The organism is Caballeronia sp. GACF4, assembly GCF_023631025.1.
Taxonomy (GTDB): Bacteria; Pseudomonadota; Gammaproteobacteria; order Burkholderiales; family Burkholderiaceae; genus Caballeronia.
The window spans coordinates 1-114,461 of record NZ_JALQDW010000004.1; the positions used below are offsets into that span (position 1 = coordinate 1).

102 protein-coding genes, 1 tRNA gene and 1 pseudogene (1 of these 104 running past the window's edge) are annotated in these 114,461 nt (G+C 62.7%); 52 read left to right on the plus strand and 52 right to left on the minus strand.

What is annotated here, in order from left to right; all coding sequences use genetic code 11:
* Positions 1-401 precede the first annotated feature (401 nt).
* Entirely contained in the window at positions 402-1,472 is a 1,071-nt protein-coding gene (locus NCR40_RS03885) for a sigma-54 interaction domain-containing protein (protein WP_244827448.1), read from the minus strand.
* A gap of 600 nt (positions 1,473-2,072) precedes the next feature.
* Between NCR40_RS03885 and NCR40_RS03890 the strand changes: the two genes are divergently transcribed.
* From NCR40_RS03890 to NCR40_RS03910, 5 genes are all read left to right on the plus strand, one after another.
* Positions 2,073-2,426: a hypothetical protein gene (locus NCR40_RS03890; protein WP_250463982.1), complete on the plus strand. Its 354-nt coding sequence runs from the start codon at positions 2,073-2,075 to the stop codon at positions 2,424-2,426.
* 55 nt (positions 2,427-2,481) lie between these two features.
* A complete protein-coding gene (locus tag NCR40_RS03895) occupies positions 2,482-2,799 on the plus strand; it encodes an ElaB/YgaM/YqjD family protein (RefSeq protein WP_250508771.1) in 318 nt (105 codons plus the stop codon).
* Between the two features lie 84 nt (positions 2,800-2,883).
* Complete coding sequence (locus tag NCR40_RS03900; RefSeq protein WP_244827451.1) at positions 2,884-3,120, plus strand: hypothetical protein; 237 nt, start codon at positions 2,884-2,886, stop codon at positions 3,118-3,120.
* 381 nt (positions 3,121-3,501) lie between these two features.
* Positions 3,502-4,908: a sigma-54-dependent transcriptional regulator gene (locus NCR40_RS03905; protein WP_244827452.1), complete on the plus strand. Its 1,407-nt coding sequence runs from the start codon at positions 3,502-3,504 to the stop codon at positions 4,906-4,908.
* 240 nt (positions 4,909-5,148) lie between these two features.
* A complete protein-coding gene (locus tag NCR40_RS03910; RefSeq protein ID WP_244827453.1) occupies positions 5,149-5,355 on the plus strand; it encodes a hypothetical protein in 207 nt (68 codons plus the stop codon).
* Between the two features lie 24 nt (positions 5,356-5,379).
* Here the strand turns inward: NCR40_RS03910 and NCR40_RS03915 are convergent, their stop codons facing one another.
* Positions 5,380-5,562, minus strand: coding sequence for a hypothetical protein (locus tag NCR40_RS03915; protein ID WP_250508772.1), 183 nt, complete (start codon positions 5,560-5,562; stop codon positions 5,380-5,382).
* 2 nt (positions 5,563-5,564) lie between these two features.
* Between NCR40_RS03915 and NCR40_RS03920 the strand changes: the two genes are divergently transcribed.
* From NCR40_RS03920 to NCR40_RS03935, 4 genes are all read left to right on the plus strand, one after another.
* Positions 5,565-5,801 carry a hypothetical protein gene (locus tag NCR40_RS03920; RefSeq protein WP_244827455.1) on the plus strand — a complete coding sequence of 79 codons (237 nt, stop codon included), beginning with the start codon at positions 5,565-5,567 and terminating at the stop codon, positions 5,799-5,801.
* Positions 5,802-5,992: 191 nt separating this feature from the next.
* Positions 5,993-7,453 carry an alpha,alpha-trehalose-phosphate synthase (UDP-forming) gene (gene otsA, locus NCR40_RS03925; protein ID WP_250508773.1) on the plus strand — a complete coding sequence of 487 codons (1,461 nt, stop codon included), beginning with the start codon at positions 5,993-5,995 and terminating at the stop codon, positions 7,451-7,453.
* Between the two features lie 131 nt (positions 7,454-7,584).
* Complete coding sequence (locus NCR40_RS03930; RefSeq protein WP_244827457.1) at positions 7,585-7,935, plus strand: chemotaxis protein; 351 nt, start codon at positions 7,585-7,587, stop codon at positions 7,933-7,935.
* Between the two features lie 114 nt (positions 7,936-8,049).
* Positions 8,050-8,958 carry a YihY/virulence factor BrkB family protein gene (locus tag NCR40_RS03935; protein WP_250508774.1) on the plus strand — a complete coding sequence of 303 codons (909 nt, stop codon included), beginning with the start codon at positions 8,050-8,052 and terminating at the stop codon, positions 8,956-8,958.
* Positions 8,959-9,095: 137 nt separating this feature from the next.
* Here the strand turns inward: NCR40_RS03935 and NCR40_RS03940 are convergent, their stop codons facing one another.
* Positions 9,096-10,583, minus strand: coding sequence for an RNA polymerase factor sigma-54 (locus NCR40_RS03940; protein ID WP_244827459.1), 1,488 nt, complete (start codon positions 10,581-10,583; stop codon positions 9,096-9,098).
* Between the two features lie 474 nt (positions 10,584-11,057).
* On the opposite strand from NCR40_RS03940, the gene NCR40_RS03945 reads away from it, so the two are divergent.
* Positions 11,058-11,396: a BON domain-containing protein gene (locus NCR40_RS03945; RefSeq protein ID WP_244827460.1), complete on the plus strand. Its 339-nt coding sequence runs from the start codon at positions 11,058-11,060 to the stop codon at positions 11,394-11,396.
* Between the two features lie 313 nt (positions 11,397-11,709).
* Positions 11,710-11,925 carry a hypothetical protein gene (locus NCR40_RS03950; protein ID WP_250463988.1) on the plus strand — a complete coding sequence of 72 codons (216 nt, stop codon included), beginning with the start codon at positions 11,710-11,712 and terminating at the stop codon, positions 11,923-11,925.
* A gap of 167 nt (positions 11,926-12,092) precedes the next feature.
* Here the strand turns inward: NCR40_RS03950 and NCR40_RS03955 are convergent, their stop codons facing one another.
* The 7 genes from NCR40_RS03955 to NCR40_RS03985 form a co-directional block, all read right to left on the minus strand.
* Positions 12,093-12,545 carry a PA2169 family four-helix-bundle protein gene (locus NCR40_RS03955; protein WP_250508775.1) on the minus strand — a complete coding sequence of 151 codons (453 nt, stop codon included), beginning with the start codon at positions 12,543-12,545 and terminating at the stop codon, positions 12,093-12,095.
* Between the two features lie 114 nt (positions 12,546-12,659).
* Positions 12,660-13,229, minus strand: a complete 570-nt coding sequence (locus tag NCR40_RS03960; protein ID WP_244827463.1) for a glycine zipper 2TM domain-containing protein — start codon at positions 13,227-13,229, stop codon at positions 12,660-12,662.
* Between the two features lie 83 nt (positions 13,230-13,312).
* The gene (locus NCR40_RS03965; RefSeq protein WP_244827994.1) at positions 13,313-13,600 is read right to left on the minus strand and encodes a DUF1488 family protein; all 288 of its coding nucleotides are present in this window, start codon (positions 13,598-13,600) and stop codon (positions 13,313-13,315) included.
* A 113-nt stretch (positions 13,601-13,713) separates the two neighbouring features.
* Positions 13,714-14,247: a DUF4142 domain-containing protein gene (locus NCR40_RS03970; protein WP_250508776.1), complete on the minus strand. Its 534-nt coding sequence runs from the start codon at positions 14,245-14,247 to the stop codon at positions 13,714-13,716.
* Positions 14,248-14,308: 61 nt separating this feature from the next.
* Positions 14,309-14,860 carry a type 1 glutamine amidotransferase domain-containing protein gene (locus NCR40_RS03975; RefSeq protein ID WP_250508777.1) on the minus strand — a complete coding sequence of 184 codons (552 nt, stop codon included), beginning with the start codon at positions 14,858-14,860 and terminating at the stop codon, positions 14,309-14,311.
* A 136-nt stretch (positions 14,861-14,996) separates the two neighbouring features.
* A complete protein-coding gene (locus tag NCR40_RS03980) occupies positions 14,997-16,364 on the minus strand; it encodes an MFS transporter (protein ID WP_250463996.1) in 1,368 nt (455 codons plus the stop codon).
* A gap of 75 nt (positions 16,365-16,439) precedes the next feature.
* Positions 16,440-16,943, minus strand: a complete 504-nt coding sequence (locus tag NCR40_RS03985) for a YbhB/YbcL family Raf kinase inhibitor-like protein (RefSeq protein WP_250463998.1) — start codon at positions 16,941-16,943, stop codon at positions 16,440-16,442.
* A 317-nt stretch (positions 16,944-17,260) separates the two neighbouring features.
* Here NCR40_RS03985 and NCR40_RS03990 point away from each other — a divergent pair, with 317 nt between their 5' ends.
* On the plus strand, positions 17,261-18,742 hold the full coding sequence (locus NCR40_RS03990) for a sensor domain-containing diguanylate cyclase (RefSeq protein ID WP_250508778.1): 1,482 nt from the start codon (positions 17,261-17,263) through the stop codon (positions 18,740-18,742).
* Between the two features lie 18 nt (positions 18,743-18,760).
* On the opposite strand, the gene NCR40_RS03995 is transcribed toward NCR40_RS03990, so the two are convergent.
* Complete coding sequence (locus tag NCR40_RS03995) at positions 18,761-19,156, minus strand: hypothetical protein (RefSeq protein WP_244827469.1); 396 nt, start codon at positions 19,154-19,156, stop codon at positions 18,761-18,763.
* A 156-nt stretch (positions 19,157-19,312) separates the two neighbouring features.
* Here NCR40_RS03995 and NCR40_RS04000 point away from each other — a divergent pair, with 156 nt between their 5' ends.
* Entirely contained in the window at positions 19,313-19,990 is a 678-nt protein-coding gene (locus NCR40_RS04000; RefSeq protein WP_244827470.1) for a TetR/AcrR family transcriptional regulator, read from the plus strand.
* 75 nt (positions 19,991-20,065) lie between these two features.
* Here the strand turns inward: NCR40_RS04000 and NCR40_RS04005 are convergent, their stop codons facing one another.
* A complete protein-coding gene (locus NCR40_RS04005) occupies positions 20,066-20,932 on the minus strand; it encodes a shikimate dehydrogenase (RefSeq protein ID WP_250508779.1) in 867 nt (288 codons plus the stop codon).
* Between the two features lie 239 nt (positions 20,933-21,171).
* Between NCR40_RS04005 and NCR40_RS04010 the strand changes: the two genes are divergently transcribed.
* Together NCR40_RS04010 and NCR40_RS04015 are read left to right on the plus strand one after the other, a co-directional pair.
* Positions 21,172-23,076 (plus strand): bifunctional sugar phosphate isomerase/epimerase/4-hydroxyphenylpyruvate dioxygenase family protein, encoded by a 1,905-nt coding sequence (locus NCR40_RS04010; protein WP_250508991.1) that lies wholly within the window; start codon positions 21,172-21,174, stop codon positions 23,074-23,076.
* 66 nt (positions 23,077-23,142) lie between these two features.
* Positions 23,143-23,313, plus strand: coding sequence for a hypothetical protein (locus tag NCR40_RS04015; RefSeq protein ID WP_250464003.1), 171 nt, complete (start codon positions 23,143-23,145; stop codon positions 23,311-23,313).
* Here the strand turns inward: NCR40_RS04015 and NCR40_RS04020 are convergent.
* A complete protein-coding gene (locus tag NCR40_RS04020) occupies positions 23,297-23,617 on the minus strand; it encodes a hypothetical protein (RefSeq protein ID WP_250508780.1) in 321 nt (106 codons plus the stop codon). The genes NCR40_RS04015 and NCR40_RS04020 overlap by 17 nt on opposite strands.
* Before the next feature lie 180 nt (positions 23,618-23,797).
* On the opposite strand from NCR40_RS04020, the gene NCR40_RS04025 reads away from it, so the two are divergent.
* A tRNA-Arg gene (locus NCR40_RS04025) sits at positions 23,798-23,872 on the plus strand.
* Between the two features lie 577 nt (positions 23,873-24,449).
* Positions 24,450-27,614 carry a PAS domain S-box protein gene (locus NCR40_RS04030; protein ID WP_250508781.1) on the plus strand — a complete coding sequence of 1,055 codons (3,165 nt, stop codon included), beginning with the start codon at positions 24,450-24,452 and terminating at the stop codon, positions 27,612-27,614.
* A gap of 9 nt (positions 27,615-27,623) precedes the next feature.
* On the opposite strand, the gene NCR40_RS04035 is transcribed toward NCR40_RS04030, so the two are convergent.
* The 6 genes from NCR40_RS04035 to NCR40_RS04060 are packed head-to-tail and all read right to left on the minus strand — an operon-like array spanning position 27,624 to position 34,001.
* Positions 27,624-28,946: a hypothetical protein gene (locus NCR40_RS04035; protein ID WP_250508992.1), complete on the minus strand. Its 1,323-nt coding sequence runs from the start codon at positions 28,944-28,946 to the stop codon at positions 27,624-27,626.
* Positions 28,946-30,526, minus strand: a complete 1,581-nt coding sequence (locus tag NCR40_RS04040) for a vWA domain-containing protein (protein ID WP_250508782.1) — start codon at positions 30,524-30,526, stop codon at positions 28,946-28,948. Before NCR40_RS04040 ends, NCR40_RS04035 begins: the two co-directional genes overlap by 1 nt.
* A 1-nt stretch (position 30,527) precedes the next feature.
* The gene (locus NCR40_RS04045; protein ID WP_250508783.1) at positions 30,528-31,541 is read right to left on the minus strand and encodes a vWA domain-containing protein; all 1,014 of its coding nucleotides are present in this window, start codon (positions 31,539-31,541) and stop codon (positions 30,528-30,530) included.
* Positions 31,528-32,043 (minus strand): DUF4381 domain-containing protein, encoded by a 516-nt coding sequence (locus NCR40_RS04050; RefSeq protein WP_250508784.1) that lies wholly within the window; start codon positions 32,041-32,043, stop codon positions 31,528-31,530. Before NCR40_RS04050 ends, NCR40_RS04045 begins: the two co-directional genes overlap by 14 nt.
* Positions 32,040-33,023, minus strand: coding sequence for a DUF58 domain-containing protein (locus NCR40_RS04055; protein WP_250508785.1), 984 nt, complete (start codon positions 33,021-33,023; stop codon positions 32,040-32,042). The genes NCR40_RS04050 and NCR40_RS04055 overlap by 4 nt, the downstream gene beginning before the upstream one ends.
* Positions 33,024-33,041: 18 nt before the next feature.
* A complete protein-coding gene (locus NCR40_RS04060) occupies positions 33,042-34,001 on the minus strand; it encodes an AAA family ATPase (RefSeq protein WP_250508786.1) in 960 nt (319 codons plus the stop codon).
* Positions 34,002-34,241: 240 nt separating this feature from the next.
* Between NCR40_RS04060 and NCR40_RS04065 the strand changes: the two genes are divergently transcribed.
* The 12 genes from NCR40_RS04065 (at position 34,242) to NCR40_RS04120 (ending at position 51,825) form a co-directional block, all read left to right on the plus strand.
* A complete protein-coding gene (locus tag NCR40_RS04065) occupies positions 34,242-35,450 on the plus strand; it encodes a formylglycine-generating enzyme family protein (protein WP_370652093.1) in 1,209 nt (402 codons plus the stop codon).
* Between the two features lie 45 nt (positions 35,451-35,495).
* Positions 35,496-36,569, plus strand: coding sequence for an HAD family hydrolase (locus NCR40_RS04070; RefSeq protein ID WP_250508787.1), 1,074 nt, complete (start codon positions 35,496-35,498; stop codon positions 36,567-36,569).
* A gap of 43 nt (positions 36,570-36,612) precedes the next feature.
* Positions 36,613-38,277: an arylsulfatase gene (locus NCR40_RS04075; protein ID WP_244827481.1), complete on the plus strand. Its 1,665-nt coding sequence runs from the start codon at positions 36,613-36,615 to the stop codon at positions 38,275-38,277.
* 18 nt (positions 38,278-38,295) lie between these two features.
* Entirely contained in the window at positions 38,296-40,875 is a 2,580-nt protein-coding gene (locus NCR40_RS04080) for a fused MFS/spermidine synthase (RefSeq protein ID WP_250508788.1), read from the plus strand.
* Between the two features lie 79 nt (positions 40,876-40,954).
* The gene (locus tag NCR40_RS04085) at positions 40,955-41,923 is read left to right on the plus strand and encodes a SphA family protein (RefSeq protein ID WP_250508789.1); all 969 of its coding nucleotides are present in this window, start codon (positions 40,955-40,957) and stop codon (positions 41,921-41,923) included.
* 129 nt (positions 41,924-42,052) lie between these two features.
* Positions 42,053-42,853: a bestrophin-like domain gene (locus NCR40_RS04090; protein WP_250464137.1), complete on the plus strand. Its 801-nt coding sequence runs from the start codon at positions 42,053-42,055 to the stop codon at positions 42,851-42,853.
* A 116-nt stretch (positions 42,854-42,969) separates the two neighbouring features.
* Complete coding sequence (locus tag NCR40_RS04095; RefSeq protein ID WP_250508790.1) at positions 42,970-43,704, plus strand: class I SAM-dependent methyltransferase; 735 nt, start codon at positions 42,970-42,972, stop codon at positions 43,702-43,704.
* A gap of 187 nt (positions 43,705-43,891) precedes the next feature.
* Positions 43,892-44,251: a DUF4399 domain-containing protein gene (locus NCR40_RS04100; RefSeq protein ID WP_244827998.1), complete on the plus strand. Its 360-nt coding sequence runs from the start codon at positions 43,892-43,894 to the stop codon at positions 44,249-44,251.
* 314 nt (positions 44,252-44,565) lie between these two features.
* On the plus strand, positions 44,566-46,500 hold the full coding sequence (locus NCR40_RS04105; RefSeq protein ID WP_250508791.1) for an ATP-binding cassette domain-containing protein: 1,935 nt from the start codon (positions 44,566-44,568) through the stop codon (positions 46,498-46,500).
* A 335-nt stretch (positions 46,501-46,835) separates the two neighbouring features.
* Complete coding sequence (locus NCR40_RS04110; protein WP_244827487.1) at positions 46,836-48,815, plus strand: DNA topoisomerase IV subunit B; 1,980 nt, start codon at positions 46,836-46,838, stop codon at positions 48,813-48,815.
* 65 nt (positions 48,816-48,880) lie between these two features.
* Positions 48,881-51,199 carry a DNA topoisomerase IV subunit A gene (gene parC / locus NCR40_RS04115; RefSeq protein ID WP_250508792.1) on the plus strand — a complete coding sequence of 773 codons (2,319 nt, stop codon included), beginning with the start codon at positions 48,881-48,883 and terminating at the stop codon, positions 51,197-51,199.
* Positions 51,200-51,366: 167 nt separating this feature from the next.
* On the plus strand, positions 51,367-51,825 hold the full coding sequence (locus NCR40_RS04120) for a CopD family protein (RefSeq protein ID WP_244827489.1): 459 nt from the start codon (positions 51,367-51,369) through the stop codon (positions 51,823-51,825).
* A 3-nt stretch (positions 51,826-51,828) separates the two neighbouring features.
* On the opposite strand, the gene NCR40_RS04125 is transcribed toward NCR40_RS04120, so the two are convergent.
* The 5 genes and pseudogenes from NCR40_RS04125 to NCR40_RS04145 form a co-directional block, all read right to left on the minus strand.
* Positions 51,829-54,321, minus strand: a complete 2,493-nt coding sequence (locus NCR40_RS04125; RefSeq protein WP_250508793.1) for a bifunctional diguanylate cyclase/phosphodiesterase — start codon at positions 54,319-54,321, stop codon at positions 51,829-51,831.
* 659 nt (positions 54,322-54,980) lie between these two features.
* A complete protein-coding gene (locus NCR40_RS04130) occupies positions 54,981-55,442 on the minus strand; it encodes a RidA family protein (protein WP_244827491.1) in 462 nt (153 codons plus the stop codon).
* A 54-nt stretch (positions 55,443-55,496) separates the two neighbouring features.
* The gene (locus NCR40_RS04135) at positions 55,497-56,693 is read right to left on the minus strand and encodes an aminotransferase-like domain-containing protein (RefSeq protein ID WP_250508794.1); all 1,197 of its coding nucleotides are present in this window, start codon (positions 56,691-56,693) and stop codon (positions 55,497-55,499) included.
* A 146-nt stretch (positions 56,694-56,839) separates the two neighbouring features.
* Positions 56,840-57,766 (minus strand): DMT family transporter, encoded by a 927-nt coding sequence (locus tag NCR40_RS04140; RefSeq protein WP_250508795.1) that lies wholly within the window; start codon positions 57,764-57,766, stop codon positions 56,840-56,842.
* Positions 57,767-58,067: 301 nt separating this feature from the next.
* Positions 58,068-58,730, minus strand: a pseudogene (locus NCR40_RS04145) (VOC family protein); the annotation flags it as partial.
* 225 nt (positions 58,731-58,955) lie between these two features.
* Between NCR40_RS04145 and NCR40_RS04150 the strand changes: the two are divergent.
* The gene (locus NCR40_RS04150) at positions 58,956-60,395 is read left to right on the plus strand and encodes an aminotransferase-like domain-containing protein (protein ID WP_250464154.1); all 1,440 of its coding nucleotides are present in this window, start codon (positions 58,956-58,958) and stop codon (positions 60,393-60,395) included.
* 53 nt (positions 60,396-60,448) lie between these two features.
* Here NCR40_RS04150 and NCR40_RS04155 read toward each other — a convergent pair whose 3' ends face one another.
* Positions 60,449-61,021, minus strand: coding sequence for a Rhs element Vgr protein (locus NCR40_RS04155; protein ID WP_250508796.1), 573 nt, complete (start codon positions 61,019-61,021; stop codon positions 60,449-60,451).
* A 187-nt stretch (positions 61,022-61,208) separates the two neighbouring features.
* Here NCR40_RS04155 and htpG point away from each other — a divergent pair, with 187 nt between their 5' ends.
* Positions 61,209-63,113, plus strand: a complete 1,905-nt coding sequence (htpG, locus tag NCR40_RS04160; protein WP_250508797.1) for a molecular chaperone HtpG — start codon at positions 61,209-61,211, stop codon at positions 63,111-63,113.
* A 180-nt stretch (positions 63,114-63,293) separates the two neighbouring features.
* Here htpG and NCR40_RS04165 read toward each other — a convergent pair whose 3' ends face one another.
* The gene (locus NCR40_RS04165) at positions 63,294-63,545 is read right to left on the minus strand and encodes a hypothetical protein (protein WP_250492084.1); all 252 of its coding nucleotides are present in this window, start codon (positions 63,543-63,545) and stop codon (positions 63,294-63,296) included.
* Positions 63,546-63,669: 124 nt separating this feature from the next.
* Here NCR40_RS04165 and NCR40_RS04170 point away from each other — a divergent pair, with 124 nt between their 5' ends.
* The 6 genes from NCR40_RS04170 (at position 63,670) to NCR40_RS04195 (ending at position 68,931) form a co-directional block, all read left to right on the plus strand.
* Positions 63,670-64,317 (plus strand): chorismate--pyruvate lyase family protein, encoded by a 648-nt coding sequence (locus NCR40_RS04170; protein WP_250508798.1) that lies wholly within the window; start codon positions 63,670-63,672, stop codon positions 64,315-64,317.
* A complete protein-coding gene (locus NCR40_RS04175) occupies positions 64,314-64,796 on the plus strand; it encodes a DNA-deoxyinosine glycosylase (RefSeq protein ID WP_250508799.1) in 483 nt (160 codons plus the stop codon). Before NCR40_RS04170 ends, NCR40_RS04175 begins: the two co-directional genes overlap by 4 nt.
* Positions 64,793-65,695: a class I SAM-dependent methyltransferase gene (locus NCR40_RS04180; protein WP_250508800.1), complete on the plus strand. Its 903-nt coding sequence runs from the start codon at positions 64,793-64,795 to the stop codon at positions 65,693-65,695. Before NCR40_RS04175 ends, NCR40_RS04180 begins: the two co-directional genes overlap by 4 nt.
* A gap of 250 nt (positions 65,696-65,945) precedes the next feature.
* The gene (locus NCR40_RS04185; protein WP_244827500.1) at positions 65,946-66,203 is read left to right on the plus strand and encodes a DUF3311 domain-containing protein; all 258 of its coding nucleotides are present in this window, start codon (positions 65,946-65,948) and stop codon (positions 66,201-66,203) included.
* Positions 66,203-67,753 (plus strand): monocarboxylate uptake permease MctP, encoded by a 1,551-nt coding sequence (gene mctP, locus NCR40_RS04190; RefSeq protein WP_244827999.1) that lies wholly within the window; start codon positions 66,203-66,205, stop codon positions 67,751-67,753. The genes NCR40_RS04185 and mctP overlap by 1 nt, the downstream gene beginning before the upstream one ends.
* 89 nt (positions 67,754-67,842) lie before the next feature.
* Positions 67,843-68,931 (plus strand): FUSC family protein, encoded by a 1,089-nt coding sequence (locus NCR40_RS04195; RefSeq protein WP_250492088.1) that lies wholly within the window; start codon positions 67,843-67,845, stop codon positions 68,929-68,931.
* Between the two features lie 34 nt (positions 68,932-68,965).
* Here NCR40_RS04195 and NCR40_RS04200 read toward each other — a convergent pair whose 3' ends face one another.
* The 7 genes from NCR40_RS04200 to NCR40_RS04230 all read right to left on the minus strand — a co-directional run bounded on the left by NCR40_RS04200 (position 68,966) and on the right by NCR40_RS04230 (position 74,943).
* A complete protein-coding gene (locus NCR40_RS04200; RefSeq protein ID WP_250508801.1) occupies positions 68,966-69,400 on the minus strand; it encodes a VOC family protein in 435 nt (144 codons plus the stop codon).
* A gap of 199 nt (positions 69,401-69,599) precedes the next feature.
* The gene (gene tal / locus NCR40_RS04205; protein ID WP_250508802.1) at positions 69,600-70,553 is read right to left on the minus strand and encodes a transaldolase; all 954 of its coding nucleotides are present in this window, start codon (positions 70,551-70,553) and stop codon (positions 69,600-69,602) included.
* Between the two features lie 210 nt (positions 70,554-70,763).
* Entirely contained in the window at positions 70,764-71,009 is a 246-nt protein-coding gene (locus NCR40_RS04210) for an energy transducer TonB family protein (protein WP_250508803.1), read from the minus strand.
* Positions 71,010-71,070: 61 nt separating this feature from the next.
* Positions 71,071-72,273 (minus strand): benzoate/H(+) symporter BenE family transporter, encoded by a 1,203-nt coding sequence (locus NCR40_RS04215; protein ID WP_250508804.1) that lies wholly within the window; start codon positions 72,271-72,273, stop codon positions 71,071-71,073.
* A gap of 13 nt (positions 72,274-72,286) precedes the next feature.
* Positions 72,287-73,462 (minus strand): vWA domain-containing protein, encoded by a 1,176-nt coding sequence (locus NCR40_RS04220; RefSeq protein WP_244827506.1) that lies wholly within the window; start codon positions 73,460-73,462, stop codon positions 72,287-72,289.
* Positions 73,463-73,487: 25 nt separating this feature from the next.
* Entirely contained in the window at positions 73,488-74,078 is a 591-nt protein-coding gene (locus tag NCR40_RS04225) for a GNAT family N-acetyltransferase (RefSeq protein ID WP_250508805.1), read from the minus strand.
* 22 nt (positions 74,079-74,100) lie between these two features.
* Complete coding sequence (locus tag NCR40_RS04230) at positions 74,101-74,943, minus strand: AAA family ATPase (RefSeq protein WP_250508806.1); 843 nt, start codon at positions 74,941-74,943, stop codon at positions 74,101-74,103.
* A 397-nt stretch (positions 74,944-75,340) separates the two neighbouring features.
* On the opposite strand from NCR40_RS04230, the gene NCR40_RS04235 reads away from it, so the two are divergent.
* The gene (locus NCR40_RS04235) at positions 75,341-75,706 is read left to right on the plus strand and encodes a c-type cytochrome (RefSeq protein WP_061121774.1); all 366 of its coding nucleotides are present in this window, start codon (positions 75,341-75,343) and stop codon (positions 75,704-75,706) included.
* Between the two features lie 96 nt (positions 75,707-75,802).
* Positions 75,803-76,183 (plus strand): c-type cytochrome, encoded by a 381-nt coding sequence (locus NCR40_RS04240; RefSeq protein ID WP_244827509.1) that lies wholly within the window; start codon positions 75,803-75,805, stop codon positions 76,181-76,183.
* A gap of 96 nt (positions 76,184-76,279) precedes the next feature.
* Here the strand turns inward: NCR40_RS04240 and NCR40_RS04245 are convergent, their stop codons facing one another.
* The 3 genes from NCR40_RS04245 to rsxB form a co-directional block, all read right to left on the minus strand.
* Positions 76,280-76,711 carry a DUF1841 family protein gene (locus NCR40_RS04245; RefSeq protein ID WP_250508807.1) on the minus strand — a complete coding sequence of 144 codons (432 nt, stop codon included), beginning with the start codon at positions 76,709-76,711 and terminating at the stop codon, positions 76,280-76,282.
* A 101-nt stretch (positions 76,712-76,812) separates the two neighbouring features.
* The gene (nth, locus tag NCR40_RS04250; RefSeq protein ID WP_250508808.1) at positions 76,813-77,457 is read right to left on the minus strand and encodes an endonuclease III; all 645 of its coding nucleotides are present in this window, start codon (positions 77,455-77,457) and stop codon (positions 76,813-76,815) included.
* Positions 77,454-78,374 (minus strand): electron transport complex subunit RsxB, encoded by a 921-nt coding sequence (gene rsxB, locus NCR40_RS04255; RefSeq protein ID WP_502800966.1) that lies wholly within the window; start codon positions 78,372-78,374, stop codon positions 77,454-77,456. Before rsxB ends, nth begins: the two co-directional genes overlap by 4 nt.
* A gap of 261 nt (positions 78,375-78,635) precedes the next feature.
* Here rsxB and NCR40_RS04260 point away from each other — a divergent pair, with 261 nt between their 5' ends.
* The gene (locus NCR40_RS04260) at positions 78,636-79,268 is read left to right on the plus strand and encodes a TetR/AcrR family transcriptional regulator (protein ID WP_244828000.1); all 633 of its coding nucleotides are present in this window, start codon (positions 78,636-78,638) and stop codon (positions 79,266-79,268) included.
* A gap of 112 nt (positions 79,269-79,380) precedes the next feature.
* Here NCR40_RS04260 and NCR40_RS04265 read toward each other — a convergent pair whose 3' ends face one another.
* Together NCR40_RS04265 and NCR40_RS04270 are read right to left on the minus strand one after the other, a co-directional pair.
* Positions 79,381-80,652 carry a polyhydroxyalkanoate depolymerase gene (locus tag NCR40_RS04265; RefSeq protein WP_250464175.1) on the minus strand — a complete coding sequence of 424 codons (1,272 nt, stop codon included), beginning with the start codon at positions 80,650-80,652 and terminating at the stop codon, positions 79,381-79,383.
* A 347-nt stretch (positions 80,653-80,999) separates the two neighbouring features.
* The gene (locus NCR40_RS04270; protein ID WP_250508810.1) at positions 81,000-82,874 is read right to left on the minus strand and encodes a glycoside hydrolase family 15 protein; all 1,875 of its coding nucleotides are present in this window, start codon (positions 82,872-82,874) and stop codon (positions 81,000-81,002) included.
* A gap of 396 nt (positions 82,875-83,270) precedes the next feature.
* On the opposite strand from NCR40_RS04270, the gene NCR40_RS04275 reads away from it, so the two are divergent.
* Entirely contained in the window at positions 83,271-83,519 is a 249-nt protein-coding gene (locus tag NCR40_RS04275; RefSeq protein WP_250464178.1) for a hypothetical protein, read from the plus strand.
* 65 nt (positions 83,520-83,584) lie between these two features.
* Here the strand turns inward: NCR40_RS04275 and NCR40_RS04280 are convergent, their stop codons facing one another.
* The gene (locus NCR40_RS04280) at positions 83,585-83,737 is read right to left on the minus strand and encodes a DUF3096 domain-containing protein (protein WP_244827516.1); all 153 of its coding nucleotides are present in this window, start codon (positions 83,735-83,737) and stop codon (positions 83,585-83,587) included.
* Between the two features lie 170 nt (positions 83,738-83,907).
* On the opposite strand from NCR40_RS04280, the gene NCR40_RS04285 reads away from it, so the two are divergent.
* Entirely contained in the window at positions 83,908-85,251 is a 1,344-nt protein-coding gene (locus NCR40_RS04285) for a lactonase family protein (protein WP_250508811.1), read from the plus strand.
* 275 nt (positions 85,252-85,526) lie between these two features.
* Positions 85,527-86,594, plus strand: coding sequence for a transporter (locus NCR40_RS04290; RefSeq protein ID WP_250508812.1), 1,068 nt, complete (start codon positions 85,527-85,529; stop codon positions 86,592-86,594).
* 6 nt (positions 86,595-86,600) lie between these two features.
* On the opposite strand, the gene NCR40_RS04295 is transcribed toward NCR40_RS04290, so the two are convergent.
* Both NCR40_RS04295 and NCR40_RS04300 read right to left on the minus strand, forming a co-directional pair.
* Positions 86,601-90,203 carry a DNA translocase FtsK gene (locus tag NCR40_RS04295; protein WP_502800967.1) on the minus strand — a complete coding sequence of 1,201 codons (3,603 nt, stop codon included), beginning with the start codon at positions 90,201-90,203 and terminating at the stop codon, positions 86,601-86,603.
* A gap of 214 nt (positions 90,204-90,417) precedes the next feature.
* Positions 90,418-90,990: an META domain-containing protein gene (locus NCR40_RS04300; protein ID WP_250492099.1), complete on the minus strand. Its 573-nt coding sequence runs from the start codon at positions 90,988-90,990 to the stop codon at positions 90,418-90,420.
* A gap of 296 nt (positions 90,991-91,286) precedes the next feature.
* Between NCR40_RS04300 and purT the strand changes: the two genes are divergently transcribed.
* From purT to NCR40_RS04320, 4 genes are all read left to right on the plus strand, one after another.
* Positions 91,287-92,555, plus strand: a complete 1,269-nt coding sequence (purT, locus tag NCR40_RS04305) for a formate-dependent phosphoribosylglycinamide formyltransferase (RefSeq protein WP_244827520.1) — start codon at positions 91,287-91,289, stop codon at positions 92,553-92,555.
* Between the two features lie 45 nt (positions 92,556-92,600).
* On the plus strand, positions 92,601-92,756 hold the full coding sequence (locus NCR40_RS04310; RefSeq protein WP_309845184.1) for a DUF6726 family protein: 156 nt from the start codon (positions 92,601-92,603) through the stop codon (positions 92,754-92,756).
* A 94-nt stretch (positions 92,757-92,850) separates the two neighbouring features.
* Positions 92,851-93,183: an MliC family protein gene (locus NCR40_RS04315; protein WP_404989027.1), complete on the plus strand. Its 333-nt coding sequence runs from the start codon at positions 92,851-92,853 to the stop codon at positions 93,181-93,183.
* A 422-nt stretch (positions 93,184-93,605) separates the two neighbouring features.
* Positions 93,606-95,075 (plus strand): DEAD/DEAH box helicase, encoded by a 1,470-nt coding sequence (locus NCR40_RS04320; RefSeq protein ID WP_250464186.1) that lies wholly within the window; start codon positions 93,606-93,608, stop codon positions 95,073-95,075.
* Between the two features lie 241 nt (positions 95,076-95,316).
* Here NCR40_RS04320 and gluQRS read toward each other — a convergent pair whose 3' ends face one another.
* Together gluQRS and NCR40_RS04330 are read right to left on the minus strand one after the other, a co-directional pair.
* On the minus strand, positions 95,317-96,192 hold the full coding sequence (gene gluQRS, locus NCR40_RS04325; protein WP_250508814.1) for a tRNA glutamyl-Q(34) synthetase GluQRS: 876 nt from the start codon (positions 96,190-96,192) through the stop codon (positions 95,317-95,319).
* Positions 96,193-96,211: 19 nt separating this feature from the next.
* A complete protein-coding gene (locus NCR40_RS04330) occupies positions 96,212-97,066 on the minus strand; it encodes a sulfurtransferase (RefSeq protein WP_250464190.1) in 855 nt (284 codons plus the stop codon).
* A 213-nt stretch (positions 97,067-97,279) separates the two neighbouring features.
* On the opposite strand from NCR40_RS04330, the gene dnaE reads away from it, so the two are divergent.
* Positions 97,280-100,810: a DNA polymerase III subunit alpha gene (dnaE, locus tag NCR40_RS04335; protein WP_459908589.1), complete on the plus strand. Its 3,531-nt coding sequence runs from the start codon at positions 97,280-97,282 to the stop codon at positions 100,808-100,810.
* Positions 100,810-101,871 (plus strand): glycosyltransferase family 4 protein, encoded by a 1,062-nt coding sequence (locus tag NCR40_RS04340; RefSeq protein WP_250492102.1) that lies wholly within the window; start codon positions 100,810-100,812, stop codon positions 101,869-101,871. Before dnaE ends, NCR40_RS04340 begins: the two co-directional genes overlap by 1 nt.
* A 24-nt stretch (positions 101,872-101,895) precedes the next feature.
* On the opposite strand, the gene NCR40_RS04345 is transcribed toward NCR40_RS04340, so the two are convergent.
* Positions 101,896-102,657 (minus strand): glycosyltransferase family 2 protein, encoded by a 762-nt coding sequence (locus NCR40_RS04345; RefSeq protein ID WP_250508816.1) that lies wholly within the window; start codon positions 102,655-102,657, stop codon positions 101,896-101,898.
* A 54-nt stretch (positions 102,658-102,711) separates the two neighbouring features.
* Entirely contained in the window at positions 102,712-103,707 is a 996-nt protein-coding gene (locus tag NCR40_RS04350) for a glycosyltransferase family 2 protein (protein WP_250508817.1), read from the minus strand.
* 159 nt (positions 103,708-103,866) lie between these two features.
* On the opposite strand from NCR40_RS04350, the gene NCR40_RS04355 reads away from it, so the two are divergent.
* The 3 genes from NCR40_RS04355 (at position 103,867) to NCR40_RS04365 (ending at position 108,476) form a co-directional block, all read left to right on the plus strand.
* Entirely contained in the window at positions 103,867-105,144 is a 1,278-nt protein-coding gene (locus NCR40_RS04355) for an O-antigen ligase family protein (RefSeq protein WP_244827528.1), read from the plus strand.
* Positions 105,145-105,316: 172 nt separating this feature from the next.
* Entirely contained in the window at positions 105,317-107,035 is a 1,719-nt protein-coding gene (msbA, locus tag NCR40_RS04360) for a lipid A export permease/ATP-binding protein MsbA (RefSeq protein ID WP_370652127.1), read from the plus strand.
* A 181-nt stretch (positions 107,036-107,216) separates the two neighbouring features.
* A complete protein-coding gene (locus NCR40_RS04365) occupies positions 107,217-108,476 on the plus strand; it encodes a CotH kinase family protein (protein ID WP_250508818.1) in 1,260 nt (419 codons plus the stop codon).
* A 277-nt stretch (positions 108,477-108,753) separates the two neighbouring features.
* Here the strand turns inward: NCR40_RS04365 and rng are convergent, their stop codons facing one another.
* From rng to purD, 7 genes are all read right to left on the minus strand, one after another.
* Positions 108,754-110,223, minus strand: a complete 1,470-nt coding sequence (gene rng / locus NCR40_RS04370; RefSeq protein WP_250492108.1) for a ribonuclease G — start codon at positions 110,221-110,223, stop codon at positions 108,754-108,756.
* A 7-nt stretch (positions 110,224-110,230) separates the two neighbouring features.
* On the minus strand, positions 110,231-110,842 hold the full coding sequence (locus NCR40_RS04375) for a Maf family protein (protein ID WP_250508819.1): 612 nt from the start codon (positions 110,840-110,842) through the stop codon (positions 110,231-110,233).
* Between the two features lie 66 nt (positions 110,843-110,908).
* Positions 110,909-111,379 (minus strand): 23S rRNA (pseudouridine(1915)-N(3))-methyltransferase RlmH, encoded by a 471-nt coding sequence (gene rlmH, locus NCR40_RS04380; protein WP_250464255.1) that lies wholly within the window; start codon positions 111,377-111,379, stop codon positions 110,909-110,911.
* Between the two features lie 14 nt (positions 111,380-111,393).
* A complete protein-coding gene (gene rsfS / locus NCR40_RS04385; protein ID WP_244827534.1) occupies positions 111,394-111,849 on the minus strand; it encodes a ribosome silencing factor in 456 nt (151 codons plus the stop codon).
* A 2-nt stretch (positions 111,850-111,851) separates the two neighbouring features.
* The gene (locus NCR40_RS04390) at positions 111,852-112,556 is read right to left on the minus strand and encodes a nicotinate-nucleotide adenylyltransferase (protein WP_250508820.1); all 705 of its coding nucleotides are present in this window, start codon (positions 112,554-112,556) and stop codon (positions 111,852-111,854) included.
* Positions 112,547-113,485: an oxygen-dependent coproporphyrinogen oxidase gene (gene hemF / locus NCR40_RS04395; protein WP_250508821.1), complete on the minus strand. Its 939-nt coding sequence runs from the start codon at positions 113,483-113,485 to the stop codon at positions 112,547-112,549. The genes NCR40_RS04390 and hemF overlap by 10 nt, the downstream gene beginning before the upstream one ends.
* A 111-nt stretch (positions 113,486-113,596) precedes the next feature.
* Positions 113,597-114,461: the 3' portion of a phosphoribosylamine--glycine ligase gene (gene purD, locus NCR40_RS04400; protein WP_244827537.1), read on the minus strand. It continues 413 nt past the right edge of the window; 865 of the gene's 1,278 nt are visible here — the last part of the coding sequence; its start codon lies off the right edge, out of view; it ends in the stop codon at positions 113,597-113,599.

Below are 114,461 nucleotides of genomic sequence, written 5' to 3' on the forward strand. Positions count from 1 at the left end.
CGCGAACCCGGCCCCACCCGCCGCCCCTTCGAAATAGAGGTAATAGCACCCCCACACCCCCACCCAGCCAAAACCCCCCCCCACGAGCGCGGCACGCGGGCCGCCCCGCGCCCCCCGCCATTCAACCCTGATCTGCATGTTGCTGGTTTCCTTCGTCTGCCCAGGCGCCGTGAGCCAGGCTGCGAATCTCCTTGAGGAATCGCCGCGAGAGCTCCGCCACGTAAGAATGCGCGACACGTGCATGTCGCGAGCTTCGCGCATTTTGAAGCATGCTTCTAATTACCGGTTCGAGAAAATTGCAAGAAATTGCAAGCAGCGGGAACGCGTTGCTCAACGCCCCATAAAAAAGGCGAGAACGCTTTCACGCACTCGCCTTTTGTTCGTCCGTGACCAACGGACGCTCAACTTTCGTTGCTGCCGCCGGAAGGGGCTTCGCCTGATTCGGTGTCCTCGTTTTCATAGGCGCCAAGGCGGTTGTAGAGCGTCTTGAGACTCACGCCCAGCGCTTTCGCCGCACGACGCTTGTCGCCGCCGCAATGCTTGAGCGTGCCGAGGATGATCTGCTTCTGCGCATCCGCGAGCGGCGTGCCGACCCAGACGTTCATCGCATCGCCCTGAGTGACGGGCTTCTTCACGCGCGATGCCAGATGCGGATGCGCGATCTCCACCGTCTTCTCCGCGAGAATGAACGCGCGATACACCGTGTTCTTGAGTTCGCGCACGTTGCCCGGCCACGAGTAGGTGCGCAGCACGTCGAGCGCGCGCTTGCTGAAGGCCTTGCTCGTGCCCTCCTGCGCGTTCATTTCGGACAGAAAATGCTGGGCGAGCAGTTCGCGGTCCGAATCGCGTTCGCGCAAAGGCGGCGCGCGCAGCGGAAACACGGCGAGCCGGTACATCAAGTCCTCGCGCAAGCCGTTTTCCTTCACGGCGGCAATCGGATCGCGGTTGGTCGCGGCGATCACTCGAACGTCGGAGCTAATGAGATCGTTGCCGCCGACCCGAAAGAACGTGCCGGTTTCGAGCGCGCGCAAGAGCTTCACCTGCCGCACGGGCGACATCTCCGTCACTTCGTCGAGAAAAAGCGTGCCGCCATTCGCGTGTTCGAAGTAGCCGATACGTCCCGATACCGCGCCCGTGAAACTGCCTTTTTCGTGACCGAAGAGTTCCGCTTCGATGAGGTTGTCGGGAATCGCGCCGCAATTCACGGCAATGAACGGTGCGTCCTTGCGCGCGCTTTTATCGTGGATGGTCCGCGCGACGAGCTCCTTGCCGGTGCCCGACTCGCCGATGATGAGCGCGGTCGCATCGGTGCCGGCGACGCGTTCGATCTGCGTGTACAACTCCTGCATCACGGGTGATGAGCCGTACAGCAGTCCGTACGATCTCAAGCCCGGCACTTCCCCCGCATTGCGCTTTTTCTGCGCGGCTGTATCGCCGACGGCGATGGGCGGGTCCAGATCGGTTGTCGCCATGTGTGCTGATATGTCCTGAGTTCTGCCAATATGGTTGAGCGGATGGCGGCCAGGCATCGGTCAAGCGTGGTGGCGCATGTCGATGCGCGAGACCGGCGCCAAGCATGCGAACCGGCCGCGTTAGCTGAGTTTCGGCTCGATGCCGCCAGTTTCGGGCGTTTCCTGGCAGCAACACGTCGCTTGATTTGACGGCAAGCAAGCTCGCGATCCATTCGTACGATCGCTCGTCAGGCGGGTCGATGTTTTCCGTAGACGGACAAGTCCATCTCATAAACGCTATTTAACCATTCGCAACGACTTTGCGGCAACGTGCGGCGTTCGGCATCGCCCAATTTGTCTGATTGGCACATGTGCGTCGCGTGACTTCCGGCAAGGTTCTCGCTTCTCTCGGGGAATTTACACGTCCACAGCGTAATACTTACCCGGTTTCGTGATGGCTTGCGCGGACCACTTCGGGCAGAACATTTCCTGGACGTCGTCACAGATGGCTGGCATGAAAGCTGCAAGGACGGAGTCATCCTTATTCGAACAAGCTCGCAACAAGCGGTCGGTGTGCATCGCAACTGCGAGCGGACGGCAGCGAGAGAGGTAACACGCATCATGGACGATACGCTCGACTTCGACACCGCCACGCGCGACGGGAATATGGTCGGCAACTTCGGTGGCAACGCCAGCAAGCCCGTGCGGCCGACGCGCGGCGGACAGGAACTCGCGGTGCGCGAGCCGATCGACATTTACCATTGGGCTCTGGTCGCGCTGGTGACCGCGCTCATGTGTGCCGTGCTCGGTTACGCGGCGGGCACGCCTGCACTTTCGCGTGCGGCGAACGTCACGAGCGCCGTGTTCGGCGTGCTTGGCGTCGCGTTGATGGCCGGCGGCGTCCTGCGCAATCTGCGCATGCGTTTCACGATGCACGGTGTGGCCAAGGCGCTCGCGGGCGCTGAAACGCATTGAGACAAGCAAAGCTTCAGACTTCACCCCCACATTTCTAAGGCAAGGACCTGATTTCATGACTGAGACGACTGTCCAGCTTGCGTTGGGCAAGCAGAAAATTATCGAAGACATCAAGGTGCTGCTCAACGACTCGGAAGAGTTGTTGCGGCTCTCAGCGTCGCTGCCGGGCGAGGGCGTCGATGCCTTGCGCACGCGCCTTCGCGATCACGTCGATTCGGCGCGCTCCGCGCTCGAAGACGCGCAAGCGAGCGCGCAGACGCGTTACAAGACCAGCGTCGAGTGCACCGAAAAATATGTGCGTGAAAATCCGTGGCAATCGCTGGGTATCGCGGCGGGCGCGGGCTTTCTCATCGGGCTTCTGGTTGTCCGCTGATCGAAGCGCGCTGGGTAGTCAAGAGCGCGCATCGGCGAAATCAAGGCACAAACAGCGATTTAGATAATCAAGGGAGAAAACGAGATGGCACGTCCTTCAATCGGAATTTTCGGGGCGCTGTTCGCGGTGGGCAGCGTGCTTGCATGGAAATGGGCGCAATCGCGCGATGCCGCCACACGTCGCACGGCCCGCGATCTGCACCGTTGGGAAGACGAGGGCGGCAAGGTGCTGACGCCGTCGAGTCGCTTGCCCGCGCCGCATGAGGTGAATGGTCACGGCGTAGGCGGCACGGCAGACGCCTGGAATTTCCCGCGAAGCTGACGCGCAGTAGTCCACAACCGTCGTTCCGTTGCGAGCGACGGAGTACTGCTGGAAGGCGCTTTCATCACCGCCGCGCTCGAACGAACTCCACGCACGCCCGACCGGCGTGCGTTTTTATGTCGATAAACCTTTATAATCAACGAATATCCGCCATAAGTTGCCTAAATGGAAAAACTTACGGCTGAGAGACCCAAGCGTACAGCGCATCGGAAATTATTCTATTTCTCGCGCTTTTTGCGTCATGCACTTCAAGCTCGAGCCACAACGGGCGCATGACCGAAAGCCGCACCGGCCCGGGCAGTCCACCGTGTCATCGCCCGGAGAAGACCACGCCGCACCTGGCGTGTGACCCTGAAAACGCTTTGGAAATATCGAGACGCAATGCCACATGTATTGATTGTCGATGACGATCCCAGTACCCGCGAGGCGCTAGCCGCGATCATCGGCGAAGACGGACTGACGACAGCCACGGCAGGCGACTTGCGCGAGGCGCGCATCCAGCTCGTGCGGCAGACGCCGGACGTCGTGTTTACCGACCTCAAGCTGCCCGACGGCACCGGCGTCGATCTGTTCGAGGATCTGGACCCGCGCTCGGGCGTCGAGTTCATCGTCATTACCGGCCATGCGACCGTCGAGTCCGCGGTCAGCGCACTCAAGATGGGTGCGGCGGATTATCTGGTCAAACCCATCAACATGCAGCGCGTGAAGGCGATCCTTTCGCGCCTGCCGCGCGCCGGCGACCTGAAAGCGGAAATCGGCACCTTGCGTGGCGAGTTGCGCCGCATGGGCCGCTTCGGGCTGATGCTCGGCAATTCGCCGGCCATGCAGACGGTCTACGATCAGATCGGCCGCGTGGCACCGACGGCAGCGTCCGTACTGCTGATCGGCGAGTCCGGCACCGGCAAGGAAGTCGCCGCGCAGACGCTGCACGAGCTGAGCCTGCGACGCAAGCACGCGTTCATCGCGGTGAATTGCGGCGCCATTTCGCCGAACCTGATCGAATCCGAAATGTTCGGCCATGAACGCGGCTCGTTCACGGGCGCGGACCGGCAGCACAAGGGTTATTTCGAGCGCGCGAACGGCGGCACGCTGTTCCTCGACGAAATCACCGAGATGCCTATCGAGCTTCAGGTGAAGCTGTTGCGCGTGCTCGAAACCGGCATGTTCATGCGCGTCGGGACCACAAAGGAACTCGAAACGGACGTGCGCCTGATTGCCGCGACCAATCGCGATCCCGAGCAGGCTGTGCTCGAAGGCAAACTGCGGCTCGACCTGTATCACCGCCTGAACGTGTTTCCGATCAACCTGCCGCCGCTGCGCGAACGCGGCACGGACGTCGAATTGCTCGGGCAGGCGTTCCTCGACGAACTCAACTCGCGTTACAACACGAAGAAGGTGTTTCCCGCCGCCGTGCGTGAAATGCTCGCGTCCTACAACTGGCCCGGCAACGTGCGCGAGTTGAAGAACTACGTGCAGCGCGCGTACATCATGTCGGGTACGGATTCGGATAGCACGGCCACCGTGCCGCTGCAGATTTCACTTTCGCGTCCTTCGGCGGGCACGGCCGTGACGATTCCCTTCGGCACGTCGCTCGCGCAGGCTGATCGGCAGCTCATCCTCGCGACGCTCGAACAATGCGGCGGCGTGAAGACGCGGGCGGCGGAAATTCTCGGCATCAGCCTGAAGACGCTGTACAACCGGCTCGTCGAATACGGCGAGGATGCCGCTGGCAAGGCAGCCGTCGGAGAAGGCGGAGACCTTTCTGACGCGGATAGCGAAAATACCTGAACGTCGCTTATCTTTAGACAAAACATTGCCCGCTGCTTGCAAAAGCGCGGGCTTTTTTATTTGTCGCATGCGGATTCAGCGCCGATAATGAAGCGGAGTCCTGGCGCGAGGTAGGCGTAAATTGGAAGAAACAAGGGCATAGGCCTTGCTGACCTTTGACTGCCATCCACGCGCGGGAAACCGCAAGAAAACGGAGCGTGGATGCGGCGATTACGATCACAAGACCGCAAGGAGCCTGACATGCCCGATTTCGCATCCGATAGCGCTCGAATCAGCGCGCAGACGCCCCAGCCGCCGGACCCGCCCGTGACGCCGCCCGATCAGCCGCCGCCTACGCCGATCCCGCCCGACACGAATCCCGATCCGACTCGCGAGCCGCCCGAACAACCGATGCAGCCCATCGGCGACCCGCCGCCCGGACCGAACGAAGCGCCGCACGTGCAATAACGGAATTGGCGGACTTTCGACCATTCACTGAATCTGTGCAGGCTTTGAATAAGTTTCCATCTCGAAGGTAGGGATTACAACGTAGCGAGCAACAATGACCGGCGCTGCAAGCAGTGTCCGGTCGATTTTTCTAATAAAGACGCATTGCGACAAGATCGGTCCGACGCCGCCGACGTCATTTTCGACGGCCTTCTTCTCTGGAGGCATTGATGAGGCATCCCGCACTCCGACGCTCCGCGCGTCACTCTTCCAAGCGTGAAGCACGCGCCGAGGCGGCTAAAACCGCGGGTGGCGAAGCCGCGCCGGCACCGCCGATCGAACACGATCCCGCCAGCCAGAACCGCCCCGCACCTGACGCTCCGCCCGACGGCGAGCACAATCAGGGCGGCGTGCGCCGCGAGGGAATCGATTATCAGCGCGACCTGGGTTCGGAGCAGGATTCCTGATTTCACCGCCTTCGTTTCCTTCGACGAAAGAGCAAAAACTTCTACGCGGCGACGGCTTACCGCGTGTCCGATTTCGTTCGTAACACTTGGATACGAATTTTCATCCTGCCCGTGTCTCAAAAAGGCACGGCTCTTGCATATCTTCAGCCGCCAATTCGAGCAAGCAACGACAACTGAGAGGTGATGCTGTAATGAGCAGATTGATCGTGGTTTCGAATCGCGTCGCGCCGATCCAGGAAGGCAAGCCCAGCGCGGGCGGTCTTGCTATCGGCGTTCTGGATGCGCTCAAGGAGACGGGCGGCGTATGGTTCGGTTGGAGCGGCGAGATCGTCGGTGAAGCGGCTGACCCTGTCATCGAGAAAAACGGCAATGTGACGTATTCCACCGTCGGCCTGACGCGCCGCGATTACGACCAGTATTACCGTGGTTTTTCGAACGCCACGCTGTGGCCGACTTTCCACTACCGCAACGACCTGTCGCGCTTCGATCGCGAGGAATACGCGGGCTACATGCGCGTGAACGCGGGACTCGCCGCGAAGCTCAAGACGCTCATCAAGCCGGATGACATCATCTGGGTACACGACTATCACTTGCTGCCGTTCGCGCAGGAGTGCCGCAAGATCGGCATCCAGAATCCAATTGGCTTCTTCCTGCATATTCCGTTTCCGGTGCCGGAAGTAATGCGGACCGTGCCACCGCACGAGGAACTGATTGCCGGCATGTGTCAGTACGACGTCGTGGGCTTTCAGACCGATGCCGACAAGCAGTCCTTCACCGATTACGTCGAACGTAGCGGACGGGGTCATCTGAGCGAAGACGGCATGTTGCAGGCGTTTGGCCGCATGCTGAAAGTGGGCGCGTATCCGATCGGCATCTATCCGGACGCCATCGCCAAGGCAGCGGATCAGTTCTCCAACCGCAAGCAGGTCAAGAGCCTGCGCGACAGCATGCGTGGCCGCAAGCTCATCATGAGCGTCGATCGGCTGGATTATTCGAAGGGCCTCGTCGAGCGCTTCCAGGCTTTCGAGCGCCTGTTGCTCAACGCGCCGGGCTGGCATGGCCGCGTTTCGCTCGTGCAGATCGCGCCGCCGACGCGCTCGGACGTGCAGACGTATCAGCGCATTCGCCAGAACCTGGAAGGCGAAGCGGGGCGTATCAATGGCCGTTTTGCGCAACTCGACTGGACGCCGATTCAATATCTCAACCGCAAATACGAACGCAATCTGCTGATGGCGCTTTTCAGGCTTTCGCAGGTTGGATATGTCACGCCGCTGCGTGACGGAATGAATCTCGTGGCGAAGGAATATGTCGCGTCGCAAGACCCGGCCGATCCGGGCGCGCTCGTGCTGTCGCAATTCGCCGGCGCGGCGGATCAACTGCCGGGCGCGCTCGTCGTCAATCCGTTCGATCTGTCGCAGATGTCCGAGGCGCTCGAACGTGCGTTGTCGATGCCGCTCGCCGAACGCCAGGCGCGTCACGCCGACATGATGGCGCCGCTGCGCGAGAACAATCTGTCCGTGTGGCGCGATTCGTTCCTGTCGGATCTGCGCAGCGTCGCAACCGCGACTTCCGTCACCGAGCAGACCGTCAAGACGGTGCGCCAGGGCGCGAGTACATCGACGCAGGCAAGACGGCCTTCCGCCAAGGCTTGAACGTGTAACCAGAAAACCCCGCGCCTCTACACGGCGCGGGGTTTTTATTTGTGCGCGCCATTCGACGCCGCAAGGCTTGCGCGGAACGCTCCTTGCGCTTCAACCTTCGACACGAAACGAAGGAGGTCACGATGAGCGGAAGCACTCTGAATCCCAATGAAGAAGGCGAGATCGAAGTTGGCAAGGGGCACGGCACAGGTGCGTTAGGTCCGAGCGATTCCTCGGATAGCGGTTCCGACGTGCAGGGCGAAATGCGTCATCCGGGCGACATCGAAGACGAACTCGATGCCCACGCGCTCGGCCAGTCCAAAGCCGAACTCGCGAGCGATACCGACCGCTACGGCACGGGCGAGGCAGCATCCGCCGATGGCGACCACAATCTCGAACCGGACGCGGACATTCTGCCGGACGACATCGAGGACGAAACGCGCGGCCTGCTCGACGAAGACGCCGACCCCGCGGACGATGAAGACAAGGTCTGAGCACGCATTAACGATCGATACGGCGTGCCGCGTTGCACTTGCGGCGCGCCGTTTTACGCACGTCTTTCGAAGCGGCGTTAACATCGGCGATTGATAACCGCCAAGCTCACGCCGATGACCCGAGAAGTTCCGACCTCTTCCACGCCTGTCGCTGTCGGCCGCACGTCGCGTTTCGGCTGGGTTGCGTGGTTCGTCGATCCCGTCAGGCAATGGATTCAGGACCATTGCCTGATGTTCTCCGCATCGATTTCGTTTTTCGCGGCGTTCTCGCTGGCGCCGACGCTCGTCATCGTCATCGCGGTCGCGAGCGTTTTCTTCGGCGCGGATGCCGTGCAAGGCAGACTCTTCGATGAAATCAGCGGCGTGGTCGGCCCCGATGCGGCGCACGCGCTCGAAGCCATCGTCGCCAACGCGTGGCACGCCGATATCGCGCGCAGCACGGCGCTGCTTTCGGCGGGCGGCGTGCTGATCGGCGCGTCGGCGACGTTTTCATCGCTGCATAGCGCGCTGAACGTGATCTGGCCCACGCCTATTGTGAGCGCGAAGGAAAGCATCGTCTCGCTGCTGCGCGTTCGGCTGATGTCCTTCGGCCTGGTCGTCGGCTCCGGCTTGCTGGTGGTTGCGTTGCTCGTGCTCGATGCGCTCGTCGAAGTGCTCGGCCATTGGGCTTTCGGCGACGGCAATCCGTTCATCATTCTGTCGAGCGTCACGCAGCGCGCGATTTCACTCGGCATGCTCACGCTCGCGTTCACGCTTCTGCTCAAGTTCTTGCCGACCACGCGCATGATGTGGCGCGACGCCGCGTTAGGCGCAACCGCGGCGGCCATGTTGTTCGAGGCGGGCAAGCGACTGTTTGCGTTTTATCTCGCGCATGCGGGCACGGCGAACATGTTCGGCGCGGCGGGGTCGCTCGCGATCATCCTCATGTGGCTCTACTACTCGGCGGCGGTGTTTCTGCTCGGCGCGGAGCTGGCGGCAACGGCGGCACGCAGGCGCACGCATCGGGAAGCAGGCTGGCGTTAGCGCGTCGACTAAACGCGGCGATTCGGCCGCGCATAAAAAAACCGCCCGTTGAAAGGGCGGCTGCATGCTGAGGCTACGAGGCGACTCTCTTGACCGGGTCGTCGCCCAATGCGTCAGCGCGTGAAATTTGCGTGCGTTCAGGCTTGGCGGCGCAGCTCGGCGGGCGGCACCTTCATCAGATGACGATATTTCGCCACCGTGCGGCGCGCGACGATCACGCCCTGATCCGCGAGCATCTTGGCAAGGCTCACGTCCGATAGCGGGTCGCGCGAGTTTTCCTTCGAGATCATCTCCTTGAGCAGCGCGCGTACGGCGGCAGCCGAGCATGTACCGCCGCTTTCCGTGCTGAGTTCGCGCGGGAAGAAGTGTTTGAATTCGAAGATGCCGCGCGGCGTCGACATGTACTTGTTGCCCGTGGCGCGCGAGATGGTCGATTCGTGCAGGCCGAGCTCGTCGGCGACATCGCGCAGGACGAGCGGCTTGAGCGCGATTTCGCCGTAATCGAAGAACGCCTTTTGATGCGAGACGATACATTCGGCCACGCGTTGAATCGTCGTGAAGCGCTGCTGCGCGTTGCGGATCAGCCAGCGCGCTTCCTGCAACTGTTGCGCGAGCGGCGAACGGCTTGCGCCAGCGGACTGCGCGAACAATTCCGCGTACATGCGGTGGATGCGCGCGCGCGGCAACACCGCCGGATTGATCGTGACGACCCAGCTTTTCTTGACCTGACGTACGATGACGTCCGGCACCACGTAGTTGTCTTCGCTCGCGCCGTAGTTCTCGCCCGGCTTCGGGTCGAGACGACGCACCAGCGCACACGCTATACGCAGTTCTTCCGCGCTGCAGCCGATCTTCTTTTGCAGTTCGGCCTGCTCGCGACGTGCAAGTCGTTCCAGATGATGTCCCACGATCTCGCGTGCGACGGCGCGGCCCGGCGTGCCTTCGGGCATCGCATCGAGCTGCAGGGTCAGGCATTCCGAGAGGTTGCGCGCACCGACGCCCGGCTTGTCGAGCGACTGCACGAGCTTGAGTGCGATAGTGAGTTCGTCTTCGGTCAGCGCCGGTTCGATATCGACCACATCGGCGAGTTCGCTCAGTTCCTGACGCAGATAGCCGTCGTCATCCAATGCTTCGATGATGAGCTGGGCAATCGCGCGGTCGCGCTGGCTGAGTTGATAGAGGCGCAGCGTATCGTGCAAGGTCTCATGCAGCGACGGCTCGATGCGTACCCAGTCGGCGGGATCGGAACCTTCGCCGTCGCCGCTATTGCGCGTCGAACTGCGGCCGAACGGATCGGACGAGTAGTCGCTCATGGAGTCGTCGCGCGAATTGTTGTCGCCGCCGGAGTCGCTGTCCATGCTGCTTTCTGAGGCCATCGGCGCTTCGGTCGCATTGTCGGACGAATTCGAGAGCGGCGAGTCGCTCATCGAATTGCCGTTGTCGGCGGAAAGGGCGTTGTCTTCGGTTTGCGACTCGTCGTATTCGAGAAACGGATTCGTGTCCAGCGCGTTACGCAACTCCTGTTGGAACTCCAGCGACGACAACTGCAGCAGGCGTACCGACTGCTGAAGGCGCGGGGTGAGTGCGAGGCTTTGCTTGGTGCGAAGTTCGAGTGTAGGCGGCATTGCTTGCTAATCCTCGTTATTCTGGACTGAGAGGTGTTCGTGACGAGGACTTAAGCAATGGTTATGCCAATGCGCATCGGATGCCTGCTGCATCTACGTTTCGATCTTTGTCCACGGCTTGTTTTCACTTGGCGAAGCGATGCTTTCGCGCACTTTTTACACGCACTCAGACAAAAGCGCCGCGCCCTCCCGAGCTTATGGATCGGACTTGAGCGGTCGATGCCGCGCTCGCCGAGGACGACTTCGAGAAGCGCCAAGCCCGTTGATTCGTCGGGCTTTTTTGCTGCGTGCGGAGACCCACTAAGCACTTTTGACGGGGCACGGCACGCAAGTTGCGGTAGGGGGGACACGATTCGTGCAACACGCGGCGAACGTGATCGAGCATCACTAAAAGCAGCACCCACGGGGCGTTCCGCAAACAGGCTCAAAGCCGCGGACGCGCAGTATCGAAAATCGAAAAAATGGAGTATTGCCATGAAGACGACTCAATTCCTCAAAGCTGCTGGCGGTATCGCATGCGTCGTGTTCGCGCTGAACGTGAACGCGCAGACCACGACGACGAACTCGGGTTCGACGGACACGTCCGTTGGCCAAAAGGTCGATGACAGCGCAGTGACGACCAAGGTCAAGGCCGAACTGCTGCAAGCGAAGAACGTCAAGTCGACGCATATTCACGTCAAGACGCGCGCCGGCGTCGTCTCGCTGACCGGCACGGTGCCGTCGGCGGAAGACAAGACCGCCGCCGAAGAAACCGTTAAGCAGGTTTCCGGTGTTGCTTCCGTGAAAAACCATCTTAAAATCGCTGCCAACTAATGGCATAGTGCGTATGCCCGGCTCGTCACGGCGGGTCGCGGTGTAGCAGTCGCAGTATCGGAACCCGCGCGGAAGTTTGGCGAATCGCTCTCTTGAACGATGAAGCCAGGCTTCTAGCGCGGGTTCTTGCATGAGCAGCGTGGAGAACGTGCGCGCGGCCATGCGAAAGTCGCAGACAGACATGACACGCAATACCCTCGCAGCATCTTTGCTACCTTAAAACGAAGTACGTCCGTTCGAGGACGTTACGCAAAGCCGGCCCGCGAATGCTTCCTTCGCGATGCATCCAAGGGCCACGGCAAATGGAGCTCTTATGAAGACGAAAAAGATGGCCTTGATTGGCGCGCTGGCACTCGCATTCTCGACGACGGCATTCGCGCAAGCGGCTTCCGACGCCGCTGCCGCTCCGGCGAAAAAGCAGAAAGGCACGTATCTGCATCAGCAAGACAAGGCGCACAAACTGAAGGGCGCATCGGCGGCCGCTGCGGCTTCCGCGCTCGGGACGAACGATAAGGGTCAGCCGCACTAAGCCTTCGTCGTTGCCTGCTGCTTCACTGAAACGGCCGCGCAAGCGGCCGTTTCTCTTTGAGCTTTCGCTTCCATGCATGCGCGCCGCAATAAAAAATCGCCGCGCACTTGGCGCGGCGACTGTCGCATCACGAGCCGCCAACCTCGCGGCTTCGACGCTAAACCGAATCAGGACTTCGCTGCGGCGTACTGATCGCGCAGATCGCGGATACGGTCGTGGTTCTCGAGCACGCCCTGATACTGGCGTTCGACCACGGCACGCACATCGGCGGGCAGATCCTTGTCGAGTGCTTCGCGATAGTTCTTCTTGGCGGAATCTTCACCGCGCTCGCATTCGGCGAGAATCGCGTGCTCGCCGTGACCGGTGACGGCCGATTTGACATCGACCCAGCCGCGATGCAGCGCGCCTGCAACCGAGCCGCCCGTTTCCGGCGTGCCGCCCAGACGCTGAACGATTTCCTGCAACTCGCGTGCGCCGGTCGTGCAGGCTTGCGCGCGGTCCTGGAATAGCAGCTTGAGGCTTGCGTCACGCGTCTCTTCGGCGGCCTTGAGGAAACCCTTTTCGCCGTCCTTCGACGTCTCGATGAGATCGTTGAGTACCGATACGACATTCGTGCTCATATGACACCTCCTATTAGTTTGGATCTTGCCATCGTGCAACATCCGGCACGTTGGCTCTGGTACGAGTAGACGCACGCGGCGTGCCCGGCAGACCGCTTTCCGCAGTCATTCGCTTCAGGCACGATGTTCCGCAAACTTTTCCACCGGCTTCGGCGGCTTGGACGGATCGAAGTCGCTCCACTTGCCTTGCTGCCAGCGGCCCGACGCGCGTTCGACATCGACGCCGCCTGCATCGCGCAAGATGGTGGCGGCATCGTTCGAATTCTCCGGCGACACATGCACCGCGACCAGCACGCCCGCATGACGCGGCGCCGCTTCGGTGTGAGCCGATTCCTTGGTCTTGGTATGCGACATCGCGCCCGCCAGCGAGCCAACGTAAGCGCCGACACCCGCTGCAATGGCCGAGACGATCAGCGGCGCCTTGAAGATGGCGAAGAGCGCCGCGCCGACGATAGCGCCCACGACCGCACCGATGGTCACGCCTTTACCTGCGCCCTTGGGCGAGGAGCGCGCGCCAACGTCGGTGCCGACATCGCCACCCAGCGGATGCCGCGCATGTTGACCGCCCGGATTCACGAAGAACAGGGTGACGTCTTCTTCGATGAAGCCGCGTTCGAAGAGGCGCTGCGCCGCGGCTTCGGCAGCGGGAAAAGTCTGGAAGCGACCCGCGATGATCAGGGACATATTCCCTCCTTCTTTTCAGTGTTGCGTGGTTCGGCCCGGGCGCGTGCGCTCGCGGGACAAAGGATTAACGATGTAAGTCCTGCTCAATCCGGTTCGAGTCCCGCGACGCGGAACAAGCCGCTGCGCAGCACGACGGGCACGCCGCCGTTGTCATCGAGCACTTCGGCGCATACCGCGCGAATGCGCGCCTCGCCGCGCTCGAATGCGGGAAGCAGATCGTCCTCGCGCGCGGATGGAGCGCCGAAATGATCTTCCAGCGCTTCGGCGCTGATCGAGCACACGACGGGTTCGGAGTCGACGAGCGCGGTGAAGTGAAGGGCGAGGTCGTCGCCATCGAACACGGGTTTTTCGTCTGCAAAGGTGATATGCATGGTCGAATCCTCATAGGCCGGACGATGTCTTGCGTGCGGGTCCGCTACGGCGCGGGTCAGCCGTGTTGCAGGGCTGTCGGATACATCGATGACTTCCATGAATTGAAAGACGCTCATGACGCCGCCTTTGCCTTCGCCAGTTGTTGCGCCATGGCGTAGTGATGGCCGATAACGGGCAACGCCTTCGCCGCGACTGCCTTCAACGCGGCGTCATTGCCTTGCTCGCTTTCTTGCTTGAACAACTCCATGGCCCTGCGATGCCCATCGACGGCTACTTTTTGGATATAGGCATCGTCGAATGCATCGCCCTGAAGATTTTGCAAGCTGCCGATCACCGACGAATCCGCGCTCGGTGGCTCGCTCATGCCGTGGTGTTTTGCGATTCCATCCAGGCTGTGCGCGAGCTTCGTATGATCCGCGATCATTCGCTGTGCAAAGTCCTTTACCTGCTTGCCGCTTGCATGCGTGAGCGCGAGCTTGCTGGCCGCGATTTCGGTCGCGCCCGCGGTGCCGGCGTCTTGCACGAACTGCTGGTCGACGCTCGACAGCTTGGCGCTTGCGGCGTCACCGGTCTGCGCGTGAGCAGCGCAGGCAACGGCCAGCGTTATCGCACTTGCACAGCCTGCGAACAACGGTCGCGGCATCATCGGCTCGACTCCGTTTTGGTCGTTGATTCTTGTTGAATACGGTGGCCCCGTCGCTTCTTGTTCAGGCGGCGCGCGTCTTGCCGAGCGCGTCGATCAGTGCCTTGTTGAAAGCGGGAATGTCGTCGGGCTTGCGGCTCGTGATGAGATTGCCGTCGATCTGTACTTCCTGATCGACCCAAGTGCCGCCCGCGTTGCGAATGTCGTCCTGCAGGCTCGGCCAGCTCGTCATCGTGCGGCCTGCAATGAAGCCCGCCGAGATCGGTAGCCAGCCGCCATGGCAGATCACGGCGATGGGCTTCTTCGCCTGATCCGCTTCCTTCACGAAGCTTTGCGCCTTGGCGTCCAGGCGGATGGCGTCGCCGTTGACCACGCCGCCCGGCAGCACGACGGCGTCGTAATCGGAAGCGTTGGCGGCGTCGAAGGTTTGGTCCACATCGACCTTGTCGCCTTTGTCGACGTGTTTGAAGCCCTGGATCTGTCCGGGCTTTTGAGAAATGACATCGACCTGCGCGCCAGCTTCCTTGAGCGCGCGCTGCGGCTCGATTAGTTCGGCTTGCTCGAAGCCGTCCAATGCAAGAATCGCGACCCTGTAACCGTCAAGGGAAATTGCCATTGCTTCACTCCTTCATTGCTCGAATTTTGATGCACCGCAAGAGGCGGATACCTGATTCGAAAAGGAGCAAGGGGTGTGCCCAAGTGGGGGCTGGGACGCGTCGGTGATCGGCCAAACCATGGCTAAAGCCGAACCATCAAACGGTCTCGACGCTACGCTTCCCCGTCAGCCGCAAAAGACTAACCAAAGCCGCCGTCGCCGCGAAACCAGCGCCTACGCCAAGCGCGATCAGCGGCCCGTGCTGCGGCTCGACGCCAAAGATCAACGCGACGATAGCCGCGCCGAGTGTCTGCCCCGTTAGCCGCGCCGTGCCGAGCATGCCGCTCGCGCCGCCGCTGCGATGCCGTGGCGCGGAAGAAATGATTTGTCGGTTGTTCGGAGACTGGAACAGCCCGAAGCCAAGCCCACAGACAGCCATGCGCCAGCCGATATCGAACGCATCTGGATGCGGGCCTGTCGTGGCGAGCAGCGCAAGACCCACGGTTAGAACCGCCAGCCCGATGCCGCCCAGCAGACCAGCGGGATAACGATCCGCGAGCACGCCCGCGAGCGGCGCGACGAACACGATCACGAGCGGCCACGGCGTCATCAGGAAGCCAGTTTCGACCTGACTCATGCCGAAGCCGTTCTGCAGCAGAAAAGGCAGCGACACGAACGCCAGCATCTGCGCGCAGAACGAGCACACCGACGCGCCAATCGATAGTGCGAACACCGGAATGCGCAACAGATCGACGGGCAAAAGCGGCGCGCTTTGACGCAATTGCCGGCGCACGAAAAAGTAGCCGATGACCGCCGTCACGATGAACTCGCCGATCACATACGGCCGATGCTCGCCGTGCCCGAGCCCGTCGACCGCGACGATGGCAAGCCCGAAGAAAAGCGCGTTCATCAGCGCGCTGATGTAGTCGTAAGGCCGGCGATGCCCGTCCATGCGCGGCAGCGCCTTCGTGCCGATGGCAAGCGCCACGAGTCCTATCGGCACGTTGATGGCAAAGAGCCACGGCCAGGTGGCGACCGAGAGCACGCCCGAGGCGACCGTCGGACCGATCACCGATGAAATCGCGACCACGGTTGCATTGATGCTGATGCCGCGCCCCAGATGCTTTTGCGGATAGATCATGCGCACGATCGCGGTGTTCACGCTCATGATTCCCGCCGCGCCGAATCCCTGCACGATTCGCGCTAGCGTCAGCGTGAGCAGCGAACCGGACATCGCGCAGGCCAGCGACGAGACAGTGAAGACCGCGAGGCCGGCCATATACACGCGACGGTAGCCGATACGGTCGCCGAGCGAAGCCAGCGGCAAAAGCGAGATGGTGATGGTGAGCTGATACGCGTTGACGATCCAAATGGAATCCGCGGGCGAGGCCAGCAGATTGCGCGCGATGGTCGGCAACGCGACGTTGGCGATGGCGCCGTCGAGTACCGCGAGCGTAATGCCGAGCGCGACCACCGCGATGGCCCAATAACGCTGCGGCAGGGGAAGACCTTGTTCGGAATCCATCGGTAGGCGAGAGGTAGGAGCGGCGCGTTCAACGGCCGGACGATGCGCGCATCGTCCGGAGAAGAAGCGTGGTGCTTATTTCAGCTGATAGAGACCGGTGTACGTCGCCGAGTCGATCTCGTTGAGATGAGTCATGAAGCGCGCAACGGCATTGGTCGCGTTGGCGTCGAGCGGCAGTTGATCCGCCTTCAGCGCGTGAATACGGAAGATGTAGCGATGCGGCTTGTCGCCACGCGGCGGCGCGGCGCCACCGAAGCCAACCGTGCCGTAGTCGTTGCGCATTTGCAGCGCGCCCGCTGGCAAGAGGCTGCCATCCGCCTTGCCCGCGTTGCGCGGCAGCGAGCGGACATCGGCGGGAATGTTGACCACGACCCAGTGCCAGAAGCCGCTGCCGGTGGGCGCGTCGGGATCGTAGACGGTAAGCGCGAGGCTTCGCGTGTCGGCGGGCGGGTCTTCCCATTGCAGTGCCGGGGAAAGGTTGTCGCCCGAGACGCCGAAAGCCTGCTGATCGAACTCGTGCTCGCGCGTCAAGTAACCGTTGGCGGGAAATTCGTCGGACCAGATGCGGAAATCAGCCATGAGAGTCATGCCTCCTTGTCGGGTGTTGGGAGTTGGCGGACTGAAAGGGTCCGCGGACGTGTGTCGATGCACGCTTGAATACGGCAGCACGCAACCGATTGCAGCAAGCATGCCTACGATCGAGAGTTGAACTTGCGGCGCATTATTCGATCGAGTGTAGCATCCGCCCCTCAATTGAGTCGGGCGTCGCTCCCGATTCGGGAAAATCGCCCGGAATCTGCTCGCTTATCAGCGGATGGGACGTAAAAGCGGCGCGCTACAATATTGAGATAAATCGTGCGATGAATAGCGCTCCGACGCGAGCCGAAGGGATTTTTATGCCAAACGATCCGCGCCCAATCACTGGACAGTTCACACCCGCGAGCGTGCCGGAAGACGATGCCGACATGTTCGACCTCGCTCCGGTCTCGCTCTGGCTCGAAGACTTCAGCGCCGTGCGCGAGCAGTTCGAGCGCTGGCGCGCGGCGGGCGTCACCGACTTGCGCGCGTTCCTCGAAGAAGACCCGGCGCGCATCGTCGAATGCTCTTCACGCATTCGGGTGGTGAAGGTGAATCGGCGCACGCTCGGCTTGTTCGGCGCGAAAGACCTCGATCATCTCGTGCAAAACCTCGAACGCGTGTTTCGCGACGACATGCTGACCACGCACATCGACGAACTGGAGCAACTCTGGTCCGGCGAACCGCGTTTCGTAAGCCAGACGGTCAACTACACGCTCGACGGCAAGCGTCTCGACGTGCTTCTCAAGGCCGCGATCTTGCCGGGGCACGAGAATACGTGGAGCCGTGTGCTCGTCACCGTCGAGGACATCACGGAACTCGAAACCATGCGCCGCCAGACCGCGGCGAGCGGCCTTTATGCACGCGGCCTTTTCGAGCATTCGCCGGTTTCGCTGTGGGTGGAAGACTTCAGTTCAGTGAAAGATTTGCTCGACGATGTACGCGAACGGGGTATCGTCGACTTCCGTACCTTTACGAGCGTGCACCCCGAATTCGTCGAACGATGCATGCAGGAGATTCACGTCCTCGACGTGAATCAGCACACCTTGCGCATGTTCGCCGCGCCCGACAAGGCGACCTTGCTCGCGCGTCTGCCGGAAGTGTTCCGCGACGACATGCAGCAGCACTTTCAGGAGCAGTTGATCGAGCTATGGGAGCACAAGCTCTTTCATCAGCGCGAGGTGCTGAACTATTCGCTCGATGGCAACGAGGTGCACGTGCACCTGCAATTTTCGGTGTTTCCGGGGCACGAGAAGCGCTGGGATCTCGTGCTCGTCGCGCTCACGGACATCACCGCGCGCAAGAAGGCCGAGGCGTATCTGGAGTTTCTCGGCAAGCACGACGTGCTCACCAAGCTCAAGAATCGCTCGTTCTATGCCGATGAAATCAATCGGCTGGAGCGCAAGGGCCCGTTCCCCGTGACGGCCATCGCGGTCGATGTGAATGGCCTCAAGACCGTCAACGATCAGCTCGGCCACGCGGCCGGCGACGCCTTGCTGCGCCGCGCGGGCGAAGTGCTCTCGAAGGCGGTGGAGAAGCCGTTCCAGGCGGCGCGGATAGGCGGCGACGAATTCATGGTGCTGCTGCCCGGCACGGACGAACGCGGCGGCGAGGCGCTGATGGACGGCATTCGCCAGTTGCTCGAAGTGAACAATCAGTTCTACTCGGGCATGCCGCTCAGCTTCGCGATGGGCGCCGCGACCGCGCACGAAGGCGAGCGCATCGAGCCGATGCTGCAACGCGCCGATGCCGCGATGTATGTCGAAAAGCGCCTGCACTACGCCAACGCGCAACGCAAATAGGGCGCTTCGGACGACGGCTTATTGAGCCTGTGCCGTCGCTTCATCGATACCCTTGTTCAGCGCCGGGCAGGCTTCGTCGATCTGCTTTTGGTATTGCGCCGGATTGCTCGTCTGCAGCTTGTTGATGCGATCCACCGTCGGTTGCGCCTGCGCGAGTCCGAGCTTCCACTCGGCGTCGAAGTCGGGCGCATCGGGGAAGTTCTTGCGTGCCATGTCCTTGAAACGGGCCACCTTGGCAGCGTCGATATGACACACGTCGGCTGCGCCGCGCGCGATGTTCGCGCTCGTCATCACGCCTTCGGCGGCCAGCAGTTGCGGCGTGGCGGGATGACCGGGAGGCAGTTGCGTCTGCGCCGCCGCGTGCAGGGCGCCAAGACCCAGCAAGGATGCGGCAAGTACCTGAAGGTGCTTCATTCGATTCTCGTTTGATTGATGCGGACCACGCATCGGGGACCGAAAAATTATAGGTTAAGCCTTTGAAAACAAATGCTGCGCATAGGGATGAAGCGCATAAGACGCTTGGAAACCCCATGCTAGAATCGATTTTCGATGCCGTTCTCAGACAGAAAAATGAAGAAAGGAAGCAAGGCCGCCAGTGCTGCGCCCTCGTCGTCCTCGGAAGGGCGGCGCAAGTACGATCCTGAGGAGACCAAGCGGAACATCCTTGACATCGCGACGCAGGAATTCTCGGCAATGGGTCTGACCGGCGCGCGTGTCGACGCAATCGCGGAGCGCACCAACACCACGAAGCGCATGCTGTATTACTACTTCGGCAGCAAGGACGGTCTCTATGAAGCCGTGCTGGAGCAGGTGTATGGCGACATCCGCGCGCTCGAACAAGAGCTCAGGCTGGAAGAGCTGGACCCTGAAGAGGCCATGCGCGAGTTCATCGGCTTCACGTTCGACTATCACGACAAGCATCGCGATTTCGTGCGTCTCGTGACTATCGAGAACGTGCATGGCGCGAAGTATATCGAGCAGTCGAAGACCTTCAAGGCGCGTAACTCGACCGTCATCAAGACCATCGAAGACCTGATTGCGCGCGGTGTCGCGGCGGGGCGTTTTCGCGAGGACATCGACCCGATCGATCTGCATCTGATGATCAGTTCGTTCTGTTTTCATCGCGTGGCGAATCGGCATACGTGGGGCGCGGCGTTCGGGCGCGATCCATCCGGGCCGCGTTCACGGGCGCGGCATCGCGAGATGATCATCGAAGCGGTACTGCGCTTCGTGCGCCGCGAAGACTGAAGCCAAGGCGAGCCAAGACAAAACGGCGGCACTTCTGCGAGTGCCGCCGTTTTGGTTTCGAGGGCGCCGAAGGGCTCAGCGTTCCAGCAAGGTCTGGAAATGCGCGAACATGCGCTCGGCATCCGGTTCGAGGCCGGTAAAGATGCGCAACGCATCCACGGCCTGACACACCGCCATGCCGCCGCCGCTCACCGTGCGGCAGCCGAGCGCGCGGGCTGCTTTCAGCAACTCCGTTTCGAGCGGGAAATAGACGATCTCCGCCACCCACAAGTCCTTGTGCAGAAACTCAGCGGGCAAGGGCAGGCCGGGCAGTTTCGCCATCCCGGTGGGCGTCGCATGAATCAGGCCGTTCGCCTTCTGCAACACGTCGCGTAGATCGCCGCCGCTCTTGACTTCGCGATCGGGAAAACGCGCGGCGAGTTCGCTTGCGAGCGCGGCCGCGCGAGTGTCGTCCGAATCGAATAGCGTGAGCGATCGCGCACCCATGGTCAGCGCGGCATGGGCCACCGCCGCGCCCGCGCCGCCCGCGCCGAGTTGCACCACGCGATCCATCGGCACACCCGGCAGACCGCGTTCGAACGCCCGCGCGAAACCCGACCAATCGGTGTTGTAGCCGATCCGCTTGCCATCCCTGAAGACAACCGTATTGACCGCGCCGAGCGCGCGGGCGTCGGGGTCGAGGTCGTCGAGCAAGGGGATCACGCTCTGCTTGCACGGATACGTGATATTGAGCCCGTCGAAGCCCAAGCGTTCGGCGGCATCGAGCAGATCGGGCAGCGCGGACGGTTCGAGCGCGAGCGCCTGCAAGTCGATCCGTCGATACACATAGTTGAGCCCGAGCTTGCCGCCTTCTTCCTCGTGCATCGCGGGCGTGAGCGAGCCGCCGATACCCGAGCCGATCAGCCCGACGAGATAGGAACGGGGAGACGCTTTGCTGGTCATGCGCAATACTCCAGTGCAAATAATGTAAGCGCAGTGTGACGGGCGCTCGGTGCCGTGTCCTTCGGTGTTTTCACGTATTTGTACGGTCTAGTTAGTTTGTTATGCTTGCGCACAATGACGTGGATTGCGTGCGCGCCGCTCCGTTTCCCGCAAGCGCCGCGAACGTCCTACACTGACGGGACTGCACCGATCCACCCGCATCATCTGAATGCAACGAGGAGGCAGCGATGCTGCGTTCAATCCGGACATCCATTGCGACGGTATCCATCAGCGGCACCTTGCCCGAGAAGCTGAAGGCAATCCGCGCGGCAGGGTTCGATGGCGTCGAGATTTTTGAGAACGATCTGCTGTACTTCGACGGCACGCCCGCCGACGTGCGCCGCATGTGCGCGGATCTTGGCCTCGCCATCTATCTGTTCCAGCCGTTTCGCGACTTCGAGGGCGTGAGCGCCGAGCGTCTCGCGAAGAACGCCGAGCGCGCGAAGCGCAAGTTCGAGCTAATGCACGAGCTCGGCGCGGATCGCATGCTGGCGTGCAGCAATGTGTCGCCGGACACCATCGGCGACGACGCGCTGATCGTCGATCAACTCGGCAAGCTCGCGCGCCTCGCGGAAGAAGCGGGCGTGATCGTCGGATACGAAGCGCTTGCGTGGGGGCGTCACGTCAACTCGTACAAGCACGCGTGGAAACTCGTCGATGCCGTGAATCACGCGAGTCTCGGTATCGTGCTCGACAGCTTCCATACGCTTTCCATCCGCGATTCGGTGGAGGAGATCGCGCGGATTCCGGGCGACCGCATCACCTTCGTGCAAATTGCCGATGCGCCCGTGCTCGCCATGGACGTGCTCGAATGGAGCCGTCACTATCGCTGCTTTCCGGGGCAAGGCGCGTTCGATGTCGCGGGCTTCACGGCGCGCGTGTTCGAAGCGGGTTATACCGGCCCGCTCTCGCTCGAAATCTTCAACGATGGTTTTCGCGCCGCGCCCACGGCCATCACCGCCGCGGACGGGCATCGCTCGCTGCGCTTTCTGGAAGAGCAGACGCGCGCATTGATGGGCGACCAGGCGCCAGCCGATCTCTTCGATCCGCCCGCGCCGCCCGCGCATATCGGCTTCCAGTTCCTCGAATTCGCCGTCGATGCCGCCACGCGCGAACATGTCGCCGGCTGGCTCGGCAGGTTGGGCTTTCGGCTGGCGGGCAAGCATCGCTCGAAGGATGTCTCGCTGTACCGGCATGGCGCGGGGTCGATCGTGCTCAACGCGGAAGCCGATTCCTTCGCGAGCGCGTTCTTCGAGCAGCACGGCTTGTCGCTGTGCGCGTCCGCATTTCATGTCGATGACGCGAAGCTCGCGTTCGAACGCGCGGCCGCTTATGGGTCGAAGCCGTTTTCGGGGCAGGTCGGACCGAACGAGCGCGTGGTGCCGGGCGTGCAGTCGCCTGACGGCAGCCTCGATTATTTCGTCGATGAGGAACCGGGCGGTCCCACGCTGTGGGAATCCGATTTCATTTTGACGGACATCGACGGGCCTTACGAAGTGGGTCCGCTCGAACGTATCGATCACGTGTGTCTGTCGCTGCCCGCCGACGCGCTCGACACCTGGGTGCTGTTTTTCCGCAGCGCGTTCGGCTTCGAGGTCGAAGCGAGCGTGACCGTGCCGGACCCGTACGGTCTCGTGCGCAGCCGCGCGGTACGCAGCCGCGACGGGTCGGTGCGCATTGCGCTGAATGCGTCGATGGACCGGCATACCGCGGTGGTGGAGTCGCTGACGACTTATCGCGGTTCGGGTTTGAATCACGTGGCGTTCAGCACGTCCGATATCTTCGATGCCATCCCTCGACTCGAAGCCGATGGCGTCAAATTCCTGCGCATTCCGCGCAACTACTACGACGATCTGGTTGCGCGCTACGGCCTGGCCAACGAACTGATCGACGCCATGCACGAACACAACATTCTTTACGATCGCGACGAGCGTGGCGGCGAGTTTTTTCATGCGTACACCGAGCAGCTCGATCAGCGCTTCTTCCTGGAAGTGATCGAACGGCGCGGAGGTTACGATGGTTACGGCGCGGCGAATGCGGCCGTGCGGCTCGCGGCGCATGCGCAACAGCAGCGGGCGCGGCAGGGGGCTTCGGCGGGCGGATGATTGGCTGGCCGCGCGTGACTGCGCGTCCTATCATGAAGACATGGCGGCAACTGAAAGGAGGGCGCCATGTTCGACTTACCGATGTTTCTAGTGGGCCTTGCGGCGCTTGCCGCCATTAGCATCGTCTTGCTGGCCGACGATTGGCGCGATGCGCGGCGCGAGCGCATGGCGCGACGTGAGCTCGAGCAAGCGGCGCATCATCCGCTGCGGGAGTGGTGGCTCAGGCATCGGCACTGAGCGGCGCGCCGGGTTCGATATCGGCAGCATCGGCCAGGCGCTTGGCTTCGCGTGCCTCCGCGGCGGCTTCGAACCGGTCGACATACAAATACAACCGATGCACCGTCTGCAACTGCGTGTGAGACAGATGCGCCTGCCGCGTGATGGCCGCGAGACGCTCGCGCCAATACGCTGGTGGCAGCGCGTACCCGCCCGCGTCGCGCGACAATGACTGCCGCAACACCCGCTCGAGATGAGTCAGGTCCTGGTCTGCCAGCAATGCCGAGAACGCGCCTTGTAGCTTGGTATCGGGGATAGGGTCCATTATTGCGATGGCGGCCGTTTATGATCCAACTTGATAGGGATAAACCCTGAACGTACGCCGTTGGCGTCAGCGTGATGAATTTTCCGCGCGACGTCCCGATTAGCGCGAGTGGCGTTTGCTATACTCTGCGCTCGCTTGGCCGTCTCGCAACGGCGAGCCGTGCGCCTCGATGCTGGCGCGCTCCCCGTAGTTCAATGGATAGAACGAGTGCCTCCTAAGCGCTAGATGCAGGTTCGATTCCTGCCGGGGGGACCATCCTAGGTGCCGACATCACCTAAGAAAACCCCATCGCCCTCTCGAAAACGCCAATCGGCAGGGCGCGCTCATGAGCGGCAAGCGCCCGTCTAATGGATACGCCTCGGCTCGGGATCTTGCATCCTGTCGCAAAGCGAGGCCACCTCATGGATTCCCCAGTCCTCGTGTGTGAGACGTCAGTCATTGGTTGACGCACCCATTTGAGGTGTCCACTACGGCTTGAGTCGATCAAGTCTGCCGAGACGCTGCCGCAACTACGACGAACCCCAAAGCGCGCTCGCAACCGCGCCGAAATCGTTGCAAGCGCCTGGGATCGAGTTCAAGCCGACGCTGTGGCCAGCACGCATATCCGACATTGCCCCTGAGCGTCTTCCGCCATGAGATGCGCCCGTCGACTACGCGCGCCTCAATCAAATCGATCTTCACCGCCTGTTTAATTTTTTCCTTCCAGTGCCGTTAATCCAGAAAGTTCGCGCTAAGGGAAAAGGTTAAGTGATCGTCGAATTCGATCCATGAGACAACTTCGTTCCAACCTGCCATCAGCGCATATCGCCGCAACTTCTACTGGCGGGTGACAATGCATAACAATCCGGTCAAATTCTCCTTTACTCCGGCCGATCAGGAAGCGCTGGAGAGAAGCCTAGGGCGGATCGCCTTCGCGCCCGACGGCAGCATCCTTCGTGTCAACGAGCGCTTCCTGGAGCTCTTCGACTACAAGGGCTGGGAGCTCGTCGGACGCAATCGCAGCATCTTCAGGCCGCTCGCGACAGGCGCCACCGCGCCGGACGAGATCGATACGGTCTTCGCAACCGCCAAAGCCTTCTTCGGCGAGATGCAGCAATTGAAGCGCGATGGCACGTCCTTCTGGACCGAGGTCTCCTGCATACCGGTCGCAGCCGAAGACGGCGCGGTCGGCGAGACCGTCATGCTGGTGCGCGACGTCACTGACCGCATGATGTCGGCCGCCGACGTCGCCGGCCAGATCGCCGCCATCAACACTTCGCAGGCCGTCATCCATTTCGCGATGGACGGCACCATCCTTCATGCCAACGAGAAGTTTCTGGACGCCACCGGCTACCGGCTCGACGAACTCGTCGGCAAGCATCATCGAATGTTCGTCGCCGCCGACGAGGCCAGGGACCCGTCCTATGCCGCCTTCTGGGAACGGTTGCGGCAGGGTTTGCACGCTTCCGGCGAATATCGGCGATTCCGCAAGGACGAAAAGGCCGTCTGGCTTCGGGCAACCTACAATCCGATCCTCGACCTCGAAGGACGTCCGTTCAAGATCGTCAAATATGCGGTCGACGTCACGTCGGAGAAGAAGCAGAACGCCGATTTCGAAGGCCAGATCGCCGCCATCGACAAGTCGCAGTGCATGGTGACCTTTTCGCCCGACGGCACCATTCTCGACGCCAACCGCAACTTCCTGGAAGCGGTCGGCTACACGATGGAGGAGCTCGAAGGCCGTCATCACCGCATGTTCGTCGATCCCGCATACGCGCACAGTCTCGACTACGAGATCTTCTGGAGCGATCTGGCCGCCGGCCGTCATCGCAGCGGCGAGTTCCGGCGGATCGGCCGCGACAAGCGCGAAATCTGGCTGCAGGCAATCTACAGCCCGGTGCTCGACCAGGACGGGCGGCCCTTCAAGATCGTCAAATACGCGACGGTGGTCACGCGTGAAAAGCTTCGCCAGGCGGACCACCAAGGTCAGATCGCCGCGATCCACAAGTCGCAGAGTGTCGTCGCCTTCAATGTCGACGGCACGATCCTCGACGCCAACGACAACTTCCTGGACCTGACGGGCTATCGGCTGTCCCAGGTCATCGGTCGCCATCATTCGATGTTCGTCTCGGCCGAGGAGCGAGAAAGCGAAGCTTATGGGAAGTTCTGGCAGACGCTCGCCGCGGGTGAGTATCAGGCAGGCGAGTTCAAGCGGCTCGGCCGCGATGGCCGCGAGATCTGGTTGCAGGCTTCCTATAATCCGATCCTCGACATGAACGGGCGCACCTTCAAGGTCGTCAAGAACGCCGTCGACGTCACCGGGCAAAAGCTGCGGCAAGGTGATTACGAAGGACAGATCGCCGCGATCAACAAGTCGCAAAGCGTCGTCTCGTTCGACATGGACGGCAATGTGCTCGAGGCGAACGACAACTTCCTTACCCTGATGGGCTACGCGCTCCCGGAAGTCGTCGGCCGGCACCATCGCATGTTCGTCGACAAGGAGACCGTCGCGCATGCCGATTACGCACGCTTCTGGAGCGATCTGCGCGCGGGCAAGTTCCTGTCCTCGAAGTTCAAACGCATCGCCGCGAACGGGGCGGAAGTGTGGATTCAGGCGTCCTACAATCCGATCTACGACCTGAACGGCAAGCCCTTCAAGATCGTCAAGATCGCCGCCGACATCACCGCCGACGTCTCGCTCGCCGCCGATCTCTCGCGCGCCCAGAAAGAAGTCCAGCACGATCCGGCGACGGGCCTTCCGAACCGGCTCGGCCTGCGCAAGTTCATGCGTCAGGTGCTTTCGGCGACCGACAGCGAGCTCGCGCTCTTCTATCTCGATCTCGATCACTTCAAGCCGATCAACGACACGTTCGGCCATGAAGTCGGCGATCTCGTCCTGCGCACCGTTGCCGCCCGTCTGACGGGCGAGTTGACGGAAGGGCAGCTCGTGGCGCGGATCGGAGGAGACGAGTTCGTCGTCGCGGCCACGAATCTCACGCGGCCGCAGATCGTCGAACTCGCGGAGCGCCTCATCGAGTCCGTGTCGCAGCCGATCGCTCATGGCGAGCGGTGGCTGGAGGTCGGTCTTTCGATCGGTATCGCGCTGACGCCGCAAGACACGCTGGAGGAAGACGAGCTTTTCCGCTTCGCCGACGTCGCGCTCTATCGTTCCAAGGGCAAGCAGCGTGGCACCTTCACCTTCTACGCCGAGGATGCGGAAACCTCCGCCGAGACCGAGCGGCATCTGGCGCACGACATGCTGATCGCGATCAAGGCGCGTGAGTTCGATCTTGCCTGCAGCGTGCGTGTTTCCGCAAACGACGCAATCGCCGTCGAGATTCAGCCGTGGTGGAACCACCCGACGCTCGGCCGCCTCGGCACCGAAACCTACCTGCGCGTCGCCGAACAAAGCGGTCTCGTCGTTCCTCTCGGCGACTGGATCTTGCGCGAGGCCTGCAAGCTCGCCACGGACTTGCCCGAGATTACCGTTTGCGTGCCGGTCTATCCGAAGCAGCTCCTGACCAGCGACTTTGCGCAGACGCTGACGCTGGCGCTGCGAGAGAGCGGCGTGGACGCGAGCCGCCTCGAACTGCGGCTCGAACGCGGCACGGCGCGCGTCAACACGGAAAGCCTTCGCTCCGATGTCGCAAAGCTCAGGGCGATGGGTCTCGAAGTCGTCGCCGATAGCGTCCTCGCCGGCGAAAACGCGCTTTCGAATCGCGCCTACTGGAGCATGGACCGGGTGATGGTCGACGCGCGCCTCGGCGCCATTCTCAAGAGACAGGCTCATCCGCTCGCAACCGAGATTGCCGAGATCGAAGCTCGCGACGCCAAGGCGAAAATTTCCGGCAAACGTTGCTTCGAGATCGACGCCAAGGCGGCGCTACACAGCTTCGTGGTGCTCGATACGATCAAACCGGCCGAGCTCACGGCCGCGCTTCGCGAGACGAGTAAGAGCGCGGAGGATGCGCAGGCCGAAGACGACGGGATGATCGCGAACAAAGAGAACGTCGCGTGAGAGTCGGTTCTACCGATCTTCGTTGTCGTTGAGCGGAGCCAGCGCCGGGCGCTTCGTTCTCCAACTTCGCCAAAAGTTCGTGTGACGGCGCAGACGTGTGGGTGGCGCTTCATCGGCGCGACCCGTGCCCCGATAATGGACGATGGCCGAATCCGCCAGTCGCTTCAAGTCGCTCGGTTCGAACTCGCCGATATTGCGAAGCCGCGCCGGACGCGGATAACGCGGATTGACGTCCATCCATCGGTAGAGCGCCGGAACGATGCGCGACATGCTGCCCGCGCTCGCGGCCTTTCGAAGCGCCCGCCACGCGGCGAACTCGCCTTCCGCGCGTGCTTTGCGCCACGCCGCCCACCGGCGCCAGCCGCGCTCGATCAGTACACGCATGCGCGGATAAAACCAGATCGCGAGCGCCATAGCCGCCAGAGCGACACACGCATACATGACATCTCTCTCATCGAGGTAGATCACCGTGTGCCGCGCCAGGCCGCCCGGAATGTCCCAAAGCGGCCGTTCGCTCGCTGCATGCGCGCGAAAGCTGAGCGCCGGAAGATGAATCTTTTCGCGCGCGCGAGTGGTCGTGTTCCACCATTCGATATCGATTGCCGGCAGCGTGTACGTTCCCGGACGCTCGACGAGATACGCGACCGTATCCGTGCGCTCGCCCGCGACGAATCCCGAACGGTCCTGCGTGATATTGCGGGTTAGCGGCGGCTTCGAATAACGGCGCAATCCGGCGATGTCCGCAAAAGCGAGCGGTGGAATCAGCATCGACTCGGTGCCTTCCGCGCGCTCCGTGACGGCACGCGTCAAGGTGCCGCCGACTTCCAGCTTGCCGTCCGAAGGTTCGATTCTTTGCGTCACGGTAAGCTTTGGCGTGGGGAAAAACGACGCCATGTCTTCGGCCCCCGCCGGCACGCTTGCGACCAACTCCAGCCGGGGCGTCGTAAGCGTGACCGGTCCGTCGGCGCCGCCGGGATGCAGCGTGATGGCGAACGGCGGCACATCGAAAGTGCCCGCCGCGCGCGGCACGATTCGATAGACGCGCCGGACCCCGAACCAGCGCACACCGTCCATGGTCTCCGAAAGATTCTGCGCACTCTCGTCAGGCAACGTGACGAACGCATCGTGCACGTCGAACAGCGGCCAGTCCGGCGCGGCCGTGAACCATGTGGTCGTGAGCGCATCGACGACGAGTTGCGCCGCGCTGCCCGCCACCACCTTACCAGCCGGTTCGAGATGCGCGCGCAACATGGTTCGGGGCGCATCGTCCGCGTGAGCGATCGAAAACACGTTCGAGAGAATGACGAACCCTATCGCGAGGAGCAATCGCATCACGGGCTCGCTCCTGCTTCCTGTTCGAAGCGCTGATGCAAAAACGCCGCGGGCGATGTATTCAGATTACGCATCCACGTTTCCTCCGATGGACGCTGTTGCTCGACCAGCACGCGCTGGCCGCCTTTGATCTTCTTCTTGTCCGTCTCGACCTGATCGGGCTTCTGCGTGGTCGATTCGTCACTCTGCTCGTCGTCCTCGATGAGCATCTGTACCAGCTTCCGATTTGCACGCGCCTCCGCGAACCCCGCGCGATGCGCAATCGCGGCGTCGTAAGCCTTCATCGCGCCCGCGTAATCTTTTATCCGCGCGAGCGTGTTGCCGACATAGAACAACGCGTCCGGCGTGTCGAGTCGGGTGAACGTATCGAGTGCGCCGGCAAAGTCGCCGGCAAGATACTGTGCGCGGCCTTTCCACATGGGATCGTCGAAACGCGCGGCGGCACGCTTGTAGTCGCCATGTTCGAAGCTGTAGCGACCCTGCTGATCATGCGTTGCGAAGAGATCGAGCCACTCGAACGACGCGGCTTGCGCCTGCCTGGGAAAGTAAGCCATTGAAAGCGCAACTAGTATGATCGGCAGCCACTTCACCGTCCAGCCGCGCCTGAAGCAATACAAGGCGATGACGAGAATCGGCGCGAGCAGCCAGTAGCCCGATTCCTTCCAGCGCGGCACGATCTTCGAATCCTGCGCCGCTTCGAGATACACCTGCGCACGGTGCTGCACCCATTGCACGTCGTCATCGTCCGCGCGCATGCTTGCAAGCGGAATCGAAGCCGCTTGCGTGATTTTGCGGATGGCGGCTGCATCGAACGTGCCGGTGACAGGGCGGCCCGCTTCGTCAGTCGCGATTTCGCCGTTCGCTCCCCGGATCGCGCCGCCGCGTTCCGTGCCGACCGCGAGCCAAAGCAACTGGTGGCGCGATTCCTTCGCCATCCGAACGAAATCATCCGTATGACTTTCATCGAAACCGTCGCTCATGAAGACGATCGTGCCCGCTGCGTCGTCGGCCTTCTGCAAGACACGCTCCGCAAGCGCCAGGCCGGCAGCGGCGTTCTTGCCGTCATGCGGCATCAATTCGGGCGCGAGCGCAGGCACATAAAGCCCGAGCAAGGCGGGATCTTCCGTGGGCGGCACGACGAGATGCGCGCTCGCCGCGAACACCAGCAGCCCGGTGCGCGCGCCTTTGCGCGCTGCCGCGAGATCGAGCACCTTTTGCCTTGCGCGTTCGATACGGCTTGGCGCGACATCGGTTGCATCCATCGAACGCGCGAGTTCGAGGACGATCATGAGCGGCGCCTTGTCCCGATCGAAGGGCGGACGTTCCTGTTGCCACGTCGGCCCCGCCACGGCAATGGCGGATAAGGCGATCAGCGCGGCCAACGAATGGATCGGCTGCAAACCACGCTTCGCACGCTCGCCGACGATCAGATGCTCCAGCAAATGCGGCGCGATGATGTTGCGCCAGCGTGAACGCACATCGTTACGACGCAACCACGCAAACGGTAATAGCACGGCTGGGATGAACAGCAAGAGCCATAACGGGCGCAGGAAGTGAAAAGCCGTCAGATCGATAGCCATATCAAGCTCCGATCTCCCCGGGCACGCGACGCGGCGCGCGCAAGAGCGCAACGAGACAGGCAATGCCGTGATACAGCGTGAAGAGCGACACCGCGAGCGCGAGCGCCAGCCAGTAGAACTCCCGGCGCGGCCTGTACACCTCGCGCGTGATCTTTTCCGGTGTCATCTTGTCGATCTGCGCGTACACGGACGCGATGTCTTCCGCGCGGCCCATCGCATGGAACGACGTCCCGCCAGTCGTCCGGGCAATGCGCGTCAGCGCGTCGAGATCGACCTTGTCCTCGCCTTCGGTCTGCGGATCGCCGATACCGATGGTGTGCACCACGATGCCGTGATGCTTCGCAATCTGCGCGGCCTGCGTGGGCGCGATGGCGCTTGCGGTGTCGTTGCCATCGGTGAGCAGAATCAGCACCTTTTCCTGCGCGGGCGTGTTTTCCATGAGTCTGACCGCCAGCCCGATCGCGTCGCCGATAGCCGTGCGCGGTCCCGCCATGCCAATGCGCATGGCGTCGAGCAGCATCAGCACGCTGTCGTGATCGAGCGTGAGCGGCGCTTGCGGATAAGCACCGTCGCCGAACACGATCAGGCCGATGCGGTCGCCCTTGCGCTTCGCAATGAAATCGGCGACTACGCGCTTGACCGCGCTTAGGCGATCGAGCCGTTCGCCGGTCGCGCCATCGATGAAATCGCGCTCGCTCATCGATTGCGACAGGTCGATCGCAAGCAGCAAGTCACGCGCGGGCAACTCGTGCGTGACGGGCGGTTCGAGGAACACCGGCCGCGCCGCCGCAACCAGCAGCAAAATCCAGAGCACGGGCATGAGCAAGCGCTGCAGCCAGTTGCGGCGCAGACGCACGCCGCCAGGCGCGGGTTTCTCGCCGGCAGCATTGGCCATTTCTTGAAAGAACGGCATGCGCACGGCTGTCGATGTCGTGCGATACGCGGGCGCCAGCCACCACACGAAGAGGGGCAAGGGCAGCAGCGCGAACATCCACACGTACTCAAACTTCCACATGATGATGCTCGATCCAGTCGCGCGCCGCGTGAACGAGACGGTCGGCGTCCTGTCGCGTGATGGCGGCGAGTCGCGCTTGCGGCGCATATGTCGCGGTGAAAAGCAGCGCGCCGCTCGCATCGTCGAAGTGACCGTGCGTGGCGCGCAGAAATGCAAGCCAGGTTGCGCCGGTGAGCGAGGCCACTTGCCCGCGCGGCGCGGCGGCAAGCGCGGTACGTTTGATGAGCGGCGCGATCTCGGCAAGCGCGGCCGCACGGCTTGCTTCGTCGGCAAGCTTCGCTTCGATGCGCGCCAGTTCGGCAAGCGCCTCGCGCCGGTAGCGGCTCCTTTCATGCCGACGCCAGGCGAACCATCCGGCGAGCGCCGCCAACGCCGCGAGCAAGATAAGCACGATTAGCCAGCCGATGGTCCGCGGCATATACGACACGGGCTCGGGCAACGGTAACTCGCGCAGCGCCTGCAACGCGGCGGGCGTGTCGGCGGGCATGAGCGGCGTGGTCATAGGCCGCCTTGCGCCGCGCGACGCACGCGCTCGCCGAATAAGCGCCGCACCTGATCGACGACCGGTTCGGCGGTCGATAACGCCATCAACGGCACGCCGCTCGTGCGCAATAGCTCCGCAATCGCTGCCGCGCGGCCCTTGAAGAGGCTGGCGAGCGGCGCACGCACGCGTTCCTTTTCCATGCGCAGCTCCACTTGCAAGCGTCCTTCGCTCACCACCAGCGCGCGATGCTCGGGCATGCCTTGCCAGAGCGGATCGAAGACGAGCGCCGCGATCACGTCGTTATGCGCGGCAATCTGCCGGAGCAGCCGGCGCGTGCGTTCATCGGCGCCTGCAAAGTCGCTCATGATGCACACCAGAAAGTCGTGCGATGCGATCTGCAACACGCCTTCGAGCGCCGCATTGAGTTGCGCGTAATTCGTTCGCGCGAGACTCTCGGCATGCAACGACGCGTTCATCCGCGCGATGGCGCCGAACAGCAAGTCGATGCGCGCGCGACTTCGCAACGGACGCACGCGGACCACTTCTTCGTCGCCGAACACGACGCCGCCCACGCGATCCCCAGCGGCAAACGCCATCCACACGGCGAGCGCCGCCGCTTCGGCCGCGACCACGGACTTGAGCGCACGGCTCGATCCGAAGAACATGTTCATGCGCTGATCGACGATGACCAGAAGCGGCCGATCGCGCTCCTCGGTATAGACCCGCACATGCGGCTTGCCCGTGCGCAGGCTCACGCGCCAGTCGAGATGGCGTATGTCGTCGCCGGGCAAATAGCCGCGCAGTTCCTCGAAATTCAGGCCGCGTCCGCGCATGCGCGACGCTTGCCGTCCCGACAAGATGCTCGTTACGGGCGCGGGCGCGACGAAGCTCAAACCCCGCGCACGGCCTTCGAGCCCGGCGAGATGCGCGGCATCGACATAAACGCTGCCGATGGCCGAAGCGGGCGGGCCATGAACGTCTGCTGCGTCGTGCGGCATCGCGGGTTTCCTCCAGGCTCAAGCTGGCACGGCCACTTTCTCCACTAGCCGGTCTATCACGTGGTCGGCGCCGACCTTGTCGGCGGTCGCATCGTAGGACAGCAGCAAACGATGCCGCAGCACCGGATGGATGACCGCGCGCACGTCGTCTGGCGTGACGAAATCGCGCTCGTCGAGCCATGCATGCACGCGGCTCGCCCGATCCAGTCCGATCGCGCCGCGCGGGCTCGCTCCGACTTCGATCCATTTGCCGAGGTCGGCGTCGAGCGCGCCGCCATGACGCGTCGCGTTGACAATCGATACGATGTATTCGTCGATGGCCGGCGCCACCGCGACGCGCCGGACGGCCTCGCGCGCGGCGAACACAGCTTCCTGCGTCAGCGTTTCCATGGCGGCCGGCGCGCCCTCGCTTTCGCGACGCAGCAAGCGCAGCATGTCCGCCTCGCTCCGGGGCGACGCATAACCGATCAGCACCTTCATGAGAAAACGGTCCATCTGCGCTTCCGGCAGGGGATAAGTGCCTTCCTGTTCGATGGGATTCTGCGTCGCCATCACGAGGAAGAGCTCCGGCAGCGGGTACGTCTTGCCGGAGATTGAAATTTGCCGCTCTTCCATGGCTTCGAGCAGCGCGGATTGAACCTTGGCGGGCGCGCGGTTGATTTCGTCCGCGAGAATCAGATTGCCGAAGATGGGACCCGGCTGGAACGAGAGCGTGCGTTCGTTGCCCGATTGCAGAAGCGTCTCGCCGCCCGTGATATCCGAGGGCAGCAGATCGGGCGTGAACTGGATGCGCTTCATCGTGGCGGCCAGACGCGCCGCGATGGCCTTGACGGTACGTGTCTTTGCGAGACCCGGAAGGCTCTCGAGCAGCACGTGCCCATCCGCGAAAAGCGCAATGAGAATCTGGCGCACGACGGCCTCCTGGCCGATCACCGCTTGCCCGATGCTCGTCTCGAATCGCCGGATGAGGTCTTGCATGGCTCGCTCGCTAAGAGTGCAACGCGCACGCGTTGCTGATGCGATGATCCCGAAGCTGTCTGAACACGTGCTGCACAAGTTACTAAAGCAAGGCGGTTTCGTCAAAGCCGTGTCGGCCCTTTCGCAAGGATGCCTACCGTTTGCGGCATCGCTCGAAAAAAAGATTGCTAACATTTATTCGTTCGTATATTGGTGGCTCCATTGTGTTGGCTCCCATGCGACACGGTCGGGGTGACGGCAATGGCGAACATACCGGTGAATCACAACGCGGCCGGGCGAAGCTCGGAATTCAACGCAAGGCGCATGGCGCTCTGGGCCGTGCTCGTGCTGCTATGTCCGGCGCTCGTCGGATTCGCGGTGAGCCGCGCGCTGCGCGAGCCCGCCAGGCCGATGGTCCATGCCGTCCTCGGCGACGGCGTGAGCGGCCCGAAAGGCATGGCGTGGATACCCGGCGGCGAATTCCAGATGGGCAGCGACAGCAAGCTCGCGCAAGCCAACGAACGTCCGGCGCATACGGTGCGCGTTCACGGTTTCTGGATGGACGAGCATCACGTGACGAACGCCGAATTCGGCGCGTTCGTGGCGGCCACGCACTACATCACCACCGCTGAAAAGAAACCCGACTGGGAGACGCTCCGGGTGCAGTTGCCACCCGGCACGGCGCGTCCGCCGGACAGTGCGCTCACGCCGGGCGCAATGGTGTTCGTCGGCACACGGGAACAGGTGTCTCTGCAAGACTATTCGCGCTGGTGGCGCTTCGTGCCGGGCGCGGACTGGCGGCATCCCTCGGGGCCGTCGAGCAATATCGATGGCAAGGACGATCATCCCGTCGTGCAGGTCTCCTACGAAGACGCCGAGGCCTATGCCAAATGGGCGGGCAAGCGCCTGCCCACCGAAGCCGAATGGGAATTTGCCGCGCGCGGCGGGCTCGATCAGGCGACCTATTCCTGGGGCAACCAGTTCGCACCCGACGGCAAGCAAATGGCCAACGTCTGGCAAGGCCAGGAAAAGCAGCCGTTCCCCGTCGTCAACGCGAAAGCGGGCGGCGCGGCCGGGACGAGCCGCGTGGGGAGTTTTCCGGCCAACGGCTACGGACTCTCCGACATGACCGGCAACGCGTGGCAATGGGTAGCCGACTGGTACCGGGCCGATCAGTTCAGGCGCGAGGCATCGATAGGCGGGGTGGTCAACGAGCCCGCGGGCCCGGCCAGTTCATGGGACCCGGCCGATCCCGGCGTACCCGTGGAAGCGCCCAAACGCGTTACGCGCGGCGGTTCGTTTCTGTGCAACGAAGACTACTGCCTGAGCTATCGGCCAAGCGCGCGGCGCGGCACCGACCCCTACAACAGCATGTCGCACCTCGGTTTCAGACTCGTGGTGGATAAGGACGTCTGGCAAGCGGCGCATGGCGCATCGCCGGCGAATCCGACCCGGACCGCCGCTCGCTGAACGCATCGGCGCGGCAACACATTGCTTTCGCGAAAGGAGAGTCGAGTGCGGCGGGGACTTCGACACATTCTTGCTGGCGTGCGGGCCGCGCTGCTGACTGCCGCGTTCGCGGTGCTCCTGGCGGGCTGCGCGCGCTCCGGCAACGACGCGTCCGCGCAGGCCAGCGCCGGCGTGAGCGCCAGCACCGCGCAGACGGCGCAAGGCGTTCTGCCGTCGTGGCGCGGCGGCCGCGCTCGGCAAGCGCTCATCGACTTCGTGCAAACCGTCACGCGCGAAGGATCGCCAACCTATTTGCCGCCCGCGCGACGTATCGCCGTGTTCGACAACGACGGTACGTTGTGGAGCGAACAGCCTATCTATTTTCAGTTTGCCTTCATGCTCGATGAAGTGAAGGCGGCCGCGCCGAACCATCCGGAATGGCGCGGCGACCCGGCGTTCAAGGCGTTGGCATCGGGCGACAAGGCCGCGCTCGCGGGCCAGCAAAAAGCATTGCTGAAACTGCTCGCGGTGGCGAACAGCGGCATGACGGTCGATGAATACGACAGCGCCATTCGCGCGTGGCTCGCAAGATCGAAGCATCCGACGCTCGGGCGTCCGTACACCGCGCTCGTCTATCAGCCGCAACTCGAACTGCTCGACTATTTGCGGGCGAATGGCTTCAAGACTTTCATCGTGTCCGGAGGAACGATCGAATTCATGCGCGTGTTCGCCGAACAGGTCTACGGCATTCCGCCCGAGCAGGTGATCGGGTCGAGCCAGCTCGTGAAGTACGTCGTGCGCGACGGCAAGCCCGCGCTCGTGCGCGAACCGAAGCTCGATTTCGTCGACGACGGTCCCGGCAAGCCCGTCGGCATCTACCGGAACATCGGCAGGAAGCCCGTGCTCGCATTCGGCAACTCGGACGGCGACTTGCAGATGCTGCAATACACGGCCGCGCAGGACGGGCCGCATCTCGAACTGATCGTGCATCACGACGACGCGGCGCGCGAATTCGCCTACGACCGCCAGTCGAAGATCGGCAAGCTCGACCGCGCATGGGACGAGGCGCTCGCGCGCGGGTGGATCGTCGTGAGCATGAAGAACGACTGGAAGGCGGTTTATCCGGCAAGCGCGCCATGACGGGCGACGCGCGAAAGACGTAGGGCGCTCAAGGAGAATCACAATGACCAAGCCGCAACTCCGACGCTTCCGCTATATCACCGGCGCGCTCGCCGCGCTCGCGGCGATCTGCGTGCTGATCGTCCCGCCGATCGTCTCGACCGCGCAGACGCCGAACGCGGCGAAGCCCGCGAAACCCGCGCCGGCTCCCGCGCCCGCCGCCGCGCAGAACAATAATCAGAATGGGAAGAAGCCCAACATTCTCGTGATCTTCGGCGACGATATCGGGCAGACCAATATCAGCGCATATAGCAAAGGCGTGGTTGGCTACGAAACGCCGAACATCGATCGCATAGCCAACGAGGGCATGCTCTTCACCGACTACTACGCGGAGAACAGCTGCACGGCGGGCCGTTCGACCTTCATCACGGGCGAAGTCACCTTGCGCACGGGGCTGTCGAAAGTGGGCATTCCCGGCGCGGACGTCGGCCTGCAGGCGCAGAACATCACCATTGCCGAGGCGCTCAAGCCGCTCGGCTATGCGACCGGCCAGTTCGGCAAGAACCATCTCGGCGACCGCGATCAGTACTTGCCCACCAAGCACGGCTTCGACGAGTTCTTCGGCAACCTGTATCACCTGAACGCCGAGGAAGAACCGGAGCGTCCTTATTATCCGAAGAACGACACGGCGTGGGTCAAGGCGAACGCGCCGCGCGGCGTGATCCATTCGTTCGCGGATGGCCGCGTGCAGGACACGGGTCCGCTCAACACCAAACGCATGGAGACGATCGACGACGAAACGACGAGCGCCGCGATCGACTTCATGCAGCGCCAGAACAAGGCCAACAAGCCTTTCTTCGTGTGGATGAACACGACGCGCATGCATTTGTTCACGCACGTGCGGCCATCCATGCTCGGTCAAAGCGGCATGCCGGGCAACGAATACGCCGACGGCATGATCGAGCATGACAACGACGTCGGCAAGCTGCTCAAGGCGCTCGACGACATGAAGATCGCGGACAACACCATCGTCGTCTATACGACGGACAACGGGCCGAACCAGTTCTCATGGCCGGATGCCGCCACCACGCCTTTCCGCAGCGAGAAAAACACCAACTGGGAAGGCGCGTTCCGGGTGCCCGCGATCATCCGCTGGCCCGGCAAGATCAAGCCGGGGACGGTTTCGCGGCAGATGATCTCGGGCCTCGACTGGTTCCCGACGCTGGTCGCCGCCGCGGGCGACAACGGCATTGCCGACCGCTTGCTCAAGGGCGCGGCGATCGGCGGCAAGAACTTCAAGGTGCATCTGGACGGCTATAACTTCGTGCCGTATCTCACTGGCCAGACGAAGGACGCGCCACGTCACGAGTTCTTTTACTTCAACGACGATGGCCTGCTCGTCGCGATGCGCCAGGACGACTGGAAGGTGGTCTTCTGCGAGCAGCGCCAGCCGGGCGGCTATGAAGTGTGGGCGAACCCGTTCACGTGTCTGCGCGTGCCGAAAATCTTCAATCTGCGCATGGACCCTTACGAGCGCGCCGATATCGTCTCCGACCAGTATTACGACTGGACCACAAAGAACGTGTATATCGCGCAATACGCCGTCTCGAAGGTCGCGCCGTTCCTCGCGACGTTCAAGCAATATCCGCCCGCTCAACGGCCCAGCAGCTTCAGTATCGACCAGATGACCGACAACTTGATGAAGAGCATCGAAAGCGCGGGCAAGTGATCCGGGAGCCGAGAGACGATGACAGATCTGAGCGCCGCGATCAAATCCGCCCGGACCAAGGCAAGCCGCCGCGCACCGGCCAGCGCCGATGCGCATCACGCGAGCACCATGCGTCTCGCGTGGCCTGCGTTGCTGTTGTTTGCATCGGGCGGCGCGGCGCTGATCTACCAGGTGTTGTGGGTGCGGCAACTCACGCTCGTGGTCGGCATCGAAGTGCAGGCCGTGACCGTTGCGATCAGTGCGTTCTTTGCGGGACTCGCACTCGGCGGATGGCTCTTCGGCAAGTTCGCCGACCGGAGCATGCGGCCGTGGTTACTGTACGCGGGACTGGAACTCGCCGTGCTTGGCCTCGGTCCGGGCGCGACGCACGCGCTGGCGCACTCGGCCGCGCTCTTCGCGACGCTGCAAGAGCGCGCCGGGCCGCTTGCGTGGTTCTTGCCTTTCGCGCTGGTCGGCGCGCCTGCCATCGCGATGGGCGGCACTTTGCCCGTCCTCATGCGTGTAACCGGCGCGTCGCGGCAAGACATCGGTGGCGCGGGCGGGCGGTTGTACGCGGCCAATACCGCGGGCGCCATCGCTGGCGCGTTGCTGCCGGTGTTCGTGCTGATTCCTTTGCTAGGCGTGCAGGGCAGCGCCTATGCGGCCGCGCTTCTCAATGCCTGCGCCGCGATCGGTGCAATGTTGCTCATGCGCCGCGCCGCCGTGCAGAACGGTTCGCTCGATGACCCCGCCGCGCGCGCCAGCGCCGCTTCCTCCGGCTCGCGCATCGCCATTGCGCTCTATGCCGTCGCGGGTGGCATCGCGCTCGGCTACGAGGTGATCTGGTCGCAGGCCATCGGGCAATTCGTCAGCACGCGCAGCTTCGCTTTTTCTATCGTGCTCGCCACGTATTTGCTCGGTCTTGCGCTCGGCAGCGCGATCGCGGCGCGCCATGCCCAACGGATACGCGACCCGTGGAGCGCATTCGGCGTGCTGATCGCGTTGGCGGGTCTGGCCGCGTTCGCGGGCGTCGCATGCGTGGGCGACTGGCTTTCGCTCGCCCAGCGTCACGCAGCCGACTTCGGCCTGAGCGTGACGGGCAACATGCTCGCGTCGATGAGCGCGGGCTTTGCCGTCGCCGCATGCGTGATCGTGCTCGTGCCGACGATCTTGCTCGGCGCGGCGTTCCCTTTCGCGCTCGCCATGGCCGCCGATGGGGACACCGCGCACGGAAGCGGCATCGCAAGCCGGGTAGGGCGCGTCGTCGCGATGAATACGGCGGGCGGCATCGGCGGGACGCTGTTTGCGGGTTTCGTGCTGATTCCGTCGCTCGGTCTGATCCGCTCGCTCGGCTTGCTTGCGGTCGCGGCGAGTCTGATCGGCTTGTCGGCGGCACTGAGCGCGCGCTCCGCACAAAAGGCCGGCATCTGGGCAAGCGCGGGCATTGCGGCGATCTCGGTTGCCGTCGCGATCGTCGTGCCGTCCGACCGGCTTGGCGTGCTGCTCGCCAAGGCGCATCACGGCAGCCTTGCCTATTACGAGGAAAGCTCGGGCGGGACGGTCGCCGTGCTCGAACAAGGCGCGGAGGCGCAACGGTTCCGCCGTCTCTACATTCAAGGTGTCTCGAACTCGGGCGACGCCATGACGTCGCTGCGCTACATGCGTCTGCAAGCGCTGCTGCCGCTCATCGTGCATGCCGGTGCGCCGCGTTCCGCGCTCGTCATCGGACTCGGCACGGGTATCACGGCGGGCGCGCTGCTCGCGTGGCCGGGCCTCGAAAAACGGGTGGTCGCCGAATTGTTGCCGGCGGTCGTGCGCGCGTCGCCGGCGTTCGCGGGCAATTACGACGTGAGCGCCGATCCGCGCATCGAACTTCGAGCCGGAGATGGCAGGCGCGAACTGCTGTCGCGCGATGAACGCTACGACCTCGTGACGCTCGAACCGCCGCCGCCATCGGCGGCGGGCGTGGTGAACCTGTATTCGACTCAGTTCTACCGGCTCGCGGCGGCGCGATTGAACGAGCGCGGTATCGTCGCGCAATGGTTGCCAATCGCGACGCAAAACGAGCAGGAAACGCGCTCGCTCATCCGCAGCTTCATGCAGGTGTTTCCGCATGCCGCGCTCTTCACGACCGAGTTCCACGAGATGATGCTGATCGGCTCCAGGGAGCCGTTGACGCTCGACGTGCCGCGCATTCGCGAGCGCTTGGCACAGCCCGACGTAGCGCGCGCGTTGAACGAGGTGGGCATCGGCTCGGCGGAAGCGCTTCTTGCAACTTATGTCGCGGACGGCCCCGCACTTGCCTACTATGCCGCCGATGCCCGCCCCGTCACCGACGACGATCCGCGCATCGAATACGCGCCGTGGGTCGAGCCGACGGATTTTCCGGCGACGCTGACGCGCTTGCTGGCGTTGCAGAGCGAACCGCCGCTCGCAAACGGCGACGCCGGATTCACCGACGCGCTGCACAGCGAGCGCGACACACTGCATGCGTTTTACCGGGCGGGACTCGATGCGTATCGTGGCGACCGCAACGCATGGGCGGGGGAAATTCGCGCGGTGCTGAGCGCCGACCAGGCGAACCCGTATTACCGCTGGGTGCTCGGCGCGCACGACTGAGCGCCGCATCTTGCTTGCGTGAAATCGTTGTTTTTTCTAAAGGCGATGAACCGGCATGACGTTACCGACACACCACCTCATGCATGCTTTCCGAGTCCATTGGCATCGCCTCGCCGTGGCGCTTTTCGTGGTCGGCGTCTGCCTGCTGCCTTTATCCTCGCGTGCGACCGAGGGCGCGTTGGGGCGGCCCGTTGCGGGCATGAGCGTGCTGTCCGGAATCGGCATTGTTCCGCCAGAGCCGCTGACGCTGGTGAGTCTGCAGCAAATTTATATCGATGGTTCCATCAGCGGCAACCGTCAGGTCCCGATTGCCGGCAAGACCTCGCTCGGGATCGACGGGCAAGTCGCCTTCACGCTCGCGACGGTGCTCAAGGTATGGGGCGGCTTTGCGGGATGGGACTTCGCATCGGGAATCACGGTTCCGTACGTATGGACCGAAGTGACGGCATCGTTTTCGGCGGGGCGTTTCGGAACGACGAGCAGCGACCGCGCGTCGAATCTGTTCGACCTCTACTTCACGCCTATCGTGGCCGGGTATCACTTTTCCCAGACGGCGCATATCGCGCTCAGCTTCAATTTCTGGGCGCCCACCGGTCACTACGATGCGAACGCGCTCGCCAATCCCAGTCTGAATAACTGGACCTTCGTCCCGCAGGTCGCGTTCACCCAGTTGATGCCGAAATACGGGCTCGAATTCGACGTCGTGGCCGGTCTCCAGTTTTATACGCGAAACACCGCAACCGATTATCAGAACGCGCCATTGTTCACGCTGGATGCAATGGGACTGAAGAAGTTCTCGAACGGACTGGGGGTTGGCCTCGTGCTCGGAACGGTTCAGCAGTTGGGCAACGACTCGGGACCGCTCGCGGACAGGCTGAACGGCTTCCGGGGGCACGACTTTTCGATGGGTCCGATCCTCACCTACGACACCAAGATCGACGGCAAGCGCCCGTTGTCGGCGAGCTTGCGATGGGTGCCGTCGATTGCAAGCACGAACCGGTTGAAGAGCACGGCGAGCGTGATGGCGACCATGTCCGTCGCTTTCTAGGCCGCGGCCGCCCTTCGATCGACGAGTCGAAACACTGCGCCCCCGGCGTTTTTTCAACTGCACCGCGCCTGCTTTCTGGTCGATAATGCGGCGAACCGTTGCGCCGCCGCGCCCACGACCCATGCGCTCATGACTGAAGTCGAATCCGCCGTCCTCGTTTTCGCGTTGCTGCTCGCAAGCACCGGCTTGGGCGCGATCGTCCGGCCGTTGCTGCCCGAGGAGCACAAGGCGCAGGAGACCGTGCAACTCGTGCAACTGCTGGTCGGCATGCTGGTGACCTTCGCGGCGCTCGTGCTCGGCTTGCTGACGGCATCCGCGAAAACGGTCTTCGATACCACCAACACCGACTTGCGCAGCTACGCGACATCGATCATCGAACTCGATCACACCATGCGCGATTACGGCGCCGACCTTGAGCGCGCACGTGCGCTCTTGCGCTCGTACACCGCTGCGGCGATCGCCAGCACCTGGCCCGACGAAGCGCCGCCCTTGGGCGATTATCCGGCGGTCGGCACATCGCTTGGCGGAGCCGACAATCTCGCGAGCCGCACACTCGGCGAATTGCTCAATCGTGGCCAGCATGAAGTGCGCATGCTCGCACCGGGCGATGCCTACCACCAGCGCCTCGCCGACGAATGCGCGACGCGCTTCGAAGACCTCATTGCGCTGCGCTGGAAGCTCGTCGAGGAAGCGCATGGGTCGATCTCCTATCCGTTCGACCGGATTCTCGTCGGCTGGCTGCTCATCATCTTTCTGTGCTTCGGGCTGATCGCGCCGCGCAACGCGCTGTCGCTCGTGACGATCACGCTGGGCGCGCTGTCGATCGCCTCGGCGGTGCTTGTGATCCTCGATCTCGACACGCCGTTCTCCGGTCCGATCATGGTGCACAGCCAACCGATGCGCGACGCGCTGGCTTATCAGAGCCGCTAATCTCCGGTTACGCTGACGCGTGCTTCGTCGCGCTCGCCGACGAGAAGCGCTAATCTCCTGTTACGCTGAGCGGCGCTTCGTCGCGCTCCATCACTCGTTCGCCTACAGAGCCGCTCATGTCCAGTTACGCTGATCCACGCATCGTCGCGCTCTACGACGCGCTCAATCCCGCCGCCGCCGATACCGCGTTTTATCTCGCGCTAGCCGAATCGGCGGGACATATCGTCGATCTGGGCTGCGGCACGGGCTTGCTCGCCTGCGAATTGGCGATGCGCGGCTACAAGGTCACGGGCATCGATCCTTCCGCGCCGATGTTGCGCGTTGCGCGCGCGCGTGCGCATGGCGAGCGCGTGACGTGGATCGAAGGCGACGCCTCCGCCTTGCCGTTCGTCGCCCCTGCCGATCTCTTGTTGATGACGGGTCACGTCGCGCAAGTCTTTCTCGACGACGCCACCTTTCTCGCCACGCTCGTGGCCGCGCGCCGGGCGGTGCGTCGTGGCGGACGCATCGCCTTCGAAAGCCGCAATCCCCATGCGCGCGCGTGGGAGCGATGGACGCCGGAGCATTCGCGACGTCGCGTGAGCGGGCCGGATGGCCGCGGCGTCGAAGTGTGGCAGGAACTCCACGCGACCCCCGATCCGCTAATCAGCGCACGCGCGGCCTTCACGACGCACTATCGTTTCGACGATGGCGAGACGCTATCCACAAAGAGCGAGTTGCGCTTTCGCTCGCGCGATGAGTTGGCGCGCCTGCTCGATGACGCGGGTTTTGCGCAGATCGATTGGTATGGAAACTGGGATCGTGCGCCGGTGACGGACGAGAGTCCCGAGTTGATCGCCGTGGCGTCGTGAACGCTCGGAAGCGAGCGCGCCACGTAGGCGTGGCGAGTAGCCACGACAACTTCACGACACGCGGTGTATCCTTGGTCGCGGCCTCGGCGCGAAGGCTCGCGCAATCGGCCGGTTTATCGACAAGGAGAACACGATGCTTAAGAAAACGCTCTCGAAAGCGCTATTGCCCGGCGCATTCGCGCTCTCGATGCTCGCTGGCGCGGCACATGCGCAATCGTCGCGCGTCTACTTCGTGGAGCCGAAGGACGGCGCCACCGTCACGAGCCCCGTGCATGTGAAGTTCGGCGTGGACGGCATGAAGATCGCGCCAGCCGGCACGATGACGGAAGGCACCGGACATCACCATCTGCTCATCGACAGCGGTCCTTTGCCCAAGGGCACCGTGATTCCCGCGAACGATACCTCGCTGCACTTCGGTAAAGGCCAGACGGAAGCCGATGTGAAGCTGCCGCCGGGCGATCACACGCTCACCATGCAGTTCGGCGACGGCCAGCACAAGTCGTATGGGCCGGAGATGAGTTCCACGATCAAGGTTCATGTGAAGTAACGTGATGGCGGCGGGGGCAGCGGCGATTCCTTGCGGAATGGCCGAGGCTGCCGCCGCGCTTCTTTCGTCCCTACACCGGCACGCCGCATCCGCATCCAGCCGACGATTGCATCGGCCGCATCGACGTCCCATGCGTTTCGGACCAGCCACGCCGCCGCCCTCATCCATACGGCCAGGGCCTTCGCCGACGACCGCGCGCGCACGCCGCGTTTCCGACTCGCCATCCTCGTCCATTCAGCCAGCGCCCCAACCCTCGGGCCTAACATCGGTACAATGGCCGCTTCCCCGGTATCGCACTGTTCGCATCCATCCCCATGTCGCTTTATTCCATTACGGACGCGCAGCTCGCGTTCGGTCACGTCGCATTGCTCGATCACGCGGATTTTTCGCTCGAAGCGGGTGAACGCGTCGGTCTGATCGGCCGCAACGGCGCGGGCAAGTCGTCGCTACTCAAGATCGTGGCGGGGCTCGCCGCGCCCGACGACGGTCTCGTCACGCGTCAGAACGAACTCTCCACGGTCTATGTGCCGCAGGAACCCGAATTCGATCTCGACGCCACCGTGTTCGATGTCGTCGCCTCCGGCCTGACCGAAGCACGCGCGCTCCTCGACGAATACGACGCCGTCGCCCACGAACTCGCGGATACCCCCGAAGGCGCGCAGCACGACGCCTTGCTCTCGCGCATGAACGCGCTGCAATCGGCGCTCGATTTGCGCGATGCCTGGAACTGGCGCAATCGCGTCGCGACCACGCTCGCGCAGATCGGTCTCAACGGCGACGCGCGTTCGGGCGCGCTGTCCGGCGGCATGAAAAAGCGTGTCGCCCTGGCCCGCGCGCTCGTCGTGCAGCCCGACGTGCTCTTGCTCGACGAACCGACCAACCATCTCGACTTCGACGGCATCCGCTGGCTGGAAGACCTGCTCGTGACACTGCGCACGGGGCTGCTGTTCATCACGCACGATCGCGCGTTTCTGGATCGCGTGGCTACACGCATCGTCGAACTGGATCGCGGGCGGCTCTTGTCGTATCCCGGCAATTTCAGCGCGTACCAGACGAGAAAGGCGCAGCAACTCGAAGTCGAACAGGTGGAAGTGGCGAAGTTCGACAAACTGCTCGCGCAGGAAGAAGTGTGGATTCGCAAGGGCGTGGAAGCACGCCGCACGCGCAGTGTCGGACGCATTGCGCGGCTCGTCGAGATGCGCAACGAACGCGCCGAACGCCGCAACGTGCAAGGCAACGTCAAGCTGGATGTCGGGCAGGGCGAGAAATCCGGCAAGATCGTCTCCGAACTGACCGATGTAACCAAACGCTTTGGCGGGCGCACCGTCGTCGATGCCTTCACGGCCACCGTCATGCGCGGCGACAAGATCGGGTTCGTCGGGCCGAACGGCGCGGGCAAGACGACGCTGCTCAAGCTGATTCTCGGCGAATTGCAGCCCGACGAAGGGCGCGTGCGTACCGGCACGAACATTCAGGCGGCGTATTTCGATCAGATGCGCGCACAGCTCGATCTCGACAAATCGCTCGCCGACACCATCAGCCCCGGCAGCGAATGGGTCGAAGTGAACGGCGTGAAGAAGCACGTGATGAGCTATCTCGGCGACTTCCTGTTCGCACCGGAACGCGCGCGCTCGCCGGTGCGCTCGCTGTCAGGCGGCGAGCGCAATCGGCTGCTGCTTGCGCGGCTCTTTGCGCGGCCCGCCAACGTGCTCGTGCTGGATGAGCCGACCAACGATCTCGACATTCCCACGCTCGAACTGCTCGAAGAACTGCTCGCGGAATACGACGGCACCGTGCTGCTCGTGAGTCACGACCGCGCTTTTCTCGACAACGTGGTGACGTCCGTGTTCGCCGCGGAAGGCGGCGGCAAGTGGCGCGAGTATGTCGGCGGCTTCTCGGACTGGCAGATTCAGCGCGAACGTTCGGAGCGTATCGCCGAGGAAGCCGCGCGTCAGAGCGCGAAGGAAGCGACGAAGGACGACGCGCCGAAGGAAAGCGCGGCCGGCCGCAACGCGCAACGCAGCGTCAAGATGTCGTTCAAGGAACAGCGCGAGCTGGAAGCGCTGCCGGTGCGCATCGCGGAACTGGAAGAGGAGCAAAAGCGCATCGGCGCGCAGCTGGAAGACGGTTCGATCTTCGCGAAGGACGCCAAGGAAGGCGCGCGTCTTTCGGAGCGGCACGCAGCGATCGACGAGGAACTCATGATTGCGCTCGAGCGCTGGGAAGAGCTCGAAGCCAAGCGCAAGTAACACACGCATTTCAGCATGCCTGGCCGCGACCGCGCGAAATCGGCGCGGTCAGGGCTGGCCTTTTATTCGTCCGATGTGGGCGGCGCGGACGAAAACCGCTATTCTCCTAGCGCGGCCAAGGATCGGCGGGCGGGGCGAGCGCTCCGCACGAGCACATCCGGCCAGGCAGATAACGTTTCGAGCAATCGATCAAGCATTCGCCGGCACTTCGGGCGCATGTCGTGGCATTCCCGCGAGCACGCACGATGCCGGGTCAACGTTCAACTATGACCACGAAAAAATCCAGCGCGGCCGAGTCAGGCACGCAACACCGCGCAGCGCAACGAGAGCGCGCGATGAGCGCGAAAGCGGCCGGCTACAGCGAAGCATCGATCAAGGTTCTCAAGGGGCTCGAGCCGGTCAAGCAGCGGCCCGGCATGTACACGCGCACCGAGAACCCGCTGCATATCATTCAGGAAGTCATCGACAACGCGTCCGACGAGGCGCTCGGCGGCTACGGCAAGCAGATCACCGTCACGCTTCATACGGACAACTCCGTGTCCGTCGAGGACGACGGCCGTGGCATTCCGTTCGGCTTGCATCCGGAGGAAGGCGTGCCGGTGGTCGAAATCGTGTTCACGCGCTTGCACGCGGGCGGCAAGTTCGACAAGGCCGCGGGCGGCGCCTACACGTTTTCCGGCGGGCTGCACGGCGTGGGCGTATCGGTCACGAACGCGCTTGCCACGCGCCTCGAAGTCACGGTCTGGCGCGACAACAAGATCGCGCAACTGGCGTTCGCCAATGGCGACGTCATCGAGCAACTCGTCACGCGCCCCGGCGACCGGGGCGCGAAAAAGACGGGCACGCGCGTGCGCGCCTGGCCCAATCCCAAGTACTTCGACTCCCCGAATTTCCCGCTCGGCGAATTGCAGCGCCTGTTGCGTTCTAAAGCCGTCTTGCTGCCGGGCGTGGAAGTGGCGCTCGTCATCGAGAAAACGGGCGAACGGCAATCGTGGCGATACGAAGACGGTTTGCGCGGCTATCTGCTCGAAGGCATGGGCGGCAGCGACTTGCTGATCCCGCTTTTCGAAGGCGAACGTTTCGCGGAAAGCTCGCGTTCCAGCGAGGAAACCTTCGCCGAAGGCGAGGGCGCGTCGTGGGTCGTCGCGTGGAGCGAGGAAGGGCCGCTTCTGCGCGAGTCTTACGTCAATCTGATCCCGACGCCCGCGGGCGGCACGCACGAATCCGGCCTGCGCGACGGGCTCTTTCAGGCGGTTAAAAGTTTCGTCGAGCTTCATAACCTTCAGCCGAAGGGCGTGAAACTTCTCGCCGAGGACGTGTTCGCGCGCGTGTCGTTCGTGCTCTCCGCGAAAGTGCTCGATCCGCAGTTCCAAGGCCAGATCAAGGAACGCCTGAACAGTCGCGATGCCGTAAAACTCGTTTCGTCGTTCTCGCGTCCGGCGCTCGAATTGTGGCTCAACCAGCACGTGGAATACGGCAAGAAGCTCGCGGAACTGGTGATTCGCCAGGCACAGGCGCGTACACGTGCCGGGCAGAAGGTCGAGAAGCGCAAGAGTTCGGGCGTCGCGGTTCTGCCGGGCAAGCTGACGGATTGCGAATCGACGGATATCGCGCGTAACGAACTCTTTCTCGTCGAGGGCGATTCGGCGGGCGGCTCCGCGAAAATGGGCCGCGACAAGGAGTTCCAGGCCATCCTGCCCTTGCGCGGCAAGGTGTTGAACACGTGGGAAACGGAACGCGACCGGCTCTTCGCGAACAACGAAGTGCATGACATCGCCGTGGCGATCGGCGTCGATCCGCATAGTCCGGACGACAAGATCGACCTGTCGAATCTGCGCTACGGCAAGATCTGCATTCTCTCGGACGCGGACGTCGACGGCTCGCACATTCAGGTGCTCTTGCTCACGCTTTTCTTCAAGCACTTCCCGCAACTGATCGAACGCGGTCACGTGCATGTGGCGCGTCCGCCGCTCTTTCGTGTCGATGCCCCCGCGCGCGGCAAGAAGCCCGCGCAGAAACTCTACGCGCTCGACGAAGGCGAACTCGAAGCCATTTTAGACAAGCTGCGCAAGGACGGCGTGCGCGAAACCGCATGGACCATCAGCCGCTTCAAGGGCCTCGGCGAAATGAGCGCGGAACAGCTCTGGGACACGACCATGAACCCCGACACGCGCCGTTTGCTGCCGGTCGGCCTGGGCGATCTCGGCTTCGATCTCACCGTCTCGCGCATGACCATGCTGATGGGCAAGGGCGAAGCCGCGTCGCGCAGAAGCTGGCTCGAAGAGAAGGGCAACGAAGTGGAAGCGGACATCTGAGCCTCGCAATCTGGCCCATAGCGCCCGCATGCAACGCGCCCTGAACGCATAACAACGGATATTCGATGGGAATCACAGACGATCTCTTCGCCGATCAGCAAGCAGCACCGGAAGGCGAACAACTCACACTCGGCGATTACGCCGAACGCGCTTATCTCGACTACGCGGTGAGCGTGGTCAAGGGCCGCGCGCTGCCCGACGTGTGCGACGGGCAAAAGCCCGTGCAGCGCCGCATCCTCTACGCGATGAGCGAGATGGGGCTCGCCTCGGGCGCGAAGCCGGTGAAGTCGGCGCGCGTGGTCGGCGACGTGCTCGGCAAGTATCACCCGCACGGCGACCAGTCCGCCTACGACGCGCTCGTGCGTCTCGCGCAGGACTTTTCGATGCGCTATCCGCTCATCGACGGTCAGGGCAATTTCGGCTCGCGCGACGGCGATGGCGCGGCAGCCATGCGCTACACCGAAGCGCGTCTCACGCCCATTGCGCGCCTTTTGCTCGATGAAATCGATCAGGGCACCGTCGATTTCATGCCGAACTACGACGGTTCGTTCGAAGAGCCGAAGCTCTTGCCCGCGCGTCTGCCGTTCTTGTTGCTCAATGGCGCATCGGGCATTGCGGTGGGTCTCGCGACCGAGATTCCCTCGCACAATCTGCGCGAAGTGGCGCAGGCCGCCGTCGCGATGATCCGCGACCCGAAACTCGGCCATGCCGGCGTGATGGAAAAGCTGAACGGCCCGGACTTTCCGGGCGGCGGGCAGATCATCTCGAGTCACGCGGAAATCTCGACGGCCTACGAGACCGGACGCGGCAGCCTGAAAGTGCGCGCCCGCTGGAAGATCGAGGAACTCGCGCGCGGTCAGTGGCAACTCGTCATTACCGAATTGCCGCCGAGCACGTCCGGACAGAAGGTTCTCGAAGAAATCGAGGAACTCACCAACCCGAAGATCAAGCTCGGCAAGAAGACGCTCACGCCCGACCAGTTGCAGACCAAGCAGACACTGCTCGGCTTGCTCGACACCGTGCGCGACGAGTCCGGCAAGGACGCGCCCGTGCGGCTCGTGTTCGAGCCGAAGTCGAGCCGTATCGACCAGACCGAATTCGTGCATTCGCTGCTCGCGCATACGAGCCTCGAATCGAACGCGGCGATCAACCTGGTGATGGTCGGCGCGGATGGCCGGCCGCGGCAAAAGGGCATCGTCGAAATCTTGCACGAGTGGGTCGGCTTCCGCTTCGTGACGGTGACGCGCCGCACGCAGCATCGGCTGAACAAGGTGAACGACCGCATCCATATTCTCGAAGGGCGGATAATCGTCTTCCTGAATATCGACGAGGTCATTCGCATCATCCGCGAGGCGGACGAGCCGAAGCAGGCGCTGATCCAGCGCTTCAACCTGTCGGACCGGCAGGCGGAAGACATCCTCGAAATCCGCTTGCGTCAGTTGGCGCGGCTCGAAGCGATCAAGATCGAGCAGGAGCTGGCCGACCTCGGCACTGAGAAGACGAAGCTCGAAGAGTTGCTCAATAGCGATGCCGCGATGAAGCGTCTGCTCATCAAGGAAATCGAGTCGGACGCGAAGCAATATGGCGACGATCGCCGCACGCTGATTCAGCAGGAAAAGCGCGCGACCTTCGAAGTGCGCGTGGTCGACGAACCGGTGACGGTGGTCGTCTCGCAGCGTGGCTGGGTGCGCGCGCTGAAAGGCCACGGACTCGATCCGGCGGGTTTCACCTTCAAGGCGGGCGACAGTCTTTACGCGGTGTTCCAGGCGCGCACGCCGGACACGCTCATCGCTTGGGGCAGCAACGGGCGCGTGTATTCCGTGGCGGTCGCGTTGCTGCCGGGCGGCCGTGGCGACGGCGTGCCGGTCACGTCGCTGATCGAACTGGAGTCGGGCTCGCACTTGCTGCATTACTTCGCGGCGACGGCGGAGCAGCCGTTGCTGCTGGCATCGAGCAATGGCTTTGGCTTCATGGCGAAGCTCGGCGACATGGTGAGCCGCAACAAGGCGGGCAAGGCGTTCATGACGATCGACGAAGGCGCATTGCCGCTTGCACCGATGCCGGTCGTGCCGGGCGCGAACTATGTCGCGTGTTTATCTAGCACGGGGCGACTGCTCGTGTTCGGCATGGACGAGATGAAGACGCTCTCGGGCGGCGGACGCGGCGTGATTCTGATGGCGCTCGACCCGAAGGAAACCTTGCGTCAGGCGCTTGCCATCGATGCACGCGGCGTGGTGATGATCGGCACCGGACGCGGCGGCAAGCCGAAGGACGAGAAGCTGTCGGGCTCGCAGTTGCAATTGCATCTGGGCAAGCGGGCGAGAAAGGGCAGGACGCCGGATGGGACGTTGAAGGTCGCGGAGTTGAGGCCGGTGTTCGAGTGAGGGCAGAGGAAGTTGCGCGATGCCTCAAGCGATACGTCGCGCACATGTCTGACACGCCTCGTCGCGTTCATGCGTCGGGGCGTTTTCTTTTCGTTTGTCGACCGCTGTCCGGAACTGACACTGCGGCGCTCAAGTCGAATGCCCAATTCAAGAACAGTTGGAATCCCATGACCCACGCCATCGAAGCCGCCCTTTTCCTGCACCTGCTCGGTGTCGCCATATGGATAGGCGGGATGGTCTTCGCGCATTTCTGCCTGCGCCCGGCGCTCGGCGATCTCACGCCGCAATTGCGCCTGCCGCTCTGGGAAGCCGTGTTCGCACGCTTCTTCAACTGGGTCGCGGGGTCGGTGCTCGTGATTCTGCTCACGGGCGGCTTCCTGCTGTGGCAGTTCGGCGGTGGTCACGCGGCGTGGCCGCTGCACGCCATGGCAGGGCTCGGCATCGTGATGATGCTGATCTTCGGGCACATCCGCTTTGGCGTGTTTCCGCGCATCCGTCGCGCGGTGCAGGCGCAGAACTGGCCCGATGGCGCGCGCGCCGTGGGCACGGTGCGGCGCCTCGTCGTGATCAACCTGGTATTGGGCGTGGTGACGATCGGTACTGCCGTCTTGTCGCGCGGCTTTTGAGTCTCAAACGCCGCGTTCGTCGCTCAGCGCGGGACTCGGCGGCTCTTGACCCGCATGGCCCGCATCTTTCTCCGAGCGTGGCATGACCCCTCGTGTCAAGCCGCATACGCCAAAGCGGTCGAGCAAGGCCTGCACGCCATCCGCCGGGACGGGCCGCGAGAACAGGAAGCCTTGCGCTTCCACCGGACCGAGCGCCGCGAGCCACACGATCTGCTCTTCGCGTTCCGTGCCTTCCACGACCACCGTCAGGCCGAGTGAACGCGCGAGATTCACGATGGCCGACACCATCACGCACACGCTGCGGTCTTCGGGAATCGCCTGGATGAAGGAGCGATCAACCTTCAAGGTATCCACCGAAAAACGGTTCAGATACGACAGCGACGAATAGCCCGTGCCGAAGTCGTCCAGCGCGATACGCACGCCAAGACGCTTCAACGCCATGATCTTTTCCTGCACGAGCTCGGGATATTCAACCATCACGGTTTCGGTGATCTCGAGTTCGAGCTTGTCCGACGGAATGCCGCTCGCCTCGATGGATCGCGCCACCGTCTCAAGCAAGTCTCCCCGCCAGAATTGCACGGCCGATATGTTCACCGCGAGCGACAAGCCGGTGTAGCCCTCGCGCTGCCATTGCGCGAGCTGCATGCAGGCCGTGTGAACCACGAAGTCGCCCACCGCGACGATCAAGCCGGTCGACTCCGCAACCGGAATGAATTCGTTGGCGGGAATCAGCCCATGCTGCGGATGATTCCAGCGCACGAGCGCCTCGAACCCGGTAATGCAGCGCCGCGCCAGATCGATCTTCGGCTGATATACGAGAAAGAGCTGCTGCTCCGTCAACGCGACGCGCAACTGCTGCTCCCACTTCATCAGATGATCCGCGCGATGCGACAACTGCGGCGAATAAAACTGATAGCAGTTCTTGCCCGCGTCCTTCGCGCTGTACATCGCGAGATCGGCTTTCTTCAGCAGATCGATCTCGCTTTCGTTCGATACCGAAAAGAGCGCAATGCCGATGCTCGCGTGCAGCACGAACGCACTGCCGCGCACATCGAACGGCGTGGCGAACATGGTCGAGATGTCGTCGGCGAGCGTGATCGCGCGCTGCTCCACTTCCTCGCCCTTGACGACCACCACGAACTCGTCGCCGCCGATACGCGACAGCGTGCCGCTTTGTCCGACGGTTTCGGCGAGACGCGACGCCGTCATCTGCAGGACGATATCGCCAGCGTTGTGGCCGAGCGTGTCGTTGACGGTCTTGAAGTTGTCGAGGTCGATGAAGAGCAGCGCAAGCCGTCCGATGTTCTCGGTGTGCGCCACGTCCTGCCGCAGCCCGCGCAGAGTCGAATAGCGATTACGCAAGCCTGTCAGCAAATCGTATTCGACGAGATGCGTCATCTCGCGCTCGCGCCCGAGCAGCTTGCCGATGAGACCAGTGGCGACCGCGAAGAAGCCCAGCATCGCGAGCGAGATGAAGCCCGCCATCAGCAGATACACGTTGCGCGTGTGATTGAAGTCGACGAGTTCCTCGCGCTCCGAAAGGCCGACGAGCACGCCGAGCGGATAGCCGTCGATATGCCGGTAAGACACGATGCGCTTCACGCCGTCGATTGGATCGACATAGATGCCCGACGCGTGCTCCGAGGTCGGATACACGCCGCTCGCACTGAACTCGCCGTGGACGGGGCCGCTCGCGTTGCGCGCGCCACTGCCCTTGGCCACGGCGTTCGGCGCGTGTGCGTCGGAGGCCGCAGACGAAGCGCCAGAGGCGCCGGATACGCCAGCTACGCCAGAAGTGCCCGCGCCGCCGCCCGTACTGCGCGCGAGCACCGAGCCGTTGTCGGACACGACCGCGATCACGCCTTCATGCCCGATGGAGGCGACGTTATAGAAATCGCTCGTGAAGTACGCCGGGTCTTCCGATACGACGACCACGCCCGCGAACGAGCCATCAGAGTGATTCAACCGCCGCGTGATCTGCAGCGTCCAGATGCCGGAGACGCGTCCGCGCACAGGCCGGCTGATATAGAGCAGGTCGTCGTTGGAGTGGACGTGAACCTTGAAGTGCTCGCGATCCGACAAGTCGATGGGCTTCGGATGCGGATCGGCCGTCGTGGCGATGAGCGCGCCGTGTTCGTCGATGAGCGAGACTTGCACGAGCGTGTCGCTCTGCACGACGCCTTTGTCCACGGTCGCGATGAGATCGAACTCGCTGGGCGACTTCTCGTATTCGTACTTGACGAAGCGCGTGATCTGATCGACCTGATGGATCGCCTTGATCGTGTGCTGTTCGAGCGCGGAGGAGAGGATGGCGGCGGACGCCATGGATTCGTGCGTGGTGGATTCACGTTCCACCGAGAGCCGCGTGAAGATCACGGCCCACAACGACACCAGCACCAGTGTGCCGAGCACGGGAATGAGCAGCAGTGCGCGCCGCCGCCGCGCGCCCGGTGTCACGGAGCGCGCGTCGCTGGCCTTGATGCGCGAGCGCTTCATGGAAGGCGTGGGCCCGCAAGGGCATGCAACGCTTCGGCTGACGAGGAGCACGAGAGGTTGCAAGCTGCCGAGCGCGCGATGTGTATGAAGCGGACCATGTCTTTTTGCGTTGAGGCGAAACGAGCCACTATACCGCGCGAGTTGGGCGACCACGCTTCGAGCGACGATGCATGGCGAATCTGGCGCCATGCGCTTCGCGTGAGAAGCGTTCGGCGCCCGGCGGTTACTTGAAGCCGTGCGGCAACTGAAGCAACTACAACACGGATTTGACGATGAGGGTGCGACTTATCTGACAGCATACGTTTGCGCCGAAGCGCAAGCGGCTGAATACGACACGAATCGCGCTCGAGCTTTTGTGGTCCCCGATTGTTCAGATATTAGCGAACAGACCCGAGTTCGGAAAGGGGCGTGGCCAAGGGGTATACGCGTGGCACGACTTGCCGATGAACCGGCGTCCCGCAAGCAAAATGTGCCATCGAATATCGTAACGAAATGGCTGCCGATGCCTGCCGACGAATCGTTTCGGCAGGCGCGAATGCATCGGCGAGGCGCTTTCGCCGCGCATGCGTATTCAGCCGTTCTTGGCAAGCATGCAAACAAAAAACCCGGCGCCTGATGACGCCGGGTTCTTGCGACCGTGCGGTGCGAAGGCGAAAGCGTCAGGCTACTTCGGCGATCAGTTCGATTTCCACGCATGCGCCAAGCGGAATCTGCGCCACGCCGAAGGCCGAACGCGCGTGCTTGCCGGCATCGCCGAAAATATCCGCGATGAGTTCGGACGCGCCGTTGGTGACGAGATGCTGCTCGGTGAAGTCTGGCGTCGAATTGACGAGGCTCATCACCTTGACGATACGGCGCACGCGGTTCAGGTCGCCCACATGCGCGTGCAGCGTCGCGATCAGGTCGATGGCCACGTTGCGCGCGGCGGCCTTGCCTTCTTCGGTGGAAAGCGTGTCGCCGAGCTTGCCCGTATAAACCTTGCCGTCTTTCTTGGCGATGTGCCCCGACAGATAAACCGTGTTGCCGCTCTGCGCGCTCATCACGTAGGCGGCGGCGGGCGCGCCCGCGGTGGGCAGGTCGATACCGAGTTCCTTCAGCTTGTCGTAAACGTTGGATGCCATCGATGACTCCTGGAGTGAATTGAAGCGCGACGCCAATGAAGCGCCGCGCGTGGATCAGACGCTCGCGCGCAGCAGTGCGCCGAGCCTGGCGACGCCTTCGTCGATCTTCGCGGGCGGCACCGTCACGAACGAAAGACGCAGCGTGTTGTACTCGGCGTCGTTGGCGAAGAACGGACCGCCCGGCACGAACGCCACGTTCTCCGCGATGGACTGTTCGAGCAGCTTCATCGAATCGATGTGCTTCGGCAGTTTCACCCACACGAACATGCCGCCTTCGGGCCGGTTCCATTCGACACCGGCGGGCATGTGACGTTCGAGCGCGTCGAGCATGGCCTGACACTGGTCGCGATACAGCGCGCGGATGGTCGGCACATGTCGATCGAGAAAGCCGTCCTTGATGACTTCATGAACGATACGTTGCGTGAGACTCGGCGTATGCAGATCGGTTGCCTGCTTGGCCTGCACGAGTTTGAAGTGCAGTTCCTCGGGCGCGATGATGTAGCCCACACGCAGACCCGGCGCCAGCACTTTCGAGAACGAGCCCAGATGGACGATGTGATCGGGCGCCATCGAGAGCAGCGTGGGCAGCGGAGCGCCGGCGTAATCGAGCGCGCCGTAGGGGTCGTCCTCGATGATCGGAAACGCGGCGCTTTGCGCGAACGCGGCGAGCGCGCGGCGGCGTTCCAGCGGCAGACGGCGACCCGTCGGATTCTGGAAGTTCGGCTGTGCGTAGAGCAGGCGTGCATCGGCGGTGAGCGCGGCGCTCAGTCCTTCGGGGATGAGGCCGGCTTCGTCCGTCGGCAACTGCACGTAATGCGGCTCGAACATCGAAAAGGACTGCAGCGCGCCGAGGTAAGTCGGCGTTTCGACGAGCACGCGGCTGCCGGGATCGACGAGCGTCTTGCCAAGCAGATCGAGCGCTTGCTGCGAGCCCGTCGTGACGAGCACCTGCGTCGGACGAATGGTCACGCCGTCTTTCGAATAACGCGCCGCGATCCATTCGCGCAGCGGCATGTAGCCTTCGGTCGCGCTGTACTGAAGCGCGGCGGCGGGCTGATCGCGCAAGATGCGTTCGGACGCGACGCGCATTTCCTCGACGGGAAACGTCTGCGGCGAGGGCAGGCCGCCCGCGAAGGAAATGACTTCGGGCCGCTCCGTGACTTTGAGGATTTCACGAATCGCCGAGCTGGTGAGCTTGCGGGCGCGTTCGGAAAGTTGCCACGGCGTGGCGCGCAGATCGGCTTGATTCATGGAATGTCTCGCTTGGGGTTTCCGGGGTTGACTACAACTGGCTGAAGCTGATCCTGAATCCGGCGGCAAAGTGCACCGCCGCCTGAAATGTCGATTATCGCCCAAGCGAACTTGCGTGCACGGTCTCGGGCTTTCGGCCTGGGTGCTTATCTTGCGCTGTTCGGGCTTGCCGCCGCAACGGGCAGCGGCGCCGCGCGCACCGCCGTCTTGCGCCCGAGCACGACTGTCACGATGACGGCGGTCGCGTAGAGCCACGTCGTCGCGCTTACCTGTTCACCGAAGAAGAGCGCGGAGAATGCCATCGTGAAGAAAATCTGCAGTAATTGCACTTGTCCGACGCGCGCGATGCCGCCCATCGCGAGACCCGCGTACCACGCGAAGAAGCCGATGAACTGCGAGAAGAGCGTCACGTAACCGAACGCGAGCCACGTGCGTAAAGCGAGCGGCTCGGGATGAGCCGCGTGATGCGCCCACGCGAGCCAGCCGACCGGCAGCACGAGGAAGGGCGCCGATAGCACGAGCGCCCAGCAGATCACCTGCCATCCGCCCATCTGTCTGGCGAGCCGCGCGCCTTCCGCATAGCCGAGCGCGCCGATGCCGACCGCGACGAGCATCAGAAGGTCGCCTGCCTGCAAGCCGCCGCCGCCCGTCTGCAAGGCGAACGCGATGACGATCGCGCTGCCCGCGATAGCGCTCACCCAGAAGAGTTTCGATGGCCGCTCGTGCGAGAGCCACGCGGCGTAGATCGCCACGCACAGCGGCTGCAAGCCATTGACCACGGCGCCGTGCGACGCGGGGACGGTTTTCATCGCCCAGGCGGAAAACACCGGAAACGCGACGATCACGCCAAGAGACACGACCGCGAGGCTCTTGATCTGCGGCCAGGACGGCCGCTTTTCGCGGCGCCATGCAAGCAGCAAGGCGGCGGGCAGCGCGGCGACGAGCGCGCGCCCGAGCCCGTTCAGAAGCGGATGCACTTCCTGCACGACGATGCGCGTCATCGGCAGCGTGAGGCTGAAGATGACGACGCCGATCAGGCCGAGCAACATGCCTTCGGTTTCGCGGGTTCTCATCGTTCCATGTCTCCTTTGGGGCGGGCTCTTGGGCTCGCTGTTAGTCGTCGTTGTCGTTGTCGTCGGTAGGTGCGGCGTCGGCATCGACCGTGGCTTGCTCATTCGTCTCGGCTTGCAGTTCGCGCGGATCGCTTTGCATGCTGGATGCACCGCCTTCTTCGGCAGACGAATCGCCATCCGACGCAACCGCCGCAGCCTTGTCTCGCACACGCCTTCGCTTGCCTGCCGCCTGCCGCGCCTGCTCGTTCGCAAGCCGCGCCGCCTCCACCGATTCCGCCGATTCGCCGAGCGTCACCATCGAGCCATCTGGCAGCTCGAAACGCGCGACGAGAGCGGGCGCGCCACGCGTTGGCTCGACTTGCATCAGATGCGCCGCGCCGAGCCATTCGAGCTGTTGCGCCACCGCATCCGCGTTCGGATGAAACCCCGTGAGCGATGCCAGCGCAATGCCCGTTTGCGGCAACGTATCGCTCGGATGACGCGGCGTATCCCATTGGATCAGCGCGGGCAACACGCCATCGCCCGCGCCTTGCCACGCGGGGAACGCGCCGTCGTCCGGCACCGTCAGCCCCCACGTATTGCCGGAGCGCGACATTGCCACCACGGGCGCGATGCGTTCCGGATACTGCTCCTGCCAGCGCACGAGCGACTTCGGCCGATCCACACGAAGCACCCAGTGCACGAGCTGCGGACCGTCTTCGAGGCGACGCTGCAATGCCGGGTCGTCGAGCGCGAAGAGGCGCGGGCGCGATGTGGCGGGCGAAGGCGCGTCCGGATCGATTGCGATCACTTCGATATAAGCGCCGCCCCACAGGCTCAAGAGCCGGTTGTGCGTGCGCATGAGCGGATGCGCGCCACCGGGCGCGGTCTCCACGCCGAACTTCGCGGCGATAAATTGCGCGCCCTCGGCAAGCGTGCGCGCGGCGATCACGAGATGGTCGAGTTTCAGCGGATGAGCGGTCATGGCACAAGCCCGAAGCGTCAATACAGGGGCCGATAGCATAACCGCTCGCCCGCGCCGCCCGAAGCGCACGGTCACGGAAAGGATGCGCCATCCAGTGCAGCCCGAATGCAGAATGTAGCTGCTGCCACCAGAACAGTAACGGTACAATCGGCGGAATACTGTTCTGTACAGTTTTGAGCATATTGAACCCTTCGCCTGAACCGCACATCCGCCACGGAGGCCCGCATGTCCGTCCCGCTCGATCAGATTCCCGCTCCACACGACGCCGCGCAGCTAACGCTCGTCGATCAGCTCGTGCAGTGGGGACGCCGCCGCATCGACGAACGGGTGTTCCGGCCGGGCATGCGCATGCCGTCCATCCGCAAGCTGGCGGTCGATAAAGGCGTGTCGCGCTTCACCGTGGTCGAGGCTTATGAGCGGCTTGTCGCGCACGGCTATCTCGATTCGCGGCGCGGGTCGGGCTTCTACGTGCGCGACCGTATCGTGGCCGCCGCGAGCCCGGCGCCGGAGCAGGCGCCCGTGCAGAACGCGATCGACGTGGTCTGGCTTCTGCGCAACATGCTGCACAGTTCGAGTCCCGAGAAAGGGCCGGGGCTCGGCTATCTGCCGAACCGGTGGCTCGACGGCGAGCTCATCACCAACGCGCTGCGCTCGATGAGCCGCATGTCCGGCGCGCAGATGCTCGGCATGGGCACGCCGCATGGTTTTCTGCCGCTGCGGCTGCAGTTGCAGACGCGTCTCGCGGAACTGGAGATCGGCGCGACCGAGCAGCAGATCGTAATGGTGTCGGGCATCACACAGGCCATCGACCTGATTTCGCGCCTTTACGTCAAGCCGGGCGATGCGGTGATCGTCGGCGATCCCGCGTGGTTCCAGATGTTCGGCCGCTTCGCATCGCAGGGCGCGCGGCTCGTCGGCATGCCGTACACGCCGGATGGGCCCGATCTCGACGCGCTCGAATCGCTCGTCGCGACCTGGCGGCCGAAGATGCTGATCATCAACTCGGTGCTGCAGAACCCGACCGGCACGTCGCTCACGGCGGCGCAGGCGTTCCGCATCCTGCAACTCGCGCAGCAGTACGACTTCATGGTCATCGAGGACGATATCTACGGCGATCTGTGTGCGCCTTCGTATCCGGCAACGCGGCTTGCATCGCTCGATCAACTCAAGCGCGTAATTTTTCTCGGCAGCTTTTCGAAGACGCTCGCCGCGAATCTGCGCGTGGGTTATGTCGCGGCATCGGCGGAAGTGGCGAAGGCGCTCGCCGATCAGAAGATGCTCGTCGGCATGACGACGCCCGAACTCAACGAACGCGTGCTTTACAAGGTGTTGACCGAAGGGCATTACCGGCGGCACGTCGAACGGCTGCGCGGGCGGCTCGACGCCGTGCGTGACAAGACCGCTCGCATGCTGGAAAAGACCGGTCTGAAGCTGTTCACGACGCCATCGGCCGGCATGTTTCTTTGGGCCGACACGGGTGTCGATTCGGAAAGTCTCGCGGCGGCGGGGCACGAAGCCGGCTTTTTATTGACGCCGGGCAGCCTGTTTTCGCCGAATCAGTCGCCCACTACGTGGATGCGCTTCAACATCGCCAACTGCGGCGATCCGGCGTTGCCGGAGTTGCTGGCGAGTCATCGGGAAAAGGCGGCGCGGCGGGGTTCCTAGGCGAGCGGCTCGGCTGAATGGTGTCGTGGAAAACCGCGCACCCCAGCCGCACGTCAACTCTCCCGACGCCGCCGTTTCCGAAGACGCGGCAAATGCCGCCGGTCCGATGGCGCATTCAAAAACCCCGCCAGCACGTGTTCGAAGAGCGCAAGCGCACCCGGCATCAACCGATACCGACGCTCATAGAGCCGCGCCTGTCCGCCGCAAAACTTAAGCGCGTAATAGTCGGCAAGCAGGTTGCCTTGCGCTTCCATGTTGTAGTCCGCGAGACCTTTGTCGGCCGCGAGCGCATAGCGATAAGGCAGGCCGATACGAATCGCCCCGCGCAGCCTCACCCAATAGCCGAGCTGGAACTGCCACACATGCGTCATCTCGTGGATGAACCACATGCGCTCACAGAGGTCGCAGGCGGAGAAGTCGTGCTGGTAGCATGCGCGTGGAAAATAGAGGCTGCCGTTCGGCGCCATCGCGGTGTGTCGCGGTTGCAGTCCGAACGGCAGATAGCCGCGAGCGTGAACGCGGACCGTCGAATAATCGATCGAAGCGCCGAACACGCACCGCGCCAGCGCGATCTCACCGGGCGTGAGCGGCCGTGCGCGTATCAAGGGCTTCGGCGTGTGAAACATGGTCGGGCGATCGGTCGTGCTAAAGCGTCATCCTAACCGGCTTTTCACCGGCCCTTGAAATAGCCCGTCCCGCCCATATATCGGACGAATTCTGCGCGTGTACGCGGCGCATGCCATGCAAGTGGCTTAAGATCGCACGCCGCGCATTCCGAACCGCATCTATAAAACTCAACCAGAGGACCCGACCATGGCGCAAGAAACCATGAGCTTTCAGGCGGAAGTGAAGCAGCTTCTGCAACTGATGATTCATTCGCTCTACAGCAACAAGGAAATCTTCCTGCGCGAGCTGATCTCGAACGCATCGGACGCGGCAGACAAGCTGCGCTTCGAGGCAATCGAAAACAGCGCGCTCTACGAGAACGATCCGGACTTGCGTATCCGCGTGTCGTTCGACAAGGCGGCGCGCACCGTCACCATCGACGACAACGGCATCGGCATGAGCCGCGAAGAAGCCATCTCGCATCTGGGCACGATCGCGCGCTCGGGCACGAAAGAGTTCTTCTCGAAGCTCTCCGGCGACCAGCAAAAGGACGCCGCGCTCATCGGACAATTCGGCGTGGGCTTTTACTCGGGCTTCATCGTCGCCGACAAGATCACGGTGGAATCGCGCCGCGCCGGTCTGCCGGCATCGGAAGGCGTGCGCTGGACGAGCGCGGGCGAAGGCGAGTTCGAAGTCGAGAATATCGAGCGCGCGCAACGCGGCACGACCATCACGCTGCATCTTCGTCCGGAAGAGAACGAACTGCTTTCGAGTCACAAGCTCAAGTCGATCATCCAGAAGTATTCGGATCACGTCGCGCTGCCCATCCTCATGAAGAAGGAAGAATGGGACGCCGAGAAGAGCGAGATGGTCGAGAAGGACGAAGACGAGACCGTCAATCAGGCGAGCGCGCTGTGGACGCGTAACAAGAGCGACATCACCGACGAGCAATACAAGCAGTTCTACCAGCATATTTCGCACGATCACGACGACCCGCTCGCGTGGACGCACAACCGCGTGGAAGGCCGCAGCGAATACACGCAACTGCTGTATGTGCCGAAGCACGCGCCGTTCGATCTGTGGAACCGCGAACATCGCGGCGGCCTCAAGCTCTACGTGAAGCGCGTCTTCATCATGGACGATGCCGAGCAATTGCTGCCCGCGTATTTGCGCTTCGTGAAGGGCGTGGTCGATTCGGCCGATCTGCCGCTCAACGTCTCGCGCGAGATCCTGCAGGAAAGCCGCGACGTGAAGGCAATTCGCGAAGGCGTGAGCAAGCGCGTGCTGTCGATGCTGGAAGAAATCGCATCGTCGTCGGCCGAAGCAACCGACGACGCCAACCGAGAAAAGTACACGAATTTCTGGAAGGAATTCGGTCAGGTGCTCAAGGAAGGCATTGGCGAGGATTTCAGCAACCGGGATCGCATCGCGAAGCTGGTGCGTTTTGCATCGACGCATAACGACTCCGACGTGCAAAACGTCTCGCTCGCCGATTACGTCTCGCGCATGAAGCCCGAGCAGACGAAGATCTACTACGTCACCGCGGACAGCTGGCAGGCCGCGAAGAACAGTCCGCATCTGGAAGTGTTCCGCAAGAAGGGCGTGGAAGTGCTGTTGCTGACGGATCGCGTCGACGAATGGATGCTCTCCTTCCTCAACGAATTCGACGGCAAGCCGCTGGCGAGCGTCGCGCGTGGCGACCTCGATCTGGGCGCGCTGAACGACGAGGAAAAGCAGCAGCAGGAAAAGGTCGGCGAGGAATTCAAGCCGCTCGTCGAGAAGATGAAGGAAGCGCTCGAAGGCAAGGCCAAGGACGTGCGCCTGACCTTCCGCCTGACCGACTCGCCGAGCTGTCTCGTGGCCGACGAAGGCGACATGAGCGGCTACCTGCAACGCATGCTGAAGGCAGCGGGGCAGAACGCACCGAAGATGGAGCCGATTCTCGAAGTGAACCCGGAACATCCGCTGGTGAAGGCGCTGCAGACCGATGGCGCGAATTTCGCGGATTGGTGTCATCTGCTGTTCGATCAGGCGTTGCTGGCCGAAGGCGGATCGCTGGAAGATCCGGCGAGTTTCGTGAAGCGGACGAATGCGTTGTTGTTGGCGCGTTGAGGTCGAGGGTTGGTTGTTGAGGTGAAGGACGCGCCGTTGGGGTTTCGACGGCGCGTTTTTTTGCGGCTACGACTTCTTGGCCCGCTCTGGCACGGAAGCGGACTGAAGCGTTGTCGTTAGCGCGCTTGAAGTCTCGACCTTTGGATGCGCGCTGCCGGAACGGACCGGCAGCGCGTATTTTTACTTGCGCTCCTTGTTGGACTGGGCGAGCACGGAAGCAGCTAGCGTCTTCGTTTCCTTCGAATACTTCGGGCTTTTCAGCACTTCGCTTGCCTTGTGCTCCATCGCGCCGCTTGTTTGCTTCGCGCTATGGGCCTGTGATAGAGCCGACGCGGCAAGACTCTTTTTGATCTCCGATGCTTTCGGATCATGAAGCGTCTCGGATGCCAAATGCGCCACCTTGTTCGACGTCTGCTTTGTGTTTTTAGACATTTAGATATCCTTTTATAAATGCGCTGATCGTGAAATCCACGGTCTGCAATTCAGTGTGCTGCGTTGCGCGCCGCCATTCCATACGATTTGTCCGAAGGGCCAGCGCGGTTTTATAATTAACGCCATGCTGACCTGCACCGATCCCGTCGACCGCCATTGGCGCAGCGCGCCGCTCGCATCGCTTACGAGGCATCAAAAAGACTGGCTCACACGCGGCGGCTCCCTGACCGCGCACTTGCGCGCGCTAGGACAAGTCACTGTGGAAGTGACGCGCGAATGCGTCGCCGCGCCGTGGCTTGACGAATGGCAAGCGCTCGGCGTCACGCCGCGCACGCCGGTGTGGACGCGCGAAGTCGCGTTGAAGGTCGATGGCGTCGCAGTTGTAGTCGCGCACAGCATCGTCGCGCTGTCGCACAGCACGGGCATCTGGCAATCGATGCGCCGCCTGCGCACCCGCCCGCTCGCCGAACTTCTCTACAGCGACAGCAGCGTGTCCCGTTCCGTACTCGCAAGCCGCGTCGTCACCGCGCGGCATCCGCTCCATGCGCTGGCCTTGCGCGAAACGCCGCCCGGACATGCTCTGCACGCGCGCCGCTCGGTATTCCTGCGCCACGGCGCGCCGCTCATGGTCACCGAATGCATGCTCGATGCGCTCTGGGCCCGGCTCGCGGAATCGGCAAGACCGCGGGGTGTTCATCATCGTGAGCATGCGCGGGCGTTCGAGCACCTGAGTTCGCATGCAAAGCGCGTCGCGGACGAGAAAGCCCGATGACGCTGACCGGATTCGCGCCCGTGGCCGACCGCGCCACGCATACGCTGATTCTCGGCAGCTTCCCGGGCGTCGCATCGCTGACGGCGACGCAGTACTACGCGCATCCGCGCAATCAATTCTGGCGGCTCGTGGGCGCGGTGATCGGCGAACCGCTGCATGAATTGAGCTACGAGAAACGTCTGCAACGCCTGCTTGCTCATCGGATCGGCTTATGGGACGTGCTTGCCGCATGCGAGCGCCAGGGCAGCCTCGACAGCGCAATCCGCAACGCCGCCGCGAACGACTTCGACGCATTTCACACGCGCTTTCCCGCGCTCGGGAAAGTCTGCTTCAACGGCAAGACTTCGGGCCGCTTCGAAGCGCAGGCGAGCGCCGCGGGTTACGCGACGCTCGTGCTGCCTTCGTCGAGCGCGGCCAATGCTATGCTCTCGTTCGACCAAAAACCGCGCGTCTGGCGCGACATTCTCAGCACACAATGAAGAATCTAATCAAGCGCGCATCCGCCGAAGCACGCGCGTTCGGCCGCAACAAGGATGCGGCGAAACAGGACCGCCGCCGCATCAAGGGCGATGACGACGATCTCGCCAACGCGCCGCGCATCGACGCGCCGCGTAAGCCGCGCTTCGCGCCCGTGACGTTCTCGGAAGAGGGCGGCGTGCGTTATCTGCACTTCGGCACTGAATGGATCCAGGGCGCGATGCGCATCAAAAAGCCCGATCACCTCGAACTCGAATACGCGCAGCAGATGATGGCGTGGCTGCTTTTCATCGAGACGCCGGCGCGCATCGTGCAACTCGGGCTCGGCTCGGCCGCGCTCACCAAGTTCTGCTATCGCTTCCTGAAACGCGCGCAAGTCGAAGCGGTCGAGTTGAATCCGGCGGTCGTGATCGCCGCGCGCGCCATGTTCGAGCTTCCGTACGACGACGCGCGCCTCACCGTCACCGAACGCGACGCGTGGGAGTTCGTCAACGACCGCGCGAACCACGGCACCATCGGCGCGCTGCAGATCGATATCTACGACGCCAGCGCGCGCGGTCCCGTGCTCGACAGCGTGTCGTTCTATCGCGCGTGCCGGGCGTGTCTCACACCGGATGCGGGCGTCGTCACGATCAACCTGTTCGGCGATCACCCGAGCTTCGTGCGCAACATGCGGCATCTGAACGAGGCATTCGCCCATCGCGTGATCGCGCTGCCGGAAGTACACGACGGCAACCGTATCGCGCTCGCCTTCGCCGGTCCCGCGCTCGACGTGCCGTTCGCCGCGCTCGAAGCCCGCGCCAGGCTGATCGAAGCGCAACTCGGCCTGCCCGCGCGCAAGTGGGTAAAAGGCCTGGCTGAAATCGCGAAGCTGCCGATGACCGGTTCGTTCGCCATCTGATCCTCGGTTCCGCTCCAGCCAATCCAGGCAGGCGATCCCGGCGATTTTTACGATCTCATTTCTTATCAGGGGATTAGTCGGGATTCCCCCTGCTTGACCCGCGTTTTTCGGTCCATATACTCCTCCTGTTATTTCGGGGCGCTTTCAGCGGCGTGCCATGCAAGATGGCAACCGGCCTTTCGAGCGAGCGACCGACCGTCCTCGCCTGGCCGCGCCCAAAGCGAATGCTCAAAACAATAGGGAGACCGTCATGGCTCACGAAGCTGCGACCGGCACAGGACAACCACGCAACAAGCATTGGCTCTGGCTTCTGATCCTTCCATGGATCGGCGTGGTTTGGGTGCCGTTTTACAACAAGATCGAGCCGGTTCTGTGGGGCTTTCCGTTTTTTTACTGGTATCAGTTGCTGTGGGTGCTGATCAGCGCGGTCATCACGGCCGTCGTCTATAAGAAGACCAAGGCGCTGTCCTCGGGTCGTGCCACGCCCCGACAAGGAGCCCCGCGATGATGAATCTCACCGCGACTTTCGTCTTCGTCCTGTTCTTCGTCGGCGTGACGATTCTAGGCTTCATCGCCGCGCACTGGCGCAAGGGCGATCTCGGTCAGCTCGACGAATGGGGCTTGGGCGGCCGGCGCTTCGGAACCGTCGTCACGTGGTTCCTGCTCGGCGGCGATCTCTACACCGCGTACACCTTCGTGGCCGTGCCGGCGCTCGTGTTCGGCGCGGGCGCGACGGGCTTCTTCGCGCTGCCTTACACCATCCTGATCTATCCGTTCGCCTTCGTCGTGTTTCCGAAGCTGTGGAGTATCGCGAAGCGGCACGGCTACGTAACCGCCGCCGACTTCGTGCATGCACGCTACAACAGCCGCATGCTCGCGCTGGCGATCGCCGTGACGGGTATCGTCGCGACCATGCCGTATATCGCGTTGCAACTCGTGGGCATCGAAGTGGTGATCGGCGCGCTCGGCTTTTCGACGCAAGGATTGCTCGGCGACATGCCGCTCATCATCGCGTTCGCGATTCTCGCGGCCTACACGTACACCTCGGGCCTGCGCGCGCCCGCGATGATCGCCGTGGTGAAGGACGTCCTGATCTACATCACCATCATCGCCGCGATGATCATCATTCCCGCGCAGCTCGGCGGCTTCGGGCACATCTTCGGGGTCGTGCCGCCCGCCAAGCTGCTCTTGAAGGCGCCCGATACCGCGAGCCTCAACGGCTACAGCGCGTACGCGACGCTCGCGGTGGGTTCGGCGCTCGCGCTGTTCCTGTATCCGCACTCGGTGACGGCGATTCTTTCGTCGAACTCGGGCAACACCATTCGCCGCAACATGGCACTGTTGCCCGCGTACTCGCTCGTGCTCGGGCTGCTCGCGCTGCTCGGCTACATGGCGCTTGCCTCGGGCGTGAAGGACATGCCGGAATACGCGTCGTACTTCAAGGCCTATGGCGCGAACTTCGCCGTGCCGGCGCTCTTTCTGCATTACTTCCCGTCGTGGTTCGTGGGCGTGGCGTTCGCGGCCATCGGCATCGGCGCGCTCGTGCCCGCGGCGATCATGTCTATCGCGGCGGCCAACCTCTACACCCGCAACGTACATCGCGAGTTCGTCAACCGGTCGATGACGCCCGAGCAGGAAACCAACGTCGCCAAGCTCGTCTCGCTTATCGTGAAAGTGGGCGCGGTGGTGTTCATTCTCGCGCTGCCGCTCACTTATGCCATCCAGTTGCAACTGCTCGGCGGCATCTGGATCATCCAGACGCTTCCCGCGCTCGTGCTCGGTCTCTATACGCGCGTGCTGGATCATCGCGGTCTGCTGATCGGCTGGGCGGTGGGTATTGGCACGGGTACGTGGATGGCCGTATCGCTGCAACTTAAGGGCTCGATCTTCACGGTGCATATGTTTGGCTACGCCGTGCCGGGCTATGCGGCGGTGTGGGCGTTGATCGTCAATCTCGTGGTGTCCATCGTCGTGAGCCTGCTGGTACGCGCGCTCGGCCTCAAACGTTCGGATGACCGTACGCGTCCGGAAGATTATCTGGACATCGTGGAAGGTTGATCGCGCGATTTCTCCGCGTTTGATACCCTGAACGCCCGTAACCGCCTTCCGGCTGTTGCGGGCGTTTCGACTTCGGACCACGAGCGACCATGCCCTTACAGACTTCCGTGTCACCCCGGCGCATGCAGGCAAGGCGGCTCATGCACGGGCTCGCTTCGCCGTATTTCCGATACCGGCATGCGAACGTGATCCACGCGGTGCGCGTCGCGCTCGGCATGGCAACCTCGTTTCTGGTGACGACCGGCATCAACGTGCCGCATGGCGTGTGGGCGTCGGTGTCGCTGCTGGTCGTGATCGGCGGCTTGCAGCACTACGGCAATATCCGCAAGAAAGCCGTCGAACGGGCACTGGGTACGGCGCTCGGCGCGGGCATCGGGCTCTTTTTGATCCTCGTGCATGCGCTGTTCGGCTCGCTCCTGCTGTTTTTCTTTCTAATGTCCCTGTTCGCGGGCGCGTGCGCCTACTACGCAATCGGCAAGGCGGGCTATGTCGCGCTGCTGACCGCGATCACAATGGTCATCGTCTCCGGTCATGGCGATCTTTCCTTCGATGTCGGGCTGTGGCGCACGGCCAATGTGATGATCGGCATTGCCATCGCGCTGGCGTTCTCGTTCGTGCTGCCGCAGTACGCAACGTATTCGTGGCGCTATCGGCTGGCGGACAACCTGCGCGAATGCGCGCGGCTTTACGGCGCATTGCTCGATGGCAAGCCGCTGTTGCCCGAGGAAACCACGCGGCGCTTTCTTGCGATGAGCCAGCGTCTCGTGCAGGCGCGCGGCTTGATGGAATCGGTCGCAAAGGAAACACATGTGCCAATTGCGCGGCTAGAGGAGATTCAGCGCCTGCATCGTTCGATCCTGGCGGCGCTGGAGATGCTGGCTTCGTCGGCGGTGGAGAATTTCGGCATCGACTGCACGCCGCGTGAGCAAGAGGCGCGGCACAAGCTGCTGCGCATGTCGCGCGCGCTGCGTTTCGGGCGTGTGGGTCTTTTGCACCGAAGCGTGGACCTGACCGTATTCACGCCGATGCCAGGAGAAGCGAACGAAAGGGATTTATCGACGCAGGGCATGCACTGGCTCGCGATGCGTTTTGCGGAGCAGGTGGAACGCCTGCGCTTGCGACTGAGTGAGATCGAGCGGCAGTGGAACATAGAAGGCGCACGGCCGCTCAACGATTGACTGTGCTCGTCTCGCGCCTTTAGTGAGCGGGCTGTCACGCCTGCGCGGGTGCTTCCTCGGTGGTATTGACCACGTTGATGAGCCAGGGCACGCCGAAACGATCCTTCAGCATGCCGAAGCCTGCCGTGAAGAACGTGGCCTGCCACGGGGTCAGCACTTCGCCGCCTTCGACGAGCTGGTTGAACATGCGCTCGCCGGAAGTCGCGTCGTCGGCGGCGACGGACAGCGTGAAGCCCTGATAAGCCTTCGACGGCTGACCGAACTGGCCGTCCGACACCATGATGGCGTTAGGTCCCACGCTGAAGAGCGCGTGCATGACCTTGTCCTGCCATTCGGGCGGAACGCTCGCGCTGTCGGGCGTGTCGCGAAAGCGGATCAGCGCATGAATCTCCGCGCCGAGTGCGGTTTGGTAGAGAGCGAGCGCGTCCGCGCAGTCGCCGTTGAAGAACACATAAGTATCGAGTTGCATGACTGACTTTTTAAGCTCTTACGTTTTGCCTCAGAGCCTCGCAGTCTATTGCAACGCGCGTTTATGGAAACTGGGAAAAGGTCAATTTAGGTCAAAATAAACGGGAATAGTGCGTTTACAGAAACACTGACCCATGACAACAAAATGGCGCAGTGTGAGTGCGCCATTTTGTTGTACTGCATGCGGGGAAGCGCCCGGCTTATTGAAGCGCGGTAATCAGCTTTTCGAGCTTTATTGCATCGGCAGCGAACGCGCGGATACCTTCCGCGAGTTTTTCGGTGGCCATGGCGTCGTCGTTGACGAGGAAGCGGAAGGTCGGCTCATCGACGCTGATCTTCTCGACGTTCTCGTTCTTGACCGAATCCGCGGAGAGCTTGCGCTCCACCTTCTCGTCGCTGTCGGCGAGTTTCTTCAGGAGATCGGGGCTGATGGTCAAGAGATCGCAACCCGCGAGTTCCGTGATCTGGCTCACCGTGCGGAAACTCGCGCCCATGACTTCCGTCTTGTAGCCGAACTTTTTGTAGTACGCGTAGATGCGGCGCACCGACTGCACGCCCGGATCGTTCGCGCCGCCCATTTTCACTTCGTCCCATTCGGCGCCCGCCGACTTTTTGTACCAGTCGTAGATGCGGCCGACGAACGGCGAGATCAGTTGCGCACCGGCTTCCGCGCACGCGACGGCTTGCGCCAGCGAGAACAAGAGCGTCATGTTGCAGTGGATGCCTTCCTTTTGCAGCACCTCGGCCGCGCGGATTCCTTCCCACGTGGACGCCAGCTTGATCAGCACGCGGTCCTTCGAGATGCCCGCTGCGTCGTACAGCTTGATGATTTCGTGTGCCTTGTCGATTGAGCCTTTGGTGTCGAACGAAAGGCGTGCGTCGACTTCGGTCGATACGCGGCCCGGAATGATCTTCAGAATCTCGGTGCCGAACGCGACGAGCAGATTGTCGATGATCTGACCCATCGGCTTGTCCTTGTGCTCCTTGACGGTCTTCTCGAGCAGCGGCTTGTAGTCGTCCTTCTGCACGGCCTTCAGGATCAGCGACGGATTGGTCGTGGCGTCCTGCGGCTTGAACGCGACGAATTGCTGGAAGTCGCCGGTATCGGCGACGACGGTGGTGTATTGCTTGAGCTGGTCGAGAGCGGATGTCATGTCGAGTTGTCGGCGCAATGCGCCTTGTCAATTGCGGTGGCCCGCGGTTTGCCTTTGAACGCGACGCCGCATGCGATGCTTCGGCTGCGGCGCGCCCCTGATTTCTCACTTCATCATTCTAGTCCCGCGCACGGGTTTCACGCTTGAAAGCGCGCACGCGGCATGCCCGGCTTCGACCGGAGCTGCACGGCGCGGTTCCTTACAGCACGGTCACTCGATGCTGTACGCCAGCTCGTGCCAGCGCCGCACCGTGCCTGAACCGATCTGCCCGCGTGGAAAGCGCATGGCGCGTACTTCCTTGAGGGCGCGCGCGTCCTTGGTCGTATCGCCGCAACTTTTTTTGAGCACGACATCCTGGACGGTGCCGGTGTCGTCGAGCAGGACGCGAACGATCGTCTTGCGCTTTGTCGCGCCGGCGGAGATGCCGCGCGCCAGTAATTTGTCGATCAGAGACATGACGGTGATGCAGAAGTAGTTGCAATGTCTCGGCCAGATAATGCCGGCCGATACCGTCATTTTAGGCGCTCGGCCGGCGCGCATTAAGGATCAGATGCGTCACGACGCCCGCGATTAAACCCCAGAATGCGGAGCCGATCGACAGCAGGGTCAGCCCGGAAGCCGTCACCATGAACGTGACGAGCGCCGGCTCGCGCTGGCGCACGTCGTGCATGGCGTTGGCGAGTCCGCTCATGATCGAACCGAAAAGCGCGAGCGCCGCGACCGAAACGACCAGCGCTTTCGGGAACGCCGCGAACAGCGCCGCAATGGTCGCACCGAACGTGCCCGCGACGAGATAGAAGACGCCGCACCAGACCGCCGCCGTATAACGCTTGTCGCGATTTTCATGCGCTTCGCGGCCGGTGCAGATGGCGGCCGTGATCGCCGCGAGATTGACGCCGTGCGAGCCGAACGGCGCGAGCAGCAAGGAAGCGATGCCGGTAGTCGAAATGAGCGGCGCGGAAGGCGTGTCGTAGCCGTCGGCGCGCAAGACGGCGATGCCCGGCACGTTTTGCGAGGCCATCGCCACGATGAAGAGCGGAATGCCGATGCTCACGATTGCCGAGACGGAGAACGACGGCATCGTGAAAACGGGGTGTGCGAGCGCCACGTGGAAGCGCGAAAAGTCGAGCAGTCCGAGCGAACCCGCGACGGCGATTCCGGCGATGAGCGTCGCCGGAATGGCGTAACGCGGCGCCAGGCGCTTGGCGATGAGGTACGTGAAGAACATCACTAGCACGAGCGCCGTCTGCATTTGCGCCGCTCGAAAAATCTCGATGCCAATTTCGAACAGAATGCCCGCAAGCAAGGCTGCGGCGATGCCCGACGGAATGCGCTTCATGAGCGTGTCGAACCAGCCCGTCACGCCGACCGCGGTCAGGAGCACCGCGCACACGATGAACGCCCCGATCGCCTCGCCATACGCCACGTTCGGCAGCGACGAGATGAGCAAGGCCGCGCCCGGCGTCGACCACGCGACGACGATAGGCGCGCGATAGCGCAGCGACAAGCCGATCGTGCACAGCGCCATGCCGATGGAAAGCGCCCAGATCCACGACGAAATTTGCGCGTCCGACAGATGCGCGGCCTGGCCCGCCTGGAACATCAGCACGAGCGAACTGGTGTAGCCGGTCATCATCGCGACGAAGCCGGCGACGATGGCGGAAAGGGAGGTATCGGCAAGCGGGCGAAGCGGGGCGGGCGTGGAGGAAGAGACGTTCATGCGTGGTGGATGGTTATTTGGACAGCGCGCGCATCGCGCTTTCGAGGCCTGCCATGGTGAGCGCGTACATGCGGTTGCCGAGGACATGGCGGATCGCGGAAACGGACTGGCGATATTCCCACAGCCGCTCGGGCTCCGGGTTCAGCCACGCATGATGCGGAAACTGATCGGCAAGACGCCGCAGCCACACCGCGCCGGCTTCGGCGTTGTTGTATTCGACCGAGCCGCCCGGTTGCAGCACTTCGTAGGGACTCATGGTGGCGTCGCCGACGAAGATCAGCTTGTAGTCCGGCGTGAATTTATGCAGCACGTCGAAGGTCGGCGTGCGTTCGGCATGCCGGCGCCGATTGTTTTTCCACAGATAGTCGTACACACAGTTGTGGAAGTAAAAGAACTCGAGATGCTTGAACTCGGCCTTCGCCGCCGAAAAAAGCTCTTCGACGCGCTTGATGTGATCGTCCATGGAGCCGCCGACATCGAGCAGCATCAGCACTTTCACTTTGTTGTGGCGCTCCGGCACCATCTTCAGATCGAGCCAGCCGGCGTTGGCTGCCGTGCTGCGAATGGTGTCGGGCAAATCGAGTTCGTCCGCGGCGCCTTCGCGCGCGAAGCGGCGCAAGCGTCGCAAGGCGACCTTGATGTTGCGCGTGCCGATTTCCACCTGATCGTCGTAATCGGCATAGGCGCGCTCGTTCCACACCTTGACCGCGCTGCGCTCGCCGGGCGAATCGCCGCCAATGCGGATGCCTTCCGGGTTGTATCCGCCATGTCCGAATGGCGACGTGCCGCCCGTGCCGATCCACTTGTTGCCGCCTTCGTGGCGGTCCTTTTGCTCGTCGAGCAGTTCCTTCAGGCGCTCCATCAGTTTATCGATGCCGCCCATTGCCTCGATGCGCTTTTTCTCTTCCGGCGTGAAATCGCGTTCGAGCCGCTTCTTGAGCCAGTCGAGCGGAACCTCGAAGGCTTCGTCGGGCAACTCGGTGATGCCATGAAAGTACGCGCCGAACGCGCGGTCGAACTTGTCGAAGTACTTCTCGTCCTTGACGAGCGCCATGCGCGCGAGGAAATAGAACTCGTCGAGCGAGGGCGAGATGACCTGGGCCTTCAGCGCTTCGAGCAAGGTCAGGTATTCCTTGACCGAGACGGGCAGCTTCGCGTCGCGCAGCGAGTAGAAAAAGTCGATCAGCATGGCGCGCTCTCCATAGCGAGGTGAATCAGCGGTCGAGCCGATGCTTCAGATGCGCGCGCACCGCGGGCCATTCCGACTGAATGATCGAGAACACGACGGTATCGCGCAACACGCCGTCGCGTCCTATCTGATGGTTGCGCAGAATGCCGTCCTGCTTCGCGCCAAGCCCCGCAATGGCTGCACGCGAGCGGTGATTCATAAAATGCGTGCGGAACTCGACGGCGATGGCATCGAGCCTTTCGAAGGCATGCGTGAGCAGGAGCAGCTTGGCTTCGGTGTTGAGCGCGGTGCGCTGCACGCGCTTTGCATACCACGTATGGCCGATTTCCAGCCGCCGATGCGTTTCGTCGACCGCGAAATAGCGCGTGGAACCGACGACATCGCCAGTCTTCGCATCGATCACCGCGAAGGGATGCGCGCCAAGACGGTCGCGCATGTCGAGCGCTGTATCGATATATGCGCGCGTCTTGTCGGGCGACGGCACGAAGGTGTACCAGAGTTTCCACAACTCGCCGTCGGAAGCAGCGGCCGTGAGCGCGGCTTCGTGTTCGACGGTGAGCGGCACGAGCTTGACGTGCTCGCCTTCGAGCGTGACGGGTTCGATCCAGCGGCTCATGCGTGCTTTTTCCAGGGCTTGGTTAGCGGTTGTTGCGGTTCATGAACAGAAGCCGCTCGAATAGCGCGACGTCCTGTTCATTCTTCAGAAGCGCGCCGTGCAGCGGCGGCACGATCTGCTGTTGATCAGTCGAGCGCAGTGCTTCAGGCGGGATGTCGTCGGCGAGAAGCAGCTTCAGCCAGTCGAGCAGCTCGGAGGTGGACGGCTTCTTCTTCAGGCCCGACACGTTGCGCAGTTCGAAGAAGCTCTGCATCGCGGCGGCGAGCAACTCCTGCTTGATGTCCGGGTAATGCACTTCGACGATTTCTTTCATCGTCTGCGCATCCGGGAACTTGATGTAGTGGAAGAAGCAGCGGCGCAGGAACGCGTCGGGCAGTTCCTTCTCATTGTTCGACGTGATGATGACGAGCGGGCGATGCCGCGCCTTCACGAGTTCCCGCGTCTCGTAGACATAGAACTCCATGCGGTCGAGTTCGCGCAGCAGGTCGTTCGGAAACTCGATATCGGCTTTGTCGATCTCATCGATCAGGAGCACCGTCTGTCGATCCGCTTCGAAGGCCTGCCACAGCACGCCCTTGACGATGTAGTTGCGGATGTCCTTCACGCGCTCGTCGCCGAGTTGCGAGTCGCGCAGGCGCGAGACGGCGTCGTATTCGTAGAGGCCTTGCTGGGCCTTGGTGGTCGACTTGATATGCCATTGCAGGAGCGGCATGCCGAGCGCGCTTGCCACTTCCTCGGCAAGCATGGTCTTGCCGGTGCCGGGTTCACCCTTGATGAGGAGCGGGCGTTGCAGCGTCACCGCGGCGTTCACCGCGAGTTTGAGGTCGTCGGTCGCGACGTATTGCGATGAGCCTTCGAAACGCATGACGAAGTCCGGTGAGGAAAAAAATCCCAGTATAAGTCAGAAGACCTTTTGGCATCGAGGCTTGCCGGGGTATCGTGTGAGCCGCTTCAGGCACGCCGGAGCACGCGCGCCGGCCCTGCATCCGAAGTCGGGCGAAGTCAATCGGAATGTTTGTACAGGGACCAATTGTCGCAGGCGGGTTGGCTGCTTTTCAGCCGATTCCCCTTGTCAGCAGGGCTTTCGCGCGATCTCCCCTTGTGGACGGTGGGGAGGTCGCGCGGTACAATTAGCCCGATTTTTTTGGCCTGCGTGGCTAAATAGCGAAAACAGTCCCGAGAAGGTTGTGATGCGCTCGGCGCGGCCTTGGCCCCAGGCGGTAGAAGCGCGCCGGATTTCCCCTCATGCTAGGTTAGAAGCTATGAACAATTTTGTCGGCAAATGTGCCGTGATTGCAGCGCTGTCGGGTCTTGCCGGCTTCGCGACCCAGGCGTCGGCCGACGTCGTGGGCAACGCAAAGGCCGCTGAGGGCAAGGTCGCGATGTGCATCGGCTGCCACGGCATACCCGGCTATCGCACGGCGTATCCCGAAGTTTATGAAGTGCCCATGCTCGGCGGCCAGAACGCGCAGTACATCGCCAACGCGCTGCATGCCTACAAGAAGGGCGACCGCCACTTCGACACCATGCGCGCCATCGCGACTACCTTGTCCGATCAGGACATCGCCGATATTGCCGCGTACTACGCCGCGCAAACTCCCCAATCGAAGAACAATCCCGACAAGTGATCCGTGCTTTTTAGCGTTTGACTCGATGCGACGCGCGCGCACTCATGCGCCGACGTCGATACGGCAATCCGGTATTGCATGGACACAGGAGAATTCATGATGCCCTCTCAGGCACTCCACACAAGCTTCAAGGCGGCATGCGCGGCAGCGGCGCTCATCGGCATGGCGGCGTTGAATGTTGCGCACGCGGCGGACGTCGGCAACGGCAAGGCACTGTCCGAGAGCCACAATTGCTCGGCCTGCCACGGCCCTAACCTCAATAAACCAGTGAGCGGCGAGTATCCGCGTCTCGCGGGTCAGCATGCGAGCTATATCTACTGGGCGCTCCGGCAGTATCAGATTGGCGGCGGAAATCCGAATTTCGGCCGCAACAACGCCATCATGGCGGCGCAGGTGCAGAACCTGTCGCAGAGCGACCTGAAGGATCTCGCGGCTTATATCGAATCGCTCGATGGCAACCTCGTGCTGAAGAAGTAAGCGCGCTTCGGTTCGTTCGCATCAAACGAAACACCCCGCATCGAGCGGGGTGTTTTGCTTTGTCGCGCGGCTTCGAAGATGTTTAGTCCGGCGAAGTTAGTCCTTTGAAGCTCGACGCTCGATGAGCGCGAGGTATGCGTCGGTATCCGGCGGCGTGTTGCTGCGCTGCGCTTCCCAGATCACCTGCCCAAGGCATTCCATGATGGCGTGCTGCGCCTCGTGCGTGGAACCGAGCCGCGCGGCCAGTCGCTCGTGCGCTCGACGAATGCCAGGCGGCTGATCGATCGACAACTGTTCGGTGATCGCAAGATGCATCGACAGATGCAGAAACGGGTTGCTCTGGCCGCGATCGGGTGAATAGTCCGCGCCTTGTGCTTCAGGATCGCTGAGCGCGTCGTGATATTCCGGATGCTCGCGCATCCAGTCGGCGGCCATGCTTTCGAGCGGCGTGAGAATCTCGCTCGCGCGCTCCTTGCGCCAGGTTTCGGTGAAGAACTGACGAACTTCGTCGCGGCTAGGGTTGAACATAAGGTATTGATTCGATTGCGGGATTCAGACCGCTATTGTAGAGCTAGGGGTAGGAGTTCTGCTTGAGCGCTGGGGCAATTGGCGCTTGGCTGCCCGGCGATTCAAACCACCGGCGCCGGCGTCTTCGGCCGATATTCGCAAAGCGGCTCGATCGCGCAATGCCAGCACTCCGGCACGCGCGCCTTGCAGACGTATCGCCCATGCAGGATCAGCCAGTGATGCGCGTGCTGCAAAAATTCAACCGGGACATACTTCTCCAGCGCGGTTTCGACCGCCCGCACGTCCTTGCCCGGCGCCAGTCCCGTCCGATTGGCGACGCGAAAGATATGCGTGTCGACGGCAATGGTCGCTTGCCCGAACGCAATATTCAGCACGACATTCGCTGTCTTGCGTCCGACGCCTGGCAGCGCTTCGAGCGCCTCGCGATTGTCGGGCACTTCGCCGCCGTGTTGCTCGATCAACATCCGGCACGTCGCGATCACGTTCTTCGCCTTGGTCCGATACAGCCCGATCGTGCGGATACAGTCCGTCACGCCTTCCTCGCCGAGCGCAAGCACTTTCCCAGGCGTGTTGGCGACGGGGAACATCTTGCGCATCGCCTTGTTGACGGAGACATCGGTGGCTTGCGCCGAGAGCATCACGGCGATCAACAGTTCGAATGGCGTCGTGTATTCGAGCTCCGTCTTCGGTTCCGGGTCGATGCTTTGCAACGTTTCGAAGATGGCGCGGCGCTTTTTGGCGTTCATCGTGAGTTCGAGGGATCGTTGTTCGCGGTTTCCTGCATGGCGAGCCGCCGGCGGCGCTCCTCGGCGGCATCGATCTGCGCTTGCACGGCGGGGCTCACGTTGTCCGTGTTCTTCGGGCCGGTGCCTGCGCGCGCCATCTCTTCCTTCTTCTTGCGTGCGCGGTCGAGCGCGGCCTGAATGATCGCGCGTTTCCTGGCTTCAGGGTCGTCGGCTTGCGCGGCGGCGCTTGCGGCTGCTTCAGGCCGTGCGGAAGATACCGCCGCTTGCGCCCGACGCGCCGATGCACGCGCTTCGGCCGCCGCGTGCTCACGTTCGTCGCGCGCCACGCGCCGGTCATGACGCTCGCGCGCCGCGTCGGCTTCCGGTTGAGACCACGCATTCCAGCCGGTGGCGTCGCCGGTCACGGGAATCATCGCGATGCAATCGACGGGGCAGGGCGGCACGCATAGATCGCAACCCGTGCACAGTTCGGGGATGACCGTATGCATCTGCTTCGGCGCACCGACGATTGCATCGACAGGGCACGCCTGCATGCAAAGCGTGCAACCGATGCACACGTTCTCGTCGATCACGGCAACGGGACGCGGACGTTCGACGCCATGCGTGGTGTCGAGCGCAATCACGGGCTTGTCGAGCAATCGAGCGAGCCGCGCGATGCCTTGTGCGCCGCCTGGCGGGCACTGGTTGTAGTTTGCATCGCCCGCGGCGATGGCTTCCGCATAAGGCCGGCAGGCGGGATAGCCGCACTTGGTGCACTGGGTCTGCGGCAGCAAATCTTCAATGCGCTCGGCGAGCGTCTTTGAAACGATAACGGTCACGAAGGGGTCGCGATATGGCTTGGGGAGTCGAGGCAGGGAGGAGCGCAAGAACGGCTCGACCACAATCAAACACGTATGACGGTTGCTCGCTGCCTGCATTCGGCGCGCTTATTCCGCTTTTGACGACGGTACGCGCTCGGGTTTAGGCGTCATTATCGCCGAAGTCGCAAATAGTCGTGCTGCGAACGCTTAATCCCAATTGCCAATGACGTGGCGATGTGCGCATAATCAAAGCGCTTTACCGTTTGACCGCAGGACGGTGTTCCCCAATAACCATGGGCAGCGCCCGTTCACGTCATGTACCCAAACGCGGGCCGCGTGACGCTCATCCGGACAACGCGGCTCCTGAATCATGCCACCATGAATCAGCCGAAAATCAAAAGAGATCCTGAAGGCACCCGTCGCCGTATCCTGCTGGCTGCTGCAGAAGAGTTTGCAGCGGGAGGACTGTTCGGCGCGCGCGTCGATCAGATCGCGCGCCGGGCCGAAACCAATGAACGCATGCTCTATTACTACTTCGGCAGTAAGGAGCAGCTTTTCACGGCAGTGCTGGAGCACGCCCTCGGCTCGCTGGTGGAAGCCGAGCGCACGCTCGACCTCGACGGCGTGGCGCCCATCGAGGCCATCACGCGCCTTGCCCATTTTGTCTGGGATTACTACCGCGATCATCCGGAATTGCTGAGGCTGATCAACAATGAAAACCTGCACGAGGCGAAATATATCAAGAGCTCGAATCGCACGCGCGAACTGATCTCGCCCATGCTCGAAACGGTCACCGCAATTCTGGATCGCGGCCAGAAAGCGGGGCTTTTTCGAAACGATGTCGACCCGTTGAAGTTCTATATCACGCTGTCGGGGCTCGGCTACTACATCGTATCGAATCGATTTACGCTCGAAGCCACATTTGGACTCGACTTTAGCGAAACGTCGCAGCGCGAACAAATGGTGCGGATGAATACGGAATTGCTGCTGGCGTTTTTGACGCGTCGTTAATCGTCTGACACGCGGGCAATAAAAAAGTCGCGCCTGGAAACAGGCGCGACTTTTCGTCTTTTACGGAACCGGTTCTATGAACCGGCGCGTAGTCGAACTCGGTCACTGAATCTCAGGCCGGCACGGCTTCCTTCTTCGGCGCCTTGTCGTGTTCGAGAATGAACTCGCGCAGTTGCGGATACACCATCGTGCGCCAGCGGCGTCCGGAGAAGATGCCGTAGTGACCAGCTTTTTCCGCCGTGAAGTGCCGCTGATTCTGCGCGGGAATGCCCGTGCAGAGATCGTGCGCGGCGCGTGTCTGACCGCTGCCGGAGATGTCGTCCAGTTCGCCTTCGATAGTGAACAGGGCCGTCGCCGTGATGTCTTGCGGGCGCACGCGCTCGCCGTTCACGTCCCACGTGCCTTCGGCAAGACGGAACTCCTGGAACACGATACGAATGGTCTCCAGGTAATACTCGGCGGCCATGTCGAGCACGGCGTTGTACTCGTCGTAGAAACGGCGATGCTGCTCGGCGTCATCGTCGTCGCCGCGAAGGAGGTTCTGATAGAAGTCCCAGTGCGCGGTGAGGTGGCGCTCCGGATTCATCGCGACGAATCCCGCGTGCTGCAAAAAGCCCGGATACACCTTGCGGCCCACGCCCGGATAATTCGCCGGCACCGTATAGATGACGTTGTTCTCGAACCACTCGTACGAGTGCTCGTTCGCGAGCGAATTGACTGATGTCGGGCTGCGGCGCGCGTCGATCGGGCCACCCATCATGGTCATGGTGCGCGGCGTGTCCTCGCCGCGGCTCGCCATTAGCGAAATGGCGGCAAGCACCGGCACGGTCGGCTGACACACCGAAATGACATGCAGGTCCTTCGCACCGATATGGCGGATGAACTCCTGAATGTATTCGACGTAATCGTCCAGATGGAACGCGCCATTTTCGACCGGCACCATGCGCGCGTCCAACCAGTCGGTGATGTACACCTTATGGTCTTGCAAAAGCGTGTTCACGGTGTCGCGCAAGAGCGTTGAATGGTGCCCGGAAAGCGGCGCGCACACCAGCACGATAGGCTCGTCCTTCAGCTTGGTGACGGTGGCGCTGTCGTCGGCGAAGCGCTTGAAGCGCAGCAGACGGCAAAACGGCTTTTCGACAACCGTCTGCTCGACGATCGGGATGTTATGGCCGTCCTTCACGATCTGATGAATGTCGAACTGCGGCTTTTCGTAGTCTTTGCCGAGCCGGTACAGCAATTCGTAGCCGGCGGCAAAACGGCTCGCGCCGGGAACATAGGAAAGTGGGCTCGCCGGATTCACAAACGACTTCGATGCCGCCTGGGCCCAGGCGGTGAGGGGCGACAACATGGCCCGCTGAACTTCGTGGATTTGGTAGAGCATGGTTGCCCCGTGAAAAACCGGTCTGCGTGTCGATCCCGGCAAGACTTCCGGCGATCAGGCTCAACGACGCTCGATAATCCCCGCGTGCGGCGGGCTGTCGCCGCACGCAAGGCACTGTCTCTTCCCTTACTGCAAACGTCTGATGCTTGATACTGGGCAACTTCTGGGCATTTAACGACACGCCCGGCTCGGAGCTTGAGCCAAAGCAGAGTTTTCTGCGCAACAAACGCACGATTCCACTAAACGGTTAAAAATACCAGCTTTTGCTTCGCTACGCGCAACAGTTAAATTTTGTGCGTTGCACCAATCTTAACTGCATGGCATTCGTATTCCAAACACGACTTTGCCTATTTCTTGGCCATCGCGGCTTCTAGCGCTGGATTTGCCTTGAGATTCCCGTCTTTCGAGTCGCCAGCAGGTTGACCCGTCGCTTCGGCCATCTCTTCTTCGTGCCGCATCAGATTCATGCCGGTGTGCACCAGCGCCACGTGCGTGAAGGCCTGCGGAAAGTTGCCAACCATGCGCTTCGCTATCGTGTCGTACTCCTCGGCCAGAAGGCCTACGTCGTTGGCGAGGCCGACGAGACGCTCGAACATCTGATGCGCCTCATCGAGCCGTCCTTGCAGCGCGAGGTTGTCGACCAGCCAAAAGCTACAAGCCAGAAACGTGCCTTCTCCAGGCGGCAGACCATCGGCGACTTCGGTCGTGTGATAGCGCTTGACCAGCCCATCGTGCGTCAGAGTGGTTTCGATTGCATGTACGGTTCCGGCCACTCGCGGATCATCGGGCGGCAAAAAGCCGAGCAATGGGATCAAAAGAAGGCTCGCATCGAGCGCATCGCCGTCATACGTCTGCGTGAACGAATTGATTTGCGGATTCCAGCTTCTCGCGCAGACGGCGGCATGCACGCGCGCGCGCATCTCGCGCCAATGATCCACCGGACCTTCCAGATCGAACTTTTCCGCCGATTGAATAGCGCGGTCGTAGGCCACCCACGCCATCACCTTGGAGAACGTGAAGTGCTTGCGGCCGCCGCGCACTTCCCAGATGCCTTCGTCGGGCATCTCCCAGACGGTGTCCAGGTGCTGAAGCATGGCGCACTGGATCGACCATGCGGTTTCGTCGCTTTGCAGGCCACCGACGCGCGCGAGATGCAACGCGTTCATCACTTCGCCATAGACGTCGAGCTGCAACTGATTGACCGCGCCATTGCCGATGCGCACCGGTTGTGCGCCTTCGTAGCCCGGCAGCCAGGGAATCTCGTATTCGGGCAGACGCCGCTCGCCCGCGATGCCGTACATGATCTGCACCTGATCGGGCGAACCCGCCATCACGCGGCCCAGCCACGCGCGCCAGGCGCGGGCTTCGTCGTAGTAGCCGCCGCGCATCATCGCGAGCAGCGTGATGGTCGCGTCGCGCAGCCAGCAATAGCGATAATCCCAGTTGCGCGTGCCACCGAGCTGTTCGGGTAGCGACGTTGTCGGCGCGGCAACGATGCCACCGGTCGGCTCATACGCCAGCGCCTTGAGCGTAATGAGCGAACGGCGTATGGCGCTGGCCCACTTGCCCTTGAGTTCACTTTGGCTAGACCATTCGCGCCAGTAATTTTCGGCGCGTGCGAGTTGCGTGTGTGGATCGTGCGCGGGCGGCAGCCGCAAATGCGATTGCGAATAGCACAGCGAAAAGGGCACGCGTTCGCCCGCGCCAACGTCGAAGTATGCGGTCGTGCGCATGTTCTCGCCGACGAGATCCACGGGCGTGCGCAGCACGGCGAGGTCGGGACCGGCAATCGCGCGAATGCCGCTTGCGTCGGGCAGGCGGCTGACCCACGGAATCGCCGAGCCGTAGTCGAAGCGCAACACCAGTTCCATCTTCATGCGCACCGAGCCGCGTTTGCCCACGACGATGCGCACCAGTTCCGAATGACCGTTGCGCGAAGGCATGAAGTCGACGATCGTCACCGCGCCATCGGGCGTCTCGAAGTCGGTTTCGAGGATCAGCGTGTCTTCGCGATAACGACGCCGGATGACCGGCGCTTTACCGTCGGGCATTTCCGGCGCGAGCAGCCATCGGCCATGTTCGGGTGTGCCGAGCAACGCCGAAAAACACGAGGCTGAGTCGAAGCGCGGCCAGCAGAGCCAGTCTACGGAACCGTCACGGGAAATAAGTGCTGCGGTGTGGCCGTCGCCGACCATGGCGTAATCTTCGATCAATGCTGGCATGCGGACATCTTCCTGCTGGCGGCGCCCAAGAGCGCCGAGGGTTGGAATGAGAACGACACAGACATGTAAGACGCAAAACGCAAACCCTTGGTCTGGCCGCATTCTGCCGCATTCGTTCACGGTGAGCAGGAAACCGGGCGAACGCTCCTCTATCGCGGCGGCAACGGCGCGTCCCGCAGGGCTGGCGGAAACGCCCGCGTGACTCGCCGATGGAAACTTGCCGGAACGATCGGCCAATGTTTAAATGAAGTCTTACGAACGGCCTTCAGGTCGCGTCGTTCAACTGCGCGTCGGGGCCATGTCGCGCTGTCATCGAACCTTCTTTCGTACCACGGTCTCACGCTTCGCACGTCGCATACCGGTTCATCACTTCGTGATTTCGGGGAACAGGACACCATGCACAATCCGTCGAAAGCTGACTGCATCGCCATTCTTTCCGCAGCAAGCCGGTTGAGCGAGCCCGACACTTTGCTCGCGCTCGATCCCGGGCATCTCGGTTTGTCGCGCAACGCGATGGAAACCGCCGCTGTCTTTCTCACCGAGCGCGGCTGCTTCAGCGGCTATTCCTTCGACGCGGCGGGCGTCGCGGTAGGCGCGCTGTCCTTGCAAGGCCGCTTGCGGCTGGAACAACTCGCCAACGGTTGAAACGCGAAGACTTTCGCGTCCAGTCCTAGGACATGCGCGCGGTTCAAGCCGCGCGCATGCGTTCGTCAGAAATGCGCCGAGCCCATGCCGAATAGCCCGATCAGTCCAATCACGATCAGATAGATCGCGACGATGAAGTTCAGCAGTCGCGGCATCACGAGGATGAGAATCCCGGCGATCAGCGACACCAGCGGCCCAAGGCTTACGTGAATGTTCATCGCAGCAACTCCTTTTTGTTGTTGGTTCGAATGGTTGGGTTTAGCCTGTTGCGGTTTGCCCGGTGGCACGGTGGGAGCAAAACTTGCTCGCGCCACGCCAGCCAGACGATGCCGCAGCCGTTCGCGCATCGCCCTCGATAACAAGCATCAGAAGACGATGAGGAGCTTTCATGCACCCGAGCCATCCGTTGCCGGAACGGTTGTCCGCCGTCGCGGCGAGACGCACGTCGCAAGTGCCGCGCCCGCTACAGAATACGCTCACGAGTTCGCTCTTGGCTTCATTCAAGCCGCGTAGGTGGGCCCGGGGTTTCGCGTTGATCCTGTCGATCGCGGCCACGCATGCCGTGGCGCAGACGCCCGCAAGCGCGACGCCGGCCGCGGGCGCCAGTGGCGCTGCGGTTTCATCGGGCGGCGAGGTGCTCGATCTGCTCATCGGCACTTACACGGGCGGCGGCAAGAGCGAAGGCATCTACGTTTATCGCTTCGATACCGGCAATGGCGAGCTGACGCGCGTCGCGTCGGCGCAGACGGTGAACCCGTCGTATCTCGTCGTGAGTCGCGATCACAATTACGTGTATGCCGTGAACGAACTGCCCGGCGACAACGGCCCGGCTTCGCAACGCGGCGGCATCAGCGCGTTTCGCTTCGACCGCGCAACCGGCCAGTTGAGCTTTTTGAACCGCGTGTCGGCGGATGGCAACGACCCGTGTTACCTCGCGCTCTCGCCGGATGGCAAATATTTGCTGACAGCCAATTACTCGGTGGCGGCCAATCCCGGCGGCAGCTTCGCGGTGTTTCCGATCAACGCCGATGGTCACGTCGGCACCTCCGTGCTGACGGTGCATCACGAAGGCAACGGGCCCGTGAAAGGGCGGCAGGACAACTCGCACGTCCACTCGACCGTGTTCTCGCCCGATGGCAAATATCTCTTCACGCAAGACCTGGGCGTCGACAAGGTGTTCGCGTACCGCTACACGCCCGATGGCAGCCGCGGCCTGTTCGGTCCGACCGATGCGCGTTACACGCCGGTCAAGGCTGGTTCGGGCCCACGGCATCTGATTTTCGATGCCAGCGGCAAGCATGCTTATCTCACGACCGAAATGAACGCGTCGGTGCTCGTCTTTTTCTATCGCGACGGCAAACTCAGCGAAACGCAGAGCGTGCCGATGACCGCGCCCGGCTTCAAAGGCAAGATCGGCGGCGGCGCGGTGCATCTGTCGCCCGATGGACGCTTTCTGTATGCGACCAATCGTGGCGACGCGAACGAGCTCGTCGCGTTCGCGGTCGATCCGAACAACGGCCATCTCAAGCTCTTGAAACGATATCCGACGCTCGGCAAGACGCCGCGTGAGTTCGCGATCGACCCGAGCGGGCGCTGGCTCATCGTCGGCAATGAGGACAGCGACAGCGCGTTCTTCTTCCGGCGCGATCCGGCATCGGGCGAACTGGCATCGGATCCGAAGCGGCTTTCTATCGGCTCGCCGGTCGATTTCAAGTTCGTCTCGCCGTCTTGAGAAGTTTGCGCGGTGTCGTTGTCGATCGCGGCAATGGTCCGTTCCAGGCTTTCGTCACGTTACCGCGACGCGAAGCCGTCACGGTTTCATCTCTGTGCACGGTCTTCGCGCTTCTCATGCGGCCCGTGCAACCGATGGCAACGGCGGCGTTGTGTTCTTCCGGGGCGGCCACGAGTTCTAGTACGATGCTGCGTCGGCTCGCGCAGCCTGGCATTTGGAACCGAAAGGTATCCTGATGAAATCGAAAGACAACGGAAATTGCAGGGAAAGCAAGATTGAACACGACTTACACTTCCGGCCGCGCCGGGCGTCCCGAACCGGGCCCGCAGTCTGACAAGAACGAAGCGGCGCCGCCCGGCTTCATCAGCGCGTTTCGCTTTGCGGGCGGCCAGGCGCTGCGGCTTTCGTGGGACGAAGCGCGCGATGCGATCACGGGCGACGGACCGACGTGGCTCCATCTGTCGGCCAACGACGATACCGTCGAAGGCTGGCTCGAAGGCGTGAGTTCCATGCCCGATGTCGCGCGCGAATTTCTGAACGGCGAGGACAAACGTCCGCGCGTGCACATGGGACCAAATTTCATGTACGGCGTCGTCGCCGACTTGGAGCTCGTCGCGGCGACGCCCGCGGGCGCGGAGCCGGGCGCACGCGAGGCGATTCGCGCGACCGGCGCGTTGCGCTTTTACGTCGACCGCAACCGCATGATTACGGTGCGCGCGCGTCCCTTGCAGTCGACCGACCGGCTGCGTCATGCCGTGCTCGAAGGCGCGATGTTCCGCGATACCGTCGATCTTTTCGCGGGTCTTATCCGCGCGCTCAACGAAACCTTCGCGGACCGTATCGATGAAATCGGCGACCGTCTCGACGATGTCGAAGAGGGCGTGCTCGAAGGCGGCCATTCGAACTGGCGCGTCGAACTCGGCGTGGTGCGGCGGCGGCTGGTGGAGGTCAAGCGCTTTATCGACCCCGAGCGTAACGCGCTTACGCAACTCGTGACGCGCCGGCTTGAATGGGCCGAACCGCGCTCGATGGAAGCGCTCGTGCAAGCCATTCAGGTGCTCAACGGATTGGGCGGCGGGCTCGAAGGACTTTACGAGCGCGCCAAACTCTTGCAGGACGAAATCGCCGCGCTGCTTTCCGAGGACATCAACCGCAAGCTCTTGTGGCTCGCGATCATGTCCGCGTTGTTATTGCCCGCCACGCTCGTGACGGGCATCTTCGGCATGAACGTCGCGGGCTTGCCGGGCACGCACAATCCCGCTTCGTTCTGGGTGGTGGTCGGCGTGATGGCGGGATGCGCCGCCATCACGATCTTCCTGTTGCGCCGCTTGCGGCTCTGGTAAAAACGCTTAGTCGGCCGGGCCCGGCGGTGCGAGCACTTCGCGATTGCCGTTGCTGCCCATCGAGGAGACGAGCCCGGCCGTTTCCATCTGCTCGACGAGCCGCGCCGCGCGGTTATAGCCAATACGCAGTTGCCGCTGCACCGACGAAATCGAGGCGCGCCGTGTGCGCAACACGAACGCGACGGCTTCGTCGTAGAGCGGGTCGGCTTCGGCCTCGGGCGTTTCGCCGAACAGGTCTGGCGACGCGCCTTCGGACGTCGGCCCGGACAGAATGCCTTCCTCGTATTCCGGCTCGCCAAACTGCTTCAAATATTCGACCACGCGATGCACTTCGTCGTCCGCGACGAACGCGCCGTGTATGCGTTGCGGGTAGCCGGTGCCGGGTGGCAGGAACAGCATGTCGCCTGCGCCGAGCAGCGATTCCGCGCCCATCTGATCGAGAATCGTGCGCGAATCGATCTTGGACGACACCTGAAACGCCACGCGCGTCGGAATGTTGGCCTTGATGAGACCCGTGATGACATCGACCGAAGGCCGCTGCGTCGCGAGAATCAGGTGGATGCCGGCCGCGCGCGCCTTCTGCGCAAGACGCGCGATCAATTGTTCGATTTGCTTGCCCGCGACCATCATGAGGTCGGCCAGTTCGTCGATGATCACGACGATGAGCGGCAGCGTCGATAGCGGCTCGGGTGCATCGGGCGTCAAGGAAAACGGATTCGTGAGCTTCTTGCCGGCCGCTTCGGTGGCGCGGATCTTTTGATTGAAGCCCTGCAGATTGCGCACGCCTACCGCCGACATCAGCCGGTAGCGCTTTTCCATTTCGCCGACACACCAGTTGAGCGCGTTCGACGCGAGCTTCATGTCGGTGACGACGGGTGCGAGCAGATGCGGAATGCCTTCGTAAACGGACAGTTCCAGCATCTTCGGGTCGATCATGATGAGGCGCACGTCCTCAGGCGTCGCCTTGTAGAGCAGCGAAAGGATCATTGCGTTGATCGCGACCGACTTGCCGGAGCCCGTCGTGCCCGCGACCAGCATGTGCGGCGCCTTGGCGAGGTCGGTGACGACCGGATTGCCGACGATGTCCTTGCCCATCGCGATGGTGAGATTCGACTTCGACGCGCGGTACACGTCCTGTTCGAGAATCTCGGACAGACGGATCATCTGGCGTTTCGCGTTCGGCAGTTCGAGGCCCATGCAGGTTTTGCCGGGAATCGTTTCGACGACGCGGATCGACGTGAGACCGAGGCCTCGCGATAGATCCTTCATGAGGCCGACGATCTGACTGCCGCGCACGCCGAGCGCCGGGTCCACTTCGAAGCGCGTGATGACGGGGCCAGCGGATGCGCCGACGACCGTGACGGGCACCTTGAATTCCTGCAGCCGTTGTTCGATTAGCTGGCCGGTTTCGGCGAGTTGCTGTTCGGAGACGGGTTCGGCGTCTTCGGATGCGGGTTCGAGCAGGTCGAGCGTGGGCAATTCAACTGCGGATGCGTGCGGCGCGTGGAATTCGAATTCGGTAGGCGCGAAGCCGCGTACCGGCGGGCGCGGGGCGCTTGCTGGCGACGTTGTTGCGGCGGGTGGCGCTTCGGCTTCGGCCTCTTGCAGCGGGACGGCGATGGGGAAGCGCACGATGTTCGATGGCTTTTCCGGCGCGTCGAGGGCTTCCTCGCGCGCGGTCTCGTGGACGGGCGACGTCGAAGCGCTTTGGATCGATTCGTCTCGAAGCGACGCGGGCGCGTGCCGCACGGTGCCGTCGCGCGGCAATGCGGGTGCGCTTTGGCCGGTTTCGTCGCCAGGCAACGTGGATGTGCTTCGGATTGTTTCGTCGGGAGGCAATGCGGTCGCGTTTCGCAAGGGATCCGCACCAGACGGGGCGGGCTGGTCGCGAGCATCGTCGAATGCGTCCGCGAGCGGCGGCGGCTCGTCCATCGGCAGGAACGACGGCAGCGGAGGTGGCTCGTATCTCGGCGACGATGACGGCTCGTCCAGCCACGGCGGTGCAGGCGTTTCGGTGTGACGCGTTGGCTCGACCAAGTCAGGCTCGGCGTGCTCCGGCGTGAACTCGCGATGAATCGGTGGCGTAGCGGGCGTTGCGGGCGCGTCCAACGAAACCGCTGCCGGTGCTTGTGACGCAACGTTGGCTCCCATGCGTGAGAAAACGAGCGCGCTTGCCCCAACGGAGGTGGCATCGTCTGGAATGGCGCCGTTCGCGTTCAGACCGCCATCGATCAACGTGTCCGCTGGCTTCGGAGAGAAGTCGACAGGTTCCGTACTCGTGGGCGCTCGCGTCACGGCGTCGCTCGCAGATTGCGATGCGACTTGCGAGCCAGACGCTGCGGCCATATCCGCCACCATCGCTTCAGGTTCACGCGCGAGCCCCGTTCCGGCGAGCGACGTCCATAACGCGGCGTTCTCCTCGATAGATCGCAGCGTCGCCTGAACGGACTCGGGCGGTGGAGGTGGTTCGAGCGGCGGAAGTGCCGAACGCGCCAGCGCGTCGGCGGGCGTTGGCAGCGAACGCCCAGCAAAGTCACGCGTGGCCGGTGTTGCGGTCGGACGAGCGGGCGGCGCGCGCCGCACGAGCCCGGGCGAAGTCTGCCCCGCACGACTTTGTGCGGGCATCGGACCGCGTGCATTGCCTCCTGCCGATACTGAAGCGGTGCCACCCCGGGCCAGTGCAGCCGATGCAGCCGGAGCCGCACCCGCCCGAAGAACATTCCCGCGCGGCTCGACCGCAACCGATGAGGCAGTACTGCGCGACGCAGAAGCCGCAGCCATTCCCGCGGAAGTTCGCGCCGACGCTGTCGGGCCATTCGCGCCTTGTGCCGGCCGCGCCCCCGGCGACACCGAGGCACGCGGCTGCGTGGACGGATTCAACCATCCACCGGGTGCGACCGGCTCGATAGGCATCGGCCGACCGGACGCGCTTTCCGCTTCGAACGAGGATCGGCTGAGACGCACGGCGGCATAGTTGGTCGACGCGGTATTTCTCGCCGACGCCTGATCGCGATTCGCGCCGCTCTTGCCGATCGAAGGCGGACGCCACGCGGTAGGCCGCCGATAGCGTCCGCGTTGCTTGCCGGTCGGCAAACCGAGCGTGGGCTCATCCTGCGGCACGCGCACGGACGAGGCATCGAAACGATCTGCGCCGATGCCGCGCACGGGGATCTCGCGCGTCGTCTTGGTCTTGTCGCGCGCACGACGCTCGAACCAGCCGGATGCATCGCGTCGCCCACGGCGTTCCTTCTTCGGCTGCGGTTCGCGCTCGTTTTTTTCGGGTGGTGTCAGCCAGCTCTTCGGTAAATCGAAGCCGAACGCTTCATCGAACCAGATCAGCACCGAGCGCCACGAGAACTCGACGAGCCACGGCGCGAACATTGCCAGCACGAGGGCCGCAACGGCAATCGCGCCAGCCGGATAAGCCAGATTGACGAGAAGCAAGGCAAGCGCCCGACCACCGCGATTGATATTCGCCTGCGTTTCGACGCCACTTGCAAGCAGGCCTTCGAGCACGCTGCTCGACAGCAATACGCAGAAGAAGCCGACCCACAGCCGGATCGTGCCGGGGCCGCGCAGTCCGCTGCCGCTCGGGAGCACCGATTTCACGATACGCCAGAGGAGTGGAAGGATCCAGACGACTGATGCACCGAACCAGCCGAGAACTACCATTTGCATGCTAGAGATAGAACCAATGTTGGGTGAGACGTATGAGACAGGACCAGACTCGCTGCCGGCTTCGGACGCATGCGCGTTCAACCAGGCAGTTTAACGGTTGCGGCGTGCGCCGATAGGTATGGCGCGAGCACGCAACACCTCGCGCTTACTTTGGCCGCGGCGCGAACGTGAGCACCTGTCCATCGGCGAGCGTCAGTTGCAACGCTGGCGGCGGGTTCATCTGAACGCCGCTTCTGGCGACATGTGCGAGTCCATCCAAATACGGCTGCTCCAACGCACCGCCCGTGCCGGAGACGCAGGCCATGCGCGTACCGGCGAGCGGGCCGAACGTGAGCTTGCCGTCTTTCAGGTCATAGGCGCCCGCGAAGCGGTTGCAACCGGAAAAGCCGCTCGCGCGCCGATGGCCGCTCGCCGTCGAAAAGTCGAGCGTGATGGGCTGCGCGCCGCCCGCGTCCTGAGGAAGCGCACGCGGCTTGCCGCTTGCATCGGTCCAGCGCGTGAGCTGCCATTGCGTGTCGTCGAGCAATTGCGTGGCGGCGGGGTTGTAGGGATCGGTGGGCGGCGCGCTCGCGTCGGGATGCTTGGGGAGCGCGCAGCCGGCGATGAAACCCGTGGCGAGCAGCAGCACACCGGCGCGCCGCGATGCACGTGTGAGCCACGCCGGCGCTCCCCGAAAAAGCGGCGACGAAGACGGTGTGCGGATGAAGTGCGTGGGCATCGGGGAGTCCTGAAACTGGCGAAACCGTAAGGGTATCGCACTCGTCCTACGATTTGTCCAGCGCTCGATGCAACAAAATGATCGGCAGCGCTTTCCTCCCGTCGACGATCTTTGAAAAGCACGCGAATGCCTTGCAACTGAGCAGCGATACCGCTTGTCATACTGCTCTTGGCGCCTGTCAATAGACCGAATGGCAGAGCTGTTGCACTAAGCGGTGCGTGTTAACATCCGGGCCATTCTCGCCTCATCGAATGTTCGAGCAACAGGCGCCACCGAATCCGATTTCTGGAGCACTCATGCACACCGACTCGCAACGCGACCCCGCTACCGGCACGAATGCAGCGACCGACGTCGAGCGCCGCATCGGCACGCCGCTTTCGGCGCATGCCACGCGCGTGATGTTGCTCGGCGCGGGCGAGCTCGGCAAGGAAGTGATCATCGCGTTGCAGCGGCTCGGCGTCGAGGTGATCGCGGTGGATCGCTATGCGAACGCGCCGGGGCATCAGGTCGCGCACCGGGCGCATGTCATCGACATGACCGATGCCGTGGCGCTGCGCGCGCTCGTCGAGCAAGAGTCGCCGCATCTGATCGTGCCCGAGATCGAGGCAATCGCCACCGACGCGCTCGCCGACATCGAAGCCGCTGGCATTGCCACCGTGATTCCGACCGCGCGCGCCACGCAATTGACGATGAATCGCGAAGGCATTCGCCGCCTGGCCGCCGAGACGCTCGGCTTGCCGACCTCGCCGTACGCGTTCGCGCAGTCGCTCGAAGAGATGAAGGCGGCGATCGCGAAGATCGGTTTTCCGTGCGTGGTGAAGCCCGTCATGTCGTCCTCGGGCAAGGGACAATCCGTGCTCGGAAGCGACGCGGATGTCGAGCCCGCCTGGAACTACGCGATGGCGGGCGGGCGCGTGAACCACGGGCGCGTGATCGTGGAAGGGTTCATCGACTTCGAGTACGAAATCACGCAACTCACCGTGCGCGCGGCCGACCCCGCGACCGGCGAGACGGCGACCTTTTTCTGCGAGCCTATCGGCCACGTGCAGGTGGCGGGTGATTACGTCGAATCCTGGCAGCCGCAGGCGATGAGCGCCGTCGCGCTCGCCCGCTCGCGCGATGTCGCGGCAAAGGTGACGACCGCGCTCGGCGGACGCGGCCTCTTCGGCGTGGAACTCTTCGTGCGCGGCGATGACGTATGGTTTTCGGAAGTCAGTCCGCGTCCACACGACACGGGTCTCGTGACGCTCGCCACGCAGCGTTTCTCCGAGTTCGAACTGCACGCGCGCGCCATTCTCGGCTTGCCCGTCGATACCGCGCTGCAAACGCCGGGCGCATCGGCGGTGATCTACGGCGGCCTCGACGAAGCGGGTATCGCCTTCGAAGGCGTGGCCGAAGCGCTTGCGGTGCCGGGCGCGGATCTGCGCCTCTTCGGCAAGCCCGAGAGCTTCGCGAAACGGCGCATGGGCGTCGCGCTCGCTACTGGCGTCGATACCGGCGAAGCGCGTGAGCGCGCGAAGCTGGCGGCGTCGAAAGTAAAGCCCGTATCGAGTCGACCGGGCTGACCATCGCCTGCAAATGGCAGGGAGAAGATAGTGAAGCGAATCATCATGGCCGCGTTGATCGTGGCGTGCGCGGGACTTTCGGGCTGCGGGCTGGCCGCGGCTCCGTGCCGGATCGCGTCAGCGGGTTTGAAGATCGTGCCGGTGGTCGGCCATGTCGCGGCCGCGCCCACGGACGCCTGCGCGGATGTGATCGATCCATGATCTTCGGGCCATCCATCAAGGCTCGCCGAGCCGCTTCCCACGATTTCCGGACCCGATGATGAAACGATCTCTCGTACTTTCGGCCGCGCTTCTTATGGCGTCCACGATTGCCACGACCGCGCGCGCGATGCCGCTCACCGTGCCGCAAATCCAGACCGCCTCGACGCAGACCACGCGCTACGACTGCAAGGATGGCAAGAGCGTGTCGGTGCAATACACCAACGCACGCAATCACCAGAGCTTCGCGGCATTGACGGTGGATGGCCGCAAACTGCTGTTCGTCAACGTGATCGCGGGTTCCGGGGCCAAATACGTCGCGGATCAATATACGTGGTGGACCAAGGGACCGCAGGCCAATCTCTATGACGAGATGGCGGCCAAGGACTCGCCGCCGCTACTGGCCGATTGCGAGGCGCACAACAAGTAAGCGCGGCCTACGTCGTGCGCCTCTGTCCGCATGAAGCGCGGAAAGGGGCGGATCGACGCCGGATGCTACAATGTGCGGCTTTCCGGCTAAGATTTTTGCCCTGCAGCGTCGTGGTTCGCATCGGCTCGCGTGGCCTTCCACTTGAGCGTGCGTCGGCCGCCTTGAAAGCATCATCGAAGCCGTGTTCCATCGCAGCGGGCCTTGTGCCCGAACCTGCGGCGTTCCGCAGGCCGCGACCATCGGCCGAATCTGCGTCAGGCGCTCGTTTTCCTGCCCGGCGCGCTTCAAGTGCATGGCAAGCGCCGCGCACAAATGCTTGCGCGGACAATCCTCCGCGTCACCGAAATACTCACGCGTAATCGACCGAACGCCCGCTTACGCACCGCTTCAAGCGGATTTTTAGCGAAAGCCCAATAGTCACCATGTCAGATTCCGTCGCCACGAACCCGTCCACCGCGCCTACGTTCGATCAGTTCGGCCTGGCCGCCGACATCCTCAAGGCAGTGAGCGAGTCCGGCTATACCACGCCCACGCCGATCCAGGAGCAGGCCATTCCCGTCGTGCTCGCGGGCCGCGATGTGATGGGCGCGGCGCAGACCGGCACGGGCAAGACCGCGAGTTTTTCGCTGCCGATCATCCAGCGTCTTTTGCCGATGGCCAATACGAGCGCCTCGCCCGCCCGCCATCCCGTGCGCGCGCTGATGCTTACGCCCACGCGCGAACTTGCCGATCAGGTCGCCGCCAACGTGCAGACCTACTCGAAGCACACTGCGTTGCGCAGCACGGTGGTGTTCGGCGGCGTCGACATGAATCCGCAGTCGGATGCGTTGCGCCGTGGCGTGGAGATTCTCATCGCGACGCCGGGACGTCTGCTCGATCACGTTCAGCAGAAGACGCTCAATCTCGGCCAGGTGCAGATGCTCGTCCTCGACGAAGCCGACCGCATGCTCGACATGGGCTTTCTGCCGGACCTGCAGCGCATTCTGAATCTGCTGCCTAAGGAGCGTCAGACGCTGCTGTTTTCGGCGACGTTCTCGCCTGAAATCAAGAAGCTCGCGGCAACTTACTTGCGCAACCCGCAGACCATCGAAGTCGCGCGCAGCAACTCCACCGCGACCAACGTGCGGCAGATCGTCTTCGAAGTGCACGAGAGCGACAAGTCGGGCGCCGTCGCGCAACTGATCCGCCAGCGCGGATTAAAGCAGGTCATCGTGTTCTGCAACAGCAAGATCGGCGCGAGCCGGTTGGCGCGCGTGCTGGAACGTGATGGCATCGTCGCCACCGCGATTCACGGCGACCGTACGCAAGGCGAGCGCATGCAGGCGCTCGACGCGTTCAAGCGCGGCGAGATCGAAGCACTCGTCGCAACCGACGTGGCCGCGCGCGGGCTCGACATCGCCGAATTGCCGGCGGTCATCAACTTCGACTTGCCGTTCAGCGCGGAAGATTACGTGCACCGTATCGGTCGCACGGGGCGCGCGGGTGCGTCGGGCGACGCGTTGTCGCTGTGCAGCGCGAACGAACGCAAGCAGCTTGCCGACATCGAGAAGCTGATCAAGCGTCCGCTCGAAGTGATGACGCTCGAAGTAGCGACGCCGGTGCGCCGTGAAGGCGCGCGGCGCGACGAGCGGCCGGTCCGCCCGGAGCGCAGCGAACATCGGCATGGCGCGCGGGAAGAAGCGGGTCCGCGCCGGCGCACGTCGGGGTCGTCGTATGATCGGCCGCGCGGGCGTCAGCAGCCGGTGGACGAATTCTTCCTCAAGCCTTACGAGCCCTCGCCCTCGGCGGTGAAGCGGCATGAGGAAAGCGTCGAGCCGGAGCGCAAGAGCGCGCCGAAGCAGCCGTTGGCCGCGTTGCTTGGCGGGTTGGGTGCGTTGCGTAAGTCGACTTGAGTTGGCGCGTGAAGCTCTAAGAAACGGTGGTCTCTGCGACTGCCGTCGAACCGTTGGGAACGGTACGTGTGGGATGAAAAGGGCAACCGGTCAGGTTGCTTTTTTTATGTGCCGCTCTTTGACCCCTTAAAGGCCGCAGCCAACGTCCTGACGCGACAAAAGGCCCAATCTCGCACCGCACTCGTCAGTCGAACGCTTACGCGGCGCGAGCGATTAGCCCCTCAAAAGCGAACGCACGCCACTAGATAATCCCGAACCGACGCGCCCACTGCGCGGTCGCATCCGCATAAAACGACTCGAGCGAACCGGCGGCGGCCACTTCGATACTCAAATGCCGCGCCGCCTGCACCAACGCATCCAGCGGCGCGTCACGGCCAAGCGGCGCCGCGCCCGTCTGCTTGCTGAGTTTCTCGCCCGCATCGTTGCTGACGACAGGCACATGCAGATACGACGGCGTCGGCACATCGAGACATCGCTGAAGATAAATCTGCCGCGCGGTCGAATCCAGCAGGTCTGCGCCGCGCACGACATGCGTAATGCCGGCTGAAGCGTCGTCGACGACGACAGCCAGTTGATACGCCCACAGCCCATCCGCACGCTTCAAGGCAAAATCGCCGACTTCGGCCGCAAGATCTTGCGTCTGTATTCCCTGCCAGCGATCCACGAAACCGACGCGCGCCGCGTCGCCGTCCGGCACGCGCAGTCGCCACGCGCGCGCGGGACGGCCATGCAAGCCGCTTCGACAAGTACCGGGATAAGCGAGTGTCGCGTGACGAGCATGCGCATGAACGAGCGAGTCGGCGATCTCGCGTCGCGTGCAGCCGCAGGGATAAACGAAGCCGGCGGCAAGCAAGCGCTCGAATGCATCTTGATAAGCCGCGTCGCGTTGACTTTGCCAGACCGGCGGTTCGTCCGAATGCATGCCGAAATGCGCGAGCGTTGCGAGAATCTCGTCGGCCGCGCCAGCCACCGTGCGCGGTGCATCGACATCTTCTATTCGCACGATCCAGCTACCGCGATGCGCCCGCGCATCGAGAAGACTAGCAAGCGCGCTGACGAGCGACCCCGCGTGCAGCGGCCCGGTGGGCGAGGGCGCGAAGCGGCCACGGTAAGTCATCTCAGGGCTCGTTCAAGGTTTAGGCGGCCTTCGCATCCGGATGACACGCGGGGCACGTGGCGCCCGGCACGTACAACGGCGACTGCTGATCTTCCACGCTGACCACCGCGCGGCAGCCGAAGCATTGCGAAGTGGAGGTCTGCTGCAGGTTCGGATCGAGCGCCGTGCGGTAGTCGAACACGAAACATTCGCCCGAGTAATGCGCGCCGCCCACTTCCTCGAAATACTTGAGGATGCCGCCCTCGAGTTGATAGACGTGATCGATGCCCACTTCCTTCATGTGAATCGCAGCTTTCTCGCAACGAATTCCGCCCGTGCAGAACGACACCACCGTCTTGCCTTCCAGATCGGCACGGTTCTGTTCGATCACCTCGGGAAACTCGCTGAATTTCGTGATGCGGTAGTCGAGCGCGTGGTCGAACGTGCCGACGTCCACTTCGAAGGCATTGCGCGTGTCGAGCATGACGACCGGACGGCCTTCGTCGTCGTGACCACGGTCGAGCCAGGCCTTGAGCGTCACCGGATCGACGGCGGGCGCGCGGCCGAGTTCCGGCTTGATCGCGGGCTTCTTCATGGTGATGATCTCGCGCTTGAGTTTCACCAGCATGCGGCGAAACGGTTGCTTTGCGGAGAGGCTTTCCTTGAATTGCAGATCGGCGAAGCGGTCGCCGAAGAGCGCGTCGCCCCGAATGTAATCGATGAACTCGCGCACCTCCGCCACCGGCCCCGCGATGAAGAGGTTGATGCCCTCCGGCGCGAGCAGGATCGTTCCCTTCAGGCCAAGCGCGTTGCAGCGTTCGGTGACGAGCGGGCGCCACGCGGCGCTGTCGTCGATGGAAACGAATTTGTAGGCGGAGAGGTTCAGAATGCTCATGATCGGATAACGGGGCAAAGCCGGTAAAAATGGCGGCAAAAAGCGGATGCTGGGACGCCGCGCAACTCCGTATTATCCCGCAAATGGCGCAGGTCTTTTCGTAGGCGCGGGCCGCCGCGTTCACGCCGTTTGCGCCAGCGCAATTTCGAGAATCGCCGAGGGCTTGTCCGTTCGGCTAACGCGCGCCCCTTAGCCGTTTTCGCGATGGGCCGCATGTACAATATCGTCATGTCAGATCCCCGCTTCGTTCATCTTCGCGTCCACTCCGAGTTCTCGATTGCCGACGGCATCGTGCGGCTGGACGACGTCGTCAAATCCGCCGCGAAAGACGGTCAGGGCGCACTCGCGCTGACTGATCTCGCCAACGCGTTCGGCCTCGTGCGCTTCTACAAGGAAGCGCGCAGCAAGGGCATCAAACCCATTGCCGGCTGCGACGTCTGGATCACCAATCCCGCCGATCGCGACAAGCCTTCGCGGCTGATCCTGCTCGTGCGCGACAAGACCGGCTATCTCAACCTGTGCGAACTGTTGAGCCGCGCGTGGCTGACGAATCAATATCGCGGGCGCGCTGAAGTGCTCGTCGAATGGCTCGAAGAAGGGCTGGCTGAAGGTCTGCTCGCCATTTCCGGCGCGCAGCAGGGCGACATCGGCATGGCGTTCGCGGCGGGCAACGCGGCAAGCGCGCAACGCAACGCCGAACGCTGGTCGGCGCTCTTTCCGAACGCGTTCTACATCGAACTGCAGCGCGCCGGTCAGCCGGGCGAACAGGCTTATTTTCAGGAGGCCGTCGCGCTCGCCGCAAAGCTCGGGTTGCCTGTGGTCGCCACGCATCCGCTGCAATTCATGACGCCCGACGACTACACCGCGCACGAAGCGCGCGTGTGCATTTCGGAAGGCGATATCCTCGCCAATCCGCGTCGTCAGAAGCGCTTCACGACCGAGCAGTATTTCCGCACGCAAGACGAAATGTGCGCGCTTTTCGCGGATATTCCTTCCGCGCTCGCCAATACGGTCCAAATTGCGAAGCGCTGTAATCTCACGCTCGAACTCGGCAAGCCCAAACTGCCGCTTTTCCCCACGCCGGATGGCCTTACGCTCGACGACTACCTCGTGCAGTTGTCGAAGGAAGGCCTCGAGGTGCGGCTCGCGCAGCTCTATCCCGATGAAGCCGAACGCGAGGCACAGCGCGAGACTTATTACGCGCGGCTCGAATTCGAGTGCGGCACGATCATCAAGATGGGCTTTCCGGGCTACTTCCTGATCGTCGCCGACTTCATCATGTGGGCGAAGAACAATGGCGTTCCGGTGGGTCCCGGCCGCGGTTCGGGCGCGGGCTCGCTCGTCGCTTATGCGCTCGGCATTACCGATCTCGACCCGCTGCGCTACAACCTGCTGTTCGAACGCTTCCTGAATCCCGAACGCGTGTCGATGCCCGACTTCGACATCGACTTCTGTCAGGAAGGGCGCGACCGCGTCATTCAGTACGTGAAGCAGAAATATGGCGCGGATGCGGTTTCGCAGATCGCCACCTTCGGCACCATGGCGGCGAAGGCGGCGGTGCGCGACATCGGCCGCGTGCTCGATCTCGGCTACATGTTCACCGACGGCGTCGCCAAGCTCATCCCGTTCAAGCCGGGCAAGCACGTGACCATCGCGGACGCGATGAAGGAAGAGCCGACCCTGCAGGAGCGCTTCGACAACGAAGACGAAGTGCATCAATTGCTCGAACTCGCGCAGCGCGTGGAAGGGCTCACGCGTAACGTCGGCATGCACGCGGGCGGCGTGCTGATCGCGCCGGGCAAGCTCACCGATTTCTGTCCGCTCTACACGCAGGGCGAAGACGGCGGCGTGGTCAGTCAGTACGACAAGGACGACGTGGAAGCCGTCGGTCTGGTCAAGTTCGACTTTTTGGGCCTGACCACGCTCACCATCCTGGACTGGGCCGAGCGCTATATTCGCCGGCTCGATCCCTCGAAGAGAGACTGGAATCTCTCGCAGGTTCCGCTCGACGACCCTGCTTCGTTTTCGATCCTCAAGAAAGCGAATACCGTCGCCGTGTTCCAGCTGGAAAGCCGCGGCATGCAGGGCATGCTGAAGGACGCGCAGCCGGACCGCTTCGAGGACATCATCGCGCTGGTGGCGCTGTATCGTCCGGGCCCGATGGACCTGATTCCGAGCTTCTGCGCGCGTAAGCACGGGCGCGAGATCGTCGAGTATCCGGACCCGCGCGTCGAGCCCGTCCTGAAGGAGACCTACGGCATCATGGTCTATCAGGAGCAGGTGATGCAGATGGCGCAGATCATCGGCGGCTATTCGCTCGGCGGCGCGGACTTGCTGCGTCGCGCGATGGGCAAGAAGAAGCCCGAAGAGATGGCCGTGCATCGCGAGTTGTTCCGCGAAGGCGCGGCGAAGAACGGTCTCACCGCGCAGAAGGCGGACGACACCTTCGACCTCATGGAGAAATTCGCGGGCTACGGCTTCAACAAGTCGCACGCGGCGGCTTACGCGTTGCTCGCTTATCACACGGCGTGGCTGAAGGCGCACCATCCGGCGGAATTCATGGCGGCCAATATGTCGCTCGCCATGGACGACACCGACAAGGTCAAGATTCTCTTCGAGGACTGCATCGGCAATGGCATGGCCGTGCTGCCGCCGAACATCAACCAGTCGGCGTATCGCTTCGAACCGGTCGCCGAAGCGGACGGCAAGCGCTCGAAGACCATTCGCTACGGTCTGGGCGCGGTGAAGGGCAGCGGCCAGAACGCAATCGAAGAAATCCTGCGTGCGCGTGAAGACGGGCCGTTTGCGGATCTCTTCGACTTCTGCGAGCGGATCGACCGGCGCGTCGTGAATCGCCGCACGGTCGAAGCGCTGATCCGCGCGGGCGCGTTCGACTGCCTGCACGAGAACCGCGCGCAACTGCTGGCCTCCGTGCCGCTCGCCATGGAAGCCGCCGATCAGGCCGCCGCCAACGCCATGCAAGGCGGTCTCTTCGATATGGGCGACGCGCCGCTCGAAAAGCATCAGCTCGTCGATGAACCCATGTGGTCCGACAAGAAGCGCTTGCAGGAAGAAAAAACCGCGCTCGGTTTCTATCTGTCTGGCCATCTCTTCGACGCCTACAAAGGTGAAGTGCGCCGCTTCGTGCGTCAGAAAATCGGCGAACTGAAGGAAGGGCGCGACAAGCTCGTCGCGGGCGTGATCTCGACCACGCGCACGCAAATGACCCAGCGCGGCAAGATGCTGATCGTCAATCTCGACGACGGCACCGGCCAGTGCGAAGTCACCGTGTTCAACGAGCAGTTCGAAGCCAACAAGGCGCTGTTCAAGGAAGACGAGTTGCTCGTGGTGCAAGGTCAGGCGCGTAACGACGCCTTCACCGGCGGCATTCGCTTTACCGTCGATACCGCGATGGACCTCGAACGCGCGCGCAGCCGCTACGCGCAGTCGGTAAAGGTCGAGATGAACGGCAACGCGGATTCCTTGCGTCTGCGCCGCGTGCTCGAAGCGCATGCGGCGGGTGCGGAAGCGCCGGCGGCCGTGGCGCCGCCCGCGCGCGAAAACGGCAGGCAGCGCCAGTCCGCACCCATCCCGAACGGCTTGAACGTGAGCATCGTTTATCGCAGCGAGCATGCGGAAGGCGAAGTGCGGCTCGGCGATGCCTGGCGCGTCAAGCCCACCGACGAACTCATCACCGCGCTGCGCGGCGAGTTCGCGGGCAGCGCAATCGAAATCGTCTACTGATGCGCATCGGCATCTCGGCGAACGCGCTCAAACTGAGCGGCGGGCTCGAACGCTACGCCATGGACCTGGTGCGCGGTCTTGCCGCCGCCGGCTTCGAGGGCCGCCAAAAGCCTGCGTTCTTTGCCCGCAAGATCGACTCGTCGTTGCCGGAGAGCAAGCTCGTCGAGGCGCATCGCATCAAGGTGTCGTTTCTGCCGGGCAAGCTGCGCGATGTGTATTTTTCGTGGGCGCTCAAGCGCGCGCGCAATAAGGCCAGGGTCGACGTGCTGATCGGCTGCAATCGCGTGGAAGGCTCGGAGATCGCCATCTGCGGAGGCACGCATATCGGCTTTCTGCGCGCAACCGGGCGTCGCGAAAAGCGGTCGGATACGCGGCAGATCGCGCTCGAACGCAGGCAGTATCGGGACGCGCGCGTGATCGTCGCGCACTCGGACATGATGCGTAACGAGCTTCGCGGACTCTACGGCATCGACGAACGGAAGATTCGCGTGCTTTATCCGCCCGTGGATGGCGCGCGTTTCGCCTTAGCCGATGAAACCTCGCGCGCCCGTCTGCGCGAACGGTTCGGTTTCAAGGAAGACGAAATCGTGCTGCTCTTTCCTTCGAGCAGTCACGAGCGCAAGGGTTTGCCGCTGATCGAGAAGGCGCTCGGCGGCGCAGGCTTGCCGATCGTGATCGCCGTCGCCGGGCGCGCGCCCGAGAAGAGCGCGCCGAACGTGCGCTATATCGGCTACGCGAAAAATATCGAGGACGCTTATCGCGCGGCGGACTTCACCATTCTCGCGTCGAGCTACGAGCCGTTTGGGCTCGTGGGCATCGAATCGGTCATGTGCGGCACGCCGGTGATCTTTCCGGCCTGCATCGGCTGTGGCGATGCCATCGACGAAAGCGCCAAGCACGTTTTCAAATCTGGCGATGCGGACGACCTGCGGCGCGTCGTCGCTGCGGCAATTGCTTCACGACGCCGCGTATCCGGCAATGCCGTTCGTTATGACGCGAGCGTCGCGTCGCATGTGAATGCGCTGCTGGCGCTAGCGGAAGAAATCAGCGGCGGTCGTTGAAGCCGCTGAGCCAAGCCGTGGCGCCTATCGTCTCTCGTTCAGATGCTCGAGCTTCAAGAACCGGTAATACACCGTCTGCGCATTGAAGAGCGCGATCATGAAGCCCGTGCGCCCATCGAGAAAACCGCGGCGCAGAAAATACGTTCGCAAAAAAGCCCACGTGCCGCGTGTAAGCGCAACCCCGAAACCGCCGCGCTTGCCTGCCGCATAACGCTGCACGGCGCCCGCGGTCGAATAAGCGTCCAGCTTGCGCAGCACGGTCTCGAAGTCTTCGTAGGAGTAGTGCATCAGCCGGCCATTGAGCCTGATCGCGGGCTCGTCCGTGGAAAGCACCAGACGCTCGTGCACGAGATCCGACGAGAAGCGCGCCGCGCCCCGCTTGAACAGCCGGGGAATCCAGTCCGGATACCAGCCGCTGTGTCTCACCCACGTTCCGCAAAAACTCGATAACCGGTCGACCGAATAGACATCCGCTTGCGGGTGAGTGATGGCGGCTCGAATCGATGCGGCGAGTTCGGGCGTCACGACTTCGTCGGCATCGATAGACAAGACCCAGTCGGTGGCGAGCGCATCCAGCGCGCGATTCTTCTGCGGCCCGAAGCCGGGCCAGTCGCGCGCTTCGATCACGCGCGCGCGATGTGCCTGGGCGATACCCACGGTGGCGTCGGTGCTGCCGCCATCGACGATGACGATGTCATCCGCGAACGAAACCGAGTCGAGACATTGCGCGAGCCGCGCGGCCGCGTTGTAGGTGATGATGGCGATGCCAAGCGTTGGCGATTTCATGTTGCCCGAGTCCGGCCTCTGATTCTTGTCGTGGTCACGTTCGATTGGAAAAGCCTAGCCGCGCAAATGCCATTTCACGAAGAAGAACGGCGAAAGCAGCCACGGGCACGTCGCATACACGAACATCTTGATGCGAAATCCCGGACTGACTTCATTCGATCCAGCCAGCAACGCGACCTTGCGCGCCAACGACGCGTCGCCGAACACGGCGCTCACGTAGCGCTCGCGCGCCGACTTTCGCGCCAGCATTGCGCGCATCCGAGCGCCGACGCCGACCTTGTCCGCGTCGCTTTCGAGCTGACGCGTCTCGCCCGATCCGTTGATATTCGCTAGCTTGATACGCGCGACGAATTCCGCCGGCGTGCGCCATTTGCGCTTGCTCGACAGCCCGCCGCGCCGGTACAGCACGAGCGGTTCGTGCAGCGTATGCGCGCCGTGACTCATGATCGCGCGAAACGCCATGATCTGGTCTTCGCCGTAGATGCCGGGCGCGATCGGCCCGAACTCCTCGAAGAGACGCCGCGCCCACGCATGCGCCGCGCCGACCAGATGAGGCCGCCGTTCCATCCAGTCGTCGAAGCTGCGATAGTCGTCGAGGTCCGTTACGCGCAGGATGTCGTGCGTATTGCCTTCGCCATCGAGGTCTTGCAGGTCGGTCGCGATGAGGTCGTGGCGCTTGCCGCTTGCGAGCCACACTTCCATGACGCGCGTGACGCGTTCCGGTCGCGAGATATCGTCGCCCGCCGCGATAAAAAGCATCTCGCCCGATGCGCGCGCCGCGAGCGCACTGAGATGCGCGCTGATACCCGTGTTCTTCTCGTTTCGATACAGCCGCACCGTATGCGGCCCGCGATATTCGCGCACACAGCGCTCGGCGACGGCGTAAGTGGCGTCGGAGGAGGCATCGTCGGAAATGAGGATTTCCAGCGGCGACCAGGTTTGCGCGACCGCCCCGGCAATCGCGTCGGCAACGGTTTCCTGCTGATTGAAGGTAATGAGCAAGAGACTCGCGAGCGGCGCGTTCTGCTCTGGCTGTGATATTCCTGACATGTACGATTCTGAGTGCTTCGAAGGCCCGGCGCGTCTTGGCCACGGCGTTGCGCGCTCGCGGAGAGCGAATCTCATGCCAGACGGCAGCGGCTATAATAACCCGCGATTTGGGGATAGGCGACCGGGCCGGCCGGTCAATCCCGCTTAAGGTTCATCGATTTGGAAAAAACTCTGCGCTACATGATCGCCAGCATGGTCTTGCTGGCGCCCGCAAGCACACTCGTCGTGCGAGGAGGGACGGGCTACTGCTTCTTCGTGTTGCTTGCCATCGCGCTCTTCGCGGGGTTCAGCAAGCCGTTTCGTCTGAGGCTCGGTCTGCTCGTCAACGCGTTCCCGCTCTATACGGTGGCCATGCTGTGCTTCATGGTTTATCTGCCGTTGCAGCAAGCCATCGAAGGTTATTATCTGCCGCGTGAATTCGACGGCATGTCGCGCTTCGCACTCGCGTTGCCGATTTTCCTGCTGCTCGTCAACGTGCCGATTCGGCAACTGAAGGCGCTCGGCTGGGGCTGCGCGCTCGGTGCCATCGGCGCGGGTTTCTGGGCCGTGGACAGCGCCATCCACATGACGGTGACGGAACTCGATCGCCTCGGCAACGATTTCACCAATCCGATTCCCTATGGCAATACCGCGCTCCTGCTCGGCTTTCTTTCGGTGATGTCGATCCGCTGGGATCGTTATCCGAACGCGCTGGCGAAGCGCCTCGGCATTGCACTGAAGCTGCTCGGACTGGTGGGCGGCATTTACGCGTCGTATCTGTCGGGCACGCGCGGCGGCTGGCTTGCCATTCCGCTCTTTCTCGTACTGTGCCTGCTCAACTTCGGCTGGATCAAACACCCTCGTCACTGGCTGACCGCGCTCGGCGTCGCCGTTCTGGCGATGGCGCTCTTGCTCGCCTCGCCGATCGGCCGCGAACGTGTGCAGGCGACGCGCTCCGACATCGCGCGCCTGTCGCACGGCGCGGCGGCGGACAGTTCGCTCGGCGCGCGGCTGCAGTTGTGGACCGCGTCGATTCATCTGTTCGAGGCGAATCCGGTCTTCGGCGTCGGCAAGGGACATCTGAAGAATTCGCTCAAGGGCATGGCCGATGCCGGCGAGGTATCGCCGCTCGTCGTCAATCAACGCGCGCACAGCGAGTTTTTCTCGACGATCGCGGAATTGGGCGCGTCGGGCGTGGTCTGTCTTGCGTTGCTGTATTTCGGGCCGCTCGTGTATTTCCTGCGCTACCGGAAGTCGCCGCATCCCGATGTGTCGACGGCGGCGTATTGCGGGATCGCGGTCTCGGGGTCGGTTATCATCTTCGGACTGAGTATCGATGTATTCACGGTCGTGATGAGCACGTCGCTCATCGCGCTCTTCTGGGCCGTGCTGCTTGCGGTCATCACGCACGACGCGCGCGAGCCGCTTGGCAAGCCGGGGCGCGGACCGATCGGCTGAATTCGGGCCGGCCGGTTTCATTCTCCGGCTGACGAGAAATCACAAAAGTAACCAACGAGCGCCGCGGGAAGAGCTGGAAAGCGCCGGGCGAAGTGGAGATACGCTCTTGAAACGAGAAGGTAGTTTGCGCAAGCCGATTGGCGGCGCGGAAAGTTCGTCGCCGACCGCGGTCATGCGGCGCCTGTGGCCCTACATCCGCCCGCTCATGGGCATGGTGTTGCTCGGGCTCGGCACGATGGGTATCGTCGCCGCAACCGAAGCCGGCATCCCGATGCTGCTCAAACCGTTGCTCGACCACGGTTTTGGCTCCAAAAGCAGCGATCACGCGAAATGGCTCGTGCCGGCCGCGGTGATCGGACTCGCGCTCGTGCGCGGCGCGGCGCAGTATGCGTCGGGCTATTTTCTGTCGTACGTGTCGAACAAGATCCTGCTGCAACTTCGCCTGCAGATGTTCGAGCGCATGATCCACACGAGCGCCGGCTTCTTTCAGCGCGAGACGGCCAGCACGGTCATCAATGCAGTCGTGTTCGAGGTCAACCAGATTCTGAGCGTGCTATCGAGCGTCGTCGTCACGCTTGTGCGCGATTCGCTCACGGTCGTCTTTCTGCTCGGCTATCTGTTCATCCTCAACTGGCGGCTCACGCTGATCGTCGCGGTCATCCTGCCGGTGATCGGCTGGCTCGTGAGCAAGATCAACCGACGATTGCGGCGGCTCAATCGTGAGCATCAGACGCTGACCAACGAGTTGTCCTATGTCGTTGAGGAAACCGTCGCGGGCTACAAGGTCGTCAAGGTGCATAACGGCGAACCGTACGAAATGGACCGCTTCACGGAGATGAGCCAGCGCCTGCGCGGCTACTCGATGCGCATGCAGGTGTCCGGCGGCCTCGCGCAGCCGCTCACGCAGTTTCTTGCGTCGATCGCGCTCGCGGTGGTCATCACGATTGCGGTCGTGCAGTCCACCAACGATCAGACCACGGTAGGCGGCTTCGTTGCCTTCGTCACGTCCATGTTGCTCGTTATCTCGCCGCTCAAGCATCTGATTGACATCAATCAGCCGATGCAGCGTGGCATGACGGCGGCGGAGCTGATCTTCGGCCTGATCGACGAACCCGAGGAGCCGAAGGGCGGCGGGCGGCGTCTGGAACGCGCGCAAGGCGAAGTCGAGTTTCGCGATGTCACTTTCAGCTACGGTTCGCTGGACCGCATGATTCTCGACCGCGTGTCGTTCAAGGTTGCGCCCGGCGAGATGGTCGCGCTCGCGGGGCCGTCAGGCAGTGGCAAGACCACGCTCGTGAATCTGCTGCCGCGCTTCTTCGATCCACGCGGCGGGCAGGTGCTCGTCGATGGCGTGCCGATCACCGACTACGACCTGCACGACCTGCGCGGCCAGATGGCGATGGTGAGCCAGGATGTCGTGCTGTTCAACGACTCCATTGCGGCGAACGTTGCTTATGGGCAGAAGCCCGATCGCGACCGCGTGTTCTCGGCGCTGATGGCGGCGAATCTCATCGATATGGTGCAGGCGCTGCCTGATGGCATGGATACCTTGATCGGCGGCAACGGAATGCGCTTGTCCGGTGGACAGCGGCAGCGTTTGGCGATTGCCCGCGCGATCTACAAGGACGCGCCGATCCTGATCCTGGACGAGGCGACATCGGCGCTGGATTCCGAATCGGAACGCTACGTGCAGGCCGCGCTCGAAACGCTGATGAAGGGACGCACGACGCTCGTGATCGCGCATCGCTTGTCGACCATCGAGCGCGCGGACCGCATCCTCGTCATGGAAGGCGGGCGAATCGCGGAGCAGGGCAGCCATGCCGAACTATTGCGCAAGGAAGGACTGTATGCGCATCTGCACCGGATTCAGTATCAGCAGCAGCCGGCTTGATCGGCTTATTGACCATCGGCGCTTGTTCGCGACTTCGGTCAACTATTGATACAAACGCTTCGAGCAGCCTTGATATGATCCGCGGCCCAATCCGTGGGACCGGATCATTGAAAGAGAAGCGAAGATCATGTTGCAGTTCGTTGTAAAAGCAAAAACGCGCAGCCGGCCGAGCCTTGCGTCGATGGCTACGGTGGTTCTCATCAGCACCGTTCTTGCTGCCTGCTCGGGCGGCGGCTCTAGCGCTCCCTCGAAGGATTCGACGGATACCACGGGTACGACGGACCCGTCGGGCAAGAGCGCAACGCCCGCGGCCGCGCTGCCGGCCATGTCCATTAATACGGATGGCCGTGTTTCAATCGTCGATAAAGATGTTTATCTCGGCGCCGATCTCGGCATCACCGGGCCGGACGATGTCGATCCCTTCACAGGCAGGACGAGCATCAAGGGCCATGGCAACAGCACGTGGACGGCGGACAAGAAGCCATATCGCTTGAAACTTGACAGCAAGGCAAGTTTTTTTGGGCTGCCGAAGGACAAGAACTGGATTCTGCTCGCGAATTACTTCGACAAGACGCTCTTGCGCAATCGCACGGCGTTCGAACTCGGCAGGCGTTTTGGCATGGCGTGGACGCCGCATGACGTTCCCGTCGAACTCACGCTCAACGGTCAGTATGCGGGCGTGTATGACGTGGTCGAGTCGGTGCGGGTGGACAAGAACCGCGTGAATATCGCCAATAGTGACAACGCGGTCGCGCCCGAGAGCACAGGCTTCCTGGTCGAAATCAACGAGCGCATGGACGAAGACGTTTGCTGGCGCACGACGCACGGCATTGCGCTTTGCATCGACAGTCCGGATTCGGCATCGGACGCACAGGTCGCTTTTATCAAAGACTATATGCAGCAGGCCGAAGACGCGTTGTATTCCAATTCGGGGAATTACGAGCAGTACTTCGATGTCGCATCGCTGATCGACTGGTATCTCGTCAACGAGATTTTCAAGAATCAGGACGCGCGGGATTTTGCGAGCATCTACCTCTATAAGGATGCCGGCGGTAAATTGAAGTTCGGGCCGTTGTGGGACTTCGACATTGGCGCGGGCAACATTAACTTTTCCGACGCGCAGTATCCGGAAGGATGGTGGGTTGCAAACGGTCAGTGGATCTCACGCATGAAGCAGATCGATCCGAGCTTCGAGACACGTGTTCGGGCACGGTGGGATCAACTGAAGGCATCGCAAATCGATACGATCGTGAGTTATGTCGATGAGAACGCGCAGGCGCTTCAGGCAAATGGCGCAGCTAAGCGCAACTTTGATAAATGGCCGGTGCTTGGGAAGAAGCTTTGGCCGAATCCGGTGGTGACGGGTTCTTATCAGGGTGAGGTGGCTTATCTGAAAGATTGGCTCACGCGGCGGATTGCCTGGTTGGATGGGAATCTTTGAGGGTGGAATTGAAGGAGCGTCACGCGCTCCTGTTTGCTATTTGCTGTTTGCAGCATCGATACAGAAGAGCCGCTCGGCTCAGTCGTCTGGAAAACCATACCAGCCATCCATTAAGGCGCTGATTTCGATGTCGACAAATTCTGGTCTGCCTTCGAATGAAGCTTCGTAATGACGAAGGGCCGCTATTCGGCCCTTTCGTTGCTTATTTATGCGTCGATGAACAAAAGGTTCGAACGCGCGCCCCTGCGTGTTTCTTTAGAGGTTGTATGAGTTAGTCCTACATCAACACAATGTCATACTGCTCCTGACTCAAATTCGACTCCACCTGCAACGAAACCGGCTTGCCGATAAAGTCCATCAACATTGCCAGATGCTGTGACTCTTCTTCCAGAAACAGATCGATCACCTGCTGAGAAGCCACCACGCGAAATTCGCGCGGATTGAACTGCCGCGATTCGCGCATGATCTCGCGCAACACGTCATAACACACGGTTCGCGGCGTCTTCACCTGCCCCTTGCCCTGACAAGTGGGACACGGCTCGCACAACACATGCGCAAGAGATTCCCGCGTGCGCTTTCGCGTCATCTCCACGAGCCCGAGTTGCGAAAAGCCATTGACCGTCACGCGCGTACGATCCCGCGACAGCGCGCGCTTCAATTCGCTCAGGACCTGATCGCGATGCTCGACGTTCTCCATATCGATGAAATCGATGATGATGATTCCGCCCAGGTTCCTCAACCGCAATTGCCGCGCGATGGTGTGCGCCGCTTCGAGGTTCGTCTTGAAGATGGTGTCGTCGAAATTGCGCGCGCCGACATAGCCGCCCGTATTCACGTCGATGGTGGTCATGGCCTCGGTCTGATCGATCATCAGATAACCGCCCGACTTCAAATCGACGCGCCGCGACAGCGCCCGCAAAATTTCAGCCTCGATGTTGTACAGATCGAAAAGCGGCCGCTCGCCCGTGTAGTGATGCACGCGCGATGCCACCGCCGGTGTGAATTCCGCCGCAAAATCCGCCAGCATCTGATACGTCTCGCGCGAATCCACTTGAATGCGCGTGGTCTCGTCATTCACGAAGTCGCGCAACACGCGCTGCGCCAGATTTAGATCCTGATAGAGCAAAGTGGTCGGCGGTACGCGCTGCCCTTGAGCAACTATCGTCGCCCAGGTCTTGCGCAGATACGAGACATCGGCGGCAAGCTCTTCACTCGATGCATCTTCGGCAATCGTCCGCACGATATAGCCGCCTTTTTCATCGGCGGGCAGCACGGCGGTGAGACGCGCGCGAATAGCTTCGCGCTCCGTCTCGCTCTCGATCTTCTGCGAAATCCCGATATGCGGTTCCTGCGGCAGATAAACCAGCGTGCGCCCCGCAATGCTCACCTGCGTGGAGAGTCGCGCGCCCTTCGTGCCGATAGGGTCCTTCACGACCTGCACCATCAGCGCCTGTCCTTCGAAGACGATCTTCTCGATAGGCACATGCGGCGACGATCCATGCGGCTCGCCCGCCACGCGCGGATGCCATATATCCGCAACATGAAGAAACGCGGCGCGTTCCAGACCAATGTCGATGAACGCCGACTGCATGCCCGGCAACACGCGCACGACCTTGCCAAGATAGACGTTGCCGACGCGGCCGCGCGAGAGCGTGCGTTCGACGTGAAGCTCCTGAACGGCGGCTTGCTGCACCAGTGCGACGCGGGTTTCTTGCGGTGTGACGTTGATCAGGATTTCTTCGTTCATGGCCTGTTTAGAATTCGACGCGTGCCACGCGCAAGAGTGCTGCGGTTTCGAAAAGGGGCAAACCCATGATACCCGAATAGGACCCGTCGATTCGCTCGATAAATGCTGCCGCGCGGCCTTGAATGCCATACGCGCCGGCCTTGCCCAAAGGCTCGCCCGTCGCGGCGTATCGTTGCAGCGCAGCACGGTCGACCGGCGCGAAACGCACCGTCGAGCGCGAGAGCGCGGCGTGACATGCGCCATCGGCATCGACGACGGTCAGTGCCGTCAGCACTTCATGTTCGCGACCCGCGAGCTTCGTCAGCATCGCGACCGCGTCTTCTTCATGCGCGGGCTTGCCGAGTATTTGTCCGTCGATGGTCACGGTGGTATCCGCGACGAGAATGGGCGCTGTCCCATGATTGCCCGCGACGAGACGTGCGCGCGCCGCATGCGCCTTCAGCATGCAGACACGCTGAACATAGGCATGCGCTGCTTCGCCGGGCAGCTCGGCTTCGAGCGCTTCGGCGTCTTCATCGGGACGAGGCAAGAGGAGTTCGAACCGCACGCCCAGTTGCCGCAGCAACTCCTGGCGGCGCGGGCTTTGAGACGCAAGATAGACGAAGGGATAAGTAGACATTCGATAGCGGGTCTCGACAAGCGCGCCGGCCTTCGACACCACCACGGAATATCAGGGCATCTGCCGTTACGCGCGATGATAAGGATGATTCTGCGTGATGCTCCACGCACGGTAAAGCTGTTCGGCAAGCAGCACGCGCACCATGCCGTGCGGCAGCGTGAGACTCGAGATACGCAGCATGAGTTTGGCGCGCGCCTTCACTTCGGGCGCGAGGCCGTCCGCGCCGCCGATCACGAACGCGACATCGCGGCCGTCCTGTTGCCAGGCGGGCAGGGCGTTCGCGAGTTGCATCGTGGTCCAGTCGCGGCCGCGTTCATCGAGCGCAATCACGCGGGCGTTCTTCGGCAGGGCGGCTTCTATTCGCTGCTTCTCGGCAGCCATCACGCTTTCGGCATTGCGGCCGGACGAGCGCTGCTCGGGCTTGATCTCTTTGAGCTCGATGCGCAATTCGGGCGGCATGCGCTTCGCGTATTCGTCGAAGCCATTCGTGATCCAGTCGGGCATCTTGTGTCCGACTGCGAGAATGACGAGCTTCATCGACGCGCTGCGCTTTAGGCCTGCTTGCGCGCGGTCTTGCGGGCGGGACGCTTGACGGCCGGTGCGGCATCTTCCTCGTCTTCGTCCTCGTCGGCTTCGACGTTCGCGCCGCCGAACATGCTCGGCTTGCTCAATTTCACGCGCACGGGTTTGTCGCCCCAGACTTCTTCGAGGTTGTAGTACTGGCGCAGCGCCGGTTGCAGGATATGGACGACCGCGTCGCCGCAGTCGACCAGCACCCATTCGCCGATCTCTTCGCCTTCCGTGCTGATGATGTCGCCACCGGCTTCCTTCACCCGTTCGCGCACGCTGTTGGCAAGCGCCTTGGTCTGCCGGTTCGACGTGCCGCTCGCCACGACCACGCGGTCGAACAGCGACGTCAGGTGAGTGGTGTTGAACACTTTGATGTCTTGCGCCTTGACGTCTTCGAGACCGTCGATGATCGCGCGTTGAAGCTTTTGAATTTCCATGATTACCGTTGATACAAATGATGTTGAACAATGTAGTCCCATACGGCGGATGGGACCTGCGCGCGGACTTCGTCTTGCGACGCGCCTCGTGCGCCTTCGTGTGATGCGCTCGCTTCCTCGCGGATCGCCGTGGCGGATACGTCGATGAGAAGCGTGGTGTCGATCAGCATGTGACCGTGAGTGCTGGCCTGCAAGACTTCCGGGGATGCCTCGCGTGCTTCGAGTTCAGCGGCGACGGGCGCGGGCAGCGACGCGACATCGAAGCCGGGACGCGTCTCCACGCAGACATGCGCGAATTCGAAGAGCCGTTTCCAGTCGCGCCAGGTATTGAGCTTGACCAGTTGATCCGCGCCGATCAGCAACGCAAGCGATGCCTCGGCGCCTTCCTGCTCGCGCCAGCGCGCAAGCGTCTCCACCGTGTAGGTCGCGCCTTCGCGCTCGACTTCATCGGTGGCGACGGTGATCTTCACGCCATCGATGTGCAGCGACTGCGCCGCCGCGCGCGTCATCGCCAGCCGGTGATGCGGCGCCGATACGCCTTCCTTCTGCCACGGCTGACCCGCGGGCAACAGCACGAGTTCGGTCAGGCGCAAGAGCGCGGCGAAGCGGCGCGCGAGCGCCAGATGCCCTTCGTGAATCGGATCGAAGGTGCCGCCCAAAATGCCGACGCGCTTTTTGCAAGGTGTGCCCGGCGCGATCACAGCCATTGCCGGCGCACCAGGAAGTCGGAATAGAGTCGCGCTTCCGGCGTGCCGGGCTCGGGCGCCCAGTCGTAGCGCCAGTTCGCAACCGGCGGCATCGACATGAGAATGGATTCGGTGCGCCCGCCGCTTTGCAGACCGAAGTGCGTGCCGCGATCGAACACGAGGTTGAATTCGACGTAACGTCCGCGCCGATACGCCTGAAACGCGCGCTCGTGCTCGCCGTAAGGCGTGTCGCGGCGCTTGTCGATGATCGGCAGATAAGCTTCGAGAAACGCGTCGCCGACGCGCCGCATCATCGCGAACGAACGCTCGAAGCCGGGCTCGGAGAAATCGTCGAAAAAGATGCCGCCGATACCGCGCTGCTCGTCGCGATGCTTCAGATAAAAGTACTCGTCGCACCACGTCTTGAAGCGCGGATACAACTCCACGCCGAACGGGTCGAGCGCGTCGCGGCAGACGCGGTGGAAATGCCGCGCGTCGTCCTCGTAGCCGTAAATGGGCGTCAAGTCCATGCCGCCGCCGAACCAGAAGATCGGCTCTTCGCCGGGCTTGACCGCCGTGAGCATGCGCACGTTCATGTGCACGGTCGGGCAGTGCGGATTTCTCGGATGCATCACCAGCGACACGCCCAGCGCCTCGAAACCGCGCCCGGCGAGTTGCGGACGCGCGGCGCTAGCGGAGGGCGGCAGCGCGTCGCCCGCCACGTCCGAAAAGCCGATGCCGCCGCGCTCGAAAAACTCGCCGCCTTCGAGAATGCGCGTCACGCCCCCGCCACGCAGATGCGCGCCGGGCTCGCGAGTCCAGGCATCGGTCGCGAACGAACTGCCGTCGAACGCGCCGAGGGCATCGGCAATACGCGTCTGCAAGCCCGTCAGGTATTGACGGACGGCGGCAATATCGTGGGCTGCGTCGTGCTGGTTCGTTTCACTCATCGATTGCTGCAATGCGCCATGACAGGCGTTATGTGGATTCTCTAAAAACGCGCTGCCGGACGCGGAGGTCCGGCAGCGCGGGAAAAACGGCTCGATTTCAGGCGAAAAGCCTTATCCGTGCTTGCGGTTCACCGCCCGGTAGCCAATGTCCCGGCGATACTGCATGCCATCGAACGAAATCTGATTCACTGTATCGTAGACCACGGACTGCGCGCCGCGCACGGAATCCGCCAGACCCACGACACACAACACGCGCCCGCCTGAAGTGGTGAGCTTGCCGTCCGTGAGCGTAGTGCCCGCATGGAACGTGACGGCGTTGTCCGTTTCAGGCGGAATGCCGTTGATGCGGTCGCCCTTGCGCGGCGTCTCCGGGTAGTTGTGAGCCGCGAGCACGACGCCCAGCGCCGTGCGCCGGTCCCAGTCGAGCTCCACGCTGTCCAGCTTGCCGTCGATGGCCATCTCCACGACCTTCGAGAAATCGCCCTTGAGGCGCGCCATGATCGGCTGCGTTTCGGGGTCGCCCATGCGGCAATTGAATTCGAGCGTCTTGGGCGTGCCGTTGGCGTCGATCATCAGGCCCGCGTACAGAAAGCCGGTGAAGCGGATGCCGTCGTTTTCCATGCCGCGCACGGTCGGCAGGATGATCTCGCGCATCACGCGCGCGTGCAGTTGCGGCGTGACGATCGGCGCGGGCGAATACGCGCCCATGCCGCCGGTGTTCGGGCCCTTGTCGCCGTCGAGCAGACGCTTGTGGTCTTGGCTGGACGCGAGCGGCAGCACGTGCTTGCCGTCCACCATGACGATGAAGCTCGCTTCCTCGCCGGACAGGAACTCTTCGATCACCACGCGCGCGCCTGCGTCGCCGAGCTTGTTGTCGGCGAGCATGGAGTCGATCGCGTCGTGTGCTTCCTCTGCGCTCATCGCGACCACCACGCCCTTGCCGGCAGCGAGGCCATCCGCTTTCACGACGATCGGC

Coding starts and splice junctions, on each gene's coding strand:
- NCR40_RS03885 (WP_244827448.1), bottom strand. CDS start 1,472: ATGGCGACAACCGATCTGGACCCGCCCATCGCCGTCGGCGATACAGCC.
- NCR40_RS03890 (WP_250463982.1), top strand. CDS start 2,073: ATGGACGATACGCTCGACTTCGACACCGCCACGCGCGACGGGAATATG.
- NCR40_RS03895 (WP_250508771.1), top strand. CDS start 2,482: ATGACTGAGACGACTGTCCAGCTTGCGTTGGGCAAGCAGAAAATTATC.
- NCR40_RS03900 (WP_244827451.1), top strand. CDS start 2,884: ATGGCACGTCCTTCAATCGGAATTTTCGGGGCGCTGTTCGCGGTGGGC.
- NCR40_RS03905 (WP_244827452.1), top strand. CDS start 3,502: ATGCCACATGTATTGATTGTCGATGACGATCCCAGTACCCGCGAGGCG.
- NCR40_RS03910 (WP_244827453.1), top strand. CDS start 5,149: ATGCCCGATTTCGCATCCGATAGCGCTCGAATCAGCGCGCAGACGCCC.
- NCR40_RS03915 (WP_250508772.1), bottom strand. CDS start 5,562: ATGCCTCCAGAGAAGAAGGCCGTCGAAAATGACGTCGGCGGCGTCGGA.
- NCR40_RS03920 (WP_244827455.1), top strand. CDS start 5,565: ATGAGGCATCCCGCACTCCGACGCTCCGCGCGTCACTCTTCCAAGCGT.
- otsA (WP_250508773.1), top strand. CDS start 5,993: ATGAGCAGATTGATCGTGGTTTCGAATCGCGTCGCGCCGATCCAGGAA.
- NCR40_RS03930 (WP_244827457.1), top strand. CDS start 7,585: ATGAGCGGAAGCACTCTGAATCCCAATGAAGAAGGCGAGATCGAAGTT.
- NCR40_RS03935 (WP_250508774.1), top strand. CDS start 8,050: ATGACCCGAGAAGTTCCGACCTCTTCCACGCCTGTCGCTGTCGGCCGC.
- NCR40_RS03940 (WP_244827459.1), bottom strand. CDS start 10,583: ATGCCGCCTACACTCGAACTTCGCACCAAGCAAAGCCTCGCACTCACC.
- NCR40_RS03945 (WP_244827460.1), top strand. CDS start 11,058: ATGAAGACGACTCAATTCCTCAAAGCTGCTGGCGGTATCGCATGCGTC.
- NCR40_RS03950 (WP_250463988.1), top strand. CDS start 11,710: ATGAAGACGAAAAAGATGGCCTTGATTGGCGCGCTGGCACTCGCATTC.
- NCR40_RS03955 (WP_250508775.1), bottom strand. CDS start 12,545: ATGAGCACGAATGTCGTATCGGTACTCAACGATCTCATCGAGACGTCG.
- NCR40_RS03960 (WP_244827463.1), bottom strand. CDS start 13,229: ATGTCCCTGATCATCGCGGGTCGCTTCCAGACTTTTCCCGCTGCCGAA.
- NCR40_RS03965 (WP_244827994.1), bottom strand. CDS start 13,600: ATGCATATCACCTTTGCAGACGAAAAACCCGTGTTCGATGGCGACGAC.
- NCR40_RS03970 (WP_250508776.1), bottom strand. CDS start 14,247: ATGATGCCGCGACCGTTGTTCGCAGGCTGTGCAAGTGCGATAACGCTG.
- NCR40_RS03975 (WP_250508777.1), bottom strand. CDS start 14,860: ATGGCAATTTCCCTTGACGGTTACAGGGTCGCGATTCTTGCATTGGAC.
- NCR40_RS03980 (WP_250463996.1), bottom strand. CDS start 16,364: ATGGATTCCGAACAAGGTCTTCCCCTGCCGCAGCGTTATTGGGCCATC.
- NCR40_RS03985 (WP_250463998.1), bottom strand. CDS start 16,943: ATGGCTGATTTCCGCATCTGGTCCGACGAATTTCCCGCCAACGGTTAC.
- NCR40_RS03990 (WP_250508778.1), top strand. CDS start 17,261: ATGCCAAACGATCCGCGCCCAATCACTGGACAGTTCACACCCGCGAGC.
- NCR40_RS03995 (WP_244827469.1), bottom strand. CDS start 19,156: ATGAAGCACCTTCAGGTACTTGCCGCATCCTTGCTGGGTCTTGGCGCC.
- NCR40_RS04000 (WP_244827470.1), top strand. CDS start 19,313: ATGAAGAAAGGAAGCAAGGCCGCCAGTGCTGCGCCCTCGTCGTCCTCG.
- NCR40_RS04005 (WP_250508779.1), bottom strand. CDS start 20,932: ATGACCAGCAAAGCGTCTCCCCGTTCCTATCTCGTCGGGCTGATCGGC.
- NCR40_RS04015 (WP_250464003.1), top strand. CDS start 23,143: ATGTTCGACTTACCGATGTTTCTAGTGGGCCTTGCGGCGCTTGCCGCC.
- NCR40_RS04020 (WP_250508780.1), bottom strand. CDS start 23,617: ATGGACCCTATCCCCGATACCAAGCTACAAGGCGCGTTCTCGGCATTG.
- NCR40_RS04030 (WP_250508781.1), top strand. CDS start 24,450: ATGCATAACAATCCGGTCAAATTCTCCTTTACTCCGGCCGATCAGGAA.
- NCR40_RS04035 (WP_250508992.1), bottom strand. CDS start 28,946: ATGCGATTGCTCCTCGCGATAGGGTTCGTCATTCTCTCGAACGTGTTT.
- NCR40_RS04040 (WP_250508782.1), bottom strand. CDS start 30,526: ATGGCTATCGATCTGACGGCTTTTCACTTCCTGCGCCCGTTATGGCTC.
- NCR40_RS04045 (WP_250508783.1), bottom strand. CDS start 31,541: ATGTGGAAGTTTGAGTACGTGTGGATGTTCGCGCTGCTGCCCTTGCCC.
- NCR40_RS04050 (WP_250508784.1), bottom strand. CDS start 32,043: ATGACCACGCCGCTCATGCCCGCCGACACGCCCGCCGCGTTGCAGGCG.
- NCR40_RS04055 (WP_250508785.1), bottom strand. CDS start 33,023: ATGCCGCACGACGCAGCAGACGTTCATGGCCCGCCCGCTTCGGCCATC.
- NCR40_RS04060 (WP_250508786.1), bottom strand. CDS start 34,001: ATGCAAGACCTCATCCGGCGATTCGAGACGAGCATCGGGCAAGCGGTG.
- NCR40_RS04065 (WP_370652093.1), top strand. CDS start 34,242: ATGGCGAACATACCGGTGAATCACAACGCGGCCGGGCGAAGCTCGGAA.
- NCR40_RS04075 (WP_244827481.1), top strand. CDS start 36,613: ATGACCAAGCCGCAACTCCGACGCTTCCGCTATATCACCGGCGCGCTC.
- NCR40_RS04080 (WP_250508788.1), top strand. CDS start 38,296: ATGACAGATCTGAGCGCCGCGATCAAATCCGCCCGGACCAAGGCAAGC.
- NCR40_RS04085 (WP_250508789.1), top strand. CDS start 40,955: ATGCATGCTTTCCGAGTCCATTGGCATCGCCTCGCCGTGGCGCTTTTC.
- NCR40_RS04090 (WP_250464137.1), top strand. CDS start 42,053: ATGACTGAAGTCGAATCCGCCGTCCTCGTTTTCGCGTTGCTGCTCGCA.
- NCR40_RS04095 (WP_250508790.1), top strand. CDS start 42,970: ATGTCCAGTTACGCTGATCCACGCATCGTCGCGCTCTACGACGCGCTC.
- NCR40_RS04100 (WP_244827998.1), top strand. CDS start 43,892: ATGCTCGCTGGCGCGGCACATGCGCAATCGTCGCGCGTCTACTTCGTG.
- NCR40_RS04105 (WP_250508791.1), top strand. CDS start 44,566: ATGTCGCTTTATTCCATTACGGACGCGCAGCTCGCGTTCGGTCACGTC.
- NCR40_RS04110 (WP_244827487.1), top strand. CDS start 46,836: ATGAGCGCGAAAGCGGCCGGCTACAGCGAAGCATCGATCAAGGTTCTC.
- parC (WP_250508792.1), top strand. CDS start 48,881: ATGGGAATCACAGACGATCTCTTCGCCGATCAGCAAGCAGCACCGGAA.
- NCR40_RS04120 (WP_244827489.1), top strand. CDS start 51,367: ATGACCCACGCCATCGAAGCCGCCCTTTTCCTGCACCTGCTCGGTGTC.
- NCR40_RS04125 (WP_250508793.1), bottom strand. CDS start 54,321: ATGAAGCGCTCGCGCATCAAGGCCAGCGACGCGCGCTCCGTGACACCG.
- NCR40_RS04130 (WP_244827491.1), bottom strand. CDS start 55,442: ATGGCATCCAACGTTTACGACAAGCTGAAGGAACTCGGTATCGACCTG.
- NCR40_RS04135 (WP_250508794.1), bottom strand. CDS start 56,693: ATGAATCAAGCCGATCTGCGCGCCACGCCGTGGCAACTTTCCGAACGC.
- NCR40_RS04140 (WP_250508795.1), bottom strand. CDS start 57,766: ATGAGAACCCGCGAAACCGAAGGCATGTTGCTCGGCCTGATCGGCGTC.
- NCR40_RS04150 (WP_250464154.1), top strand. CDS start 58,956: ATGTCCGTCCCGCTCGATCAGATTCCCGCTCCACACGACGCCGCGCAG.
- NCR40_RS04155 (WP_250508796.1), bottom strand. CDS start 61,021: ATGTTTCACACGCCGAAGCCCTTGATACGCGCACGGCCGCTCACGCCC.
- htpG (WP_250508797.1), top strand. CDS start 61,209: ATGGCGCAAGAAACCATGAGCTTTCAGGCGGAAGTGAAGCAGCTTCTG.
- NCR40_RS04165 (WP_250492084.1), bottom strand. CDS start 63,545: ATGTCTAAAAACACAAAGCAGACGTCGAACAAGGTGGCGCATTTGGCA.
- NCR40_RS04170 (WP_250508798.1), top strand. CDS start 63,670: ATGCTGACCTGCACCGATCCCGTCGACCGCCATTGGCGCAGCGCGCCG.
- NCR40_RS04175 (WP_250508799.1), top strand. CDS start 64,314: ATGACGCTGACCGGATTCGCGCCCGTGGCCGACCGCGCCACGCATACG.
- NCR40_RS04180 (WP_250508800.1), top strand. CDS start 64,793: ATGAAGAATCTAATCAAGCGCGCATCCGCCGAAGCACGCGCGTTCGGC.
- NCR40_RS04185 (WP_244827500.1), top strand. CDS start 65,946: ATGGCTCACGAAGCTGCGACCGGCACAGGACAACCACGCAACAAGCAT.
- mctP (WP_244827999.1), top strand. CDS start 66,203: ATGAATCTCACCGCGACTTTCGTCTTCGTCCTGTTCTTCGTCGGCGTG.
- NCR40_RS04195 (WP_250492088.1), top strand. CDS start 67,843: ATGCCCTTACAGACTTCCGTGTCACCCCGGCGCATGCAGGCAAGGCGG.
- NCR40_RS04200 (WP_250508801.1), bottom strand. CDS start 69,400: ATGCAACTCGATACTTATGTGTTCTTCAACGGCGACTGCGCGGACGCG.
- tal (WP_250508802.1), bottom strand. CDS start 70,553: ATGACATCCGCTCTCGACCAGCTCAAGCAATACACCACCGTCGTCGCC.
- NCR40_RS04210 (WP_250508803.1), bottom strand. CDS start 71,009: ATGTCTCTGATCGACAAATTACTGGCGCGCGGCATCTCCGCCGGCGCG.
- NCR40_RS04215 (WP_250508804.1), bottom strand. CDS start 72,273: ATGAACGTCTCTTCCTCCACGCCCGCCCCGCTTCGCCCGCTTGCCGAT.
- NCR40_RS04220 (WP_244827506.1), bottom strand. CDS start 73,462: ATGCTGATCGACTTTTTCTACTCGCTGCGCGACGCGAAGCTGCCCGTC.
- NCR40_RS04225 (WP_250508805.1), bottom strand. CDS start 74,078: ATGAGCCGCTGGATCGAACCCGTCACGCTCGAAGGCGAGCACGTCAAG.
- NCR40_RS04230 (WP_250508806.1), bottom strand. CDS start 74,943: ATGCGTTTCGAAGGCTCATCGCAATACGTCGCGACCGACGACCTCAAA.
- NCR40_RS04235 (WP_061121774.1), top strand. CDS start 75,341: ATGAACAATTTTGTCGGCAAATGTGCCGTGATTGCAGCGCTGTCGGGT.
- NCR40_RS04240 (WP_244827509.1), top strand. CDS start 75,803: ATGATGCCCTCTCAGGCACTCCACACAAGCTTCAAGGCGGCATGCGCG.
- NCR40_RS04245 (WP_250508807.1), bottom strand. CDS start 76,711: ATGTTCAACCCTAGCCGCGACGAAGTTCGTCAGTTCTTCACCGAAACC.
- nth (WP_250508808.1), bottom strand. CDS start 77,457: ATGAACGCCAAAAAGCGCCGCGCCATCTTCGAAACGTTGCAAAGCATC.
- rsxB (WP_502800966.1), bottom strand. CDS start 78,374: ATGCAGGCAGCGAGCAACCGTCATACGTGTTTGATTGTGGTCGAGCCG.
- NCR40_RS04260 (WP_244828000.1), top strand. CDS start 78,636: ATGAATCAGCCGAAAATCAAAAGAGATCCTGAAGGCACCCGTCGCCGT.
- NCR40_RS04265 (WP_250464175.1), bottom strand. CDS start 80,652: ATGCTCTACCAAATCCACGAAGTTCAGCGGGCCATGTTGTCGCCCCTC.
- NCR40_RS04270 (WP_250508810.1), bottom strand. CDS start 82,874: ATGCCAGCATTGATCGAAGATTACGCCATGGTCGGCGACGGCCACACC.
- NCR40_RS04275 (WP_250464178.1), top strand. CDS start 83,271: ATGCACAATCCGTCGAAAGCTGACTGCATCGCCATTCTTTCCGCAGCA.
- NCR40_RS04280 (WP_244827516.1), bottom strand. CDS start 83,737: ATGAACATTCACGTAAGCCTTGGGCCGCTGGTGTCGCTGATCGCCGGG.
- NCR40_RS04285 (WP_250508811.1), top strand. CDS start 83,908: ATGCACCCGAGCCATCCGTTGCCGGAACGGTTGTCCGCCGTCGCGGCG.
- NCR40_RS04300 (WP_250492099.1), bottom strand. CDS start 90,990: ATGCCCACGCACTTCATCCGCACACCGTCTTCGTCGCCGCTTTTTCGG.
- purT (WP_244827520.1), top strand. CDS start 91,287: ATGCACACCGACTCGCAACGCGACCCCGCTACCGGCACGAATGCAGCG.
- NCR40_RS04310 (WP_309845184.1), top strand. CDS start 92,601: ATGGCCGCGTTGATCGTGGCGTGCGCGGGACTTTCGGGCTGCGGGCTG.
- NCR40_RS04315 (WP_404989027.1), top strand. CDS start 92,851: ATGGCGTCCACGATTGCCACGACCGCGCGCGCGATGCCGCTCACCGTG.
- NCR40_RS04320 (WP_250464186.1), top strand. CDS start 93,606: ATGTCAGATTCCGTCGCCACGAACCCGTCCACCGCGCCTACGTTCGAT.
- gluQRS (WP_250508814.1), bottom strand. CDS start 96,192: ATGACTTACCGTGGCCGCTTCGCGCCCTCGCCCACCGGGCCGCTGCAC.
- NCR40_RS04330 (WP_250464190.1), bottom strand. CDS start 97,066: ATGAGCATTCTGAACCTCTCCGCCTACAAATTCGTTTCCATCGACGAC.
- dnaE (WP_459908589.1), top strand. CDS start 97,280: ATGTACAATATCGTCATGTCAGATCCCCGCTTCGTTCATCTTCGCGTC.
- NCR40_RS04340 (WP_250492102.1), top strand. CDS start 100,810: ATGCGCATCGGCATCTCGGCGAACGCGCTCAAACTGAGCGGCGGGCTC.
- NCR40_RS04345 (WP_250508816.1), bottom strand. CDS start 102,657: ATGAAATCGCCAACGCTTGGCATCGCCATCATCACCTACAACGCGGCC.
- NCR40_RS04350 (WP_250508817.1), bottom strand. CDS start 103,707: ATGTCAGGAATATCACAGCCAGAGCAGAACGCGCCGCTCGCGAGTCTC.
- msbA (WP_370652127.1), top strand. CDS start 105,317: ATGCGGCGCCTGTGGCCCTACATCCGCCCGCTCATGGGCATGGTGTTG.
- NCR40_RS04365 (WP_250508818.1), top strand. CDS start 107,217: ATGGCTACGGTGGTTCTCATCAGCACCGTTCTTGCTGCCTGCTCGGGC.
- rng (WP_250492108.1), bottom strand. CDS start 110,223: ATGAACGAAGAAATCCTGATCAACGTCACACCGCAAGAAACCCGCGTC.
- NCR40_RS04375 (WP_250508819.1), bottom strand. CDS start 110,842: ATGTCTACTTATCCCTTCGTCTATCTTGCGTCTCAAAGCCCGCGCCGC.
- rlmH (WP_250464255.1), bottom strand. CDS start 111,379: ATGAAGCTCGTCATTCTCGCAGTCGGACACAAGATGCCCGACTGGATC.
- rsfS (WP_244827534.1), bottom strand. CDS start 111,849: ATGGAAATTCAAAAGCTTCAACGCGCGATCATCGACGGTCTCGAAGAC.
- NCR40_RS04390 (WP_250508820.1), bottom strand. CDS start 112,556: ATGGCTGTGATCGCGCCGGGCACACCTTGCAAAAAGCGCGTCGGCATT.
- hemF (WP_250508821.1), bottom strand. CDS start 113,485: ATGAGTGAAACGAACCAGCACGACGCAGCCCACGATATTGCCGCCGTC.